The organism is Escherichia sp. MOD1-EC4550, from assembly GCF_963876935.1.
Lineage (GTDB): Bacteria > Pseudomonadota > Gammaproteobacteria > Enterobacterales > Enterobacteriaceae > Escherichia > Escherichia coli_F.
The window spans coordinates 1-115,343 of sequence record NZ_CAWNSE010000023.1; the positions used below are offsets into that span (position 1 = coordinate 1).

Consider the following 115,343-nt stretch of genomic DNA (forward strand, 5'->3'; position numbering starts at 1 on the left):
GCTTTCCGGAACCCCCAGCCTAGCTGGGGGTTTTCTGTGCACAAAAAAACCGACGCACACTGGCGTCGGCTCTGGCAGGATGTTTCGTAATTAGATAGCCACCGGCGCTTTAATGCCCGGATGTGGATCGTATCCTTCAATCTCAAAGTCTTCGAAACGGTAGTCGAAGATGGATTCGGGTTTACGTTTGATAATCAACTTCGGCAGCGGGCGCGGTTCACGGCTTAATTGCAGATGAGTTTGATCCATATGATTGCTGTACAGGTGCGTGTCGCCACCGGTCCAGACAAAATCACCCACTTCCAGATCGCACTGCTGCGCCATCATATGTACCAGTAACGCATAGCTGGCAATGTTAAATGGCAGGCCGAGGAAGACGTCACAGGAGCGCTGATAAAGCTGGCAAGAGAGTTTGCCGTCTGCCACATAGAACTGGAAGAATGCATGGCACGGTGCCAGCGCCATTTTATCCAGTTCACCAACGTTCCACGCTGAAACAATAATGCGGCGGGAATCCGGGTCGTTTTTCAGCTGGTTCAGTACCGTAGTGATCTGGTCAATATGACGACCATCTGGCGTTGGCCAGGCACGCCACTGTTTACCATACACCGGACCGAGGTCGCCATTTTCATCGGCCCATTCGTCCCAGATGGTGACATTGTTTTCGTGTAGATAAGCAATGTTAGTGTCGCCCTGCAAGAACCACAGCAGTTCGTGGATGATGGAACGCAGGTGGCAACGTTTGGTTGTCACCAGCGGGAATCCATCCTGCAGGTTAAAACGCATCTGATGACCAAAAATGGAAAGCGTTCCGGTTCCGGTACGGTCGTTTTTCTGTGTGCCTTCGTCGAGCACTTTTTGCATCAGTTCTAAATACTGTTTCATGGTTCCTCAGGAAACGTGTTGCTGTGGGCTGCGACGATATGCCCAGACCATCATGATCACACCCGCGACAATCATCGGGATGGAAAGAATTTGTCCCATGCTGATGTACTGCACCCAGGCACCGGTAAACTGCGCGTCGGGCTGGCGGAAAAACTCAACAATGATGCGAAACGCGCCGTAGCCAATCAGGAACAAACCTGAGACAGCTCCCATTGGGCGCGGTTTACGAATATACAGGTTGAGGATAATAAACAGCACCACACCTTCCAGCAGCAGCTCGTAAAGCTGTGATGGGTGGCGCGGCAGCACACCGTAAGTGTCGAAAATGGATTGCCACTGCGGGTTGGTTTGCAGCAGCAAAATATCTTCTGTACGGGAGCCGGGGAACAGCATGGCAAACGGGAAGTTCGGGTCAACGCGGCCCCACAATTCACCGTTAATAAAGTTGCCCAGACGCCCGGCACCAAGACCAAACGGAATGAGTGGTGCGATAAAATCAGAAACCTGGAAGAAGGAACGTTTAGTACGGCGGGCGAAGATAATCATCACCACGATAACGCCAATCAGGCCGCCGTGGAAGGACATGCCGCCGTCCCAGACACGGAAAAGATACAGCGGATCGGCCATAAACTGCGGGAAGTTGTAGAACAGAACATAACCAATACGTCCACCGAGGAAGACGCCGAGGAAGCCCGCATAGAGTAAGTTTTCAACTTCATTTTTGGTCCAGCCGCTGCCCGGACGATTCGCCCGACGTGTTGCCAGCCACATTGCAAAAATGAAACCCACCAGATACATCAGGCCGTACCAGTGAAGCGCTACGGGTCCTATTGAGAAAATGACCGGATCAAACTCCGGAAAATGCAGATAGCTACTGGTCATCTGTCACCACAATTTCTTGTTATTTCGCTGAAAGAGAACAGCGATTGAAATGCGCGCCGCAGGTTTCAGGCGCTCCAAAGGTGCGAATAATAGCACAAGGGGACCTGGCTGGTTGCCGGATACCGTTAAAAGATATGTATATGATCCGCGCTATAACCCTCCGCGAATCAACCCGCCCATGCCGCGACGCTCCATAAAGGCTGCAACCTGATGGCGAACTTCGGTCGCCAGTTGCGCTTCCAGACTACGCTGCGCAAGGTTTTCTGCTTCGGCATAATCAATGCGCCGCAGCAGGTATTTTACGCGCGCTACAGAACGTCCGTTCATAGACAGATGGCGATACCCAAGCCCAATGAGGATTGCCACGCACATGGGATCGCCCGCCATTTCACCGCACAAACGGAGATCGATACCATGTATTTCCGCTTCCCGAGCGATCATCGCCAGAGCTCGTAACATTGCAGGATGAAGACTGTCATAAATGTTCGCCACCCGGGTATTGTTGCGATCAACGGCCAGGATGTATTGAGTCAGATCGTTGGTGCCAACAGAGATAAAATCGACCCGCTTTGCCAGATGCGGCAGCATAAATACCATTGACGGCACTTCAAGCATGATGCCGATACGTGGTTTGGGAATTTCGTAACCGATCATCTCCTCGACTTCACGTCCGGCACGTTCAATCAGGCGGCGTGCTTCGTCAACTTCATCGAGGCTGGTGACCATCGGCAACAGAATATTCAGGTTGCCCGTAGCGGCATTAGCACGCAGCATCGCCCGCACCTGAATCAAGAAGATCTCCGGCTGATCGAGCGTAATGCGAATCCCACGCCAACCCAGGCATGGATTCTCTTCGCTGATCGGCATGTAAGGCAGCTGCTTATCTGCTCCGACATCCAGCGTACGCAAGGTGACGGGTTTATCATTGAACATTTGCAGCATCCCCTGATACTGCGCCACCTGTTCTTCTTCCGACGGAAAACCACTTTGCAACATGAATGGGATTTCAGTGCGATAAAGTCCTATGCCATCAATACGGCTGCCCAGTTTTTGTTCATGTTCCGGGCTTAAACCGGCATTGAGCATGACTTTAATGCGCTCGCCGCTTTTTAACTGGGCGGGTAAATTGACGTCATCTTCCGCCAGACGGCTAAGCTCAATCTCTTCACTAATTAGCCGCTGATATTCTTGCAGCAGTACCGGCTCCGGATCGACCAGCAATTCACCGCGATAACCATCGACGATCAACGTCCGACGATGCAGCACCGAAGGCTGAATATCCGCGCCCATTACGGTAGGGATCCCCAGCGCACGTACCATGATCGCAGCATGGGAGTTGGCTGCGCCATCTCGCACGACAACACCGACTAAGCGATCCTGGGGCAGCTCAGCAAGCGTTGTCGCTGACAGTTCATCTGCCACCAGAATGAAACGTTCCGGCCAGGCGTTCGGCCCTTGATTAGCGTCATCAAGATGAAACAGCAATCGCTGACCCAGCGCACGTAAATCGCCAGCCCGCTCTTTGAGATAGTTATCGCTTAGCGCGGCAAACTGTTCGGCAAATTTTTCAATGACCGTTTTTACCGCCCACTCTGCCACCGAGCCTTTATCAACCTCGGCAAACAATTCGCGACGCAGCCGGGTGTCCGAAAGCAGGTGCGAGTAAAGATCGAAAATAGCCGCCGTTTCTTTTTGTGCACCGGCGGCAAAGCGTTTGCTGTAGCGGCGAAACTCGTTTGCCGCTTCTTCCAGCGCCCCGGTCAGTCGTTCGCGTTCCAGAGCCGGATCCAGCGTTGATGCCTGATACACCTGTTCCATTAAAGGTAACGTGGCATCCTGCCAGCCTTCGGCAATCGCCACACCAGGCGCTGCCGGTAATGCACGGATTCGCGTCTGGCGATATTGCCCAAACAAGGCAGTCAACTGCGACTGAGAAAGAATCGCTGCCATCTGGGTGGCAAGCGTCACCAGGAAGGATTCTTCACTTTCGTCATACTGGCGCAACTCTCGTTGCTGTACCACCAGTACACCAAGCAACTGGCGACGTTGAATAATTGGTACGCCTAAAAACGCGCGGAAACGTTCTTCTTTTACGGAGGGGATGTATTTGAAGCTGGGGTGCTTTTGCGCATCTGCAAGGTTTATCGGTTCCGCCAGCCTGCCAACCAGGCCGACGATCCCTTCATCAAACGCAAGCGTTACAGTGCGACCGCGTGGTTTTTTCAGCCCCCGGGTCGCCATCAGGTAGTAACAACGTCGGTCATGATCGGCCAGGTAGACCGAACAGACCTCGGTATCCATCGCAAGACAGATGTCGGTAACCAGAATATTTAACGCCTCATTCAGGCGTGGTGCGCTGGCTACCTTTTCGACTATTTCGCGCAGGCGAGTGAGCATAATTGGCGTGACTTAACCTCTTTTACGTCGATAAGCAGATGCGTTTTGTGGTTTTGGCGTATTATCCTGCAGCGCCATCACAACACTCGCGAACTCTTTCATTACCCTACGGTAGACATCACGTTTAAATGACACCACCTGTCTGACCGGATACCAGTAACTTACCCATCTCCAGCCATCAAACTCTGGTGTACTGCTGGTTTGCATATTGATTTCTGCATCGCCGCTCACCAGCTGCAAGAGAAACCATTTTTGTTTTTGGCCGATACAAACCGGCTTCGTGTCCCAACGCACCAAACGTTTCGGTAATTTGTAGCGCAACCAGTTACGCGTTGAAGCAAGGATTCGAACGTCTTTGCGGCTTAATCCTACTTCTTCAAACAATTCACGGTACATCGCCTGCTCTGCGGATTCTCCGGGGTTGATTCCGCCTTGCGGAAATTGCCAGGAGTGCTGACCAAATCGCCGGGCCCACATTACCTGCCCCTGGCGATTACAAATCACGATACCTACGTTTGGGCGGTAGCCATCGTCATCAATCACCGGACTACCTCAAAATAAAGCTTTATATACGAATGATTGTTTCATACTCCATGAAGACGGTAAACCACTCTCTGCAGGGCATTACACACTAATAACAATTGAATAACTCACAGTTATGTGCAGAGTTATAAACAGAGGAAGGGGTGGATAGCCGTTTTTATTCACCTTTTCTGTGGATAGAGTTGTGAAGAACTACGGAATTACTACGGGAAAACCCGGAGCATTCTGAATAAGCCTGATATCGACACTTTAAAATAATCATTACTAGTCAATGCATTACATGTAATTTAAGTAATAAAAAGGAGTAATTCGTGACCCAGGTCACACCTCTCATTTACAGGTTGGCGAAAGATCAACCAACGCCGTATTTATCCACAGAATGTGCCACTAAGTTAAGCACTGAACCACTAAAAACTGGAGTTTCGTCGCACGTCAAGGCTGTAAATGGAAACAGTAGTGGAGGTTTTTCACAGTTATCCCAGCTTTCTGTGGATAACATGGTGTAAGATCCTGTTTATTTTCAGTGACCAGATTTGGAAAACCCGTTGCAGTGTTGCGCAACTCGATTACCGACAATCTAAAAAGCAATATAAATCATAGAATTGAATAACGCATGTGGAAAAAGTTACACTGCGAATATTCGGCAAAGAACAGCTGTTTGTTTTTTAACCAAGGTATCATGACATGTCCCAACCTCGCCCACTGCTTTCTCCTCCCGAAACAGAAGCACAGTTGTTAGCGCAAGCACAGCAACTTTCCGGTTATACACTGGGTGAACTGGCGGCACTTGCTGGGCTGGTGACGCCGGAGAATTTAAAACGCGATAAAGGCTGGATCGGCGTGTTGCTGGAGATCTGGCTAGGTGCCAGTGCAGGGAGTAAACCAGAACAAGATTTTGCTGCTCTGGGTGTGGAACTTAAAACTATTCCTGTGGATAGTCTTGGGCGTCCGCTGGAAACAACATTCGTTTGTGTTGCCCCATTAACGGGCAATAGTGGAGTGACCTGGGAAACCAGCCACGTGCGCCACAAGCTCAAACGCGTGCTGTGGATACCGGTTGAAGGCGAACGTAGCATCCCGCTGGCGCAGCGTCGCGTAGGATCACCATTGCTATGGAGCCCGAATGAAGAGGAAGACCGGCAACTGCGCGAAGACTGGGAAGAATTAATGGATATGATTGTTCTCGGTCAGGTTGAGCGGATCACCGCTCGTCACGGGGAGTATTTACAGATACGCCCGAAAGCAGCGAATGCGAAAGCGCTTACCGAAGCCATTGGTGCCCGGGGCGAACGGATTTTGACGCTGCCGCGTGGCTTTTATTTGAAGAAGAATTTCACCAGTGCGCTGCTGGCCCGTCATTTTCTGATCCAGTAGCCATCGCTTTGACCTGCCGCTTTCCGGGCATATAATTACCGCTTCATTTTTTTGGCAGGGCTTTTTAGATGTTATTTGCATGGATAACCGATCCTAACGCCTGGCTTGCGCTCGGTACGCTGACGCTGCTGGAGATCGTTCTTGGGATCGACAATATTATTTTTCTTTCTCTGGTGGTGGCAAAGCTCCCCACAGCACAACGTGCTCATGCGCGGCGTCTGGGGTTGGCGGGAGCCATGGTTATGCGTCTGGCGCTGCTGGCATCAATCGCCTGGGTTACGCGCCTGACAAATCCGCTTTTTACAATATTCAGCCAGGAAATTTCCGCCCGTGATTTGATTCTGCTTCTGGGTGGCTTGTTCCTTATCTGGAAAGCCAGCAAGGAAATCCACGAATCCATCGAAGGTGAAGAAGAAGGGCTGAAAACACGCGTTTCATCATTCCTCGGCGCTATCGTGCAAATTATGCTGCTGGATATTATCTTCAGCCTCGACTCGGTGATTACCGCTGTGGGTCTGTCAGATCACCTGTTTATTATGATGGCAGCCGTGGTGATTGCCGTAGGCGTGATGATGTTTGCCGCGCGCTCGATTGGTGATTTTGTCGAACGCCATCCTTCGGTAAAAATGCTGGCGCTCTCTTTCCTGATTCTGGTGGGCTTTACCCTGATTCTGGAAAGTTTCGACATCCACGTACCGAAAGGTTACATCTACTTCGCGATGTTCTTCTCTATTGCGGTTGAAAGCCTCAACCTGATTCGCAACAAAAAGAATCCGCTCTGATACTCCGTACGCTCTCCTGCAGGAGAGCGTACTCACTCCTGTTACCCTCACAGTTTAAGATTTTCCTGCTTTCAAGATATATAACGTCGGTTTATAAAAAGACTATTATCATAGGTGGGCCAAATGAGGATAACCGGATGAAAAAATGGGCAGTAATAATTTCTGCAGTCGGACTGGCGTTTGCTGTTTCCGGGTGTTCCAGTGATTACGTCATGGCGACCAAAGATGGCCGTATGATTTTGACCGATGGAAAACCTGAAATTGATGATGATACCGGGCTGGTGAGTTATCACGATCAGCAAGGTAACGCGATGCAAATTAACCGTGATGATGTTTCGCAAATTATTGAACGTTAAAAAATAAGGTCAGCATCCGGCTGGCCTTAAGATTTTTCGCTTTCCCTTTTCCCTTCCCTCTGCCATTTTTATATTCCTTATGTCGTGATTATAAAAAGGAAACGGCTATGCAATATCACCGTATACCCCACAGTTCGCTGGAAGTCAGCACGCTGGGGCTTGGCACGATGACGTTTGGTGAACAGAACAGCGAAGCCGACGCCCACGCACAACTCGACTATGCCGTCGCTCAGGGCATTAACCTTATCGACGTTGCCGAAATGTACCCAGTGCCGCCGCGCCCCGAAACGCAAGGGTTAACCGAAACCTACGTCGGTAACTGGCTGGCAAAACATGGCAGCCGCGAAAAGTTAATTATCGCTTCCAAAGTGAGCGGACCGTCGCGCAATAATGACAAGGGCATCCGCCCGGATCAGGCGCTGGATCGGAAGAATATCCGCGAAGCTCTGCATGACAGCCTCAAGCGCCTGCAGACTGATTACCTCGATCTTTATCAGGTGCACTGGCCGCAGCGCCCAACCAACTGCTTCGGCAAACTCGGTTATAGCTGGACAGATTCTGCCCCTGCGGTTTCGCTGCTGGATACGCTGGACGCACTGGCAGAGTACCAACGCGCGGGAAAAATTCGTTATATCGGCGTGTCGAACGAAACTGCATTTGGCGTAATGCGCTACCTGCATCTGGCGGACAAACACGATCTGCCGCGTATTGTCACCATTCAGAACCCCTACAGTCTGTTAAACCGCAGTTTTGAAGTGGGTCTGGCAGAAGTCAGCCAGTATGAAGGGGTCGAGCTGCTGGCCTATTCGTGTCTGGGTTTCGGCACGCTGACCGGGAAATACCTCAACGGTGCAAAACCTGCTGGCGCACGTAATACGCTCTTTAGCCGCTTCACTCGCTATAGCGGTGAGCAAACGCAAAAAGCCGTCGCGGCGTATGTCGATATCGCCAGACGTCATGGCCTGGATCCTGCTCAGATGGCGCTCGCTTTTGTACGCCGTCAACCGTTTGTTGCCAGCACTCTGCTGGGCGCAACCACGATGGAGCAGCTGAAAACTAACGTCGAAAGTTTGCATCTGGAGTTAAGCGAAGACGTATTAGCTGAAATTGAAGCGGTGCATCAGGTTTATACTTATCCGGCACCGTGATCCTTTCGCCTGGTGTTTTGCACCAGGCGTCTCTTTTCCCCACTTTTCAGAATATATTCACTACTTTTCGCCACATCTTTCCTGACAAAGCGCAATAGTCTCTTTTGGTCAACGCCAGCGCGCGTTTCAATGTCTGTGCCCATTGTTAAGGATAACCATGTTGATTTTCAAACCTATTCCCCTCGCCATGTTGCTTACCGGGTGCCTGCCCTCCGCCTGGGGGGCGCAGTTAACTCAACCGCTAACACTCAAAGACGTCACTGTTTATCTGCATGGTGCCAGCCTACAAGGTGAAGAGATACTCAACTTACCGGCAGGTGAAAGCGAAATTATCTTTACTAATATCGCCAATTCAGTAACCGACGACAGCATCGCCATTTCTATCGATAACGGAGTGACGGTGCTTTCCTCACGTATCGCGCTAACGGAAATACAGCCGAATGCGCTGCCGTCAGATATTCAGCAACAGTTAAAAGCAGCAAAGGTGGAACAGGCAAAACTGACCGCCGAGAAAAACAATATCGCGGCTCAAATTAAGGTATTAGAGGCAAATAGCACATTAACCAATAAAAGTGCCGCCGAAGTTGGCAAGTATCTGCAAATGGTGAAAGAGAAAAATGGTGAGTTATTACAAGTCGACAATGAGTTGACGCAGAAACTTGCTGATAACCAGCTTGAAATTGAAAAGCTGGAGCAACGCGAGAGCATGAGTAACGGCGATTCGGTGGCAGCCAATGATCCGCAGGTTATTATCGCTAAGGTCTATGCCCCAAAAGCCGTCACAGCGAAAGCGGTGGTACGTTATATGACCCCTGATGCTACCTGGACGCCGATCTATGATATTCACGCCACTGCCATAAACCAGCCGCTGCGTCTGGTTTACAAGGCTAATATTCGCCAGTATACGGGGTTGCCCTGGAAAGGCGTTAATCTCGTGCTCTCGACCAGTGAACCTGATACTCATCTTACGTTGCCACACCTGGAAACCCTGTATGTGGATGTTCCGGAGTATGGTGGTGTAAGCGGCTCGCTTTCAGCATCACCCGTGATGGAACAGCGTTCGGAATATTCGTCTAACCAGGATGCCTCAGAATTGCAGAAAACCCTGAAGGCAGAGATGCAAAAAACAAGGGAGCGACAAGCCGGGCGCAAGTATGCCGAACAGGCAGTGCCAGCTTCGGCTCGACCAGAAAGTTTCACTGCGCAAAATGTCCGCTATGCGCTTTCGCTGCCGTGGCAAATCGACAGCGATAATACCGCGCGCACGGTGGTCATTAAGGAAGAGTCGGTCAGCGGTAAATATCGCTTCTTTGCTATTCCGAAGCTCAGTAATGACGCGTATCTCCAGGTGCAAATTAAAGAGTGGGAACAGTTAAATTTAATCCCCGGCGAAAGTCAGATCTTCTTTGGTAACAACCGTACCGGCGTGGGCTATTTGCAGCCGCCAGAAGATGGTAAGTCGCTGGATATTCAGCTTAACCGCGATCCTAAGCTGATTATTCAGCGTAAAGCCGTACTCAAAAAAGAGAATGCGTTATCTATCTTTAACGACAGCGCGGTACGCAACTTCAGTTACACCCTCAATGTAAAGAACAGCTACGGCGAAGCGGTGGATATCACTCTACTCGACCAGATCCCAGTCAGTGCTAACAGTGATATTACGGTGGAAAAAATGCAATATGGCCAGGCACAGTTTGATGCGAAAACCGGTGAACTGTCCTGGACGCTGAAACTGTCAGGCAAAGAGAACGTGAGTCTGCCATTCTCATACAGCGTGAAGTATCCGAAAGGTATGCACCCTTCGGGAATGTGATCTTCACCAGATGGCTGAATATGCCATCTGGTGAAAGCTTAATGACGGCGCTGCCAGATCCACAGCGCCGTTATTGCCAGCGCAAATAGCGCACCGAAGCCAATGCCAATGGGCACGACCGGGATGCCTACCATTACCGCCAGCGAGTAAATGCCCAGCATCAACAACATGGCGCTGTTTTCGCCAAGGTTTTGTACTGCAATCGCATTCCCCGCCCCGACGCTTTTTTTACCCCGCTCCTGTAGCAACGCATTGAGCGGAACGACAAAAAAGCCTCCCAGCACGCCAATCAGCATCAACAAGGCATAGGCTGGCAGCAGCTCGTGTTGCAGGGAGAAAATCAGTACCACCACGCCAATCAAAATCCCGGCAGGCATACAGCGTGACACGGTTTCCAGCGTAACTAACTTCGCTGCCGCACCTGCGCCAACCACGATACCAATCGCTACCATCGCGTTGAGATAGGTGGGCGTAGCGTTATCGGTAATACCCAGCGCCACCGGTACCCACAGCACCAACAGGAAACGCAGCGTGACACCCGCTCCCCAGAATAAACTGGTACCCACCAACGAAAAACGCGTTTCACCATTGCGCCATAGCGATGTGCAGGCATTCAGGAAACTGCGGGTCATGCTGATGAGATTCCAGGACTGCCCCGGACGCGCCGCCGCCAGTTTAGGAATGTAGATATTGGCAACGACCGCACCACCGTAGGCCAGTGCGCATGCGGCCAGGGCGACCAGGACATGCCAGTCAGCCAGTACACCACCGGCTACGGAACCGAGCAAAATCGCCGCAATGGTAGAGGCTTCCATTAAACCGTTAGCTTTTACTAACTTACTACCCGTGGTTAATTCGCCGAGAATACCGTATTTCGCCGGGGAATAGGCTGCCGCACCAACACCCACCAGCGTATAGCCGAGAAACGGATTGATGCCAAAGCAGATACTGGCTGCGCCCAGCAGCTTCAGGCCGTTGGCAAACATCATCACCCGACCTTTGGCGAAGCTATCTGCCACCTGCCCGACAAACGGCGCAAAAAGAATGTAAGCACCTACAAACACCATTTGCAGAATGGGCTGGCTCCACTCCGGATAGAACTGCGCTTTCAGTAACGCCAGAGTGGCAAACAGCAGCGCGTTATCGCCAAACGCAGAGAGAAACTGCGCCACGATAACCGCTTTCATCCCCTTCGACCACAACGAAGTGTTAGTGTGCACTGACTCACTCATCGTGTTGTTCCGCTTCGTCTACCCAGCTTTTCAACGTGACGAAGTCAGGTTTGCCGCTACCCAACAATGGCATCTGTTTCAGATAGCGAATATCGCGCGGTACAGCAAGCTCCGGCACGCCGTGCTCGCGGGCGTACTGTTGCAACTTATCGCGCGTCAGTTCGTTATCTGTGGTGAAAAGCACCAGCGCCTCGCCTTTGCTGGCATCGCTCTTAATCGCAGTGGCATGGACTTTATCTGGCGAAACACCAAGTGCCAGTTGTTCCACCATTTCCAGCGACACCATTTCGCCTGCAATTTTGGCAAAGCGTTTTGCGCGGCCCTGAATCTGCACAAAACCCTGCTCGTCAAAACGCACAATATCGCCAGTGTCATACCAACCGCGCTCCATTTCGCCGCGAACATTCTCGGCGGTAGGCACCTCGAGTACGCCAGGCTTCTCCACCCGCAGATAGCCGTTCATTATGTTCGGTCCTTTCAGTTGCAGGCGTCCGCCCTCTTCGATACCAGGAACCGCCAACAGGCGCGCATCCATTCCTGGTAGAATACGCCCTACCGTACCAGGTTTCGCCGCCATCGGTACGTTGATGGAAACGACTGGCGCGCACTCGGTCACACCGTAACCTTCAAGGATGCGCAGGCCAAATTTATCCTGCCAAAGCTGTTTGGTACTTTCTTGCAATTTCTCTGCGCCTGCCACCACATAGCGTAGACGATAGAAGTCATACGGGTTGGCAAAGCGCGCGTAGTGACCGAGGAAAGTCGAGGTACCGAACAACACGGTGCAACTGCGGTCATACACCAACTCCGGCACAATGCGGTAATGCAGCGGGCTTGGATAAAGAAACACTTCTGCGCCTGTGAGCAGTGGCGTAAACAGGCCTACTGTCAAACCAAAGGAGTGAAACAGCGGTAACGCCGACATAAAGCGATCGTTGGTAGTGAAGTCGGCAATCGTTTTAATTTGCTCGACGTTCGCCAGAATGCTTTTATGGCTATGGACCACGCCTTTTGGATGGCCTTCAGAGCCGGAGGTAAAGAGGATAAGCGCCTCTTCTTCTGGCTGTTGTTTTACCTGGGCCAGACGCGGCATCAACAGATGGGCAAAGATCCATATTTTGTCAGCAGTGGTGACATCTGCTTTTAAATCTTCCAAATAGACCCAGCGCACCTGAGTAAGTTGCTCCGGCAGATGCCAGAGTTTGCCTTTATCGAGAAACTGACGGGAAGTGAAGATGGTTTTGATTTCAGCTGCCGTAATGGCGCTGGTCAGCCCTTTTACCCCAGCGGTGTAGTTCATCATTGCAGGAATGCGACGACGGGCGATGGCCCCAAAAATCACTGCCGCACTGATGCCTGCATTGGGCAGCATTAAGCCGATGCGTTCGCCTTCAACACTGTATTTTTCAAGGATGCGTCCAACAAACAGCGTTTTCGTAAGCAATTTGCGATAGGAGTCCGGGGTAAAGTTAACGTCTTCGACACATTTCTTCCCGGCTCCGAAGCGGTACATTGCGCTCAGTAAAGATTCGTACAGCGTTTCACGCGGGCGCACCGCCATACGCGCTTCCATCATTATTTGATGCAGCATTTCACCAGCGATTTTGCGACGGTCACGGGCACGCGGCGCATCCGGCATCTCCACCTGCGTTGGTGGCAAAATATGCAGAGTAATTTGCGGAAACAAGCGACGTTTAACCAGACCTTTCAGGCGGCTGAAGTGCGTAAGTTCCGCCCCTTCAATACGCACAGGAATAACCGTTGCACCAGACTTCGCCGCGACAAATCCCGCGCCATCGTAGATTTTCATCAGCGAGCCAGTGGTGGTGATGCGTCCTTCAGGGAAAATCACCACTGGTCGGCCCTGTTCCACCAGACGTACCAGATGTTTAATCGCCATAGGTTGCGTCGGGTCGAGAGGAACAAAGTCGATAAATGATTTCAGCCAACGCATATACCACTGTTGGCTTATTGAGGTGTAAACGGCAAATACCGGACGTACGGGTAAAAACAATGCCAGCAGTATGCCATCAATAAAAGAAACGTGATTAGGCGTAATTAGAACGCGCTCGCCCTTCAGTGCCTTGGTGTCACCCGTAACGCGAACGCGATACAAAACACGGCACAAATTTCGAAAAAAGCTAAAAAGCATTCCAACTCCCTTTGCTCTGATTCAGTAAAAGCGAATGGAGGGAGATTACACGAGATAAAGAACGCGAGCGACAGTAAATTAGGTGCGAAAAAAAACCTGCGCATCCGCGCAGGTTGGTGCAAGAGACAGGGTACGAAGAGCGTACCGAATAATCTCACCAATCAATACCTCTGGGATCTTGATTGTGGTCTGCACGACGACTCTTCGCCAGCGAGAAAACGCAAAGGAATGAAGGGAAATGCAACGAGGTGTGTAAATTGTCGGTTACTGTTACAGATTGATGACCGGCAAAAAAAAACCTGCGCATCTGCGCAGGCTGGTGTAATTCATGTGCTCAACCCGAAGTTGACTTCACCTATCAATACCTCTGGGATCACCACTTTAGCAACCTGAAGCCAAACGCCACCAGCGGTCAATCGCAACAGCGTTTCGCAAAGTGTAACCAAAGGTTTGCAATCTCTTTTTTTGTCTTATTTATTTGCGTTTGGCTCACATTCCCACGATGAAAACACGTCGCCACTTGAACCAACAGGTATTTTCCGTAACACTGACAGAATGTAAGCGTTTACCCACTAAGGTATTTTCATGGCGACCATAAAGGATGTAGCCCGACTGGCAGGCGTTTCAGTCGCCACCGTTTCCCGCGTCATTAATAATTCACCCAAAGCCAGCGAAGCCTCCCGGCTGGCTGTGCATAGTGCAATGGAGTCTCTTAATTATCACCCGAACGCCAACGCCCGTGCGCTGGCGCAACAGACCACTGAAACGGTCGGTCTGGTCGTTGGTGATGTTTCCGATCCGTTTTTCGGTGCAATGGTGAAAGCGGTCGAACAGGTGGCTTATCACACTGGTAATTTTTTATTGATTGGCAACGGTTACCACAACGAGCAAAAAGAGCGTCAGGCCATTGAGCAACTGATCCGCCATCGCTGCGCTGCGCTGGTCGTCCATGCCAAAATGATCCCGGATGCCGACTTAGCCTCATTAATGAAACAAATGCCCGGTATGGTGCTGATCAATCGCATCCTGCCTGGCTTTGAAAACCGTTGTATTGCTCTGGACGACCGTTACGGTGCCTGGCTGGCAACGCGTCATCTAATTCAACAAGGTCATACCCGCATTGGTTATTTGTGCTCTAATCACTCTATTTCTGACGCCGAAGATCGTCTGCAGGGTTATTACGATGCCCTCGCTGAAAGTGGTATTCCGGCCAATGATCGGCTGGTGACGTTTGGCGAACCGGACGAAAGCGGCGGCGAGCAAGCAATGACCGAGCTTTTGGGACGCGGAAGGAATTTCACTGCGGTAGCCTGTTATAACGATTCAATGGCGGCGGGTGCGATGGGCGTTCTCAATGATAATGGTATTGAAGTACCGGGTGAGATTTCGTTAATTGGCTTTGATGATGTGCTGGTGTCACGCTATGTGCGCCCGCGTCTGACCACCGTGCGTTACCCAATCGTGACGATGGCGACCCAGGCTGCCGAACTGGCTTTGGCGCTGGCTGATAATCGCCCTCTCCCGGAAATCACTAATGTCTTTAGTCCGACGCTGGTACGTCGCCATTCAGTGTCAACTCCGTCGCTGGAGGCAAGTCATCATGCAACCAGCGACTAACCGCAGTTAAAGCAATTCCAGCGCCAGTAATTCTTCAATGGTCTGGCGACGGCGAATCAACCGCGCCTGACCATTATCAAACAGAACTTCTGGTAACAGCGGACGGCTGTTGTAGTTGGATGACATTGATGCGCCATATGCCCCCGTATCATGCAGTACCAGATAATCACCCGCCTTCACTTCCGGCAAGGCGCGGGTTTCAACATTTCCCCCTTCCTGCTGGGTAAAGACATCGCCCGATTCACATAACGGCCCGGCGACGACGGTTTCCACCGTTGGTGCGTGTTCCAGAGAACGACCATCAGATGCCAGGGCACTGATATGGTGGTAACTACCGTACATTGCCGGGCGCATCAGATCGTTGAACCCGGCATCAACCAGCACAAAGTGGCGGCTACCCATTTGTTTGACGCTCCGCACTTGAGTAATTAATACGCCAGCCTGCGCTACCAGAAAGCGACCCGGTTCAATTTCCAGTTTCACAGGATGGCCCAAATGGCGGGCGATTTGCTCACGCGCGGCATTCCACAGACCATAATAATGTTCGGTATCAACCGCCTCTTCACCCTGTTGATAAGGAATAGAAAGGCCACCGCCCGCAGAAATAGCCTGTAAATCCTGACCGAATTCGAGGACCTGACGCACCATAGCACCACATACCTGTTCCAGATGGGCATAATCAACGCCAGAACCAATGTGCATGTGAATGCCGACCAGCTGCAAATGATGACGTTGTATCACGTCCAGTGCGGCGGGCAGATCGGTGTACCAGATACCGTGCTTGCTGTTTTCGCCACCGGTATTGGTTTTTTGGCTATGCCCGTGACCAAACCCCGGATTAACACGCAGCCATACCCGATGCCCTGGCGAAACCTGACCCAGTTGGTCGAGCATATCAACAGAACCCGCATTCACCGGAATTTGCAATTCACTGACGCATTCAATCGTCGCCTGATCGATAACATCTGCCGTAAAAACAATGTCATCGGGATGCGTTTGCGGATTGTATCCCGCCGCCAGTGCACGCTCTATTTCGCCTAACGAGACGGAATCCACTTTTACGCCCTGCTCACGCATTAAGCGCAAAATATGAATATTGGAACAGGCTTTCTGTGCAAAGCGCACCACATCAAACTGTTTCAGCGCTGCAATCTGCCGACGAATAATTTGCGCATCGTAGACCCACACCGGGCAGCCAAATTCTGCGGGCAAACGCAGCAGATTTTCGGCGGTGAGGTCGGTATCGGTGCTGAACAGTGAATGTGGCATAACAAACTCCAGATAAGTGCTTTTTTATGATTACGCCACATCATAAAAAGAATAAAAAATATCGATTTATGTCGAGTCTATGCAAAAATGATATGGATTACCGGATTGCGAGAGAGCGCTCATGGCCGCCGTTAACTTACGTCATATTGAAATTTTTCATGCGGTAATGACCGCCGGAAGCCTGACTGAGGCGGCACACCTGCTACACACCTCACAGCCAACCGTCAGCCGCGAACTGGCGCGCTTTGAGAAGGTGATCGGGCTGAAATTGTTTGAGCGCATACGTGGACGATTACATCCTACCGTGCAAGGACTGCGTCTGTTTGAAGAAGTGCAACGATCCTGGTACGGACTGGATCGCATTGTCAGTGCCGCAGAAAGTCTGCGCGAGTTTCGCCAGGGAGAACTGTCTATTGCCTGCCTGCCGGTCTTTTCGCAATCTTTTTTACCGCAGCTCCTGCAACCCTTTCTGGCACGTTATCCCGATGTCAGCTTAAACATCGTGCCCCAGGAATCACCGCTACTTGAAGAGTGGCTCTCGGCCCAGCGTCATGATTTAGGACTCACTGAAACGCTCCATACGCCTGCGGGAACAGAACGTACCGAATTACTCTCTTTAGATGAAGTGTGTGTGTTACCTCCGGGCCATCCGCTGGCGGTAAAAAAGGTATTAACGCCGGATGATTTTCAGGGTGAGAACTACATCAGCCTTTCCCGTACTGACAGCTATCGCCAGTTGCTGGATCAATTGTTTACTGAGAATCAGGTTAAACGACGCATGATCGTAGAAACCCACAGCGCCGCGTCAGTCTGCGCAATGGTACGGGCGGGGGTAGGTGTTTCGGTGGTTAACCCGCTCACCGCACTGGATTATGCGGCAAGCGGTTTAGTAGTGCGGCGGTTCAGTATTGCGGTTCCGTTCACCGTCAGCCTGATCCGCCCCCTGCACCGCCCGTCATCAGCGCTGGTTCAGGCGTTTAGTGAGCATTTACAAGCGGGATTACCGAAACTGGTCACTTCTCTTGACGCTATTTTGTCGTCAGCTACGACAGCATAAAAGCGACAGCATCCTCGGCATGGATCGCCGCGGTATCAAACACAGGCAGAACACTGCGCTCGTCTGGCACCAGTAAACCAATTTCCGTACAGCCAAAAATGACACCCTGTGCGCCCTGTTCTGCAAGGCGAGCAATCACTTGCGCATAATAAGTGCGTGACGCTTCGGTAAATTGCCCCAGACACAGTTCTTCAAAAATAATCTGATTAATTTTCGTCCGTTCATCCGCTTCAGGAATGAGACAGTTGATGGAAAATTGTTCCGTCAGCCGCCCGCGATAAAAATCCTGTTCCATGGTGTAACGCGTACCCAGCAGCGCCACACGAGTCATCCCAGCCCGGATAATTGCACGTCCAGTGGCATCCGCTATATGTAAGAAAGGCAGAGAGCAACGAGACTCAATGGCATCCGCCACTTTGTGCATCGTATTGGTACATAACACAATGCCTTCTGCGCCCGCCCGCTGTAAGCCAAGCGCCGCCTCAGCCAGAATATCCCCGGTTTTGTCCCACTCGCCGCGACGCTGGCACTCTTCTATTTCATGAAAATCGACGCTATGTAGCAGCACTTGCGCAGAGTGAAGCCCACCAAGCCGCTGTTTAATACCTTCATTAATCAGACGATAATAAGGAATAGTGGATTCCCAACTCATTCCTCCCAGCAAGCCAATTGTTTTCATTCCTCTCTCCTGATGTGTGTTACCGCAACAAGGCTGAATAAGGAACGAGACAAACGCCTCAACGGCCAGGTGCCCAATCTCTATTAACGAAAAAAGGGCCGGATGTACAGCACATCCGGCCCGTGAAATCAGACGCCGATATTTCTCAACTTTTCGCCTGCCATCAGTTTGCGTTCGATATGTTCCAGCGTGACATTTTTGGTTTCCGGAATGAGCCAGAAAGTGATGCCCACAAACGCAATGTTCAGCGCAGTGTAGAGCCAGAACGTACCTGCCGCACCTATGCTATCGAGCAGAGTCAGGAAGGTCGCGCCGATAATCATATTCGACACCCAGTTTGTCGTCGTCGAACAAGTGATGCCAAAATCGCGGCATTTCAGCGGCTGAATTTCAGAGCACAGGATCCACACCACTGGCGCGGCGCTCATCGCATAACCGGCAATACACATCATCGTCATGCCAACAGAGAGCCAGGACAAGCCACTGGAAGCCGTACCGTTATCAAACTGCATCAGGCAATAGCCCAGCACCAGAGTGCCTAACGCCATCACGCTGAAACCAATTTTCAGAGCCGGTTTACGCCCTGCTTTATCTACCGTAAAGACCGCAATGAAGGTGGCGAACATAAAGGTCAGCCCTACGACCAGAGTCGCAATCATCTGTTGTTCTGTGGTCGTAAAGCCCGCCATTTTGAAGATACGCGGCGCGTAGTACATGATGATGTTCATACCGGTAAACTGCTGCATCGCCTGCAACAACATACCGAGAAACACAGCACGACGGACGTTACGGTTGATCTTAAACAGTGCCCAACCGCCCTGTTTTAACTTCAGGCTTTCACGAATTTCGTTGAGTTCTTCTCGCGCTTTTTCCGACGTATCGCGCAGCATACGCAACACTTCTTCCGCCTCAATATGACGCCCCTTTTCCGCCAGCCAGCGCGGGCTATTTGGCAGGAAGACCACCAGAATAATCAGCAGGACTGCTGGTAAAGCAAGAACCCCCAACATTGCGCGCCAGTTACCGCTATAACTGAACGCTGTATCGGATAAAAACGCCAGCACGATGCCGAGTGTGACCATCAACTGGTACATACTGATCATCTTACCGCGAACGTTTTCACTTGCCATTTCAGAAAGATACAGAGGAGCGGTGTAAGACGCGATCCCGACAGCAATGCCCAGCACCACACGAGCGGCGATTAACATCTCTACGCTGGTCGCAAAAGCGGACCCTATCGAACCGAGCACAAAAAGGATAGCCCCCGCCATCAGGCTGTATTTACGCCCCAGGCGGAACGACAGCCACCCATTAAACAGCGCACCAATTGCTGCGCCGAGCATCATGCTACTAACCACCCATTCCTGCAAACGGCTGGTCAGCACAAAGTGATCGGTAATGAACGGCAAGGCTCCGGCGATTACGCCGATATCAAGACCAAATAACAATCCTGCGACCGCAGCAGCTACCGAAACAAACATATTCATACGCCGCGTATCCCGCAAAGAACGTGGCGTTAAAGCAGATTCCGTATTGATAGTAACCATTTTTTCCTGCCAGCAGAGAGTAAGACATAGTGAAAAAATACGTGAACAATTCACACAGGTGTCAGGTCGGAAATAGCATAAATATGGATTAAATTGCTGCGACATGTCGTTATGTGATGGATATTCCAATTTTCAAATTAAGTTGAATTATTGAGATTATTATTAACCAACTAATTTTAAAGCAGATAAAATTCATAAAGTTCACTAATTGATAATTGATATGGATTATTTCATAACCATGATATGGATTATGATGATCTACAGGTATAAAAAACCCTGCCATGCGGCAGGGTCATAAAAGTAAGAAGAATGGATTAACGAGCCAGCCAACCGCCATCCACGGCAATGGTATAACCATTCACATAATCTGAAGCACTGGAGGCAAGAAACACTACCGGCCCCATCAGGTCACTCGGCAGTCCCCAACGGCCAGCTGGAATGCGGTCGAGAATTTCCGCGCTACGTTGTTCATCTGCCCGTAGTTGTTGAGTATTGTTGGTCGCCATGTAACCCGGAGCTATCGCATTAACATTAATGTTGTGTTTAGCCCATTCATTCGCCATCAATCGCGTCACGCCCATCACGCCGCTTTTTGATGCGGTATAAGAAGGCACACGGATCCCGCCCTGGAAGGAGAGCATTGACGCGATATTGATAATCTTGCCGCCATTGCCTTGTGCGATAAAGTGTTTCGCCGCTGCCTGAGACATGAAGAATACGCTCTTGATATTCAGGTTCATGACATCGTCCCAGTCTTTTTCGCTGAACTCGAGAGCATCTTCGCGCCGAATCAATCCGGCGTTATTCACCAGGATATCAATATGACCAAACTCAGCTACCGCGCGATCCAGCAGTCCAGGAATACCATCAATCTTTCGCAGATCGGCGGTCAGGCTTAAAAAACGACGCCCCAGCGCCGTGACCTGCTTGATGGTTTCAGTCGGTTCAACGATGTTAATGCCAACAATGTCACAGCCCGCTTGCGCCAGCCCCAACGCCATCCCCTGACCCAGTCCAGTATCACAACCAGTGACGACCGCAACTTTACCTTCGAGAGAAAATGCACTTAAAATCATAACAATACCTTATTCATTTATGCCCACAACTAGCGCAAATCTTTAACGGCCACATGGTCCATATCATCAAAGACCTGGTTTTCACCGACCATGCCCCAGATAAAGGTATAAGCTTTGGTTCCGACACCGGAATGGATCGACCAGCTCGGGGAGATCACCGCCTGCTCGTTATGCATCACAATATGACGCGTTTCTTGCGGCTGCCCCATCATGTGGAAAACGCAGGCGTCATCATCCATATTGAAATAGAAATAAACTTCCATCCGGCGCTCGTGGGTGTGACACGGCATGGTGTTCCACAAGTTACCCGGAGCCAGCTCCGTCAGCCCCATACTCAATTGGCAGGTTTCCAGCACATCCGGGACAAAATATTTGTTAATCGTGCGATGGTTGCTGGTGAGGTTATCGCCTAACGTGACTGGAGATACTTCGTCCGGTGTGACTTTTTTGGTGGGATACGTCGTATGCGCAGGTGCGCAATTGTAATAAAACTTCGCCGGAGTAGCGGTATCAATACTGGCAAAGACAACTTCTTTTGCGCCTTTACCAACATACAGGGCTTCGCGGTGACCGATTTCATAGCATTGACCATCGACGGTAATCGTACCGGCACCGCCAATATTGATAACACCTAACTCGCGACGTTCCAGGAAATAGCTTACGCCGAGTTGTTTACCAACTTCCCCGCCAACGGAAACCGTTTTAGTTACCGGCATAATGCCGCCAACAATAATACGGTCAATGTGGCTGTAAACCATGGTGTACTCATCGGCGACAAATACCTTTTCAACCAAAAATTCATTGCGCAACCCCTGGGTATCCAGCGTTTTTGCATGCGCACTGTGGATGCTCTGTCTTACGTCCACATCAACCTCCGATAATCAGTGAAGCGTGAAAATAGAAAACGATAGTGAAACGCTGTTTCGTTTTCTCTATAAGGGGATGATATGCCCACGGGATAGGGTTTTCAATTAAAAATAAAACAATGTTTCATTTTTAAGGCAAGGACTGAAAAAAGTGCAGTGTCGATCACGAATATGTCATGAGAATGGAAAAATCAGGGAGCCCTGAAAATGTATGTCGACTCGCCAGCCACCATTATTCAACAGATTAATGACGGCTGATATTTATCGGTAAGGAGGAAATGCAGAGCTATTCGTCACGTTCAATGGTCAATGCCACGCCCTGGCCCCCGCCGATACAAAGCGTAGCCAGTCCTTTGCGGGCATTACGTTTCACCATTTCATGAACCAGAGAAACCAGGATTCGGCAACCGGACGCGCCTATTGGGTGACCGAGCGCGATCGCGCCACCATTAACATTGACCCGACGCTCATCCCATTCAAGCATCTTGCCAACCGAAAGCGCCTGAGCAGCAAACGCTTCATTAGCCTCAATAAGATCGACATCAGCCAACTGCCAGCCGACACGTTCCAGGCAACGGCGTGTCGCATACACCGGCGCAATTCCCATTAATGCCGGATCTACACCAACGCTGGCAAATGCGCGAATGCGGGCAAGCACGGGTAAATTCAACGCTCGCGCTTTGGCTTCGCTCATCATCATTACCGCAGCTGCGCCATCGTTTATGGATGATGCATTACCCGCTGTCACAGAACCGAGACTATCAAATGAAGGATTTAAACGGGCCAAGCCTTCTGCACTGGCGTCAGTGCGTGGCTGTTCATCGGTATCAACAACCAACGCCTGACCGTTACTTTGGGTCATTACCGGGACGATTTCATCTTTAAATCGTCCGGCGTCAATCGCCGCTCGCGCTTTTTGTTGCGAGCTAAGTGCGTAAGCATCCTGCAACTGACGGCTGATGCCATATTCGCGAGCCAGATTTTCGGCGGTGACACCAATATGATAATCATTGAAGGCATCCCACAAGCCGTCATGCACCAGACTATCAACCAACTGGCTATTGCCAAGCTGTGCACCGGTGCGGCTATCTGTAAGAACGTGTGGTGCGCGGCTCATGTTTTCCTGGCCACCGGCGATGACAATATCCGCCTCGCCACACTGGATCGCCTGAGTAGCCAGATGCAGTGCTTTAAGCCCGGAACCGCAAACGTCATTAATAGTGATTGCAGAAACGCTGTTAGGAAGACCACCTTTAATAGCCGATTGCCTTGCCGGATTCTGCCCTGCCCCTGCAGTCAACACCTGACCAAGAATCACTTCATCCACCGCATATGCAGAAACACCGGTACGTTCTATTAACGCTTTCACGACCAGGCTGCCAAGTTCCACGGCGGAATGACCCGCTAACGCACCACGAAAACAGCCGATAGGTGTCCGTAACGCCCCGACAATCACAACGTCTTTCATCACAACCTCGCACCAATTAACAGTGCAATAGTAAATGATTGTTAATTACAGTTATCTTAATTGTTTAAAAAAAGTGATTTTTATCACAAAGGAAATACGCCTGACCAGCAGTCAGAGACATAACTGGCACGTAAGGTTTGCAACCACTAACCCACCAATAGAGAGGTAGAAAGGGCGTTAATCTCCCATACTTAACCTGGTTTATGGTAAATTGCCCTCCATTTTGTTTAATTTGTAGATGATACGTTCAGATAATGTCTAATATTTGGTCAAAAGAAGAAACTCTGTGGAGTTTCGCGCTCTACGGCACAGCCGTTGGTGCAGGCACGCTCTTCCTTCCTATTCAGTTAGGTTCGGCAGGGGCTGTGGTCCTGTTTATTACTGCTCTGGTCGCCTGGCCTTTAACATATTGGCCACATAAAGCCTTATGCCAATTCATCCTCTCATCAAAAACATCAGCAGGTGAAGGGATAACGGGCGCGGTAACACACTACTATGGCAAGAAGATTGGTAATCTGATTACCACGCTGTACTTCATCGCCTTTTTTGTCGTCGTGTTGATATATGCCGTGGCAATTACCAACTCACTTACGGAACAGCTGGCAAAGCATATGGTTATTGATCTTCGCATCCGTATGTTGGTGAGTCTGGGTGTTGTATTAATTCTGAATCTCATTTTTCTGATGGGACGCCATGCCACTATTCGGGTAATGGGATTTTTGGTATTCCCATTGATTGCCTATTTCCTATTTCTATCTATTTACCTGGTCGGTAGTTGGCAACCTGATCTATTAACTACCCAGGTAGAGTTCAATCAGAATACCCTTCACCAGATATGGATATCGATTCCCGTGATGGTTTTCGCCTTTAGCCATACGCCCATTATTTCTACGTTTGCCATAGACAGACGTGAAAAATATGGCGAACACGCTATGGATAAATGCAAAAAAATTATGAAAGTCGCTTATCTCATCATCTGCATAAGTGTACTGTTCTTTGTCTTTAGCTGCCTGCTTTCTATTCCACCTTCGTATATTGAAGCGGCTAAAGAAGAAGGGGTTACCATTTTATCGGCGCTTTCTATGCTGCCGAACGCCCCAGCATGGTTGTCAATTTCCGGGATTATTGTCGCAGTAGTTGCGATGTCGAAATCATTCCTGGGTACGTACTTTGGCGTTATTGAAGGTGCCACGGAGGTCGTCAAAACAACACTACAGCAGGTTGGTGTAAAGAAAAGTCGTGCATTTAACCGCGCACTATCAATTATGTTGGTATCGCTCATTACCTTCTTTGTTTGTTGCATTAACCCGAACGCGATTTCGATGATTTACGCGATCAGCGGCCCGCTCATTGCCATGATACTTTTCATCATGCCTACGCTGTCAACATATCTCATCCCGGCGCTTAAACCCTGGCGTTCCATCGGAAATCTGATTACGCTGATCGTGGGTATCCTGTGCGTATCGGTAATGTTCTTTAGCTAATATCCGTTGTGAATGGTTCAAAATTGCTACAATTTTGAACCATTCCAGTTTTCATAATGTTCATTTGTTATTATTCCGCTCTATCACTTCTCTCGTCATATCCTAGTATTATCAGTTAGTTAAACACACAAAGAGATCTGAACATCTTAAATAAGACTATTTAAGATGCATAACTTAGATTCGCAAGATATCTTCTGGTCATTCAAAAACAATTTGCGATATAGATATTCTTATACCATGAGATAGTTATCTGAACCGTTCTCAACCATGCAAGATTAAATCAGTGAAACATAATCATATTTGATAACGAGAAATGCATTTTTAAATGCCTTACTCAGAATTATAGCAAATACAGATTAATCGCAATTTTTCCCAGCAAAATTACAAAATCATGGTGTATTGACATCATCAATAACCAATGAAATTATGCAATTATATACGGATAGGGAGGTTCTTAACATGGGGCTTTGTAGTCGTTATAAAAGTCTTACATGCAATAGTTGCTCAATGCATTGCCAAATAATGCCAGAAGAGTCACCGCGTTTGCAGTATTGCGCAAACTCGTGTTTTTGTATGTGGCCCGAAGAAAGTTCATATTTTAATCGTGGTGTGGTGGAAGGTATCTTAACAAAAAACCACAATGCGAGATTAAGCGGATATATTTTTGTCGATTTTTCAGTAAGTTTTTTACGTCTATTCCTTGAAAAAGACTGGATTGACTATCTTGCAAGTACTGACATGGGGATTGTTTTAGTCAGCGACCGCAATATGCAATCGTTAGCTAACTACTGGCGAAAACACAACTCTGCAATATCTGCTGTCATATATAATGATGATGGTCTTGATGTTGCCAATGAAAAGATCAGACAACTATTTATTGGTCGTTATTTATCATTTACCAGAGGGAACACATTAACTCAGATGGAATTCACCATAATGGGGTATATGGTTTCTGGTTATAATCCATATCAGATTGCTGAAGTTCTGGATATGGATATCCGTAGCATCTACGCGTACAAGCAACGAATCGAAAAGAGAATGGGTGGTAAAATAAACGAGTTATTTATTCGTTCACATTCGGTCCAACATTGATACTCAACAATCTGCCAGAATCATACTCTGCTTATACGGGCATCTATTGAAATGCCCGTATTTTATAAATAAGCAGTAACCCCAAGAGTAAACAACATGGTATTTACAACCATCACACGAAAAATTCAGAAGCATTACGAAATATGAATTTACAAACAATAGTGGCGTAAATGTTAATCATGTTAATTTACGTAAAGTTTTACGTTGCGACATTAAAGCCTCATTTCAATCATTATGATAAATATTAAATTAATATATATTTATGCCGTAAATACCAATATACTTAGCAAACTATGTGATTTCCATTTCGATTGATTTAGTGTCTATTGACGTATGTACTGGATTATTAACGATAATATCGAGTTCTGGCCTGAGCACCGAAAATTAATATCGGTACATAACGCCGATCTTAACGTCGTTCTGACAACGCCAGCCAGTCGTTGTTTATCACTTCTACTTGAAGCTTTTCCTGATGTGGTTGCACAACAAGATTTTTTCACCAGAGTCTGGGAAGAAGAAGGTATGCGTGTGCCAACTAACACGTTATATCAGAACATATCCATTATCAGACGCGGATTTCGCGCTGTTGGTGATACCACCCACTCGCTTATTGCAACCGTGCCGAGAAGAGGATTCAAGATTCATAATGACATTAACATACAAAATCATGCAATAAACTCTTCAACAGACGCACATACACACAATACCCCACCTGCCGTAAAAGGTAATGCGGAGTACAAAGAGAGCATTGGTAGCGCAAACAATTTCAATAACAAAATCCTCAAACATATAAAAAGTTATCTAATTATGTTGAGCATATTTGCTATAGGCGTATATTCTGCACATTGGCTATGGAATAATAATCAACCGAAGCCATTCTTCAAGGATTACAAGACTGTTGCGGAAATTAATGGCTGCCATTTTAATGTGACAGAAGATACAATTGATGGGTTGAAAGAGTTCGATAAATATAAGACACGGATACTGGATTCGGGGATTAACTGTAAAAAATATCCGTGGTTATACTTCCCTCTTGCAAAATCCTCACCAAGGATGATTGTTATGGCATGCAATAAAAACTATAACCAACATGAAGTGGCAGGCTGTTTAACCCTATCTTACCGTGAGGTTAATCGTGATTGATTATAAAAAAAACTTATTATTTATTTTAGTTTTTATCAGTGGGTTTATTCTCTTCATTGTTTACTCTTATACTGCAGAAAAAATGATATATAATGAAACATGCACTGCAAATTGGGTAATTTTTAATGACAAGGGGCGAGCAAATCTTACCATCGACTTTATGTACAACAAAAAAAATAAAACAGGAACTGTTGCATTGAGCGGAACCTGGCAACAAGGTAACAGAGAAAGTAAATCAATACGGCGAAATATTGAATACACATGGATTGAAAACTATGACACAGCCCATTTAACATCAAAGAAAATTAATAAATTTGAGATCATGGATCAAGTCGATGATGATAGACTTGCAGAACTTATTCCTGATTTTTATGTATTTCCAGAAAAAAGTGTAAGCTATAATATACTAAAGCAAGGTAAGCATGCTTTTATTTTGAGTATTGGTAACAGAGCAATCATGCATTGTGCAAGGTAAACTTAAATAGATAACAAAAAGATGGAACCTCGTTAATCATAAAACAATAAAATTAAATATACTTGTAGTATATGCCAGTATAAAGCATCAAAGTTTTGATCAACATCTTTCATTTTAGACATCACCTTGCAATGTAAAATATCATGTATCAACAACATCTGGTGCAAATCCATGAGTCGAACTCAACATTCATCTTAGCTCTATTATTATTCCTTCGTACAGTCGATGTAAACAATACAGAAAGAGGATTATTAAGAACCAGTTTACTTAGTGAATCAATAGAGGAAAGGACTAACGTTTCTTTAAAAGAATTGATTTCATCATCTGTTAAACTAAACTCATCATTGACAGATCGTGAGATATAACTGTTTTTAACTTTACTCTTTACGTTGACTTTACTGACAGAATTAACATTCACATATCTTGAATTTAGTGCCCATGATGTTGTTTGCGTGAGAACCTTCTCAGCATTAAGGAATTTTTTTAACGGAATCCTTGGTTTCTTTTTCGAGTCCGAATTTACAATATCATGCATATAGACCATTTCATGAATCTGCGAAAACTCAATGTCCATTATATACCTCACATTTTTACCGTGACTCGATGTTACTGTTCAATAATCACCTTCCATCAATACTAAATTTAATACCCCTAATGTGCCGATAACAAATATAGTCATTCTACGTAACGTCTCCATAAGGTGATAACCTTGATCAAATGAATTTCAAAAATAATAAAAGGAAATCTTTTGAGATGTTTGTCACGAATAAAGCTATTTATGTTACCAATATCATTTCGAGTGTGCACACTATCTATCTGTTTTTTCAGGATATAAAAAACAACATGTAAGTTATGTAAATTGCCGATGCTACTAAGTAACATTATGGTAAAAAAAGTAAAAATGAGCGATTTTTGATAGAATAAAGCATTAGAAAAGGTGATATTTGACATTATCAGAAGCTGCGAATTCGGATTTTGCTCTAATCAAATGAGAGAAATGTAAAATGAAGCCACGAAATATTAATAATAGCCTACCACTGCAACCATTAGTTCCTGATCAGGAGAACAAAAATAAGAAAAATGAAGAGAAATTCGTGAATCCAGTTAAAATTACGATGAGGTCTGGTTTAAATTATATTGAACAAGAATCTCTTGGAGGAAAATATCTAACACATGATTTGTCAATAAAGATAGCGGATATTTCTGAAGAAATAATTCAGCAAGCAATATTATCTGCTATGAGCATATATAAATTTCCGATAACAGATGATTTAATGAGTATGGCTACAAATGAACTCATAAAACTGGCCAAAATAGAGAATAATTTAGACCTGAATAAATTCTCTACTATATGCACCGACGTACTATCCCCCCTCGTCATCAGACATAATAAAGAAAAAAAACCAGACGACTTACTACCCTTCGCAAAAATCCCCTTTTTAATTTTCATCGAAAAAATGGAAATTGATAATATGAATCAAGGTCATGCATATTAAGGCATTTATGAAATATCGTAAATAAGATAACTAATAAGGTGAATATTAGCAAAACAACTAATGACATTATTGGTTTATAGTGGTCGGTATTTTTACTAATAATGAACCAATATACCCATAAGCAATGCAAACTTAAAACTCATAATTCAAAAAAGATAAATACATAAAAATTAATGAGTCAATCAATAATAATTTAGCATCACGAAACACATCACAGAGGAATATTATGTGCACAGATACACTTGAAATATTCAATAACAGTGATGAATGGGCAAGTCAACTAAAACACGCATTATCGCAAGGAGAAAATCTGGCATTACTACATGGATTGACTCCTGATATCCTTGATAGAATATATGCATATGCATTCGACTACCATGAAAAAGGTAATATAACGGACGCAGAAATTTATTATAAATTTCTGTGCATTTATGCGTTCGAAAATCATGAATATCTAAAAGGTTTTGCATCAGTATGCCAGTCAAAAAAGAAATATCAACAAGCATATGACCTTTACAAACTAAGTTACAATTACTCCCCGTATGATGACTATTCAGTTATTTATCGTATGGGTCAATGTCAAATTGGGGCTAAAAATATCGATAACGCAATGCAATGTTTCTATCATATTATTAACAATTGTGAGGATGAAAGTGTTAAGAGCAAAGCGCAGGCATATATTGAACTCTTAACTGATAATTCAGAAGATAATGGCTAAGCATTACAATCATTTGGTTAAAATTGCTGGTTATAGTGCAGTTAACCACTATGACCGGCTTCTCTTATGTTTTCTTAAATCAACATCTTAAAACAGTTAAGAACACACTATAAATTATTATTTTTCAACGCGTTAGAGAACAATCTATTTTATCAAAATTGAATAAGGCTATTTCAGATTACATCACTGAATTCCTAAGATAAATTAGTGAACACAACCATAGATATGTCGAATGTAAACTCCTATAGCATTAATGACACATAAATATGAATAGCCACTATTTCTATTGCTTATGCAGGATGCAAGAAACCAATTTTTTCATAGAGGTTAACTAATGGACTTAGAAAATAAATTCTCATATCATTTTCTTGAGGGATTAACGCTCACGGAAGATGGAATTCTTACTCAAGGAAATGAGCAAATTTATATTCCACCGAAAGAGTTAGGAGTATTGATCGTATTACTTGAATCCGCTGGTCATGTTGTCCTGAAAGATATGATCATCGAATCAGTATGGAAAAATATTATTGTAAGTGACGAGTCCCTGACAAGATGTATCTATTCTTTGCGCTGCATTTTTGAAAAAATTGGCTATGATCGTTGCATAGAAACAATCTACCGGAAAGGTTATCGTTTCAGTGGACAGGTTTTCAAAACTAGAATAAATGAAGATAACACTTCAGACTATTCCATAGCTATATTTCCTTTCACCACTTCATTGAATACCCTGGATCCATTAATACTTAATCAGGAATTAGTGCAAAACATTTCAAATAAAAAAATCGAGGGCCTTTATACCTATCCGATGGCTGCGACAAATTTTTGTAATGATCACATATCGCAAAATTCATTTTTGAGAAGATTCAAGCCAGATTATTTCGTTACAGGAAGAATAAACCAGAATAACGCAGTGAAAACTTTATATATTGAACTGATCGACGCTAAAAATCTTTTCCTCATCGCCAGTAATCATCTTCCTGTTGATGAACTACATAACACATCACAATTTATTATAGATAATATCCTTCAAACGGTACATAATCCAGAGCGTTCTGTAAGATTAGCTAAACCGGATCAAGGTTACAAGAATCATTATTTATCAGATGAACTGTTGGCTGGTAAGAAAGAACTTTACGAGTTTACTCCTGAAAGCATTTACAGGGCTATGACTATATTTGATGGATTACAAAATAAAAGTGATATACAGACGCTAAAAACAGAATGTTATTGTCTGCTAGCGGAATGCCATATGTCTTTGGCACTTCATGGAAAATATGAACTTGAACTTGCTGCTCAAAAAGCATTAGAGCTTTTACATTATGTATCAGACATAACCAATGTCGATGGAAAAATTTTAGCTATTATGGGACTGATAACTGGCCTGTCTGGACAAGCAAAAGTATCTCATATCTTATTTGAACAGGCTAAGATAAACACAACTGATATAGCCTCTCTCTACTACTATAGAGCACTTGTCAACTTTCATAATGAAAGAATTGAAGAGGCAAGGATTTGTATAGACAAATCACTACAACTCGAACCCAGAAGACGAAAAGCAGTTGTGATAAAAGAGTGTGTAGATATGTATGTGCCTAACCCGCTCAAAAGCAACATGAAACGCTACTATAAAGAAACTTCGAGTGAAAGCCATCGAGTTATAATTGACAACATTTTGAAACTAAAGCAACTGACGAGAATTTGTATGCGATAAATCTTTATTGTCGCAATTTTATTGTTTAGATGTATGCAGCTAGTTATTTAAACAGCAGAGATGAAAATATCTAAGATATTTACCTTATTGCAATATATATCAAATACTCTAGATTAAAAAGTATTGTGTATAGACTATTGGCCTGGACAAATAAAAAGGGAACTTTATGACTAATCCAATCAATATGAATAATTTTTCTCAAAGTTTAAATATAGCAACTGCAACGGGTGAAGAAGTAGTTTCATTAGATAAACACATCACCACCAGTGCTACTGATACAGATCAAATACAAGCATTTATAGTTTCAACATGGATGGCTTCTTTTCAAAATGATATGTATTCGAAAGATAATCCTATCTCTCCTTACTATGAACTGGAATGGTAGACAATTGACCACTTAAATGTTTAACGAGATACTGATTATATTAGTATCTCGTTCCTTTCCTTCAATCCTACACATAAAAATATATGCGCTTACCCAAAGTTAAAATCTTATCCATCTTCATGTTTTCTGTATTAATTACGAAAATGTCTTTCGCCAGTAGCGCTTGCTTTAATGAAGCAGGATCAATTTTCAGAATCGAACCAAACTTGATCAAAGCTATCGCTCTTGTTGAAAGTAATTTAAAAAATGATAGCATCGGCAAGAACAGGGATAAGAAAAACAATATAAAGAGTTTTGATTATGGTTTAATGCAGATAAACCAGATGCACATTCCCATGTTAAAAAAACGTGGAATAATAAAAGATGAACGAGATTTGTTAGATAACCCCTGTCTGAACATTAAAATAGGGACCGAGATATTATATAATCATTTTTCACGTTGTGGGGTAACGTGGCAATGTCTGGGGACTTATAACGCGGGTTTTGCAATGGAAAACCAAAAAAAGAGGCTGCAATATGCAAAAAAAATATATGTTGTATATACCAGACTTAATGAAATAGACAAGCGTAAGGCTTTAGCAAAATGAGCCTAAAGCCTCTTTTTTTATATAGTGCAAACACCCATACGTAAAGCTGTTTTGATCAACTCGATACCACTGTGAACATCTAATTTCTTCATGATATTGAGTCTATGAGTTTCGACTGTTTTCCTGCTTAACTGCAAGAAATTAGCGATTTCTTTGTTTGTTTTTCCATCAGCTATGAGTTGTAGTATTTCAGACTCACGATTTGTAAGTTGATTATCAGAGGAATATCTTGAAGATATTTTTTCACAATCCATATGTACACTATCAAAATAAGTGTAACCATTACTAATCGAATCAATAGCGCGATTTAGTTTCGCCGGGTGACTGGTTTTCCATACGCATCCTTTCGCACCGGCTTCAAGCAATTTTATTGAATCAATATACGGCATTTTTGCTACAAATGTAATAATATGAGCATCTATTTTATGCGATTTAACCCATTTTATGAGTTCGGACCCCATCATTCCACCTGCAAATTCTCCTAAAATAAATATTTGGGCTGCAGATTTGTTACACTCCGCTATAGCTTTCTTCAGATCTTTATAGCCCCCAACAACCTCATATAAATCGGGATAATGTCCGAGAAATCCAATTATCCCATCAATCATAAACGGCTGCTGATCTGAAACTACAATTTTAATCTTTCCCATATATTCATCCTGAGTGTAAATGCTATAACGCATTCATTTATAATCATCCCTTCCATTATTATTATAAGCAAAATCCAAAGAATACATTGATGAAATAATAATGAAATATAATTAAAAATAAAATTTTTGTGTAAGCAAAATAAGACCAGTGTTGAAAAATCATTAGGCGTTTAAAATATTAGAATTAGATTATATTCAAGTCATTAAACCGGAGACAGTGATCTATAAGTCCTCTGGGTTCTTCAAATCAGAGTTATTCATAGCCAAAGAATCTATTTCACACATTCTTTCAACTAAATAATGTCTGGCATGTTCACAGATTTCATTAACCTTATCAGGGGAAAAACAGTGATTGCTAATTAAATATTGCTCACAATTATCCACAAATTCCTGCGGACTAAATTCAGCAATAAATTGATCTGTAAAAAAAATAAAACGTTTGTCATCATGATATGAAATATGGACATTCCATATTGACTTGTCGACAAAATATGACTCTACTTCAATAGACTTATCTTTGAAACTGGTAGGTATATAGAGATTTAAAGGGCCTGATATTGACGGTAATTTTGTTACCCAACTTTCAAAAAGTTTGATAAAAACTTCAACTTCCTCTGAAGATTTTAACAATATGCTCTTCAGATCGTTTATCATGTTTATTCTGTTTTTTTCTAATTCTGAGCTCAGCAAACTTATCAAGGGTATAAAATTATCCATCACATCAATAATGCCTTTCGCATAGCCATCATAATAACCTTGAATAACTTTTTCTTCTCTCTTTTCCTCAATACTCTGAATTTTTGCGGTGGTTTCAAGAAGGATCTGTTCTTTTAGAGAGACTATTTCTTTCAATCCATCAGAAATTATTCTTTTAATCACAACACCATTTGCAGGAGAGTTTATCAAGCTCATCTCTATTTTTTTTCGCATAAAATGTAATTCTCTCCAAAAGAGTAGACGCAAGTGGTAACGGCAATTGTATATGGTCAACAAAATCAGGAAATAATAAATTAAATCGTTGCTGCATTGCCAACGGTTGTTGCCTTACATAGGGCAACAACGTTGAAAAACCACATGTGATGATATTCTGATAGTTAACGATGCCAGGTTTATATCGTGCCTTTTCATTTATTTCCACCGGTATCGCTGATAAATAATTCCTTAGCACATCAGGAACCTTGTAAAAAAATCCCCGTTCTGCAAACCTTTCTCGATAAAAGTGACAACCACTGAGTAAACAGATCAATGGAAATAATTTCCAATTGTTTATGTAGTAAATAAGTGAACTATTCAGACTGAAATGCTCAACTGAAAGATTGTACTGTAGGAGTATCATTTCATTGGTAATAGATCTAAGTACCGGATTGCTAATACGTGCATTATTCAAACTTACTCGTTGAGGATGAATATAACTAATTGGATCATATATAATCTTTCTTAGGGCAAGATTCATAACGTTCTCATATGTCTACTTATTTTTTAACCTGATTAAATTAGTTAGAATAGCCCTGTACTTCCATAACAGCCAGCAAGTCGCAATGGACATTAATGCAAGTAAGATAGAAACCGGCATAGTCTTATCATAAGCAAAAACAGGTTCGTTAATTTCATATGTTGGTGCTTGTTCAATAATATCTCTTCGTTTTGACAATACGACTGAAATATTCTCATATTGTACGCTTGCAAAGCTATTAACAATAAATCTCTTAATGTCATTTATTTTTATTTCTGGATTGATATCTTTTTCATATACAGCAAGTACAGAAATATGAATTGGTAAAGCAGTTTTGCCACTATCACCTGTATCAACATCGTAACTAACATGTACTCTTGAAGAAACAATGCCATCCATAATTTTGAGAGATTGCTCTAAACGCTGTTCAATAGCAGAATACAATCTTGCTTTTTCCGCTCGTGGAGAGGAAACGAGTGCATCTGCAGGGAACATCTGCGATATTTGAATATCAGGCTTACCCGGGAGATTGTAGATTTTTAGCCAATCCACCGCAGAAGCAAAATCCGTTGGTTCTACATAGATTGAAAATCCAGTTTTGCCTTGATCCTTCTTCTCAGCATTAATATTATGTCTTTGTAAAACAGCAAGGACATCATTAGCTTGCTGTTGATCAAGATGGTTCAGTAATTCCTGCTGCTTGCAACCGCACAACAGCAGGATAAACAAGAATAATGATATATATTTCATGAGCGAGTCAACGTCTCAACTGCAGCGACAATTTTTCTTGCTAATGTTCCCACCAATGAAACCTCGACATTATAATTAAGCACATGATCCTGCAAGACTAATAATTTTTCAGGAGTTAACCCCTTTTTATCAGACCTTAATGCTTGTAACGCATTTTGCTGCCAATTTTCAGTTTGTACCGCATAGTTAGCAAAAGCGGAGATCATTTTATCATCCGGGTTATCAAGATTGAGAACCCGGTCATTTAAATCAATAACTTTCGCTTGCTGTATTTCATGAGCAGTTGATTGCTCAGCTCTATCAATAGGTGGCATATTGCTTACTGACATAATAAAATCCTTATCCAGTTTAGCGGAAGTTTTGTATGATTGCCGAATCAAGATCTTTATACGCTTTTACAACGTTAGATTGCGCATTTCGATATAATGTATACTCAGCTAATGCACTCTGATATTCGGCAAGGAATTTCGGGTCGGAAGGATTGGTTGCTAAATCCTCCAACGCCTTTTCAACTTGTTGGTTAAGATCATCAACGCCCTGATCAAATTGTTTGCTGATATCCATAATATAACCATTCCAATCTGCCATAAGTCCTCCTCAATTATTCCTGAAATGTCCACTTGCTACCTTGAGACTTCTCGAATCGGTTATCTCCGTAGCTAAATGAACTATTGTTTGTGTCCTGATTTTTCAAATTCACATTAAATCTTACATATTGTTTACCCCATTGTTTATAATATTCGTCGACATAATTATTAATTTTATTTAATTCACTGTCGCTTAACGTACCAATGATATTGAAATATACATTGTTAGCTGTTTTATATTTTTCATAAGAAAGACCTATTGCCGACAATGTTTCAATTGCCTGACTTTCCAATACATTATCATCTAATACCGCAATACTTATATTGCTGGCATATGGCATAGTTTGCAGTAATCCTTTAATAAGATTATCGATTAGTTGCTGTGTGATAGCATTCCGTTGCTTACTCACTGTCAGTCTTGGATTACTGGCATCTAATAGCTGTAGTTTAAAATATTGTAGATCTGGGAAATTATCAGCAAGCCATGAAAAAATTCGTATCGATTCATCATCAGGATTTATCACCCGTACTGGCTTTCCTGGTTGATTTTTTTCCAGTGCTTGTTTGACCCAGACAGCTTCATCCAAACTATTGGTATTGATATAGATGACATGATCCCTACCATATAAAATTTCATAATTTCTATTTTTGTTTACAAGAATTTTATCGATATGTCTCAGCTGCGGATCATTACTGGCATTAACAATATAAAAAGCTATAAAAATGATAGCAAAAAGAAAAAATAGCGTTACATATTTAAACAGCGTACTACTTAAGAAATGTTGTCTTGTTGAAGTAATGTTATTTTCAACAATACCTGGTATTGAATACTGCCAAACTTCATTTTTTCCTTTTACAGCAAATTTGAGGCCTAAAACTTCTATTTGCTGATTCAATGTTAACGTTCTATCTTCAGGTTCTTGTGCTGTTAATTCTCTGATTGTTACAACCAGATCAGGGTCGGTAGTGATTATTACCTCAAAACTGCCTGTAAGCTCTCCATAAGGAATGACTATCGTATTCTCTGGTAACTCAGAAAAAGAATCACTTCTTCCTAACGAAACATCATTACCAACGATAACGAGTACACGCCCATTAAGTATTTCATACTCGCATCCATTCAATGGTCCGCTCAATAAACGAATGGCATAAGATTCCAATAAGTCTTGTGATAAGAATTTATCATTATTTCCCATGAATACCACCCGCTAATTCCATAAGCTCTAGTTTAGAGTAGTGTAACAAGACGGAAATTTCATGACCAAATTATGATGACACACAATAAAAAGATTATAATTTTCGAGAACCATTTTAAATGCCTACATACATAACTTTATTTGCAATTTAAGGTATTCACCCTATTCCCTCATTGATATGCAAATATAACAATTACCATTATTTTAAATTTTACACGTAATATTTACCCTAAATGATTTTAGAGTGCAGGTTGGCATATGCAAGTCTTTTCCAGTGATGTCTACTTCACTGTAGGCACTAATGCATTATTAGCATCCCAAAAGGAATATTACAGCGATTTGGTTGCGTTGGTTGATCTTGGACATTCGTTCGTTGTTATTGATGAGCACCAACATCGAAATCTCAAACCAAATACAGAACCTGTAAACACCCTTTTGAGCAACAATTTCATCAGGATCAATAAGAATATTACATTATCTGATTTAACGCATTTCCTGGTTTCGAATCTTCATACACAAAATGTGTATTCCACTCAAGAACCACTTACCCATGATGAGATAGATATCCTGCGGTTATGTGTTTCTTATTCGTTAAAACAAATAGCCATTATCAAAGGAATTGATTATAAAACAGTATCATATCACAAAATAAGAGCCCTAAATAAACTTAACATAAAAGGTACTGTTGAGTTGTTTATAGCACTCTGTGAATGGGATAAACATTATTTTAAACTCCAATCTTGCATAAGAGAAAGTTGATATGTCATTAGTAAGATATAATAGTAAAATCATAATAACTGTCGCGCTGATATCGTTGCTCTCTGCATGCACCAGAGAAAATTCATTAAAGGATACTCAGAATAAAAGAAGTGGCGAATCTCAAGCGATAGTAGATGCAAGACAGTTCTTTAGCGAACACCCGGAATATATATCATCAGCAGAACTAGAGCAGAAACTATATCGCGAATTTGCACAGGTTACGACTGTTCCAGCTTATAAAGAGATGAGTATGTATCAATTGCTTGTCATTTCGCAAGATCGTTTAACACATTAAATAAGAATCTACACGCTTTTTGCGTGTAGATTCTTATAAATTTCCGACTATGATAGATGTTTAATTTTTTTAATTATTGTCTTTATTCTCACTTTTTGTGTCTTCACCTTCTTTGAATTTATCTTCTGAGGGGAGCAGTTCATCTGGAATAGGTTGTCCAGCATTCTCCACATCTTCAAGCCACAGCAGAAGACGCAAGATCTCATCTATATTTTCGAAGCTAACATAATCGTAGCGACGATGGGTAGCATAAATTTTTCGTGCTAATTTTTTATCTGTAATAATTGGTATTCCGATTTCTTTTGCATATTTCCTTACGGCTAATGCGACCTCATTAGTTTCTCTTACAGAAATCAATGGTATAGGTGACAGATGTGGCTTAAAGTATATCCCTATGGCAATGTGCGTAGGGTTGGCAATCATCAGACGGCTATTACTGACATCAGATTTCAATTGCTCTGACAGAATTTCTTGATGGCGTTCTCTGCGTTTAGACTTAATTTCTGGATTTCCTTCTTGTTCCTTGTATTCTCTTTTAACTTCTTGTTTATCCATTTTCATATCTTTCATAAATAAAAAATACTCAGCGATAAAATCAAATATTAGAACAATTATCATACTGCCGAGACAATATAGTATGAGAAGGAATAGCATCTCTCCCCAATCTGATAATAAAGATATGATATCTCCATCAAGAGTTTTAAAAAGCAGTGATTTATGGTTACTCCAAAATACTTTGATCGCCAATGCAAAAAAAATAATATAAAGTATTGCTTTGACAAATTCTTTTACGGTTTTTAAGCCAAATATACGTTTTAAGCCATTTACTGGATTTAATGAATCAAACTTAAACTTAATAGCTTCAGTTGCTAATTGCATTTTACTTTGAAACCATGAGACAAGTATTGTTGTAAACATGCAAACCAGCAAAAAAGGAATGATCGTTTTCAACCAACCTATCCCCATAGCTTTAAAATAGTCCCAAATATCCGGTTTAGCGTTATGATCAAGGATGTATTCAAGCATCGACATAATATGATGCACATCAAATACATATCCGAGATATAAAGTGCCCACAAGCATTATTACAGAGACTGTTAAGTCTCTACTTTTTAGAATTTGCCCCTTTTTAGAAGCATCCTGGAGTTTCTTTTGTGTTGGCTTTTCAGTTTTATTTGCCATGAAACACTCTATTTATCAATGTATAATTGCAATTGTTCTGGGAAAAAGGATAACGGCATAACTCGTTCAGCCAGTATTGGGCCAAAATAAATAATTAATATTAAAAATGCCAGCGCACTTTTGACAGTCAGTGAGATGGCAAAAGCATTTAGTTGTGAAGCATAGCGTGCCAGCAATCCCAGGACAGCTTCACCGCCCAGCATAACCGCAATCACGGGGCTTGCGTAAACGATAGTATGAGTCATTATATTATTAATATATGAGAATAAAGGCTCTAATTTAGGAAAATTAAAATTTCCTGAAGGCCATAAGTTATAACTTTGCCATAGAGTCTCCAGAATAAAGTTCAATCCACCGTTAGTAAGATAAACTGCTGCAGAGAAAAGGTTAAATAATCTTGCTAATTCCGATGTATCGACACCTGTAGCCGGATCCAAAGTACTACTTAACGTTGCACCACGTTGGTTATCGATAAAGCTGCCTATAGCAAGGAAAATCCAAAATGGGGATGCTAATAAGCAAGCAATAAACAACCCTATAATAATTTCTCTGACAGCAAACAAAGCGATATCTATTTCATCTAGGGTAGATAATTCATAGTGGTAATGCTGAACTAATGCACATGATACCACTATTATTATTGGATGGCGGACTACTGTTGGTATATTCCCACTGGCGAAAAATGGTAACAAATAGAAAGTTGGTGCCAATCGGCAAAAACCGAGCGCTGTAGCAGCCAGCAGACTATGCAACTGATAGAGTATCGCCTCCCCCATGCTATCCTCTCGCGAATGCTAAATTAAGCATTTCGATACCAAACGAATATAATTTTTCACCATACCATCCGCTCATTAAAAAAAAGCAAATACTTACGCACAATAATTTGACGCCAAATGGCAAAGTCTGTTCTTGCAACTGTGTTACCGTTTGAAAAAGCCCTACCAATAAACCAACAAATGTCGCAACTGCAATAGGTCCTGCAGACATAACTAAAATCAGATACAGCGCCCTATTCCCCGCAAAAACAATGTCGTCCATATTTTTTCCTCAGGGATTAATGGATAGGTCAAAATATTGTAAAATGAGTCCTTTCGATAACATTGTCCAACCGTCCATCGCGACAAACAGAATTAATTTTATCGGTGTAGATATGGTTACCGGACTCATCATCATCATACCTAACGTTAACAGAACGCTGGATATAACCAGATCAACTACAACAAAGGGTAAATAGATATAGAAACCTATAATAAATGCACTTTTTATCTCACTCAATGCATATGCCGGGAGTAACGAGAAAATTGAAATATTCTCATCATCGATTATCTCTTCATTGTCTTCAGAACTATTCACCTTCTGAATCTTTTCAAAAAAGCTAACCAACTCCGGTTCAGAATATTTTATCAAATATGATTTATAACCACTCATGCCTGTCTCAACAAAATTAACAACCGACGCTACATTATTGAATGAAAGATTCTCATTCTGACTGTTATTATATATTTCCTTCCCAACCGGCATCATTACGAACATTGACAATAGCAAAGCTACCCCATTAAGTGTCATATTTGATGGCACTTGCTGAAGTCCCAGTGCGTTTCGGACAATAACAAAAACAATCGAGAATTTAATAAAACATGTCCCGGATGCTATTATAAACGGCAATAGTGTAAATAATGATAATATCGCTATCAGCGAAATGCTATTTGACATTATTATTCCCTGATAACCAAGAATGAATTTCTACGCCCAATTTATCATCCACTTCAACAAGTTCGCCATAGCCAGTTAGCGCGCCATTTACACGTATCTCTATATTTTTCTCAGCTTCAGGAAGCAAAGATATAATTCTTTTTGCACAGAGATCGTCTATTTCATATAGATTCATTATTTTCTTTCCAAGAACAAACTCAATTTTTACAGGCAAGTCTTCAAAACTATTAATCTGCTGATAGTCATTTTCATCATTAATCTCGATTTCGCTTTTTTTGATATCAAAGTCATCTGTTTCAAAATCTTCCTCGTACTCAAAATGATCAGCCATTTTTAACTCCTCTGGATAAATCAGATCACAAATCTTTGTATTATAAATAACCGCATAAGCAAAATTATCTGAAATTAATAAAACATCACCAACTTCAATATCAACAATGGTTCTATAACATGTTTTACTAAACCCAATTACAAAATGAATGGGCCAATATAATGTTTTTTTGTCTAGCGTTAGAGCGTTTTCGTATTGGCAGACCGTGACTTTATCTAACCAAACATTTAATTCCCCTGTCCATATTCTTATTAGTGGTTGAGCTGGACTCAATACTCCATCAAATACTTTACCTACACACAAACGATTATATTTTAGTTCAGGATACTTTAGATTTAACGGGGTACTAGATAAACTGAGCCATTCCACTATTAACCTTTCCGTTTCTGGCATTAAAGCCATCCCAGCGAGCTCGGCAGAAATTAAGGGAAATATTTCTCGAAGTAACACCCATCCAGACCAGCTGCCGCTCTCTTCTGCTATCGGTAGCCATTTGGCGCTAAATTCGGGCATTAATAACGCAACATCTTCACCATTTTCTTTCCAGTTTTGAAAAGTGGTTTCAAAGGAATGAGTGTTTCCATTTACTTTTCTCAGACCGAACATTAACTTTCGTCCTTCTGATCGTTTTCGAATTTACCTTCATTTTCTTGCTCATCATGAGGCTGATGTCGTTGCCCTTGTCGTTCATCTTGCTCAGTCAATACCCAACGTTGTGCTGTAACATCATTGTGTTGGGCTTCATGGAGTCTGTCGGAGACAATCGTGTCTGATGGTTTTAGTCGTATCCCTTCACTACTTTCCAGAATCCGAACTGTATGATTCTGTCCCCAACGCTGAAACTGATATGTCAATTCATTTTCGGGTACATTGGCACTATTAACAGAATTATTTATATCATTCTGATTGAGCGTATGAACATTCCTTTGCTTTTCGATATGTTGAGTAAACATGGTTTTGTTATCAGCAAACCTTCTTTCGTTAGTAATATCTAATAAATGGGCCTGCTCTCCATTTTTTTTGTCTCCATCGCGATATTTTTTTTCACGCTCTTTATTATTACTGTGGTTTTGAACCGTGATTTTTTCTGTATGGATACCATTATGGATTCCCCCCTTAAATTGTATCGTTTTATCAGATAGTTCAGAATTAACACCCTGATCTCGTGAAGTCATATTGAGGACTTTCTTTGTAGAAAGTTGCTCTATTCCATTTGTTTGCAAAGAAAAAGATGAATTCCTGTCAACCTGGAGAGACGATTTGTTATCAATAGACTTCATTTGCCCATTCTTTTTCTCTAAGATAGGGAAATGACTATCCTGAGTCTGACGTAATAACTGTAGAATGGATCCAGCGACAATCTCTCTCATATCTTTATTTTTTTTGGTTTTCTTTAAGAAACTGTCTAAATCTGTAGCAGAATTCTCGGATGTGCCAGTGTTTAAAATTTTATAATGTTCAATTTTCTTGACTTCGTCCATTATATTTCTCTTCCTGTTCAATCTCGTCTTGATAAAACATCTGATTTGAAAATTCTTTTTTGATTCGCTTCTTTAGTCGTTGGTACTTTTCTCCTTTTAACCACCAGTGTTTTCTTTGTGCTTGCTGTTGAACTATTTCCTTGTTAAGTATTTTTCGCCGTTCTGCTATTTTTTGCTTTTCAAGATTTATCTCAGCGATCTGTTGTTGAATGACGGCAACTTTACGTAACGAGTAAAATATATCCTTGCGAAATACAACTTCGCCGCGCAACTCCTTCATATCTAAGAGTGACTGTAGATTTTTAAGTTGCATATCATACAGGTGTTCCTTTTCGGCTAACTTTTCTTTTTCTGCATTTAACTTTTGTAATGATGCTTCACATGCAGCCAGGCTCTGCGTCGTTCTTCTGATAAGTCGATTAACTTTACTTAACAATTCGTTCAAGCTCTTTCAGCGTTTCACTCATTGGCATTTTTTCATTAACTGACTGTTTTAACCAATTTGTGAGTTTAGGCCGGGCATTCATGGCAAAATCATTTTCAGCATTTTGACCAGCGCGGTATTCCCCTAAGTCAATAAATACCTGTAGATCTTCCAAAGTTGTGAGGATCTTCCTTACCCGTGCAGCATTATCTCTGTGTTTTTCATCAGTGACCTGACCAAATACTCGACTCACACTTTTTAGAACATCTATTGCCGGATAATGACCTTGCCCAGCGAGTTTGCGACTTAGATAGATATGGCCATCAAGGATTGAGCGAATTTCATCCCCCAGTGGGTCTGATTCATCCTCCCCCTCCAGTAATACGGTATAAAAGGCAGTAATACTTCCTTTTAGTGTTGGTCCCGGCCTCTCCAGTAAGCGAGGTAAACTGTCAAAAACAGAAGCAGGATAACCACGTCTGGCCGGTGGTTCACCCGCTGCCAGCTTCATATCGCGTAGTGCTCGTGCATAGCGCGTCATTGAGTCGATAAAAAGTACAACTCTCTTTCCTCGATCTCTAAAATACTCTGCCACGGTTGTCGCCATCAGGGCGGCATTACACCGATCTACTGACGAAAAATCAGAGGTGGCATAAACCAAAACACATTTTGCTGCATTTACTGATTTTTTCAGCGATTCCGCGCATTCCGTAACTTCCCTACCACGTTCGCCAATCAAGCCAATAACAAACACATCAGCTTCAGTATTGTTTACGAGCATATGCATTAAAACCGTTTTGCCACAGCCAGCCGATGCGAAAATCCCAACACGTTGACCAATGCCACATGTCAGTACGCCATCAATGACTCTTATCCGTGTCTCTAGTGGTGTATTAATAACTCGACGTTCCTGATACGACGGTGGCAGTTCATCAATCAGGCGTAAATTTCCCCTATCCCCTGGAGTGACCGGGACAAACCTTTCCATAATTTGACCAGAAGCATTCAAAACTGAACCAAGAAAGGCATCACTGATCTGTATGGTTAACTGCTCTCCCGTTGGTTTCAATACTGCAGTACGTGTAAGCCCCACAGAGCTGCCTATAAGGTTTAATAATGTCTTTCCATTGCGAAAGCCAACGACCTGAGCCCTGGCTATACGTTCATTTGCTTGCCAGCTCGCATAAATTTCGCATACTTCGCCCACTGAAACGTCGTCAAGCTCTGCTTCAATCAGCGAGCCGTTAATGCTATGTAAGTAGCTGTATTTATTTAATAGTTTTAATTTTTTCATACCAGCATGCTCCATATCGCAAGACATTATCCTAAATAGTTTTCAGAATATTAACGGGAACATTTTCCGTTAGTTCCCCGTACGAAAGTACTTCGAGGTCTCGATAACTAGATTCAATAAGTTTTTTGATAAAACGACGAATATCCACAGATCCCAGTAAAATAATGTCTTTAATAGGAATATTGATTCCAGAAAGTGCCAGTTTAAAATTATCCAGAATCATCTCAGCTTCGGATGCATCGAGATTAAGAAAAGTACCGCCAGCGGTAGGCCTGACACCATCTCTGATTCTGTCCTCTATTTCAGGCGAAATCACAATTGCTTTAATTTCTCCAGAATATGAAAACTTATGGCAAATGTAGCGACCTAATGCACCTCGTACATGCTCAACGAGTGTAATTATATCTTTCTCTCGTGGGCTCCATAATGCTAAAGCCTCCATAACTAAACGCATATTGCGCACTGAAATTCGCTCCTGGATCAGACGCTGAATTACCTCTGAAATGCGCTGCACGGTTATATATCTTAATATTTCTTTTAATAGATCAGGATACTTCATCTCTAATTGATCAAGAATATATTTGGTTTCTTGTATACCAAAATACTCATTAATATTATGAGCCAGACATACAGATAAATGATTGTACATTTCATCCATGGCCGTGCGTGTATAACAGCCAATTTTTGTTAATTTTTGGGCATCACTTTTTGTAACCCAATAATATTGTTCACCATTACTATTTACGATGACAGGTTTCTTGATCAAAGTCGAAACCACTTCATCTGAATATTCAACCAACAAGACAAGATCATGATAAATTTTAAATTGCGAGGCTCTGACTTCATTTAGCATTAATATGACATCTTCATCATTAAGGCCTTCCCCCTCGCGAATGACAATACCGGGAATACGGATACCATACTCAATAAAAAACTGACTACGAATCCTATCAGCAAGATTGATTTCAGTGTATTTTTTAGCCTGTACACTATTCATAATCAAAACCAAGGGTACCGTTTCGGTAATAACCTGATCAAGTTTATTAATAATACCTAATGAAATATCATCATCCTGATTATAGGGTTCCAACCCAACGGTGATATCTCCCTCAACAACCGTTTCTTCAACCCCTTTCTTTTTGAATTTAAAGTAAAAATAAATTCCTAAGATTACTGCCAAACATAAAAACACAAGAAGGGGAAAACCTGGAAGCAACCCAATACTTAGCGCGAGGACACATGTCACAATAATGACAAAAGAATTACTTAATAACTGGGACATTATATTTTGCCCCATATTATCACTATCGCCATTCACGCGCGTTACGATAAACCCTGCGCTAATAGCAATTAATAAAGCTGGAATTTGAGAAACAAGACCATCACCGACGGTAAGAATTGTGTAGACGGTCAACGCTGTCGAGAAATCCATTCCATTTTGGCCTACTCCTACTGATAGCCCACCGATAATATTAACAAAGATAATAATGATGTTTGCAATAGCATCACCTTTGATAAATTTCATCGCACCATCAAAGGAACCATACAGCTGACTCTCTCGCTCTAATACGCTACGACGTTCTTTTGCTAAATCTGCATCAATGATCCCGGCGCGTAGATCGGCGTCAATACTCATTTGTTTACCTGGCATACCGTCAAGCGAAAAGCGGGCAGCAACTTCAGCCACACGTTCCGAACCTTTAGTAATCACGATAAACTGAACAATAGTAACAATGGAGAAAATAACGAAACCAACTACCAGGCTATCTCCAATAACGAATTCACCAAAACTCGTTATAATTTCTCCGGCGTCCGCCTCAAGAAGTATAAGTCGACTGGTACTGATCGCCAGCGCCAAACGAAATAACGTTGTGATGAGGAGAATTGATGGGAATGAAGAAAAACTTAAGATCCTATCAACATAGAATGATCCTAAAAACACAAGTATTGCCAATGTTAAGTTCAGCCCAATCAAAAAATCGATTAAGTAGGTGGGCAATGGAATTATGAGCATGGCGATAATCATCACCATTAATCCAAGAATTATTAATTCTGGATGACTCCTTAACCCTATCAAAACTTTGTTAAACATTGAACATTACCTTCTTCCATGGTTTTTTATTTTGTTTTTTATTACTGTTTTGTGTATCAAAGAGCTCTACTGCAAATGTTACTTTTATTGCCTGTTTACAACACTCCCTAATCTCTAATAATTGTTCATTATTAATAAAAAGTGAAAATGGAAGATTTGTACATCCGCTGTAAATCGCCTTCAGGAGTAACGTTTTGTCTTTATAATTAGCATCTGCGGGTAGGGTTACCAGTGCATTTTTCAGGAGTTCCTCTGCAGTCTCAGGAAATTTTATTAACGATATCAGAAAAAATATCCAGTAATCTTCTGCGCTAATAAATTTTTTAATTATTGGGTTATTCATTAAAGTTTTCAGAAATAAAGCCTCTGCCGACTGAAGAGACAATAGTTGTGACAACTTATTGAGAAACATACCAAATTCCAATGATGAACAACTCGCATCAAGTGCATTTATATCTGAGAAAAGCGTCTCTTTGATAAATTTTGTCACTAGCATTCTATTTTGATAGCCATAACTACCAATCCATTCTACATAAGTATCTACAGCATCGTCTTCTGCCATTAAAAATTGTCGATAACTTGCCCTTAGTAATTTTGGATTTAATGACAACGCCTGGCCAAATAACTTTGCTTTTAATGCCGAGTTAATGCCACTATTAATGAATTTTTTAGTAGTCTCTTGATTAACTTTTCTAAGTAATGCTTCAGCGTTTAGCCGCACATTTTCAGATATTTGTTTTTTACGTAAAATTGCACGTAATACAACCACCAGATCGCTTTCATCTGGAAATAATTTTTTAGCAAAGCTATACACTTCATAGTCATGGGTAGTTGCTGCCTTAAGCGCCTCCATGACTTTATCGGTTTTTTCTATTGGCTGATCTTCCAGGACATATTCTTCTCCGTCCAGAAAGTTGGCCAGTTGTTCTTCGTAGATTTTTTTCTTCATAAACTGCGTTAACGCTGCTGACATCTCGTCAGTAGCTTGTAAGAATCGAGCTTCTTTACCGGCGGGATCATCTCCCATTTTAGGCATTTCAGCTTCAATATCTTCATTATCTTCTGTGATAATGTCCTCTAAGCGAGAAACTTCTCTGGCTCTTTCTAATACACCGACATGCTCTACATGAATCGCCATTTCACTATCCTCCGACGACTTCACGATTCAGGTAAGTTTTTATCCATTTCTGCAGTAATTCATCGTTGATTTCTTTATTTTTTGCCATTTGCTGTGTTATTGCTCTGGCGTCAACCGCAGCCTCATTCGCATTATTCATCATGCGCTCATCGATCTCTCTTGGCTCAATAAGAAAGACACGAACGATGTTATTCGCATTTGTTCCTTCATATCCAAATAATTTACCAATAAATGGAATACTGCCTAATATTGGTATCTTGCGACTTTCATAGGTATTCGTATCTCGTGTATATCCACCAATCAAAAGACTTTTCCCTTGAGGCACGCGCGCAATAGTACTTATAAGCGTTCTACCAACCTGAGGCAGATCATCAACATTGGTCTTGTCGGAATTGATTTCATTGCCATCTTCAATATTCAAGAGTAATTCAATTTGATTTCGCGAAGCAAATCGTGGTAGCACGCTAATCATCGTACCATAGGTTACTTCATCCAACTCCGCAGTACGCTCGCCGACTAATTTAGTATAGAAAGTACGGTTATTATCAAATATAGCAGGAATATTCTCCTGTGTTAAAACGACAGGACGAGCAACAACGGCGGCTCTTCTTTTTTGCGCAAGTGCCTGTATTGTTGCAATAAACTGTGTCCCATCCAGGGTACTAATTGAACCTGAATTATTAAATGATGCACTTAGGCTGGATCCAATTTTTATCGTGCCCGACCAGTCAGCTCCTAACTGTTCTAGATCAGTCTTATCAATATCTATTATCCATAAAGATAATTCAATATGTCGCTTTGGAATATCGAGCGTAGCTACTAACTTCTCGATAAAATCAACCTGAGATACTGTTCCTTTAACAAGTAAACTGTTGGTATCAGGATATGCAATAATTTGTATATCGTCAGTCTCTGGCGCTCCAGCTGTCGATATTATTTTCTCTACTTGTAGGTCATCATCTTCTTCAGCACCAGGAAAAGGAGGCATACGTGATACGTTTTTTAGTTGTTGACGACTTGAAATTTCAGAAAGTACGTTAACCCCAGTGCTTTGCTTAATGTTATTATTTAACAACGTCGATAGTACTTTTGCCATGCCAGGAATAACTATCTTTTCGCCACGTAATTCATAAGTCCGGTCATTAACGAATGTGTTGACCAGGTGAATAATACCTACTTTATTGCGTCCGATCTCAATGCCATCACTGTTTTGCTCCATTAATTTTGCAGCATTAACGACCAGGTCAACATAAACCGGTGGCCCCGATACATAGAAAGTACCATTGCCGCCCCCTTTAATTTCATAACGAGAGTTATACAGACCCGATTTTTTTAAAAAATTATTAAACTCATTCGTCGATACCTTTCTCAGATTAATCAGCGCATTACGCATCTCTGATGAGTCATAGATATAAATAGCTTTGCCATCATCGTACCAAATAAGTCCCATCTGTGCCGACAGGCGTTCAATCAAGGCATAGGGTTCGGTTAAATCAAAATTTCCGCTGATCTGTTTCTTCATGGCAAGCTTACTTACTATTGTAGGCTTACCCGCATATGATGAAACCGTTTCAAAAAAACTACGTAGATTTTCTTTATTTGCTACGTATCCATTCGCTGCTGCGGCATATGCACCAGGAGTCAATAATCCATTAAAAATGCATAAGGCTGAAATTAATATAATAGTAATACGTAATTTTATTTTCATAACTTTTTACATAGTTCTCTCGGTGTTTTTCCTAACCGGCTTTTTACTTCGGCTGAAAAGTGTGATGAGGATGAGTAGCCATATTTATGCGCAATAGTTGTCATATCACTGTTTCCTTCAATGATTTCCAACACGGCTCTGGCAACTCTCCAGCCACATAATTCCGTTTTAACTTTACCACCCAATGCATAACTACATAAACGGCGAAAATGTGAATACGATACGCCGTAAAGCTCACCAAGATCATAGAGTGAAGTCTGTATGAGCGATTGCGATAATAAATAGCGAACCAGTTTATAGCATTCTGTTTTTCTTAGATGCTGAAACAGAATTTCATTAATATTATCGCTGCTCAGATAAGTGGCTAAAAACCAGGCTTCACTTGCAACTTTACTGAATAGCACAACTTCTGATGCAAAGGGCAAGGCATCAGCAAACAAGTCATGGTGTTCCCTTTCCACACTCCCCGTTGATTCATCTATAAAAGCTAATAATTTACTCAGGATATCAATGCGAAGTGGATGATAAATTACTTTCCCTGCAGTTACCTCAATTTGGCTTCGGTCAATGAGCAGTAATATGTCTTCCACTACCATTAATTTTTGATGGTTATTACCAATCGTAATAACAAGGGTTACATCCTTGTTTTCATTTCCCCGTAAGAACCACATTTCAGGGTCCAGTAGGGTTAACTTCTGTCCTTGAAGCAAAACATTCATTGGAAGTAACAGCCCTTCTTCAATCATGTTTCATCTCCTTATTCCATATTCTCATTCTCCATAAACTTGCAATAAAAACATGATTAAAAAGTGATGATTCCTATTTATAAAATAATGATTCTGTTATGAGCGAATAGCTATCAGCCACTTACAGTAGTAAGTCATCCTGTCCATATACAGAATTGCAACTGTTGATATGTTTTACTTAAACATACCCCGTATTTCTTATAACACTTGTTTGGTGACTATTTTCAATAAAAATCATATTTGTTAGTTACACATTAACGCACTGCGAGTGTTTTGTTACTCCCCGCATATATTTTATTCTCTTTTTCGATTCTATTTTTCTTAATCGTTCATATAATTTTCTTGTTAGTCGGATTTACGAATTATGATACTTATGATGGATGGAATGAGGCTAAGCGGCCAGGTCAACCCTGTAATTACTGCAGCAAACAACCGATATGTTACTTTTTCTTCCGAGAAGATAAATATTAAGGTCGATGTCACAACCAGACCTATCAGGTAAGCTAACAGTAATTTATTGATCACTTTTACCTCCCTTACGATTTCTCTTTGAGCGGTCCTTTTAATCCAGGACCGCCTCATTATGAAAACTATTTAATTCCCTCATCATTGATAAGGTTGGACATTTCTTTCAACATAAGAGTCATTGAGGCTTTCGACCAGTTTAGCGGAATGATAGGGCTTGGCGCTTCATGCAAAGTTCCTGACTTGTGGATATAGTTATAGCTTTCGGGAAGTGCCATTTCAGGTACGCTCCTGCCATTTGCACCAATCATATTCTCGCCTGTTATTTGGGCCAATGATCTATTCATAAATTGCACTGAGTCATTCAAATATTCTTCTTTTCTTGATTCTTTATAAACAATTGCTGCTGATTTTGCATACCATGAGTCAAAAAACCATTCTGCTTCTGTTGATGGAATGAAGCTCTTTTCTCTTTTCGCATGTGAATTTTCATCAGTATCAGTTTTAATATCATTGAACCAAAAATTTGCCGACTGATAATTATCCTTCTCGTATCTTTTTATACCATACGGACCTGCTAGTTTTTTAACTATTTTTAAAACTTGCTCTTTTCTTCTGGTATTTATCTTTGAAAGATTTGCAGGATAAATAACATTAAGTAAGGCCGCATCAGCTTCTCTGTAATGTTTATCTTTTTCCAGATAACCAGGAGATTCTCCCCCTAAATCAAGCTGTAGCGTTATTCTTTCATAACCTTTATCTATGAGGTGGTTCAACCTCGTTGTTGAAAGTGGTTCATCCAGTTCATTGGCTTTAGCTTCGCGTAGTAAATCAGAGATAAAAACAGAGTCTTTCTTCGAGAGTAGGTTTGACAAACGTTCCAGTCCAGAGGTCACCAGTGCAACGGAAGATGTGTTTAATCGGGCATCTTCCTCCCACGCTCCGGAATCTTCCATAACATAGAAATTGGCTTTATCCAGATAAGCAATCAGCAGCGCAACCGATTTTAATCGGTCACCTTTTTGCCAATCTTCAGCGTTAATAGTACCAGTATTGATTGCTTGTATAAGGAGATCAAGATAAAGACCTAACGCATCATTTTGTTTATGGTTCCACAGCTGCGGCTTGCCTTCTTCCTGCACATCTGCCATCACGGGGGAGTTGCTGTCAAATCGGATATGCACAGCATTCATTTGCCCGGGAATTCCATCCAGTCGTTTTGGGTTGCTAATGACGTCCTGCATCCGCTTAATCTGGTCGGGCGTAGACATATAATCCCACAGGGTGAGCAGAATCTTTTTTGCAGCTACCCTATTTTCCTGATCTGATACTAATGCCATATAGCCCCATAAACTATCCCTCAGCCAGACAGCATCATAGTGGGTTTCTGCCGCTGTTTTGTCATCTTCGAAAGTAGAAGCAAGAATAAACGTTCCCCAGGGTTTCTCCGTCAACGTTAACTTTCGTGTGTTTTCTGTTAATGTTAGCAATCCTTGAATTTCGTCTTTGGTATAGTGGCTCTTTATTTCATTTTGTAATTTGGCTGAGTGAATCAGAAGACGATAATTAGGATACTTATCTGGATTTAACGATAAATAACTTTTATCTGTTGCTGCCCCCGTGGAATTAAGAATGTTAAATACAGATTCACTCGTCACTTCTGCCCCTGTCGCCTGGCATGTGCCGCATGAAAATATACCAGCGAGCAGAAGAGTTAATGCAGATTTCCCTTTCATAAAAGATTCCATCAATCGTTTGTTAAAAGCGTAGATAACCACTTATTTAACAACTTGAAAATAAGGTATTTTACCTGGGTTGTTACAAATGGATTGCATTGCGTAAACGCTTTTATTTACAAAAAAATGGGGAAGTATTACGGCGATTGCGAAAAGTCTGAAGCGATTGAATTAAGATAATATAGAAAATCAGATACAACAAAAATGGCAGGTTGATGAGGTGAAGATAAATTGGAGCGGGCGAAGGGAATCGAACCCTCGTATAGAGCTTGGGAAGCTCTCGTTCTACCATTGAACTACGCCCGCTTCGAGATGCGTAAGGCATTATAAACCTTACGCTCTCCTTAGCAAGTGCCGCGCTGCTGACTGCTGATTAATTCGCCATCAGCATTTTGGCTTGCTGCCCTGAGGCGGCAAGTAACGCAGCGGATCAATTGCCGTTGCACGGTAACGAATCTGGAAATGCAGGCGAACAGATGCCGCATCAGTGCTCCCCATGGTGGCGATTTTTTGCCCAGCCTTCACGCTTTGCCCATAATTTACCAGCATCGTGTCATTATGGGCGTAAGCCGTAATGTAATCTTCACTGTGTTTAATCATGATGAGATTACCGTAGCCACGCAGCTGGTTGCCCACATACACCACCTTTCCTGCACCCGCGGCGTAAATAGGTGTACCCCGTGGAGCAGAGATATCAATCCCTTTATTGCCGCCATCAGCTGTCGAATACGGCATGATAACTTTCCCTGTCGTTGGCCATAACCAACAACGTTGCCCTACTGGCGGCCAGGAAGATTTCGGTACCGCTGATGACGGTGTAACCGATGCGGTTTTGGTCGTTGATTTGGCGGTTGCTTTACGTGTACTACTGCTATTTTTCGCCCCACCCAGTTTTAGTTTCTGACCAACTTCAATGGTGTAAGGGGGTGAAATGCCGTTCAGTCGCGCAAGTTCTTTTACGCTGGTTCCCGTGGTGCGCGAAATACGATATAGCGTATCCCCCCGTTTCACGGTGTAAACGGAGCCGGAATACGTTCCTGTATCGGATGATTTGCTACCCGAACAGCCCGCCAAAAGCAGTCCAATCGATAAAAACATCACGATACCCAGAGATTTTTTATTCAGGCGTCCCGCACTCAAAATCTTTCCTCGCTTAAAAAACAAGACGCCATATCATAGCAGCCAGCCTCTGGATACCCAATCTCTCGCTTCTGGAAAAACGAGGTAATTGAGAAAGAGATTAATTTCATTTGGCAAAGGGAAGTATCATCAGCAAAATATTTGCTGTGGTGGTATCGAAGTTCCTGACTCTTTTACCCTATTTCCCATCCTGCTGCGTAATAATCCTAATTTATCACATTGATTTTATCGCCACTCATATTGATACGTATCACTGTCCCTATTCAAAGTCCTGTTTCGTATCGTATCTGTATTTTTTTAACGTCATCACACTTCCTTCCTCCCCTAACGTTTATCGTCGTTTCTGGCGTAAATCTTGCCTGCTTAGACTAAATCTTTGCCATAAGAACCAAATGTTCAAATCGAGGGGATTTCTATGGAAGCGCGGGAAGCAACCGCTACGGGTGAATCATGCATGCGCGTCGATGCCATTGCTAAGGTCACTGGGCGGGCACGATATACTGACGATTATGTTATGGCGGGCATGTGTTACGCGAAATATGTACGTAGCCCTATCGCACATGGTTATGCTGTAAGTATTAATGATGAACAAGCCAGAAGTTTGCCTGGCGTACTGGCGATTTTTACCTGGGAAGATGTGCCTGATATCCCATTCGCTACAGCGGGGCATGCCTGGACACTTGACGAAAATAAGCGCGATACCGCCGATCGCGCACTACTAACTCGCCATGTTCGTCATCATGGTGACGCAGTTGCCATCGTCGTGGCCCGTGATGAACTCACGGCAGAAAAAGCGGCGCAATTGGTCAGCATTGAGTGGCAAGAATTACCCGTTATCACCACGCCAGAAGCGGCGTTGGCAGAAGATGCTGCACCAATCCATAACGGCGGCAATTTACTAAAACATAGCTCGATGTCGACGGGCAATGTCCAACAAACAATTGATGCCGCCGATCACCAGGTCCAGGGGCACTATCAGACGCCGGTCATTCAACATTGTCATATGGAAAGCGTGACATCGCTGGCATGGATGGAAGATGATTCACGAATTACCATCGTTTCCAGCACCCAGATCCCGCACATTGTTCGCCGCGTGGTTGGTCAGGCGCTGGGTATTCCCTGGTCATGCGTACGAGTCATCAAACCGTTTGTCGGTGGCGGTTTTGGTAATAAACAGGATGTGCTGGAAGAGCCCATGGCGGCTTTTCTGACCAGCAAGCTCGGCGGCATTCCGGTGAAAGTTTCCCTTAGCCGTGAAGAGTGTTTCCTCGCAACCCGTACTCGCCACGCTTTTACTATTGACGGGCAAATGGGCGTAAACCGAGACGGAACGTTGAAAGGCTATAGTCTGGATGTTCTGTCTAACACAGGTGCTTATGCATCTCACGGGCACTCCATCGCTTCTGCGGGCGGGAATAAAGTCGCTTACCTTTATCCTCGTTGTGCCTACGCTTACAGTTCAAAGACCTTTTATACCAACCTCCCCTCGGCTGGTGCGATGCGCGGTTATGGCGCGCCACAAGTCGTGTTTGCCGTTGAGTCAATGCTTGATGACGCCGCGACAGCGTTAAATATTGATCCTATTGAAATTCGTTTACGCAACGCTGCCCGCGAAGGAGATGCTAATCCGCTCACGGGCAAACGTATTTACAGCGCAGGGTTACCGGAGTGTCTTGAAAAAGGCCGGAAAATCTTTGAATGGGAAAAACGCCGTGCAGAATGCCAGAACCAGCAAGGCAATTTACGCCGGGGCGTTGGCGTCGCCTGTTTTAGCTACACCTCTAACACCTGGCCTGTCGGCGTAGAAATAGCCGGCGCGCGCCTTCTGATGAATCAGGATGGAACCATCAATGTGCAAAGCGGCGCGACGGAAATTGGCCAGGGTGCCGACACCGTGTTCTCGCAAATGGTGGCAGAAACCGTAGGGGTTCCGGTCAGCGACGTTCGCGTTATTTCAACACAAGATACCGACGTTACGCCGTTCGATCCCGGCGCATTTGCTTCACGCCAGAGCTATGTTGCCGCGCCTGCGTTGCGCAGTGCGGCACTGTTATTAAAAGAGAAAATCATCGCTCACGCCGCTGTCATGCTACATCAGTCAGCAATGAATCTGACCCTAATAAAAGGCCATATCGTGCTGGTTGAACGACCGGAAGAGCCGTTAATGTCGTTAAAAGATCTGGCGATGGACGCTTTCTACCACCCTGAACGCGGCGGGCAGCTCTCTGCCGAAAGCTCCATCAAAACCACCACTAACCCACCGGCATTTGGCTGTACCTTTGTTGATCTGACTGTCGATATTGCGCTGTGCAAAGTCACCATCAACCGCATCCTCAACGTTCATGATTCGGGCCATATTCTTAATCCGCTACTGGCAGAAGGTCAGGTACACGGCGGAATGGGAATGGGCATTGGCTGGGCGCTATTTGAAGAGATGATCATTGATGCGAAAAGCGGCGTGGTCCGTAACCCCAATCTGCTGGATTACAAAATGCCCACCATGCCGGATCTGCCACAACTGGAAAGCGCGTTCGTCGAAATCAATGAGCCGCAATCCGCATACGGACATAAGTCACTGGGTGAGCCACCCATAATTCCTGTTGCCGCTGCTATTCGTAACGCGGTGAAGATGGCTACCGGTGTTGCAATCAATACACTGCCGCTGACGCCAAAACGGTTATATGAAGAGTTCCATCTGGCAGGATTGATTTGAGGATAACATCATGTTTGATTTTGCTTCTTACCATCGCGCAGCATCCATTGCCGATGCAATAAACCTGCTGGCTGACAACCCACAGGCCAAACTGCTCGCCGGTGGCACTGACGTACTGATTCAGCTCCACCATCACAATGACCGTTATCGCCATATTGTTGATATCCACAATCTGGCGGAGCTGCGGGGAATTACGCTGGCGGAAGATGGTTCGCTACGTATCGGCTCTGCAACGACATTTACCCAGCTCATTGAAGATCCTGTAACTCAACGTCATCTCCCGGCGTTATGTGCTGCGGCCTCGTCCATTGCTGGACCGCAGATCCGTAACGTCGCTACCTACGGTGGAAATATTTGCAACGGGGCCACCAGCGCGGATTCTGCCACGCCAACGCTAATTTATGATGCGAAGCTGGAGATCCACTCCCCGCGCGGTGTTCGTTTCGTCCCGATTAATGGCTTCCACACCGGACCGGGCAAAGTGTCCCTTGAGCATGACGAAATCCTTGTCGCCTTTCATTTTCCGCCCCAGCCGAAAGAACACGCAGGCAGCGCGCATTTCAAATATGCCATGCGCGATGCGATGGATATTTCAACGATTGGCTGTGCCGCACATTGCCGACTGGATAACGGCAATTTCAGCGAATTACGCCTGGCATTTGGCGTTGCCGCGCCAACGCCGATTCGCTGCCAACATGCCGAACAAACTGCACAAAATGCGCCATTAAACCTGCAAACGCTGGAAGCCATCAGCGAATCAGTCCTGCAGGATGTCGCCCCGCGTTCTTCATGGCGGGCCAGCAAAGAGTTTCGTCTGCATCTCATCCAGACGATGACCAAAAAAGTGATTAGCGAAGCCGTCGCCGCGGCGGGGGGAAAATTGCAATGAATCACAGCGAAACAATTACCATCGCATGCACCATTAACGGGATACCTTTTCAGCTTCACGCCGCGCCAGGCACGCCGCTCTCGGAATTACTCCGCGAACAAGGGCTGCTAAGCGTCAAGCAAGGTTGCTGCGTGGGTGAATGTGGTGCCTGTACGGTGCTGGTCGACGGTACTGCGATAGACAGTTGCTTATACCTTGCCGCCTGGGCTGAAGGCAAAGAAATCCGCACGCTGGAAGGTGAAGCGAAAGGCGGAAAACTTTCTCATGTCCAGCAAGCTTATGCGAAATCCGGCGCGGTGCAGTGCGGGTTTTGTACGCCTGGCCTGATTATGGCTACCACGGCAATGCTGGCGAAACCACGCGAGAAGCCATTAACTATTACGGAGATTCGTCGCGGCCTGGCGGGAAATCTTTGTCGCTGCACGGGGTATCAGATGATTGTAAATACAGTTCTGGATTGCGAGAAAACGAAGTAAAAGGATATCCGGCCTGAACTCAGGCCGGATTTACTGAGGTTATGCGTTTAACAACTCATATTTCTTTATCTTGCGATAGAGCGTAGCAATGCCGATACCCAGTTCATCAGCAACTTGCTTCTTGCTGTTATGACGTGAAAGCGCCTCGCGGATCATTTGCTTTTCCATCTCCTCCAGCGCCGTGCCGCCCGCATCATCGAGTGCCAAGTGCGCCTCGCTGACCTCTGTTACATCACTTTGCTCCGTTGTGCCATTATTCAGCAAATTTGGCGGCAATAGCGTGCTGTCGATAACTTCACCTGAAGGAACAACGTTAACCAGATATTCCATTAAATTGCTTAACTCGCGCAGGTTTCCGGGCCAACGATGCTTACGCAATATCTCGACGACATCGGGAGCAATACCCGGATAAACCGATCCCAGACGACGGGTATGCAGATGTAAAAAGTAATGTACCAGCAGTTCAATATCTTCCTGACGTTCACGCAGCGGTGGAAGAGTGATCGGGATAACATTAAGTCGGTAGAAGAGATCTTCGCGGAATTTACCTTCGGCAATGAACTGGGCCAAATTCTGGTTAGTTGCAGAAATGATACGGATGTCGACCTGAATTGGGCTACTGGCACCAATCGGCAGTATTTCACGCGCCTCAATAGCGCGCAGTAATTTAGCCTGCAACATTAACGGCATATCACCAATTTCATCGAGAAACAGCGTGCCCGTATTCGCCGCCTGAATCAACCCTGTTTTACCGTTGGCTGAAGCGCCAGTAAATGCGCCTTTAACATAACCGAATAGTTCGCTCTCCAGAAGTTGTTCAGGAATCGCGGCACAGTTGATAGCAATAAAGGGTTTATTTCGTCTTCCACTCAACTTATGGATTGCACGCGCGACGACTTCTTTACCCGTGCCGCTTTCACCAACCACCATAACGCTGGATGGGCTGGGTGCAATACGGCTAATGAGTCGTTTTAATTGCCGCATAACACGGCACTCGCCAACCAATTGTTCAATATGCGGTTCATCAGGTGCATTTGCTACAGAAAAACTGGTATGCGATTGGTGAAACGCCATTAAAAATAATTGTCTGCCCTGAATGTTATGCAATTGACCAATGATTAATTCACTTTTATCGTCCCACGAAACAATATGTTGCATATGCCCGTGGGTAAAATTACTCTCAAATGTTAATGGTCTGAAACGGATAGGTTTCCCAATAATATTATTTTGCACAACACCGAGTGTTTTTAAGGCAGTCTGATTAACAAACTGAACCCGATTTTCGTCATCAACAACTAAAACGCCCTGATCCATATTATCGATCATGGTCGCGAATATTTTACTGATGTTATCTCCTGGCCCCTGATCCTCCAGAAGTTTCGAAACAAAAATGGTGGATATATGGCGAACGTAATCAGAAAACTCGCGTAAATTATCACTGATATGTTCTTGTTGCTCGTGGGTAACTGCAATCAAACTTATCACCCCAACACAACGATCCTGTAAAATGACAGGCGTACCCAGAAATGCTTTTTCGCGACAATTATCTTTATTATCGCAACCTTCGCAAAGGGGATCGAAGCGAGACTGTGTCACAACTTTTTCAGTTTTCGTTTCCAGGACATGGCGGAGCAGGCGTGAGTTGCCGCTCAACTGGCGGCCAAGAAACTTCCCATACGCGCCCGTTCCGGCGACGCGACACAAGTTTTCATCAACGATCTCAACCTCAAGCTGCAAAACGCTGGCAAGCATTCTGGCAAAACGCTGAATTGTCGGTTGAATTTGCATCAATACTGACTGCGTAGTAGCAAGCTCCATAGCTTTACCTTCCAGACTTACTTAAAAGTCGATCATTGAAGACGTTGATGGTTCACAGATCATCATGATATTAACTCAGGCGAAATTGGCTTTGATAAAAACATAAGGTTTTTATCACTTTCTAATGAAATTATGGAAGAGATATCACATTTCTATATCAATATGAGAATTACAGCGGTGAGTTTATCAAACTGACGAGGGATAGCCTGCCCCTTTATCTTATTTCTGATACTTAGCAGCAAATAAACAACGCAATAAAAAAAGCCAAACGTTTTCGTATTTTACACACAACCGGAAGCTGGCATCAATTTGTGATCTACACCACACATTACCCGTCAAATTAGTCTTTTATAGCCGCGTGGATAATTCTGGCACACTTATTGTTAGTCCCTGGTATAGCTGTGAAAACACCAATCACTTTGGCAAGTCACAGTGAAAAAAACCACTTTGCCTGTCATTCCACTACCGGGACTTTATGATGAAAACTGTTAATGAGCTGATTAAGGATATCAATTCGCTGACCTCTCACCTTCACGAGAAAGATTTTTTGTTAACGTGGGAACAGACGCCTGACGAACTGAAACAAGTACTGGACGTTGCCGCAGCATTAAAAGCACTGCGTGCTGAAAACATCTCAACCAAAGTCTTTAATAGTGGATTAGGTATTTCCGTATTCCGCGACAACTCCACCCGTACCCGCTTCTCTTATGCTTCCGCGCTTAACCTGCTCGGCCTTGCACAGCAAGATCTCGACGAAGGCAAATCACAAATCGCTCACGGCGAAACCGTACGTGAAACCGCCAATATGATCTCCTTCTGCGCCGACGCTATTGGTATTCGTGACGATATGTATCTGGGCGCAGGTAACGCCTATATGCGTGAAGTTGGCGCTGCGCTTGATGACGGCTACAAGCAGGGCGTGCTTCCACAGCGTCCGGCTTTAGTGAACCTACAATGCGATATCGACCATCCGACTCAGTCAATGGCTGACCTGGCATGGTTGCGTGAACACTTTGGTTCGCTCGAAAACCTGAAAGGTAAAAAAATCGCCATGACCTGGGCATACTCACCAAGCTACGGCAAACCGCTCTCTGTACCGCAAGGCATTATCGGCCTGATGACCCGCTTCGGTATGGATGTCACCCTGGCCCATCCGGAAGGCTACGATTTGATCCCGGATGTAGTTGAAGTAGCTAAAAATAATGCTAAAGCCTCTGGCGGTAGCTTCCGTCAGGTCACCAGCATGGAAGAAGCCTTCAAAGACGCAGACATCGTTTATCCGAAGTCATGGGCACCTTACAAAGTGATGGAAGAGCGTACTGAACTGCTGCGTGCGAACGATCACGAAGGCTTAAAAGCACTGGAAAAACAGTGTCTGGCACAGAACGCGCAACACAAAGACTGGCATTGCACTGAAGAGATGATGGAACTGACCCGTGATGGCGAAGCCCTGTACATGCACTGCCTGCCAGCAGATATCAGTGGCGTATCCTGCAAAGAAGGTGAAGTCACTGAAGGCGTATTCGAAAAATACCGTATCGCTACCTACAAAGAAGCCAGCTGGAAGCCATACATCATCGCAGCAATGATCCTTTCCCGTAAATATTCCAAACCAGGCGCACTGCTCGAACAACTGCTGAAAGAAGCGCAAGAACGCGTGAAATAACCCCCTCGGGCCGATCGACAGGTCGGCTCTCTATTTCCAGAGGCCAAAAGGATAGGATATGTCCGTTTTCTCATTGAAGATTGATATCGCCGATAACAAATTTTTCAACGGCGAAACATCACCGCTCTTTTCGCAAAGCCAGGCAAAACTGGCGCGCCAGTTCCACCAGAAAATTGCTGGCTATCGCCCAACACCACTTTGCGCGCTGGACGATCTCGCAAACCTTTTTGGGGTGAAAAAAATTCTCGTTAAGGACGAATCAAAACGATTCGGTCTGAACGCATTCAAAATGCTCGGCGGCGCATATGCCATCGCTCAGTTGTTGTGCGAAAAATATCATCTTGATATCGAAACACTGTCATTCGAGCATCTGAAAAATGCCATCGGCGAAAAAATGACATTTGCTACAACGACCGACGGCAACCACGGGCGCGGTGTTGCCTGGGCAGCACAGCAACTCGGTCAGAACGCGGTAATTTACATGCCGAAAGGTTCCGCTCAGGAACGCGTTGACGCCATTCTGAACCTCGGAGCCGAGTGCATCGTCACCGATATGAACTATGACGATACCGTTCGCCTGACCATGCAACACGCGCAGCAGCACGGCTGGGAAGTGGTGCAAGATACCGCCTGGGAAGGTTACACCAAAATCCCAACCTGGATCATGCAGGGCTATGCCACTCTGGCAGATGAAGCCGTAGAGCAAATGCGTGAAATGGGTGTAACCCCGACGCACGTTCTGCTGCAAGCCGGTGTCGGCGCGATGGCCGGCGGCGTACTGGGTTATCTGGTCGACGTCTACAGCCCGCAAAATCTGCACAGCATTATTGTTGAACCTGACAAAGCTGACTGTATCTATCGTTCTGGTGTCAAAGGCGACATCGTCAACGTTGGCGGCGATATGGCCACTATCATGGCGGGCCTGGCCTGCGGCGAACCTAACCCACTGGGCTGGGAAATCCTACGTAACTGCGCCACCCAATTCATCTCCTGCCAGGACAGCGTTGCCGCATTAGGTATGCGCGTGCTGGGTAATCCGTACGGCAACGACCCGCGCATCATCTCCGGTGAATCCGGCGCTGTCGGTTTAGGCGTTCTCGCGGCGGTTCATTATCACCCGCAACGTCAAAGCCTGATGGAAAAACTGGCGCTGAACAAAGATGCAGTGGTGCTGGTTATCAGCACTGAAGGCGACACCGACGTGAAGCACTACCGCGAAGTTGTCTGGGAAGGCAAACACTCTGTAGCACCTTAATCACCCTATTGGAACTGCTCCCCGCAAAACGGGGAGTAAAAAATCTGGAGAAAAATAATGGCTAAGAATATTCCATTCAAACTGATTCTTGAAAAAGCAAAAGATTACCAGGCAGACATGACTCGCTTCCTGCGCGACATGGTTGCGATCCCCAGCGAAAGCTGCGACGAAAAACGCGTAGTGCATCGTATTAAAGAAGAGATGGAAAAAGTCGGCTTCGATAAAGTTGAAATCGACCCGATGGGCAACGTGCTCGGTTATATCGGTCACGGCCCGCGGCTGGTGGCGATGGACGCGCATATCGACACCGTCGGCATTGGCAACATCAAAAACTGGGACTTCGATCCGTACGAAGGCATGGAAACTGATGAGCTGATCGGCGGCCGTGGTACTTCCGACCAGGAAGGCGGCATGGCATCTATGGTTTATGCCGGTAAAATCATTAAAGACCTCGGTCTGGAAGATGAATACACCCTGCTGGTCACCGGCACTGTGCAGGAAGAAGACTGCGACGGTCTGTGCTGGCAGTACATTATTGAACAATCTGGCATTCGCCCGGAATTTGTGGTCAGTACCGAACCAACCGACTGCCAGGTATATCGTGGTCAACGCGGTCGTATGGAAATTCGCATTGATGTTCAGGGCGTTAGCTGCCACGGCTCTGCGCCAGAACGCGGTGATAACGCCATTTTCAAAATGGGTCCGATTCTTGGCGAATTGCAGGAACTCTCCCAGCGCCTGGGCTATGACGAATTCCTCGGCAAAGGCACCCTCACCGTTTCTGAAATCTTCTTCACATCTCCAAGCCGTTGCGCTGTAGCAGACAGCTGCGCAGTTTCAATTGACCGTCGTCTGACCTGGGGCGAAACCTGGGAAGGCGCGCTGGACGAAATCCGCGCCCTGCCTGCGGTACAGAAAGCTAACGCGGTTGTTTCTATGTACAACTACGACCGTCCGTCCTGGACTGGCCTGGTTTACCCAACCGAATGCTACTTCCCGACCTGGAAAGTGGAAGAAGATCACTTCACTGTTAAAGCACTGGTGAATGCCTACGAAGGGCTGTTTGGCAAAGCGCCGGTTGTTGATAAGTGGACCTTCTCAACTAACGGCGTCTCCATCATGGGTCGTCACGGCATTCCGGTGATCGGTTTTGGCCCTGGTAAAGAACCTGAAGCGCACGCACCTAACGAAAAAACCTGGAAATCTCACCTGGTGACCTGTGCCGCTATGTACGCTGCAATCCCGTTAAGCTGGCTGGCAACCGAATAATTATTCTTCACTTATTCCCCTCCGGTTCGCCGGAGGGTTTTTGGAGTTTGCTATGCGCGTATTGATCAAAAACGGCACTATCGTTAACGCAGATGGACAAGCCAAACAGGATTTGCTGATTGAAAGCGGGATTGTTCGCCAGTTGGGCACCGATATTTCGCCGCAGCTCCCTTATGAAGAAATTGATGCTACTGGCTGTTACGTTTTCCCTGGCGGCGTAGATGTCCATACACACTTCAATATTGATGTCGGCATCGCGCGCAGTTGTGATGATTTTTTTACCGGTACCCGTGCAGCTGCGTGTGGCGGTACAACAACCATTATTGACCATATGGGATTTGGACCAAATGGCTGCCGATTACGCCATCAACTGGAAGTTTATCGTGGTTATGCCGCCCATAAAGCGGTTATTGACTACAGCTTTCACGGTGTTATCCAGCACATTAATCACGCCATCCTCGACGAAATTCCGATGATGGTCGAAGAAGGACTGAGCAGTTTTAAACTCTATTTAACCTATCAATACAAACTCAACGATGACGAGGTTTTGCAGGCGTTACGCCGCTTGCATGAGTCCGGCGCGCTGACCACCGTGCACCCGGAAAATGATGCAGCTATCGCCAGCAAGCGGGCGGAGTTTATCGCCGCAGGGTTAACCGCGCCGCGCTATCACGCCTTGAGTCGCCCTCTGGAATGCGAAGCGGAAGCCATCGCACGCATGATTAACCTGGCACAAATTGCCGGTAACGCCCCGCTCTATATCGTCCACCTCTCTAACGGCTTAGGTCTGGATTATCTGCGTCTTGCCCGCGCGAATCACCAGCCAGTCTGGGTTGAAACCTGCCCGCAATATCTCCTGCTGGACGAACGCAGTTACGATACAGAAGACGGCATGAAGTTCATTCTTAGCCCACCACTGCGTAACGTGCGTGAGCAGGACAAACTGTGGTGTGGCATTAGTGATGGTGCGATTGACGTGGTGGCGACCGATCACTGCACCTTCTCGATGGCTCAACGCCTGCAAATTTCTAAAGGCGATTTCAGCCGCTGCCCAAATGGCTTGCCCGGTGTGGAAAACCGCATGCAGTTGCTGTTCTCCAGTGGCGTGATGACGGGACGTATCACACCGGAGCGTTTTGTTGAATTGACCAGTGCGATGCCCGCCAGGCTATTTGGCCTGTGGCCACAAAAAGGATTATTAGCGCCCGGCTCAGATGGTGATGTGGTAATTATCGACCCACGTCAGAGTCAACAAATTCAACACCGCCATCTCCACGACAACGCCGACTACTCGCCCTGGGAGGGTTTTACCTGTCAGGGCGCAATTGTCAGAACATTATCCCGTGGTGAAACGATTTTCTGTGACGGCACCTTTACAGGTAAAGCCGGGCGAGGTCGTTTCCTGCGACGCAAACCGTTTGTCCCTCCCGTGCTCTAACCACTGCCAGGGATCTATACACAATCAAGAATGATGAGTGAGGAAAAATGAGTAAGAAAATTGTTCTCGCCCTGGGCGGGAATGCGCTGGGCGACGATCTAGCCGGACAAATGAAAGCGGTAAAAATTACGTCTCAGGCAATTGTTGATTTAATTGCCCAGGGACATGAGGTCATCGTCACTCATGGTAACGGGCCGCAGGTAGGCATGATTAACCAGGCCTTTGAAGCCGCGGCAAAAACTGAAGCGCACTCGCCAATGCTGCCGATGTCTGTCTGTGTTGCCTTAAGCCAGGGTTATATTGGTTACGATCTACAAAACGCCTTAAGAGAAGAACTGCTTTCTCGTGGCATTAATAAACCTGTAGCAACGCTGGTTACCCAGGTCGAAGTCGACGCTAACGATCCGGCATTCCTCAACCCGACCAAGCCGATCGGTTCGTTCTTTACCGAGCAGGAAGCAGAGCAACTGACAAAACAGGGTTACACTCTGAAAGAAGATGCTGGTCGCGGCTATCGCCGTGTTGTTGCCTCGCCAAAACCGGTTGATATCATTGAAAAAGAAACGGTTAAAGCTCTGGTAGATGCAGGCCAGGTAGTGATCACCGTTGGCGGTGGTGGTATTCCTGTTATTCGTGAAGGTAACCATCTGCGTGGTGCCAGCGCGGTTATTGATAAAGACTGGGCCAGCGCCCGTTTAGCAGAAATGATTGATGCCGATATGCTGATCATTCTGACTGCGGTAGAAAAAGTGGCCATTAACTTCGGTAAAGAGAACGAACAGTGGCTCGATCGCCTGTCATTAAGTGATGCTGAACGCTTTATCGAAGAAGGTCATTTTGCGAAAGGTTCTATGCTGCCTAAAGTGGAAGCAGCCGCCTCGTTTGCTCGCTCTCGCGCTGGACGCGAAGCACTGATTACCGTATTGAGCAAAGCGAAAGAAGGGATTGAAGGCAAAACCGGAACGGTGATTTGTCAGTAATTTAAAGGCCGGGTGGGTAATACCATCCGGCCATTTTCATTTAAGCCACTTCCAGCACTTCTTTTGTCGCTTTAACGCCCTGATGCATCAACATCATTAACGCCTCAAGTACGCCGCCGCCAATTGCCCGGGCTTTATCAGAAACGCTGGTGAAATCAGCCGTTTCACCACGTGGATCGATATCACCAATTTTAAAACCACCGACCACCGCCAGTCCGTCGTTCAACAAGCCACGCACCATCCCCGTCAACGGTGCTTTAATTTCATGCTCACCAATCCAGGCAATCACATCGCCCTCTTTCACCAGATCGCCTAATTTCACGTTGGATCGCATAATGCCTGCAGCAGGAGCACGGATCACCCGTCGGGTGGTATGCCCCATAATATTGCCGGGAACACCGGTATTCTCCTGCGCACAACCAGAGTAAATCACCTGACCGAGCCAGTGCCCGCGATTTGTTTCAATTACCGCATGGCAATCCTTCCCAGCAGTAAAGCCCGGCCCAAGCGCGATTGTTACTGGTGCCATATCTGCCCGCGTACCCAAATTCTGTTTCGCCAGAATAGCGTCCACCACGCAAAGCGGTTTCAGTTCATCAAGCAATGAACAGGCGGGATCTACCATCACAGGGATGAATCCGCGTTCGGTAAGTTTCATCGCTTCCGCAGAGCTGGTTGCCAGGCGGGCAGTGACGCCTTCGACCGTCATTTCGCCATCGAACACGGCCTGGGCAAACGCCACGGTACAACGAATCACTGTCGGTTTTTCCACTTCCAGCATGATCACTTTAAAACCCGCATGATACAGACGTAGCGCCACACCACTGGCGATATCCCCCGCACCGCGAATCACCACCAGCTGGTGTCCGGAAGGATGAGAAGGTTTCATCATCAGCCCACCCGGCGCGTTATTTTTCACCTGTAATATTTCTGCCAGCACGCTGATGGCGATCTCCTGCGGCGTTTCCGCACCTATGTTGTAACCAACGGGCGCATGTAAACGGGCAATATGTTCTTCAGCCACGCCTTTCTCACGCAATTGACGTAGGAAAAGCTGAACCTTGCGGCGACTTGCCAGCAACCCCAGCCATGCAATGGGCTGTTCAATGAGTTTGTCGAGGGCTTCACGATCCTGATTATTCGTGGCAATCAGGACAAAATTATCAGGGCGAATATCCAGTGCTTCCACTGCCGCACCAAACGACTCAGCATGGAGAAGCGTGGTTGATGGTGGGAATAATTCAGGATTAAGGCTTTCGCGATAAATATCGGCAACGGCAATATCAAATCCTAATAGCGCCGCACTCTGGGCTATCGCCCGGTTGACATGCCCCGCGCCAATCAACACCAGACGAGGACGCATACCATGGACGCTGATAAACACGGACATTGCACCTCCACAATCTGACCCGACAGCATCCACACCGTTACGAGCCATACGTCCATGGAATAATCGCGGCTTACGTTCCTGCAATGCCTGAAGCGACTCTTCAATCACCTTCCGCTCAACCATTCCACCACCAATTGTACCGACGATAGAACCATCGGCGCGCACTAACATTTGTGCAGAATGGCGGGGAGTCGAGCCTCGGCTATCAACAATTTGCGCCATCGCAAACGGACAATTTTGCTCTTCAAGTTTTGCAGCCTCTGTGAAAATATTCATACCAACCTCAATGGATATCCTTTCAGTAACCCGGAATACCCGGGCCGCTAATTCACAAATCTGCGCGCGATTGCAGGATGTTCTTGTATATCGCCCAGCCAGATTGCCTCTACGTCGTGTTGTTGCAGCGGTTGAAGGAGCTCGCTTTGCGCAATCGCATTCTCACATTGAGAAAAACGGTTAATGAACCAGACTCGCCGACAACCTTGCGGTACGTTTTTAAATGCGCCCTGAGGGTGGCGAACCAGCGCAACGAGATCGCTCAGTTGCAAGGTTGCATCAGGTGTTAACCCGGTAATATCAGCAAACTGCGACCAGCGATGGACATTTTCTGTGCTCACTTTCGCACCCAAAATATGTCCTCCCATCACAGCAATCACGCAGCAACTGCTTTTGGGTATGCAAGGTTCGTGCTCATCAGGCGCTTTTAACGGCATTCCACGCGAGCCATCTGCCTCAATGAGAATTACGTCACACTCTGGTCGTTGCACCAGTGCATCAATCGCTTCTGGCATAAATCCCTGCACTTTTCCCTGGTTCGCTTTCCAGCTGTGAAAACAAAATGAAATGGGGGATGTAAGAGACGCATGAGGAAGCATGGCGGGATCACGACAGAAAACCACGGGCCAGTGAGACGTTGGCATAAACATATGTGTCGTTGTAGTGATTAACACACGCCTGCCGCTAGCCTGGAGCAGTTCTACCAGCCAAAAAAGCAAGCTGGTTTTCCCCCCAGCCCCAACAACAGAAATCACAGTGGGACGTTTCTGCGCGCCTAAATCAATGAATAATGCCGATGGGTCAACTATACTTTTCACGAGTCTTTATGACCTCTCTGGGATAAATTATCCCCAACTTAATCCATCAGGAAGTAACGCAATTAACAGGCGTTATTAGCCCCTATTAATAATGGAACCACTATGTCAGCCATCGACTGTATAATTACCGCTGCCGGATTATCATCAAGAATGGGGCAATGGAAAATGATGTTACCCTGGCAAGAGGGAACAATTCTTGATGCAAGTATCAAAAATGCGTTGCAGTTTTGTAGCCGAATTATTTTAGTCACCGGCTATCGTGGTAATGAACTGCACGAACGTTATGCGAACCAGAGTAATATCACTATTATCCACAACCCAAATTATGCGCAGGGTTTACTGACATCAGTAAAGGCCGCAGTACCCGCGGTGCAAACCGAACATTGTTTTCTCACCCACGGTGACATGCCAACCCTCACCATCGATATTTTTAGAAAAATCTGGTCGTTACGTAATGATGGCGCAATACTGCCACTCCATAAAGGTATCCCCGGCCATCCGATTTTAGTGTCAAAGCCATGCCTGATGCAGGCAACCCAGCGACCCAATGTCACCAATATGCGTCAGGCACTCCTTATGGGAGAACATTATTCCGTCGAAATAGAGAATGCAGAAATAATTTTAGATATTGATACTCCGGACGACTTTATTACAGCGCAAAAAAGGTATACTGAAATTTAGAAAACGTAGTTAAACGTTTGCGTTCAAATATTTAAACCATCCAGCCTGCTTTATCATTATGATAAGGAATCACTGATTTTGAGAAAAGAGAAAAAGTGATAAATGGGCTGGTAATAATAATTCCCAGGAGTGATTTTAATTCTCATTTGGCACCTGTGAGTTCATTCACAAAAAGCCCTTAAGTTTCGAGCCGCCTCACATTTTTTTATATTTCCCGCCAAACCTGGCAAGAGTGGTGCGATTGTTGCTCTATCCCCCTAAACCACCGGATTTCTCAACACCGGTCACTCAATGATATCTGTATAAGCTAAGGAGAGGGTTATGGGGGATATTATGCGTCCCATTCCGTTTGAGGAACTTTTGACGCGCATATTTGATGAATACCAACAACAACGCTCAATCTTTGGTATTCCCGAGCAACAGTTTTACTCACCCGTAAAAGGTAAAACTGTTAGCGTCTTCGGTGAAACCTGTGCCACTCCCGTCGGCCCTGCCGCTGGTCCGCACACGCAGCTCGCGCAAAATATTGTCACATCCTGGCTGACTGGCGGACGCTTCATCGAACTAAAAACCGTCCAAATTCTTGACCGCCTGGAGCTGGAAAAGCCCTGTATTGATGCCGAAGACGAGTGCTTTAACACCGAATGGTCTACCGAATTTACCCTGCTTAAAGCCTGGGATGAATACCTCAAAGCCTGGTTTGCTCTGCATCTTCTCGAAGCAATGTTCCAGCCTTCTGATTCCGGTAAATCCTTTATCTTTAATATGAGCGTCGGTTACAACCTCGAAGGTATTAAGCAACCGCCGATGCAACAGTTCATCGATAATATGATGGACGCATCTGACCATCCAAAATTCGCTCAATACCGCGATACGCTTAATAACCTGCTCCAGGATGAGGCATTTTTAGCCCGCCACGGATTGCAGGAAAAACGCGATAGCTTACAGGCCTTACCCGCTCGCATCCCCACTAGCATGGTGCAGGGCGTCACCCTCTCCACGATGCACGGCTGTCCTCCGCATGAAATCGAAGCCATTTGCCGCTACATGCTGGAAGAAAAAGGGCTCAATACCTTTGTGAAACTCAACCCGACCTTACTGGGGTACGCGCGTGTTCGTGAGATCCTCGATGTCTGCGGTTTCGGTTACATAGGCTTAAAAGAAGAGTCATTTGATCACGACCTCAAGCTGACGCAAGCGCTGGAAATGCTGGAACGCCTGATGGCACTGGCAAAAGAAAAATCACTCGGTTTTGGCGTCAAACTGACTAACACTCTCGGCACCATCAACAATAAAGGCGCACTGCCTGGTGAAGAGATGTATATGTCAGGCCGTGCGCTGTTCCCGCTCTCCATCAATGTTGCAGCAGTTCTCTCTCGCGCCTTTGACGGCAAACTGCCCATTTCTTATTCCGGTGGTGCCAGTCAGCTGACTATCCGCGATATTTTTGATACTGGTATTCGCCCTATTACTATGGCAACCGACCTGCTGAAACCTGGCGGCTATCTGCGCTTAAGTGCCTGCATGCGCGAGCTGGAAGGCTCCGACGCCTGGGGGCTTGACCATGTTGACGTCGAACGACTGAACAAACTGGCAGCAGACGCGTTAACCATGGAATACACGCAGAAACACTGGAAGCCAGAAGAGCGTATTGAAGTGGCAGAAGACCTGCCGCTGACCGACTGCTACGTTGCACCGTGCGTTACTGCTTGCGCCATTAAACAGGATATTCCGGAATACATCCGTCTGCTTGGCGAACACCGCTATGCCGACGCACTGGAACTCATCTACCAACGCAACGCCCTGCCCGCCATTACCGGTCATATTTGCGATCACCAGTGCCAATACAACTGTACCCGCCTGGATTACGACAGTGCGCTGAATATCCGCGAACTGAAAAAAGTCGCGCTGGAAAAAGGTTGGGATGAATATAAGCAACGCTGGCACAAACCAGCCGGTTCTGGTTCACGCCATCCGGTTGCCGTGATTGGTGCAGGTCCGGCGGGTCTGGCAGCAGGTTACTTCCTTGCCAGAGCGGGCCATCCGGTTACGCTGTTTGAACGCGAAGCCAATGCGGGCGGCGTGGTGAAAAATATCATTCCTCAGTTCCGTATTCCTGCAGAGTTAATTCAGCACGATATCGATTTTGTTGCCGCTCACGGCGTGAAATTTGAGTATGGCTGCTCACCCGATCTGACCGTTGAACAGTTAAAAAATCAGGGCTTCCACTATGTTCTGATTGCCACCGGCACTGATAAAAATAGCGGTGTGAAATTGGCGGGCGACAACCAAAATGTGTGGAAATCACTCCCCTTCCTGCGTGAATACAACAAAGGCACTACGCTCAAGCTGGGCAAGCATGTGGTCGTTGTCGGGGCGGGTAACACCGCAATGGACTGCGCTCGTGCGGCGTTACGCGTTCCAGGCGTAGAAAAAGCAACGGTCGTTTATCGTCGTTCACTGCAAGAGATGCCCGCATGGCGCGAAGAGTATGAAGAAGCGTTGCACGACGGCGTGGAGTTCCGTTTCCTGAATAATCCGGAACGTTTCGATGCTGATGGCACCTTAACCTTGCGCGTTATGTCGCTTGGCGAACCTGATGAGAAAGGTCGTCGCCGTCCGGTTGAAACCAACGAAACAGTAACACTGCATGTAGACAGCCTGATCACCGCCATTGGCGAACAGCAGGATACTGAAACCCTGAATGCCATGGGCGTGCCGCTGGACAAAAATGGCTGGCCAGACGTCGACCATAATGGCGAAACTCGTCTGACTGACGTCTTTATGATCGGCGACGTACAGCGCGGACCGTCCTCTATCGTTGCAGCTGTCGGAACTGCGCGTCGGGCTACCGATGCCATCCTGAGTCGGGAAAATATCCGTTCCCACCAGAACGATAAATACTGGAACAACGTCAATCCGGCGGAAATCTACCAACGTAAAGGCGATATCTCAGTCACCCTGGTGAACAGCGACGATCGTGATGCGTTTGTCGCTCAGGAAGCTTCTCGCTGTCTTGAATGTAACTACGTTTGCAGCAAGTGTGTGGATGTCTGCCCTAACCGCGCCAATGTCTCAATTGCGGTCCCTGGATTCCAGAACCGTTTCCAGACGCTGCACCTCGACGCTTACTGTAACGAATGCGGCAACTGCGCCCAGTTCTGCCCGTGGAACGGTAAACCATATAAAGACAAAATCACCGTCTTCAGCCTGTCGCAAGACTTTGATAACAGCAGCAACCCAGGCTTCCTTGTGGAAGATTGCCAGGTACGCATACGTCTGAATAACCAAAGCTGGGTGTTAAACATCGACAGCGAAGGTCAGTTCAACAACGTACCACCGGAGCTGAACGATATGTGCCGCATCATTAGCCATGTCCACCAGCATCATCATTATCTGCTGGGCCGCGTGGAGGTGTAATCATGTTGATTCTGAAGAATGTCACCGCAGTGCAGTTACACCCGGCGAAAGTGCAGGAAGGCGTTGATATCGCCATCGAAAATGATGTGATTGTCGCTATCGGCGATGCGCTGACGCAACGCTACCCCGATGCCAACTACAAAGAGATGCATGGTCGGATTGTGATGCCGGGAATTGTCTGCTCGCACAACCATTTTTACTCGGGGCTTTCCCGTGGAATTATGGCAAACATCGCCCCCTGCCCGGATTTCATTTCAACGCTGAAAAATCTCTGGTGGCGGCTCGATCGCGCCCTTGATGAAGAGTCGCTCTATTACAGCGGGCTGATTTGTTCCCTGGAAGCGATTAAGAGCGGCTGTACATCTGTTATCGATCACCATGCCTCTCCGGCGTATATCAGCGGGTCGCTCTCCACATTGCGCAACGCATTTTTAAAAGTTGGCCTGCGTGCGATGACCTGTTTTGAAACCACTGACCGTAACAACGGCATTAAAGAACTACAGGAAGGAGTAGAGGAAAATATCCGCTTCGCCCGTCAGATTGATGATGCGAAGAAAGCGGCAACTGAACCGTATCTGGTAGAGGCTCATATTGGTGCTCACGCGCCGTTTACTGTGCCGGATGCCGGTCTGGAAATGCTGCGTGAGGCCGTGAAAGCCACAGGCCGTGGTTTACATATTCACGCTGCGGAAGACCTTTACGATGTTTCCCATAGTCATCACTGGTACGGCAAAGATCTGCTGGCACGATTAGCGCAATTCGATCTCATCGACAGCAAAACGCTGGTCGCTCATGGGCTTTATCTGTCTAAAGACGACATCGCGTTGCTCAATCAGCGTGATGCATTCCTGGTGCATAACGCCCGTTCAAACATGAACAACCATGTCGGCTACAACCATCATCTTTGCGACATCCGCAATCTGGCGTTGGGTACGGACGGTATTGGTTCAGATATGTTTGAAGAGATGAAATTTGCCTTCTTTAAACATCGCGATGCGGGTGGTCCGCTGTGGCCTGACAGTTTTGCCAAAGCACTGGCTAACGGCAACGAACTGATGAGCCGCAATTTTGGCGCGAAATTTGGCCTTCTGGAAGCCGGTTACAAAGCCGATTTAACCATTTGCGATTACAACTCGCCGACGCCGCTGCTGGCAGACAATATCGCCGGGCATATCGCTTTCGGCATGGGTTCAGGCAGCGTCCACAGCGTGATGGTCAACGGCGTTATGGTCTATGAAGACCGTCAGTTTAACTTCGATTGCGATTCCATTTATGCGCAAGCCCAAAAAGCCGCCGCTGCTATGTGGCGTCGGATGGATGCGCTGGCATAAATGACAGATACCCTCTTCCTTAAAGGAAGAGGGTTAAATAAGGAAAGAAGATGATTGAACAATTTTTCAGGCCCGACTCTGTCGAACAGGCGCTGGAACTGAAGCGCCGCTATCAGGATGAAGCTGTCTGGTTTGCCGGAGGCAGTAAACTCAACGCCACACCAACCCGTACCGATAAAAAGATTGCCATATCCTTACAGGATCTGGAACTGGACTGGGTTGACTGGGATAACGGTGCATTGCGGATTGGCGCGATGTCTCGCTTGCAAACACTGCGTGATGCACGGTTTATTCCTGCAGCACTGCGTGAGGCTCTCGGCTTTGTCTACTCTCGCCATATTCGTAATCAGTCGACCATTGGTGGTGAAATCGCCGCCCGGCAGGAAGAGTCGGTGCTGCTTCCCGTCCTGCTGGCACTGGATGCCGAACTGGTTTTTGGCAACGGTGAAACTCTGTCAATTGAGGAGTACCTGGCCTGCCCATGCGATCGCCTGCTAACCGAAATCATCATTAAAGATCCGTATCGCACCTGTGCGACTCGCAAAATTAGCCGTTCTCAGGCTGGGTTAACGGTAGTAACGGCAGCCGTTGCGTTAACCGATCACGACGGTATGCGAATTGCGTTGGATGGCGTGGCCAGTAAAGCACTGCGTCTGCACGATGTTGAAAAACAAAACTTGGAAGGCGATGCCCTTGAACAGGCTGTCGCCAACGCCATTTTCCCGCAGGAAGATTTGCGGGGCAGCGTGGCCTATAAACGCTATATCACGGGAGTTCTGGTAGCCGACCTTTATGCCGACTGCCAACAGGCTGGGGAGGAAGCCGTATGATCATCCACTTTACATTAAATGGCACGCCCCAGGAGCTAACCGTTAATCCTGGTGAAAACGTGCAAAAGCTGTTGTTTAACATGGGAATGCACTCTGTACGCAACAGCGATGATGGATTCGGTTTTGCCGGTTCTGACGCAATTATCTTTAACGGTAATATCGTCAACGCGTCCTTACTTATTGCCGCACAGATAGAGAAGGCTAATATTCGTACCGCAGAGTCTCTGGGAAAATGGAACGAGTTAAGTCTGGTTCAACAGGCAATGGTTGATGTTGGCGTGGTGCAGTCTGGTTATAACGATCCAGCTGCTGCTCTGATTATCACTGATCTGCTCGAGCGTATCGCCGCACCGACCCGCGAAGAGATCGACGACGCGCTTTCTGGTTTGTTCAGTCGCGATGCAGGCTGGCAACAATACTATCAGGTCATTGAACTGGCGGTTGCACGTAAAAATAACCCGCAGGCCACCATTGATATCGCTCCGACTTTCCGCGATGACCTTGAAGTCATTGGTAAGCATTATCCTAAAACTGATGCCGCAAAAATGGTGCAGGCGAAACCCTGCTATGTTGAAGACCGCGTAACGGCTGACGCCTGCGTCATTAAAATGTTACGTAGCCCTCACGCTCACGCACTGATTACTCATCTGGATGTCAGCAAAGCTGAAGCCTTACCAGGCGTCGTTCACGTTATTACTCATCTGAATTGCCCGGATATCTACTACACCCCGGGTGGTCAGAGCGCACCGGAACCGTCACCGCTTGACCGCCGTATGTTCGGCAAGAAAATGCGTCACGTCGGCGATCGCGTTGCTGCGGTAGTCGCTGAAAGTGAAGAAATTGCGCTCGAAGCACTGAAGCTCATCGACGTTGAATATGAAGTGCTTAAGCCGGTAATGTCGATCGACGAAGCAATGGCGGAAGATGCGCCTGTCGTGCACGATGAACCGGTGGTGTATGTTGCTGGTGCGCCAGATACTCTGGAAGACGATAACAGCCATGCAGCCCAGCGCGGCGAGCATATGATCATCAACTTCCCGATCGGTTCTCGCCCCCGTAAAAATATCGCCGCCAGTATTCATGGTCATATTGGCGATATGGACAAAGGCTTTGCCGATGCCGATGTGATCATTGAGCGAACCTATAACTCAACGCAGGCGCAGCAGTGCCCGACTGAAACTCATATCTGCTTTACCCGTATGGACGGCGATCGTCTGGTTATCCACGCCTCCACCCAGGTACCATGGCACTTACGCCGCCAGGTCGCGCGCCTCGTGGGCATGAAACAACATAAAGTTCATGTCATTAAAGAGCGAGTTGGCGGCGGTTTTGGGTCTAAACAGGACATCCTGCTGGAAGAAGTGTGCGCCTGGGCAACCTGCGTGACCGGGCGTCCGGTACTGTTCCGCTACACTCGTGAAGAAGAGTTTATTGCTAACACCTCTCGTCACGTCGCGAAAGTCACCGTCAAACTGGGGGCAAAGAAAGATGGTCGCCTGACGGCTGTGAAGATGGATTTCCGCGCCAACACAGGCCCTTACGGCAACCACTCACTCACCGTACCGTGTAACGGACCGGCGCTGTCGCTGCCGTTATATCCGTGCGATAACGTCGATTTCCAGGTCACCACCTACTACAGCAACATTTGCCCAAATGGTGCTTATCAGGGTTATGGCGCACCGAAAGGTAACTTCGCTATCACCATGGCATTAGCGGAACTGGCTGAACAGTTACAGATCGACCAACTGGAAATTATCGAACGTAACCGGGTACACGAAGGGCAAGAGCTGAAAATTCTCGGTGCAATCGGTGAAGGTAAAGCGCCGACCTCCGTTCCTTCCGCCGCCAGCTGCGCACTGGAAGAGATCCTGCGTCAGGGTCGCGAGATGATCCAATGGTCTTCACCAAAACCACAAAACGGTGACTGGCACATCGGTCGTGGCGTCGCCATTATCATGCAGAAATCAGGGATCCCGGATATCGATCAGGCTAACTGCATGATCAAACTGGAATCAGACGGTACCTTTATCGTTCATTCTGGCGGTGCGGATATTGGTACTGGTCTGGATACGGTTGTGACGAAACTGGCAGCAGAAGTGCTGCACTGCCCACCGCAGGACGTGCATGTTATCTCCGGTGATACCGATCATGCGTTGTTTGATAAAGGCGCATATGCCTCGTCCGGTACTTGCTTCTCGGGTAACGCGGCGCGTTTGGCAGCGGAAAATCTGCGGGAGAAAATTCTGTTCCACGGCGCGCAAATGTTGGGTGAGCCAGTGGCAGATGTTCAACTAGCAACGCCGGGCGTCGTGCGCGGCAAGAAAGGCGAAGTTAGTTTCGGGGATATTGCCCATAAAGGCGAAACCGGCACCGGTTTTGGTTCACTGGTGGGAACTGCCAGTTATATCACGCCTGATTTCGCCTTCCCGTATGGCGCAAACTTTGCTGAAGTTGCCGTCAACACACGTACGGGTGAAATCCGCCTGGATAAATTCTATGCCTTGCTGGACTGTGGTACACCGGTCAATCCAGAGTTAGCGTTGGGACAAATCTACGGAGCCACCCTGCGTGCTATCGGGCACAGTATGAGCGAAGAAATCATTTATGACGCCGAAGGCCACCCGTTAACGCGTGATTTACGCAGTTACGGCGCACCGAAAATTGGTGACATTCCGCGTGATTTCCGCGCTGTGCTGGTGCCGAGCGACGATAAAGTCGGCCCATTCGGGGCGAAATCAATCTCAGAAATCGGTGTAAATGGCGCAGCTCCGGCGATTGCTACCGCAATTCACGATGCCTGCGGCATCTGGTTACGCGAATGGCATTTCACACCGGAGAAAATACTCACCGCGCTGGAAAAAATATAAATAATAAATGGCCGCTTCGGCGGCCTGTTTCTCTGTTTGAACGATGACTAAATAGTTGACTGCGAAAATGAGATAAGCCGTTCTCAAGGCGTCCTGCGCCCCAAATTCGTGGGAATTTATTTTACTGATTCAGATGATCAAATTTACTTTAAAAGGAGTGAAGGGATGTCTGATATAAACCATGCAGGTTCTGACCTTATATTTGAACTGGAGGATCGCCCTCCCTTTCATCAGGCTCTCGTTGGTGCCATTACCCATCTGTTGGCAATTTTCGTTCCGATGGTAACCCCTGCGTTAATCGTGGGTGCGGCCTTACAGCTTTCCGCTGAAACAACCGCCTATCTTGTTTCTATGGCGATGATCGCCTCTGGTATTGGTACCTGGTTACAGGTAAACCGCTATGGCATCGTCGGTTCTGGCCTACTCTCAATTCAGTCAGTCAATTTTTCATTTGTTACAGTCATGATTGCGCTGGGCAGCAGCATGAAAAGCGATGGTTTTCACGAAGAGTTAATCATGTCGTCGCTTCTCGGCGTCTCCTTCGTTGGCGCATTTCTGGTTGTCGGCTCTTCTTTTATCCTGCCCTATTTACGTCGGGTTATTACACCTACCGTTAGCGGCATTGTGGTGCTGATGATCGGCTTAAGCCTGATTAAAGTCGGCATTATCGATTTTGGTGGAGGATTTGCTGCCAAAAGCAGCGGTACGTTCGGCAATTACGAACATCTCGGCGTTGGTTTATTGGTTTTGATTGTGGTGATCGGCTTTAACTGCTGCCGCAGTCCGTTACTACGCATGGGAGGGATTGCCATTGGGCTATGTGTCGGTTATATCGCGTCGTTATGCCTGGGCATGGTGGATTTCAGCAGTATGCGCAATTTGCCGTTAATCACCATCCCGCATCCGTTCAAATACGGGTTTAGTTTCAGCTTCCATCAGTTCCTGGTGGTCGGCACGATTTATTTGCTTAGCGTGCTGGAAGCTGTCGGTGATATCACCGCCACGGCAATGGTTTCCCGCCGCCCCATCCAGGGAGAAGAGTATCAGTCGCGTCTGAAAGGCGGCGTACTGGCAGATGGCCTGGTTTCGGTTATCGCTTCCGCTGTCGGTTCATTACCGTTAACCACGTTTGCGCAAAATAATGGGGTTATTCAGATGACCGGTGTCGCTTCACGTTATGTCGGGCGAACCATCGCGGTCATGTTGGTTATTCTCGGCTTGTTTCCAATGATTGGCGGCTTCTTCACGACCATTCCCTCGGCAGTTCTGGGAGGCGCAATGACGTTGATGTTTTCCATGATTGCCATCGCTGGGATTCGCATCATCATCACCAACGGATTAAAGCGCCGTGAAACACTTATTGTCGCCACTTCTTTAGGTTTAGGGCTTGGCGTCTCCTACGACCCGGAAATTTTTAAAATATTGCCAGCCTCTATTTATGTATTAGTTGAAAACCCTATTTGTGCTGGTGGATTAACTGCGATTTTATTAAATATTATCCTCCCTGGTGGCTACCGACAGGAAAACGTTCTGCCTGGTATTACCTCAGCGGAAGAGATGGATTAACAGTAAAGGAGTCAATGATGTCAGGAGAACACACGTTAAAAGCGGTACGAGGCAGTTTTATTGATGTCACCCGTACGGTCGATAACCCGGAAGAGATTGCCTCTGCGCTGCGGTTTATTGAGGATGGTTTATTACTCATTAAACAGGGAAAAGTGGAATGGTTTGGCGAATGGGAAGACGGAAAGCATCAAATTCCTGACACCATTCGCGTGCGCGACTATCGCGGCAAACTGGTAGTACCGGGCTTTGTCGATACACATATCCATTATCCGCAAAGTGAAATGGTTGGGGCCTATGGTGAACAATTGTTGGAGTGGTTGAATAAACACACCTTCCCTACTGAACGTCGTTATGAGGATTTAGAGTACGCCCGCGAAATGTCGGCGTTCTTCATCAAGCAGCTTTTACGTAACGGAACCACCACAGCGTTGGTGTTTGGTACCGTTCATCCGCAATCCGTTGATGCGCTGTTTGAAGCCGCTAGTCATATCAATATGCGTATGATTGCCGGTAAGGTGATGATGGACCGCAACGCACCGGATTATCTGCTCGACACTGCCGAAAGCAGCTATCACCAAAGCAAAGAACTGATCGAACGCTGGCACAAAAATGGTCGTCTGTTGTATGCGATTACGCCACGCTTCGCCCCAACCTCATCTCCTGAACAGATGGCGATGGCGCAACGCCTGAAAGAAGAGTATCCCGACACATGGGTACATACCCATCTTTGTGAAAATAAAGATGAAATTGCCTGGGTCAAATCGCTTTATCCTGACCATGATGGTTATCTGGATGTTTACCATCAGTACGGTCTGACAGGTAAAAATTGTGTCTTTGCTCACTGCGTCCATCTCGAAGAGAAAGAGTGGGATCGTCTCAGCGAAACCAAATCCAGCATTGCTTTCTGTCCTACCTCCAACCTTTACCTCGGCAGTGGCTTATTCAACTTGAAAAAAGCATGGCAGAAGAAAGTCAAAGTGGGCATGGGGACTGACATTGGCGCAGGAACAACTTTCAACATGCTGCAAACGCTGAACGAAGCCTACAAAGTGTTGCAATTACAAGGCTATCGCCTCTCGGCATATGAAGCGTTTTACCTTGCCACGCTCGGCGGGGCGAAATCTCTGGGCCTTGACGATTTGATTGGCAACTTTTTACCTGGCAAAGAGGCTGATTTCGTGGTGATGGAACCCACCGCCACCCCGCTACAGCAGCTGCGCTATGACAACTCTGTTTCTTTAGTCGACAAATTGTTCGTGATGATGACGTTGGGCGATGACCGTTCGATCTACCGCACCTACGTTGATGGTCGTCTGGTGTACGAACGCAACTAATAATAAAACTTTAACATCCTCGTGAGGACATCATTATGTCTGGAGACATCCTACAAACACCGGACGCACCAAAGCCACAAGGCGCGCTGGATAATTATTTTAAAATTACCGCTCGTGGCAGTACCGTTCGTCAGGAAGTACTGGCTGGCTTAACGACCTTTCTGGCCATGGTTTATTCCGTTATCGTCGTTCCGGGAATGCTGGGCAAAGCAGGTTTTCCTCCCGCAGCTGTGTTTGTTGCCACCTGTCTGGTCGCGGGCTTCGGCTCGTTGCTGATGGGCTTGTGGGCCAACTTGCCAATGGCGATTGGTTGCGCTATTTCCTTAACGGCATTTACCGCATTCAGTCTGGTACTCGGGCAACAAATTAGCGTTCCTGTCGCACTGGGTGCGGTCTTTCTGATGGGTGTCATCTTCACCGCCATTTCTGTAACCGGTGTGCGAACCTGGATATTACGTAATTTACCGATGGGTATCGCTCACGGCACAGGTATCGGTATCGGCCTGTTTCTGCTGCTGATTGCTGCTAACGGTGTGGGAATGGTTATCAAAAACCCGATTGAAGGCTTGCCGGTGGCGCTCGGTGCGTTTACCTCCTTCCCGGTGATGATGAGCTTACTGGGTCTGGCGGTCATCTTCGGTCTGGAAAAGTGCCGCGTACCTGGCGGGATCTTGTTGGTGATTATTGCAATTTCGATCATCGGCTTAATCTTTGATCCAGCGGTGAAGTACCACGGTCTGGTGGCGATGCCCAGTCTGACTGGCGAAGATGGTAAGTCTCTGATTTTCAGCCTCGATATTATGGGGGCACTCCAGCCAACTGTACTTCCGAGTGTACTGGCATTGGTGATGACCGCAGTGTTCGACGCCACCGGTACCATCCGTGCCGTCGCCGGTCAGGCGAATTTGTTAGATAAAGACAACCAGATCATCAACGGCGGTAAAGCCCTGACCAGTGACTCAGTAAGTTCAATATTCTCCGGCCTGGTGGGTGCTGCGCCCGCAGCGGTTTATATCGAATCAGCGGCAGGAACCGCCGCCGGGGGTAAAACAGGGTTGACCGCAACCGTAGTGGGAGCGTTATTCCTGTTGATTCTGTTTTTATCACCACTGTCATTTTTGATCCCTGGTTACGCCACTGCACCCGCTCTGATGTACGTAGGTTTGCTGATGTTAAGTAACGTCTCGAAGCTGGATTTCAACGATTTTATTGACGCAATGGCTGGCCTGGTGTGTGCCGTGTTTATCGTTCTGACTTGTAATATCGTTACCGGTATTATGCTGGGCTTTGTGACACTGGTCGTAGGCCGCGTCTTTGCACGCGAATGGCAAAAGCTGAATATTGGTACGGTAATCATTACTGCCGCACTGGTCGCATTTTACGCGGGTGGATGGGCTATCTAATAGATTCTCCGCGCCTTTCAGCGCGGAGAATTCTTTCAGAGAGGATTCTCACCGCTGGCAACAATACGCTGCTTGCGGAGCCGCCTGAGTTCTCTTTCAGTAAGCAACTGCAGCGCCTGTGTCGGGCAAGACTCAACGCAGGCTGGCCCCGCTTCCCGCTGTTCACAGAGATCGCATTTCACAATTTGTTGCCGGGTATCCCCCGGCAACGACTGAATGGTGATCATCCCAAACGGACACGCACTGACGCAACTCTGACAGCCAATACAACGGGCAGAATTTGCCTGCACCACCTGCTCGCCCATCGTCAGCGCTCCCACGGGGCAAGCGCCGACACAAGGGGCATTTTCACACTGGTGGCACATCACCGGCGCACTGATGCTGTCCAGTCGCTGTACCTTCAGCCGAGGCAAAAAGACATCGGCATTCAACGCCTGTTCTGAAGGATGAGCGACCACACAGGCTACTTCACAAGTACGGCAGCCAATACAATCAGCCGGATTAACGATAATTAACGATTTCATCACGATGCCTTCGAATCAAACAGAGTTAACATATCGCGCGCCGCCTGCCTTCCTGCGGCCATTGCAGTGACAACCAGATCCGCGCCATGAACTGCATCCCCACCAGCAAAGACTTTTTTCAGGTGCGTCTGGGTAGGTAAATACCCGACGTCCCCGGTTTGAATCAGGCCCCATTTATCGAGCTTAATTCCGCTGCCTTGCAACCACGGCATGGCATGCGCCTGGAAACCAAAGGCCATAATCAGAACATCGGCAGGCAGCTCAAACTCTGAACCCGCTACCGGACGAGGACGACGGCGACCATCCGGCCCCGGCTCCCCCATAGCGGTACGAATAAGGCCCACCGCAGTTAAATGCCCATTTTCGTCACAAGCGATATATTGCGGCTGAACATTGAATTGAAACTCGACACCTTCCTCGCGCGCATTGACCACCTCTTTTCGCGAGCCCGGCATACTGACTTCATCACGACGATACGCGCAGGTCACGCTGGCGGCATTGAGGCGGATGGAAGTCCGCAAACAATCCATGGTCGTATCGCCACCGCCCAATACCACGACTCGCTTACCTTCCACATCCGTCAGCGGATACTCTTCAGATTCCGGCAATCCCATCAACTGGCGAGTATGAGCGGTCAGGAACGGTAGAGCTTGAATGACACCGGGCGCATCTTCATGCGGCAAATCTGCTCGCATCATCCCGTAAGTCCCCACGCCGATGAAAACGGCATCATATTCAGAAGTTAAATCGCTAAAGGTAATATCGCGGCCAATCTCACAGTTGAGATGAAAGTCGATTCCCATTGCGGTGAATATCTCACGCCGCTGGCTTAAGACTGTTTTATCGAGTTTGAAAGGAGGAATGCCAAAAGTCAGCATACCGCCAATTTCTGGATGGCGATCAAAGACATCAACCTGAACTCCCGCGCGCGCCAGGATATCAGCACACCCTAACCCTGCAGGCCCTGCGCCAATCACCGCCACTTTTTCGATACGGGGAACAACATGGCTGACATCAGGACGCCAGCCCATCGCCAACGCGGTATCGGTGATGTAGCGTTCCAGATTCCCGATAGAGACTGCGCCAGAGTGATCTTTCAAAGTACATGCGCCTTCACAAAGACGGTCCTGTGGACATACCCTGCCGCAGATTTCTGGTAAGGAACTGGTCTGGTGGCAAAGTTCTGCCGCTTCAATAATCTTTCCTTCCTGCACCAGACGGATGTAATCCGGAATAGCGTTATGCAGCGGGCAATGCCAGTTGCAGTTAGCTTTTTCGGCGCAATAAATACAGCGGTCACTCTCATAAGTCGCTTGTTGTGGATCCAGCCCGCAATAAATTTCGCCAAAGTGGGTTTTCCGTTCACTCGCTGAAATTTTATCTGCGCCTTTACGCGAGTTAACGGGGAGCAACGCTGCACTGCGAGATGGCTGAGCGTCTGATGACGCTTTTCCTGCTGCCGTTTTGCGCTGGCGGGCCACCTTTATCTGCTGCAACCCTTTATCGTCCATCAGCCGTAACGCCTGTGTTGGGCATACGTCAATACAGGCTTGCGTGCCGGAACTGCGCTGATTACAAAGGTCGCATTTCTGCGCAATCGTATCGACCATCTCAACGACGCCAAAGGGGCAAGCGATTGCGCATCTTTTACAACCAATACATTTTTGCTCGTCCAGTTGTACGCTATCGGGCTGGAAAGTCAGAGCATTAACCGGACAAGCCGTAACGCAAGGAGCATTGTTGCAGTGATGACAGGCCACCGGATTCGCAGCCTGGCCTTTCCCTACAACGTGGATACGCGGTCGAAAGTCACTGTGACTCAGCGGCCAGTTTTCTTGATTATGTGCCACCGCACAGGCAATTTCACAAGCATGACAGCCTATACATTCCGCAGCTTCAGCAGCGATAAACTTATTCATTTGCATCCCTTTCATTTAATGAGTTATGTCTTCTCAAATTTCGCGATGCAATAAACGGGCATATATTAGGTAGCATGACCGTTTTAATTATAATTTTGCGACTGAGTTCAAATTATTGCCCCTCAATCTGTGCCGCTTTCATTATTTCAACATTGCCGACCAAAAGAACGCTATCCAGATAAAAACGATTAAATGCGAGAGTGCGACATGCCAGAATGATTAATGAAATATCAATATGAGAAAATTACAGATAATTCCATTGTCAGGTTCTCTTCTCATTTTCGTGGTTTAACCACGATTATGTGATTGCCTCCGCAATTCCTGTCTCTAACTCCCCTTCCTCGCAAAAACTGGCACTCCACGAGCATATGTTTAGACAGTTTCAATAACGTAAACGGTTGCTTTTTACTCTGGCGGGCGAAAGGAGAAACACTGATGAGCGCCATAGATTCCCAACTTCCCTCATCTCAAGGGCAAGACCGCCCAACTGATGAGGTTGACCGCATATTATCACCAGGAAAGCTGATCATACTCGGTCTGCAACACGTCCTTGTAATGTACGCAGGTGCAGTCGCTGTTCCTCTTATGATTGGTGACCGACTGGGCCTCTCAAAAGAAGCTATTGCGATGCTCATTAGCTCGGATCTCTTTTGCTGCGGGATCGTCACATTATTACAATGTATCGGTATCGGCCGCTTTATGGGGATCCGTCTGCCGGTGATTATGTCGGTAACCTTTGCTGCTGTAACACCAATGATAGCCATTGGCATGAACCCGGATATCGGCCTGCTGGGGATATTTGGTGCCACTATCGCCGCGGGATTTATCACCACATTATTAGCACCACTTATCGGTCGCTTAATGCCTTTATTCCCGCCACTGGTTACCGGTGTGGTTATTACTTCTATCGGGCTTAGCATTATTCAGGTCGGTATTGACTGGGCCGCTGGAGGTAAAGGGAATCCGCAATATGGTAATCCCGTTTATTTAGGTATCTCCTTTGCCGTCTTAATTTTTATCTTGCTCATTACTCGCTATGCGAAAGGATTTATGTCCAACGTCGCCGTATTACTGGGGATTGTATTTGGCTTTTTACTTTCGTGGATGATGAATGAAGTCAATTTGTCCGGGCTACATGATGCTTCGTGGTTTGCGATTGTCACCCCAATGTCGTTTGGTATGCCGGTATTTGACCCCGTTTCTATTCTAACCATGACCGCTGTGTTAATCATCGTGTTTATCGAGTCGATGGGGATGTTCCTGGCACTGGGTGAAATAGTCGGTCGTAAACTCTCTTCGCACGATATTATTCGCGGGCTGCGTGTCGATGGTGTAGGGACAATGATAGGCGGAACGTTTAACAGCTTCCCCCACACGTCATTTTCTCAAAACGTTGGCCTGGTTAGCGTGACTCGCGTTCATAGTCGCTGGGTGTGTATTTCTTCGGGGATCATATTAATCATGTTTGGCATGGTGCCCAAAATGGCGGTGCTGGTAGCCTCGATTCCGCAATTTGTGCTTGGCGGCGCAGGGCTGGTGATGTTCGGCATGGTACTGGCGACGGGGATTCGAATTCTGTCGCGCTGTAACTACACCACTAACCGTTACAACCTCTATATTGTGGCGATCAGTCTCGGCGTTGGCATGACTCCGACGCTCTCTCACGATTTCTTTTCTAAGTTACCGGCCGTACTGCAACCGTTGCTGCATAGCGGCATTATGCTCGCAACCCTTAGCGCCGTTGTGCTGAACGTCTTCTTTAATGGCTATCAGCATCATGCTGATCTGGTGAAGGAATCCGTCTCTGATAAAGATTTAAAAGTCAGGACAGTACGTATGTGGCTTCTGATGCGCAAGCTGAAGAAAAATGAGCATGGAGAATAATATGAATCTTTTAATGCGCGCTATATTCAGTCTGTTGTTGCTTTTTACTCTCTCTATTCCTGTCATTTCTGACTGTGTTGCAATGGCCATTGAAAGTCGCTTCAAATATATGATGCTGCTTTTTTAAATGGTTTTACCTGTCGACATCCGCTCAAAACGGGCGGTTGTCGATAAACGCTCACTTGGTTAATCATTTCACTCTTCAATTATCTATAATGATGAGTGATTAGAATTACATGTGAGAAATTATGCAAACGGAACACGTCATTTTATTGAATGCACAGGGAGTTCCCACGGGTACGCTGGAAAAGTATGCCGCACACACGGCAGACACTCTCTTACATCTCGCGTTCTCCTGCTGGCTGTTTAATGCCAAAGGGCAATTATTAGTTACCCGCCGCGCCCTTAGCAAAAAAGCATGGCCGGGCGTGTGGACTAACTCGGTTTGTGGGCACCCACAACTGGGCGAAAGCAACGAAGACGCGGTGATCCGCCGTTGCCGCTTTGAACTGGGTGTGGAAATAACAGCACCAGAACCGGTCTATCCTGACTTTCGCTACCGCGCCACCGATCCGAATGGCATTGTAGAAAATGAAGTATGTCCGGTATTTGCCGCACGCACGACCAGTGCGTTACAGATCAACGATGATGAAGTGATGGATTATCAATGGTGTGATTTAGCAGCGGTTTTACGCGGTATTGATGCCACACCGTGGGCGTTCAGTCCGTGGATGGTGATGCAGGCAGCCAATAGTGAAGCAAGAAAATTGTTGTCTGCTTTCGCGCAGCACAATTAAAAAACCCCGACATTTGCCGGGGTTGTGAGCATAATGTAATGCTTATTTCACCGGACGCATCGCAGGGAACAGAATAACGTCACGGATGGTATGGCTGTTGGTGAACAGCATTACCATACGGTCGATACCAATTCCCAGACCTGCTGTCGGCGGTAAGCCGTGTTCCAGTGCGGTGACGTAATCTTCGTCGTAGAACATCGCTTCGTCGTCGCCTGCGTCTTTCGCGGCAACCTGATCCAGGAAGCGCTGCGCCTGATCTTCCGCGTCATTCAACTCGCTAAAGCCGTTACCGATTTCACGACCACCAATGAAGAACTCAAAGCGGTCAGTGATTTCCGGGTTAACGTCATTACGACGCGCCAGCGGAGAAACTTCTGCCGGATATTCAGTAATGAAGGTCGGCTGGATCAGATGTGCTTCTGCCACTTCTTCGAAGATCTCGGTAACGATACGGCCCAGACCCCAGCTCTTCTCAACGTGGATGCCGATAGATTCAGCAATCGCTTTCGCAGAGTCGAAGTTGTCCAGATCCGCCATGTCGGTTTCCGGGCGATATTTCTTGATCGCTTCACGCATGGTCAGTTTTTCGAACGGTTTACCGAAGTCCAGCGTCACGTCGCCGTAGGTCACTTCCGTCTTACCGAGAATATCCTGTGCCAGAGTACGGAACAGCGATTCGGTCAGCTCGATCAGATCTTTGTAATCCGCGTAAGCCATGTAGAGTTCCATCATGGTGAACTCTGGGTTATGACGTACGGAGATACCTTCGTTACGGAAGTTACGGTTGATTTCGAATACACGCTCGAAGCCACCAACCACCAGACGCTTGAGGTACAGTTCCGGCGCGATACGCAGGTACATGTCGAGATCCAGCGCATTGTGATGGGTGATAAACGGACGCGCTGCCGCGCCGCCTGGGATCACCTGCATCATCGGCGTTTCAACTTCCATAAAGCCACGATTCACCATGAACTGGCGAATGCCAGAGAGGATCTGCGAACGCACTTTAAAGGTGTTGCGGGATTCATCGTTAGAAATGAGATCCAGATAACGCTGACGATAGCGCGCTTCCTGATCCTGCAAACCGTGGAATTTGTCCGGCAGCGGACGCAGTGCTTTGGTCAGCAGACGCAGCTCGGTACAGTGGATAGACAGTTCGCCAGTTTTGGTTTTGAACAGTTTACCTTTCGCGCCGAGGATATCGCCGAGATCCCATTTTTTGAATTGATCGTTGTAAACGCCTTCCGGTAAATCGTCACGGGCAACGTACAGCTGAATGCGGCCGCCAACGTCCTGCAGAGTAACGAAGGAGGCTTTACCCATAATACGACGGGTCATCATGCGGCCAGCAACGGCAACTTCGATGTTCAGCGCTTCCAGTTCTTCGTTTTCTTTGCCGTCGAATTCTGCGTGCAATTGGTCAGAGGTATGATCGCGACGGAAATCGTTCGGGAAGGCAATCCCCTGCTCACGCAGGTTCGCCAGCTTCTCACGACGCGTTTTCAGTTCATTGTTAAGATCGACTACCGCGTCAGCGCCCTGTGCGTGTTGTTCAGACATGTTGGTTCCTCATAACCCTGCTTTCAAACTTGCTTCGATAAATTGATCCAGGCTGCCGTCCAGCACTGCCTGCGTGTTACGAGTTTCTACCCCGGTACGCAGATCTTTAATGCGGGAGTCATCAAGGACATAAGAACGAATCTGGCTGCCCCAGCCGATGTCAGATTTGTTATCTTCCATCGCCTGTTTCTCGGCATTTTTCTTCTGCATCTCCAGTTCATAAAGCTTCGCTTTCATCTGCTTCATGGCCTGGTCTTTGTTTTTGTGCTGGGAACGGTCGTTCTGGCATTGGGTCACAATCCCGGTTGGGATGTGAGTAATACGCACCGCAGATTCGGTACGGTTAACGTGCTGACCACCCGCGCCGGATGCGCGATAAACGTCGATGCGCAGATCCGCCGGATTGATTTCGATATCGATATCATCATCGACTTCCGGGTAAACAAACGCGGAGCTGAACGACGTGTGGCGACGACCGCCGGAGTCAAACGGGCTCTTACGCACCAGGCGGTGAACGCCAGTTTCTGTACGCAGCCAGCCGTAAGCGTAATCGCCGGAGATTTTGATAGTCACGGATTTAATACCCGCCACTTCACCTTCCGACTCTTCGATAATTTCAGTTTTGAAACCACGCGATTCAGCCCAGCGCAGATACATACGCTCAAGCATGCTCGCCCAGTCCTGTGCTTCCGTACCGCCAGAACCTGCCTGAATATCGAGGTAGCAGTCGGCGCTATCATATTCGCCAGAGAACATACGACGGAACTCAAGCTGCGCCAGTTTTTCTTCCAGGGCGTCGAGTTCAGCAACGGCTTCGTTAAAGGTTTCTTCGTCGTCAGCTTCTACAGCCAGCTCCAGCAGACCAGAAACATCTTCCAGCCCCTGTTTCATTTGGTCGAGGGTGTCGACAACGGCTTCGAGGGAGGAACGCTCTTTACCCAGCGCCTGTGCGCGTTCGGGTTCGTTCCAGACATCCGGCTGTTCCAGCTCGGCGTTTACTTCTTCCAGACGCTCTTTCTTGGCGTCGTAGTCAAAGATACCCCCTAAGAACGTCGGAGCGTTCCGTGAGGTCCTGAATGCGATTATTTACCGGATTAATTTCAAACATGGTCTGATTTCTTTTATTGAGCTAGTCAAAATGCGGTGATAAGAGCGGGATTGTACCGAATCCACGCTCTTTTTTATAGATAATATGACGCTAAATTGGCCAGATATTGTCGATGATAATTTGCAGGCTGCGGTTGCCACGAAACTCGTTGATATCCAGCTTGTAAGCCAGTTGCACTTCGCGCACGCCGTTATCCGGCCAGAGGGCGGTATCGACATTAAAAGCAATACCGTCCAGCAGCGGACCGCCGCCGACCGGTTCGACCATGACTTTCAAATGACGTTCACCCACCAGTCGCTGTTGCAGCAGACGGAAATGACCGTCAAACAGCGGCTCCGGGAACATCTGCCCCCACGGGCCAGCATCGCGCAGCAGCTGCGCCACTTCCATGGTCATTTCGGCTGGGCTTAGCGGACCGTCTGACACCACTTCGCCTTGCAATAGCGAAGGGTCCAGCCACTCAGTAACCAGTTCGCCAAACCGTTGCTGAAAGAGTTCGAATTTATCCTCTTCCAGCGACAGGCCTGCCGCCATCGCATGACCGCCAAACTTCAGCATCATGCCGGGGTAGAGTGTGTCTAGCCGCTCCAGCGCATCACGCATATGCAGCCCCTGAATGGAGCGACCGGAACCTTTCAGCGTACCGTCACCCGCAGGCGCAAAAGCGATAACCGGACGGTGAAAACGCTCTTTAATACGCGAAGCCAGAATACCGACAACGCCCTGATGCCATTCCGGGTGATACATTGCCAGGCCGCCGGGTAGCGTGTCGCGGCTGCGCTCCAGTTTCTCGCACAGGGTCAGGGCTTCAACCTGCATTCCCTGTTCGATCTCTTTTCGCGTCTGGTTTAGCGCATCGAGTTCATTTGCCAGTACTCGCGCTTCGCCGATGTTATCGCACAACAACAGCGCCACACCAACGGACATATCATCCAGTCTCCCGGCTGCATTGAGACGTGGCCCCAGCGCAAAACCTAAATCGCTGGCGGCGAGTTTTTGCGCATCGCGGTTGGCCACTTCCAGCAACGCTTTAATCCCTGGACGGCACTTTCCGGCACGGATGCGACTCATCCCCTGCCAGGTCAGAATGCGATTATTAGCATCCAGCGGCACGACGTCTGCCACTGTCCCCAACGCGACCAGATCCAGCAGTTCTGCCAGGTTAGGAATTGCGATACCACGCTCATCAAACCAGCCCTGATCACGCAAAAAGGTGCGCAGCGCCAGCATTAAATAAAACGCCACACCCACGCCTGCCAGTGATTTCGACGGGAAATTGCAGTCGCGCAAGTTAGGGTTAATGATCGCTTCCGCCGCGGGTAATGTTTCGCCCTGCAAATGGTGATCGGTAACAATAACCGGAATGCCCAACGATCGAGCATGTTCAACCCCCGCATGGGAGGAAATGCCGTTATCCACCGTGACAATTAACTGCGCGCCACGGGCATGGGCCTGATCGACCACTTCCGGGCTTAAGCCGTAACCGTCTTCGAAACGGTTTGGTACCAGGTAGTCGATATTGCTGCAACCAAGCGAGCGCATCGCCAGCACGCTTAGAGCCGTGCTGGTGGCACCGTCGGCGTCGAAGTCACCGACCACCATAATCCGCGTTCCTTCGCGAAAAGCGTTGTAAAGGATCTCAACGGCCTTTTCGACGCCGCTCAGTTGCTGCCAGGGCAGCATACCTTTTACACTACGTTCCAGTTCTTGCGCACTGCGTACTCCCCGGCTGGCATATAAACGGCGCAGCAAGGGAGGCAATTCAGCGGGCAAGTCTGCCGTTTCATCGACTTCACGGCGACGAAGTTGTATCTGTTGTTTCACGCGAATTATTTACCGCTGGTCATTTTTTGGTGTTCGTCGAGGAATTCTTTCATCTCTTTCGGCGGCTGGTAACCCGGAACAAGTGTGCCATTGCTCAGCACAATTGCCGGAGTGCCACTAACGCCAAGCTGGACGCCAAGTGCGTAATGATCGGCAATATCGATATCGCAACTTGCCGGAGTGGCAGCTTTACCCGCCATCACATCATCAAATGCTTTCTTTTTATCTTTCGCACACCAGATGGCTTTCATTTGTTGCTCAGCCTGGCTCTCCAGCCCCTGGCGAGGGAAAGCAAGATAACGCACGGTGATCCCCAGCGCGTTGTAGTCTGCCATTTGCTCATGCAGTTTGTGGCAGTAACCACAGGTAATATCAGTAAACACGGTAATGACGTGTTTTTCCTGCGGCGCTTTATAAACGATCATCTCGTTTTCAAGCGCGTTCAGCTGCTTTAACAACATCTTATTAGTGACATTGACCGGAGTCGTTCCGCTAACGTCATACATTGGTCCCTGAATGATATGTTTACCATCATCAGTGATGTACAACACACCGCTGTTAGTCAGAACTGTCTTCATACCAGCCACGGGCGCAGGCTGAATATCACTGCTTTTGATGCCCATTTTGGCTAACGTTTGTTGAATTGCCGCGTCATCCGCCTGAGCAAAGCCTGAAAACGCCGCCAACAACGTAAATAACATAAAACCTTTCTTCATAAATCTTCCCGTTCTTTTCAGACATCACGCCCGCGGGTGATGCTGTTGATGAAGTTGCCGCAGACGCTCGGTAGCGACATGCGTATAAATTTGCGTGGTGGAGAGATCGCTGTGGCCCAGTAGCATCTGAACCACGCGTAAATCCGCACCATGATTTAATAAATGAGTGGCAAAGGCGTGACGCAACACATGCGGTGACAACTTTTCGCTGTCGATCCCCGCCAGCACAGCATAATGTTTAATGCGGTGCCAGAAGGTTTGTCTCGTCATCTGCTGCGCGCGCTGGCTGGGAAACAACACGTCAATTGACACACCGTTTAGCAACCACGGTCGCCCGTGTTCCAGATAAGTTTCCAGCCAGTAAACCGCCTCTTCACCTAACGGCACAAGGCGTTCTTTGTTGCCTTTACCAATGACCCGCACTACGCCCTGACGCAGGCTGATATCACTCATTGTCAGCCCGACCAGTTCAGAGACTCGCAGCCCGGTAGCATACAACACTTCAAGCATGGCTTTATCGCGCAGCTCCAGTGGCTGATCAATTAATGGTGCCTGTAATAATCGTTCGACCTGCGCTTCGCTTAAATCTTTTGGCAAACGCTGGGGCAATTTCGGCGAAGCGAGATGCGCGCTGGGATCGTCTTCACGAAACTTTTCGCGATAAAGATACTGGAACAATCGGCGCACTGCACTCAGCAAACGCGCTGAGCTGGTGGCTTTATACCCACCCTCCAGCCGTTCTGCCAGTAATGCCTGCAAATCGTCACTTTGCGCCGTCGCCAGCGTCAACCCGCGGTGATGCAACCACTCCACCATCATTGACAGATCGCGACGGTATGCGTTCAACGTATTTTCAGCCAGATTTTTTTCCAGCCACAGAGCATCAAGAAACTGCTCGATGCGTGCCAGATCCTGTTTCACTTGCGCCCCTTATGGTCACTCATTTGATCCATTATGCCTTATTGTGCCGTGACTAAAGCGATTCTGATACACTAGCCGCAAAAGCCACAGCAGAATCGAGAAGCTTACGTTATGAATATGGGTCTTTTTTATGGTTCCAGCACCTGTTATACCGAAATGGCGGCAGAAAAAATCCGCGATATTATCGGCCCAGAACTGGTGACCTTACATAACCTCAAGGACGACTCCCCGAAATTAATGGAGCAGTACGATGTGCTCATTCTGGGTATCCCGACCTGGGATTTTGGCGAAATCCAGGAAGACTGGGAAGCTGTCTGGGATCAGCTCGACGACCTGAATCTCGAAGGTAAAATTGTTGCGCTGTATGGGCTTGGCGATCAACTGGGGTACGGCGAGTGGTTCCTCGATGCGCTCGGCATGCTGCATGACAAACTCTCGACCAAAGGCGTGAAGTTCGTCGGCTACTGGCCAACGGAAGGATATGAGTTTACCAGCCCGAAACCGGTGATTGCTGACGGGCAACTGTTCGTGGGTCTGGCGCTGGACGAAACTAATCAGTATGACCTTAGCGACGAGCGTATTCAGAACTGGTGCGAGCAAATCCTCAACGAAATGGCAGAGCATTACGCCTGATGTCACTGACGGCTTAGCGCACAGGCTTTGCCGTCATCTTTATCTTTGCGTCTCTTGTTGCAACAAAATCCGCCGTAAATCCCGCCATTCGGCTTCGTCCATGCTGTCGGCTGCCAGCCATAAATGTTGCCGTTTACCGCTGTCAGAACGTAAACGCAGCATCATGCCGCTCTTAATCATCCACGGCGCTTTGACGATGCTCCACTCCTGCCCTTGCCAACGCAAACGCCCGTCCATCAACAGGCGAATTTCCCCCTGGCGGGCATTAATGCGTCGCTGGCTGCGAACGCAATCAAACACCACCAGCGAAAGTAACACCATCCATAACGGAGTGTAACTTAACGGCCAGGGCATGAGTAAAATAACAGCGGCAACCAGCCCATGAATCAGCAAGGAAAGCCACTGCGCGCGCCAGGAGACGCGTAAATCAGATTGCCACAGGACCACGTTCCCGATTCCGTGTCTGGATGAGTCGGACCATCATTTCCAGTTCTGCATCGGCCGGTTTACCATGATTCATCAGCCAGTTGAACAGATCGGGATCGTCACATTCCAGCAGACGAATAAAGATGCGTTTTTCGTCATCACTTAAGCTGTCGTACTCATGTTCGAAAAACGGCATGATTGAAATATCGAGTTCGCGCATACCACGGCGGCATGCCCAGTGAATGCGGGCTTTGTTATTAATGTCCATCTTCTTCCTGTCTCACGAAAATCCAGTACCAGGCTATTGTAACGTGTTTTTCGACTTCTTTTGCGGGAATATCAGTAAACACAATCGCGATCGCGAAATTAACCCACAATATTTCAAGGGATTCATTTTTTTGGAAGTCGCCTCGCAAAGCATATCAGAAGGCACAGATCGCGTAGTGAAAGCACTTGCATTGCCTCATAGCTCTTTTACCATTAGTCATTAATACGCCGTTAAGCAACTCAGGACTCTATTATGGCTTTTACACCTTTTCCTCCCCGTCAGCCTACGGCTTCTGCCCGTTTGCCACTGACGCTGATGACGCTTGATGACTGGGCGCTAGCCACTATTAGTGGCGCGGACAGCGAAAAATATATGCAGGGTCAAGTGACAGCAGATGTCAGCCAGATGACAGAAGATCAGCACCTGCTCGCCGCCCATTGCGACGCCAAAGGCAAAATGTGGAGCAATTTACGTCTGTTCCGCGACGGCGATGGCTTTGCGTGGATTGAACGGCGCAGCGTGCGCGAGTCGCAACTGACTGAACTGAAAAAATATGCGGTGTTCTCTAAAGTGACCATCGCGCCAGACGATGAACGTGTGCTGCTTGGTGTTGCCGGTTTTCAGGCACGCGCTGCGCTGGCTAACCTCTTTAGTGAATTACCTTCGAAGGAAAAGCAGGTTATCAGAGAAGGTGCGACTACCCTGCTATGGTTTGAACACCCAGCAGAACGTTTCCTGATCGTAACCGATGAAGCTACCGCCAATACGCTGACCGATAAACTGCGCGGTGAAGCGGAACTGAACAATAGCCAACAGTGGCTGGCATTAAACATTGAAGCGGGTTTTCCGGTGATTGATGCCGCCAACAGCGGGCAGTTTATCCCACAGGCGACCAACCTCCAGGCGCTGGGCGGCATCAGCTTTAAAAAAGGCTGTTATACCGGACAAGAGATGGTGGCACGAGCTAAATTCCGCGGTGCCAACAAACGTGCCCTCTGGCTGCTGGCAGGTAGCGCCAGCCGACTGCCGGAAGCGGGTGAAGATTTAGAGCTGAAAATGGGCGAGAACTGGCGTCGTACCGGTACGGTGCTGGCTGCGGTAAAACTGGAAGATGGTCAGGTCGTGGTACAGGTCGTCATGAATAACGATATGGAACCGGACAGCATCTTCCGCGTACGTGACGATGCGAATACATTGCATATCGAGCCGCTGCCGTATTCGCTCGAAGAGTAAATCTCTGTATCGCTCCGGCGACTATTGCCTGATGCGACGCTGACTCGTCTTATCATGCCTGGGATTTGGTGCCTTTATCACACCAAGGACGCGGCCCGTAGGCCGGATAAGGCGTTCACGCCGCATCCGGCAGTTGCGATCTGATGCCTGATGCGACGCTGACGCGTCTTATCAGGCCTACAAAGGCACACCCATTACGCCTGCCCAATATACAAATAGATCGCCAGAAAGTGGCACACGCTGCCGCCGAGCACAAAGCCGTGCCAGATGGCATGATTGTACGGAATGCGTTTGCAGACATAGAAAATCACCCCGAGCGAATAAACCACTCCGCCTACCGCCAGTAAGGTAACGCTGCCCGCCGCGAGCTTAACGGCCATTTCATAAATCACCACCAGCGACAGCCAGCCCATCGCCAGATAAGTCACCAGAGATAAAATTTTGAATCGGTGCGCGATGGTCAGCTTGAACAGAATCCCCAACAGCGCCAGGCTCCAGATAACAATCATCAACCCGCGCGCTAACGGAGAATCCAGCCCCACCAGCAAAAACGGCGTGTAGGTTCCGGCAATCAATAGATAAATGGCACAGTGGTCAAATTTCTTCAGCCACATTTTTGCCCGTTGATGGGGAACGGCGTGATAAAGCGTCGAAGCAAGAAACAGCAGGATCATACTGCCGCCATAGAGGCTGTAACTGGTTATCGCTGTGGCGCTGGCATTGAGATCCACCGCCTGAACCAGTAACAACACCAGCCCAACGATACCAAACACCAGCCCAATGCCGTGACTGACGCTGTTGGCAATTTCCTCTGCCAGCGAATATCCCTGCTTAATGAGGGGCTTCTGAACCATAACTTACTCCGGAGAAACGTACACGCACGTGAACACTTCTCCAGCGTAACTGAGAATAGTTCCAGTGAACACCTGTTAGCTAAAATAAATTCTGATTTGAGACTAATCTCCGAAAAATCATGAAATTAAATGCGAAATTTCAACTAACAGGCGTGAGTTCAATTTAAAGGCATTTAAATTCAATCACATAAAACTGTGTCTGGCCGGGATAGATATCGGCAATGACCTTTTTCAGATCAGTCAGGGTCATATTTTCCTGCTCTGCATGTTTTTCCGTCAGTGTATCCAGCGTTACGGTTGAGGTTGCGGTGACTTCAATCGTGCAAAAATAACCGTCATCTTCAAAACGCCCGACACGAAGCACATCACCCGTTTTGAAGTGCGATTCAGACTCGTCGCGGATGGTGATGGTTTTACGCCCAGCCAGAATGTCATCCTGGAAACGTTGAAAAAAAGTGATGTCGTTTGGCTGCATGGTACTATTTCCTGTAAGAATTGACTCATCTGGAGCCTATGATAGTGAAAAAACTCACCTTACCGAAAGATTTCTTATGGGGCGGCGCAGTTGCCGCTCATCAGGTCGAAGGCGGCTGGAACAAAGGCGGCAAAGGGCCGAGCATTTGTGACGTTCTGACCGGTGGCGCACACGGCGTGCCGCGCGAAATCACCAAAGAAGTCTTGCCAGGAAAATACTATCCAAACCATGAAGCCGTTGATTTTTATGGTCACTACAAGGAAGACATCAAGCTATTTGCCGAAATGGGCTTCAAATGTTTTCGTACATCCATCGCCTGGACGCGCATTTTTCCAAAAGGTGATGAAGCTCAGCCAAACGAAGAAGGGCTGAAGTTCTACGATGATATGTTCGATGAACTGCTGAAATACAACATCGAACCGGTGATCACCCTCTCCCACTTTGAAATGCCGCTGCATCTGGTGCAGCAATACGGTAGCTGGACTAACCGTAAAGTGGTTGATTTCTTTGTACGTTTCGCGGAAGTGGTATTTGAACGCTATAAGCATAAAGTCAAATACTGGATGACCTTCAACGAAATTAACAACCAGCGTAACTGGCGTGCACCTCTGTTCGGTTACTGCTGCTCTGGCGTGGTGTATACCGAACATGAAAACCCGGAAGAGACGATGTATCAGGTGCTGCATCACCAGTTTGTCGCCAGCGCCCTGGCGGTGAAAGCCGCGCGTCGCATTAACCCGGAGATGAAAGTCGGCTGTATGCTGGCGATGGTGCCGCTCTATCCTTACTCCTGTAACCCGGACGATGTGATGTTCGCTCAGGAGTCGATGCGCGAACGCTACGTCTTTACCGATGTGCAGCTACGCGGCTATTACCCGTCGTATGTGTTGAACGAGTGGGAGCGTCGCAGATTTAACATCAAAATGGAAGACGGCGATCTCGATGTACTGCGTGAAGGCACCTGCGATTATCTTGGTTTCAGCTATTACATGACCAACGCAGTGAAGGCCGAAGGCGGCACCGGCGATGCGATCTCTGGTTTTGAAGGCAGTGTACCGAACCCATTTGTTAAAGCGTCGGACTGGGGATGGCAGATCGATCCGGTGGGTCTGCGCTATGCACTATGCGAACTGTATGAGCGTTATCAGAAGCCGCTGTTTATTGTCGAAAACGGTTTTGGCGCTTACGACAAAGTGGAAGAAGACGGCAGCATCAACGACGACTACCGCATTGATTACCTGCGCGCCCATATCGAAGAGATGAAAAAAGCGGTGACTTACGATGGCGTGGACCTGATGGGCTACACACCGTGGGGCTGCATCGACTGTGTATCTTTCACCACCGGGCAGTACAGCAAACGCTACGGCTTTATCTATGTGGATAAACATGACGACGGTACTGGCGATATGTCGCGTTCACGTAAGAAGAGCTTTGACTGGTACAAAGAGGTGATTGCCAGCAACGGCGAGAAGCTTTAAGTCGATGAAGTACCGGATGCAATACTCGTTGCATCCGGTCAGATAACTTTCCTGTTTTATTTTCCACCCGCCAAATCGATAAAACTTCCCGTGACATAAGAGGCTTTATCACTTAACAGCCAGACGATGGCCTGCGCGACCTCTTCCGCCTGTCCGCCACGCTGCATGGGGATGTTCGACTTAACGCGATCAACGCGTCCAGGTTCGCCACCGCTGGCGTGCATTTCGGTATAAATAAACCCTGGCCGCACGCCGTTAACGCGGATCCCCTGCGCGGCGACTTCCAGCGACAGCCCTGTGGTTAACGTATCAATCGCCCCTTTCGAGGCCGCATAATCAACGTATTCCCCCGGAGATCCCAGCCGTGAGGCCACTGAAGAGACGTTGACGATAGCACCGCCATTACCGCCATTTTTAAGCGCCATGCGTTTTACCGCCTCGCGGCAACAGAGAAAATATCCCGTCACATTGGTGGAAAGTACCCGGTTGATTCGCTCTGCGGTAAGGTTTTCTACGGTGCACTGGGTAAACAAGATCCCGGCGTTATTGACCAGCGCGGCTAGCGGTTCATCGTGCTGATCGATTGCTGTAAACATTGCGATGACCTGATTTTCGTCGCTGATATCCGCCTGAAGCACGAATGCCTTGCCACCGGCTTGCGTGATTAACTTCACCACTTCCTGCGCCGCGTGGAGGTTTTGCTGATAATTAACCGCCACCGTATACCCTTCTTGCGCCAACAGTAATGCAGTTGCCCGCCCGATGCCGCGACTGCCACCGGTCACAAGTGCTATAGTCATCTGTTTTCCTAAAAAAATAAAGGCGCCGAAGCGCCTTTCAAATTATTGATGACAAAGTGCTTTTATTATGCCGGATGCGGCGTGAACGCCTTATCCAGCCTACAAGATCGTGCAAATTCAATACATTGCACAGACTATGTAGGCCTGATAAACGAGGTGCATCAGGCAATGTTGAGTTTGACATCAGTGTCAAAGGCGCCGAAGCGCCTTTAGAAGATAGTCGAATCAGTAAATTACTTGTATTCGCTAATCGGTACGCAGGAGCAGAACAGGTTACGGTCGCCGTAAACATCATCCAGACGTTTCACTGTTGGCCAGTATTTGTCTGCCACGCCTGCCGGGAATACTGCAACTTCACGGCTGTACGGATGCGCCCACTCGGCGACCAGTTCGCTCTGAATGTGCGGCGCGTTCACCAGCGGGTTATCTTCCAGCGGCCAGACACCGGCTTTCACCTGGTCAATTTCTGCGCGGATAGACAGCATCGCATCGATAAAGCGATCCAGTTCCACTTTGCTTTCAGATTCAGTCGGTTCTACCATCAGCGTCCCCGCCACCGGGAACGACATAGTCGGCGCGTGGAAACCATAGTCGATCAGGCGCTTGGCAATATCCAGCTCGCTGATGCCGGTTTCTTCTTTCAACGGACGAATATCAAGAATACATTCATGCGCCACGCGACCGTCGCGACCGGTATACAGCACCGGGAAGGCATCCTGCAGGCGGCTGGTAATATAGTTGGCGTTGAGGATTGCCACCTGGCTTGCTTTTTTCAGCCCTTCTGCGCCCATCATGCGGATGTACATCCAGCTAATTGGCAGAATAGAAGCGCTACCGAACGGTGCCGCAGAAACCGCGCCCTGACGGGTTAACATGCCTTCGATTTGCACCACGCTATGACCCGGAACAAACGGTGCCAAATGCGCTTTCACGCCGATCGGTCCCATACCCGGACCACCACCGCCGTGCGGAATGCAGAAAGTTTTATGCAGGTTAAGGTGCGAAACGTCCGCGCCAATAAAGCCCGGCGAAGTGATGCCAACCTGGGCGTTCATGTTCGCGCCATCAAGGTAAACCTGACCGCCGAACTGATGCACGATTTCACACACTTCACGGATCGTTTCTTCGTACACGCCGTGGGTGGAAGGATAGGTCACCATAATGCAGGAGAGATTATCGCCCGCCTGTTCCGCTTTCGCGCGCAGGTCAGTCAGATCGATGTTGCCGTTTTTATCACACGCCACAACCACCACCTGCATTCCTGCCATATGCGCGGAAGCCGGGTTAGTGCCATGCGCAGAAGCCGGGATCAGGCAGATATCGCGATGCCCTTCGTTGCGGCTTTCATGATAATGACGAATCGCCAGCAGCCCCGCGTATTCGCCCTGAGCGCCAGAGTTCGGCTGCATACAGACGGCGTCGTAACCGGTCAGTTTCACCAGCCAGTCAGCCAGTTGGGCGATCATCTGCTGATAACCTTCGGCCTGTTCCGGCGGGCAGAACGGGTGCAGTTCGGCAAATTCCGGCCAGGTGATTGGGATCATCTCGGCGGCGGCGTTCAGTTTCATGGTGCAGGAACCCAGCGGGATCATCGCCTGATTCAGCGCCAGATCTTTACGCTCCAGCGAGTGCATATAGCGCATCATTTCGGTTTCGCTGTGGTAGCGATTAAACACCGGATGGGTGAGAATTTCGTCATCGCGCAGCATTGCAGGCTGAATAGAACGGCTGTCGTGAGCCACGTCTTTGTCCAGCGTGTCGATGTCCAGTCCGTGATTATCGCCCAGCAGTACGCTGAAAAGCTGCATCACGTTTTCGCGCGTGGTGGTTTCATCAAGGGTGATCCCAACCGCATTCAGAATATCGCTACGCAGGTTGATTTCAGCCGCTTCGGCACGCGCCAGCACGCCCGCTTTGTCGGCCACTTCCACACACAAAGTATCGAAATAGTGCGCATGGCGCAGCTTCAGACCTTTTTGTTGCAGACCTGCAGCCAGGATATCAGTAAGACGGTGGATGCGGTTAGCGATACGTTTCAGGCCAACCGGACCGTGATAAACGGCATACAGGCTGGCGATGTTTGCCAGCAGTACCTGGGAAGTACAAATGTTGGAGTTCGCTTTCTCACGGCGAATATGTTGCTCGCGAGTCTGCATCGCCATGCGCAGCGCGGTATTGCCCGCAGCATCTTTCGATACACCGATAATACGGCCCGGCATTGAGCGTTTGTATTCATCTTTCGCCGCAAAGAATGCCGCATGTGGGCCACCGTAGCCCATCGGTACGCCAAAGCGTTGCGCCGAACCAAAAACAATATCCGCGCCCTGTTTGCCCGGCGCAGTTAACAGCACCAGCGCCATAATATCGGCGGCGACGCTGACCACAATTTTGCGTGATTTCAGTTCGCTGATAAGCGCGGTGTAGTCGTGAATTTCACCGGTAGTGCCGACCTGCTGTAACAGCACGCCGAAGACGTCCTGGTGATCGAGAACTTTTTGCGCATCGTCGACAATCACTTCAAAACCAAAGGTTTCTGCGCGTGTACGTACTACATCTAAGGTTTGCGGATGCACGTCAGAAGCAACGAAGAAGCGGTTGGCATTTTTCAGTTTACTGACGCGTTTTGCCATCGCCATTGCTTCGGCGGCAGCGGTGGCTTCATCCAACAAAGAAGCAGAGGCCATATCCAGCCCGGTCAAATCCAGCGTTACCTGCTGGAAGTTAAGCAGTGCTTCAAGGCGGCCCTGGGAGACTTCAGGTTGATACGGAGTATACGCGGTATACCAGCCCGGATTTTCCAGCATGTTACGCAGGATAACCGGCGGTAGCTGCACGGCGGTGTAACCCATGCCGATGTAAGACGTGAAGCGTTTATTGCGACTGGCAATAGCCTTGAGTTCCGCCAGCGCGGCGTATTCGGTCGCCGGTGCGCCAACCTGCGGTGGTATCGCAAGCTGAATATCTTTCGGCACAATCTGGCCGGTCAGCGCGTTTAACGATTGTGCGCCAACGGCATTCAGCATTTCTTGCTGTTGCGCGGCGTCCGGTCCGATATGGCGTTCAATAAAAGCGCCGCTGTTTTCAAGCTGGCTTAACGTCTGTGTCATGAGCGATGATTCCTGAAACGTGCAGTGAATTGTGAACCTATCTCCTTGCGAAGAGAGTGAGGGTGAGGCGTAAAAGTTCCTCACCCTGATCCTCTCCCGCAGAAGAGGAATAAAGCCGTTACTCGTCTTCTAACAATGCTTCGTATGCGGTCGCATCCAGCAGTGATTCCAGTTCGCTTTCATCGCTGGCTTTGATTTTGAAGATCCAGCCGCCTGCATACGGTTCGCTGTTCACCAGTTCCGGAGAATCGCTCAGTGCGTCGTTTACCGCCACGATTTCACCGCTTACTGGCGCATAAATGTCTGACGCCGCTTTTACCGATTCGGCAACCGCGCAGTCATCGCCCGCGCTTACCGTTGCGCCCACTTCCGGCAGGTCAACAAACACCATATCGCCTAACAGCTCCTGAGCGTGCTCAGTGATGCCAACAATGTAAGTGCCGTCGGCTTCTTTACGCAGCCATTCGTGTTCTTTGCTGTATTTCAGTTCTGCTGGTACGTTGCTCATCAATTAATCTCCAAAAAAGTAAATCACGCGACGGCTTTGCCGTTACGCACAAAAACAGGTTTCGTCACTTTTACCGGCATTTCACGGTTGCGAATTTGCACAATCGCCGTTTCGCCAATACCTTCCGGCACGCGTGCCAGCGCAATGCTGTAACCCAACGTTGGGGAGAAAGTACCGCTGGTGATAATGCCTTCATGCTGATTGCCCTGCGCATCGGTAAAACGTACCGGCAGTTCATTACGCAGCACGCCTTTTTCGGTCATCACCAGACCAACCAGTTTTTCTGTGCCATGTTCACGCTGCGCTTCCAGGGCTTCACGACCGATAAAGTCACGATCAGCCGGTTCCCAGGCGATGGTCCAGCCCATGTTGGCGGCTAAAGGAGAAATGGTTTCGTCCATCTCCTGACCATAAAGATTCATACCCGCTTCCAGACGCAACGTGTCACGCGCGCCCAGACCGCAGGGCTTAACGCCCGCTTCCACCAGCGCACGCCAGAAATCCGCCGCTTTTTCATTGGGCAGCGCAATTTCGTAGCCCGCTTCACCGGTATAACCGGTGGTGGCAATAAACAGATCGCCCGCCTGCACGCCAAAGAAGGGTTTCATCCCTTCCACCGCCTGACGCTGAGCATCATTAAACAGTGTGGCAGCTTTTGCCTGCGCATTCGGCCCTTGTACGGCAATCATGGAAAGGTCATCACGAACGGTAATTTCGATGCCGAAAGGTTCAGCGTGTTGGGTAATCCAGGAGAGGTCTTTTTCGCGGGTGGCGGAGTTAACAACGAGGCGGAAGAAATCTTCAGTAAAATAGTAGACGATGAGATCATCTATCACACCGCCAGAGGCATTCAACATCCCCGAGTAAAGGGCTTTGCCGCTTTTGGTGAGCTTCGCCACATCGTTCGCCAGCAGATAACGCAGAAACTCCCGGGTGCGACTGCCGCGAAGATCGACGATGGTCATATGTGACACATCAAACATTCCGGCATCGGTACGTACCGCATGATGTTCGTCGATTTGCGAACCGTAATGCAGCGGCATCATCCAGCCGTGGAAATCCACCATGCGAGCGCCGCAAAGCGTGTGTTGTTCGTACAAAGGAGTCTGTTGTGCCATCTTGTCCTCATTGAATAAGCGGGGCTGACAACTTTTTCATGGTGAAATTATCACCACGAAACCCAGCATCGGAGCCACTCCCGGTCCCCAACGCAATCGTTCTCTTTTCCCTGAACTTACCACCGAAACAGACTGTTAACCATAAGGTAAAATTGATCATCACATTAGCTTATGGTTAAAAAACGCCAAAATCGCAACAGAATAAAAAACCAAAAAAAGAACCAATCTCTATATAAAGATAATTAGATGAGAAAGTTAATTTGAATAAGGCAACATTAAGAACTGAAAAAATGCCAAAAAACACCAAATCAAAAATCCGTGGCATTAGAAAATATAATGCGAAATCGCAGGTGAAATTAGTTTATTTCAAATGAGGAAAATCTCCCGGTGAAAAAACCGGGAGATGAAAGTGTGATGGGTATCAAATAAACAGCAGAAGAGAAATTTTTAGCGCAGCCATTCAGGCAAATCGTTTAATCCCATTGCCTGACGAATAAGTTGTGGCTTAACGCCAGGAAGAGTGTCGGCCAGTTTCAGGCCAATATCACGCAGCAGTTTTTTCGCCGGATGAGCCCCGGAAAACAGATCGCGGAATCCCTGCATACCTGCCAGCATCAGCGCCGCACTGTGCTTGCGGCTACGCTCATAGCGACGCAGGTAAATGTACTGCCCGATGTCTTTACCCTGACGATGTAACCGTTTCAGTTCAGCAATCAGCTCTGCAGCATCCATAAAGCCGAGATTCACCCCCTGCCCCGCCAACGGGTGAATGGTATGCGCGGCGTCGCCCACCAGCGCCAGACGGTGCGCGGCAAACTGGCGCGCATAACGCCCAGTCAGCGGGAACACCAGGCGTTCACTCTCAACCTTGCATAAGCCCAGGCGATTATCAAAAGCGATATTTAACTCGCGATTAAATTCGTCTTCGCCTGCCTGCTGCATCCGCTGTGCTTCCTCTGGGAACAGTGACCAGACAATTGAGCAAAGATGCGGATCGCTAAGCGGCAAAAAGGCCAGAATGCCTTCGCCATGGAAAACCTGTCGCGCCACCGCATCATGCGGTTCTTCCGTGCGAATGGTCGCCACCAGCGCGTGATGCTGATAATCCCAGAAAGTCAGCGGAATATCGGCCTTGTTGCGCAACCAGGAATTAGCGCCGTCTGCGCCAATTACCAGACGCGCCGTTAACATACTGCCGTCTTTCAGCGTCAGGAAGGTTTCGTTCTCTCCCCAGGCGACCTGCTGTAATTCTGCAGGGGCTAACAGGCTGATATCTGACGACTGCTGTGCTTTGTTCCACAGCGCGTAGTGAATGACTGAATTTTCAACGATATGCCCAAGATGGCTATAGCCCATGCTTTGATCGTCAAACGAAATGTGACCAAAACTGTCTTTGTCCCACACTTCCATACCGTGATAACAACTGGCCCTACGAGAGAGAATGTCCTGCCAGACGCCAAGACGGGTGAGTAATTTTTCGCTGGCGGCATTGATAGCCGAAACGCGCAGTTGTGGTGGTGCATCCGCCGCCAGGGGTTCCGGTACGCGCTGCTCCAATACGGCAACGCGTAAGCCGCTGCCCTGCAAGCCGCAGGCAACCGCCAGCCCCACCATGCCGCCGCCAACAATGGCTACATCAACACTTTGCATTGTTTATTCCTTAAAGCCGCCTTTAACGCGCCACCCAACCGAGGGTGCGCTGCGCCAGCACATCGCGTGCCGGAGTGAATAGTTCCATCGTCATCAGCCCGAAGTTGCGCCCGACAACCAACGGTGCCCAACGGTTAGCAAAAAGATGTACAAGGCTGTCCGTGACACCGATGGTTGCTTCGCGATCGCTCTGCCGACGCTGCTGATAACGGCACAAGACGCCGTAATCACCTATGTCTTCTCCTCGCTCTTGCGCCTGAGTCAGGGTTTCCGCAAGGCTCATCACATCTCGCATACCGAGGTTGAACCCTTGCCCGGCAATCGGGTGCAGAGTTTGCGCCGCATTGCCCACCAGCACGGTACGATGGGTAACAGGTCTGGCGGCGCGGGTTAACGCCAGCGGGTAAGCACTGCGTTTACCAGCGTGGGTAATTTTCCCAAGTCGCCAACCAAAGGCCGACTGGAGTTCACGGCAAAACGTCTCATCGCTCCACGACAGCACCTCTTCGCGCCGTTCCAGTGGATGACACCAGACCAGCGAACAGCGTCCGTCAGACATCGGCAACATCGCCAGCGGGCCATGTTGCGTAAAGCGTTCAAAAGCGCGCCCTTCGTGCGCAACGGAAGTCGCAACGTTAGCAATCACAGCCAGTTGTTCATAAGGCTCCTGCTGCCAGTCAACGCCGCACGCGGTGGCTAACGCGGAATGGGTGCCATCAGCGGCTACCAGCACGCAGCCCGTCAGCGTCTCGCCACTCTCCAGCGTCACTTCAACGTGACTCTGAGCACGGGCAACGTTAACCACGCGATCAGGGCAATGCAGCGTTACGCCAGGTGCTTTGCGCAGCAATGCAAACAGCCGTTGCCCGACATTATGCAATTCGACAACCTGCCCCAGCGCCGCCAGTTGGTAATCTTCTGCGGCGAGGGTGACGAATCCGGCATGACCACGATCGCTGACATGCACGCTGGTGATGGCGGTTGCGCAATCAGCCAGAGATTGCCAGACGCCGATGCGCGCCAGTTGCTGACAAGTACCCGCCGCCAGCGCAATAGCTCGTCCATCAAAGCCCGGATGAGCATGTGACTCTGGCGCAGTCGCTTCAATCAAATGTACCGGCAGCGCCCCGTGACTTAACCGGGAAATAGCCAGCGCCAGCGTCGCGCCCGCCATGCCGCCACCGACGATGATTACGCTCATTGCTTTCTCGCAGCAGCCATCAACGCTTCAATTTCTTCCGGCTTTTTCACTACGCTGGCAGTGAGGTTTTCATTGCCGGTTTCGGTAATCACAATGTCGTCTTCGATACGAATGCCGATACTGCGATATTGTTCTGGTACATCCGCATCCGGCGCAATGTACAGCCCCGGCTCTACGGTCAGTACCATGCCCGGTTCCAGAATGCGCGAGCGATCCTGACCATAAATACCAACATCATGGACATCCAGACCTAACCAGTGGCTAAGGCCATGCATAAAGAAAGGACGATGGGCGTTTTGGGCGATCAGTTCTTCAACATCACCTTTCAGGATGCCGAGTTTTACCAGGCCGCTAACCATGATGCGCACCACTTCACCGGTGACTTCCTGAATGGACGTTCCCGGACGATACAGGCGCAGGCTGGTTTCAAGAGACTCCAGCACAATGTCGTAGATTTCACGCTGAGCCTGAGTGAATTTACCGTTAACCGGGAAGGTGCGGGTAATATCGCCCGCGTAACCTTTGTATTCACAACCCGCGTCAATCAACACCAGGTCACCGTCACGCAGTTCACACTCGTTTTCGGTGTAGTGCAGAATGCAGCCGTTTTCACCGCTGCCGACAATAGTGTTATAGGAAGGATAGCGCGCACCGTGGCGGTTAAATTCGTGGTGAATTTCGCCTTCCAGATGGTACTCGAACATTCCCGGACGGCATTTTTCCATCGCCCGTGTATGCGCCAGGGCAGTGATTTCACCCGCGCGGCGAAGTACGGCAATCTCTTCCGTCGATTTGAACAGGCGCATTTCATGAACAACAGGACGCCAGTCGATCATCGTTGCCGGGGCGGTGAGATTCTGTCGCGAACCTTTACGCAGCTTTTCCAGCGCGCTGTTCACGATTTCATCAGCATAGGCATATTCGCCCTGAGCGTGGTAAACCACATCCAGACCATTAAGCAGTTGATAAAGTTGCTGATTGATTTCACTGAACGCCAGTGCGCGGTCAACGCCCAGTTTCTCTGGCGCGGCATCCTGGCCTAAGCGACGACCAAACCAGATCTCTGCCGTCAGGTCGCGAACGCGGTTTAACAAAACGCTGTGGTTATGAGTGTCGTCGCTTTTAATCAGCACCAGCACCGCTTCCGGTTCGTTAAAGCCGGTGAAGTACCAGAAGTCACTGTTCTGACGATAGGGGTATTCGCTGTCGGCGCTACGTGTTACTTCTGGTGCAGCAAAAATCAGCGCGGCGCTGCCGGGTTGCATTTGCTCCACCAGGGCCTGACGGCGACGCTGAAACTCTTGCCGGGATATCTCACTCATAACACTCTCCTTACGTTTTTTGTTTTTAGTGTAGAGTCGGTTTTTGTACTTCTGGCGCGGTCGGTTGCGGATGAGTAAAGGTGTCGTGGCATAACAGCGCGGCAACACGGACGTACTCGATGATCTCTTCAAGCGACATTTCCAGCTCTTCCTGATCTTCGTCTTCGTCGTAGCCCAGCTGCGCGATGTTACGCAGATCGTCGATGGCTTCACCGGTTTCGCCGGTCACTTTGTCCAGCTTCGGTTGCGTAACGCCAAGACCAAGCAGGAAGTGATTAACCCAACCTGCCAGCGCATCAGCCCGATCGAAAACGCTGACATCATCGCCATCAGGCAGATAAAGCTGAAAAAGGAAGCCGTCATCCTGCAGGGCATCGCTGGTAGCAGAGTGCATTTTGCGCAATGCCTGTGCCAGCTCATGACCGAAAGCCATGCCTTCGTTCGTCAGGTCGTGAAGCAGCGGTAGCCATGAGCTGTCATCGTTACCACCACATATCATCCCACTGATTAAACCATGCATCTCAGCAGGGGTCAGACCCGTCCCTTGTTGGTTCAGATACTGGTTCATTTCGTTGTAACCAGGCATTTCGTTCTGTATAGACATAAGCATTCGTCGTCAAAGGGAGGAATATTCATGATATGCTACCACTTTGGGCCCTGGTGGACCAGAAAAGGGCTTGTCTCTTCTCATCAGGGTAGCTATAGTGTCGCCCCTTCGCAGACCATGGGTCTAAAGACGAAGGCAGCGCAGTCAATCAGCAGGAAGGTGGCATGTCTGCACAACCCGTCGATATCCAAATTTTTGGCCGTTCACTGCGTGTGAACTGCCCGCCTGACCAAAGGGATGCGTTGAATCAGGCAGCGGACGATCTGAACCAACGGTTGCAAGATCTGAAAGAACGCACTAGAGTCACAAATACTGAACAGTTGGTCTTCATTGCCGCATTGAATATCAGCTATGAGTTAGCGCAAGAAAAAGCGAAGACTCGTGATTACGCGGCAAGCATGGAACAGCGTATTCGGATGCTGCAGCAGACCATAGAACAAGCGTTACTTGAACAAGGTCGCATCACCGAAAAAACTAACCAAAACTTTGAATGACACTTTTCGGTTTACTGTGGTAGAGTAACCGTGAAGACAAAATTTCTCTGAGATGTTCGCAAGCGGGCCAGTCCCCTGAGCCGATATTTCATACCACAAGAATGTGGCGCTCCGCGGTTGGTGAGCATGCTCGGTCCGTCCGAGAAGCCTTAAAACTGTGACGACACATTCACCTTGAACCAAGGGTTCAAGGGTTACAGCCTGCGGCGGCATCTCGGAGATTCCCTTCTTATCTGGCACCAGCCATGACGCAACTACCAGAACTCCCACTGACATTATCCCGACAAGAAATCCGCAAAATGATTCGGCAACGTCGTCGTGCGTTAACGCCGAAACAACAGCAAGAAATGGGTCAACAAGCTGCTACCCGGATGATGACTTATCCCCCGGTGGTGATGGCGCATACGGTCGCTGTATTCCTCTCTTTTGATGGCGAACTCGACACCCAGCCACTCATAGAACAACTCTGGCGCGCCGGTAAGCGCGTATATCTTCCAGTTTTGCATCCCTTTAGTGCCGGTAATTTGCTGTTCCTGAATTACCATCCGCAAAGCGAACTGGTGATGAACAGGTTGAAGATCCATGAGCCAAAACTGGATGTGCGTGACGTGCTACCCCTTTCCCGATTAGACGTGTTGATCACACCGCTGGTCGCCTTTGATGAGTACGGTCAGCGCCTGGGAATGGGCGGTGGTTTTTATGATCGGACCTTACAAAACTGGCAGCACTATAAAATGCAACCGGTGGGTTATGCGCATGATTGTCAGTTGGTGGAAAAACTCCCCGTTGAAGAGTGGGATATTCCACTTCCTGCAGTAGTTACGCCGTCGAAAGTCTGGGAGTGGTGAGGGCGACACACCTGCATCGCCCTGATTGACATCGTTGATTCTTTGACCTAATTTAGTGAGTAAGGGTAAGGGAGGATTGCTCCTCCCCTGTGACTGACTGTTAATAAGCTGGCAAACTTATCAGTAACAGTACAATCAGTATGATGACGAGTCGCATCATAACCCTTCTCCTTCAAGCCCTCGCTTCGGTGAGGGCTTTACCGTTACAGCCCCATGCTGCCCTGCCATCGTAAACTCTCTTTAAATAAGCACAACGCATTGATCTTGCTTTGATTTATTTCTTCGAGCAGACTCGCAAAGACATATGTACGGCACTGCAAATGTGGGGAAAACAGATAAAAAACGGGCAAGCCAGTGACTTGCCCGTTGATTGTTAAAGAAGGGAGATCAGTACAGCAGTCGGGCGCGAATGGTACCCGGAATAGCTTTCATTGCCTGCAGCGCTTTTTCGGCAACGTCTTCGTCAGCTTCAATATCAATAACCACATAACCCATTTGCGCAGAGGTTTGCAGATACTGGGCAGCGATGTTAACGCCCTGCTCGGCGAAGATTTTGTTCAGCGCAGTTAACACGCCCGGACGGTTTTCGTGGATGTGCATCAGACGACGCCCACCGTGCAGTGGCAGCGAGACTTCCGGGAAGTTCACTGCAGAGAGCGTTGAGCCATTGTCAGAATACTTTATCAATTTACCCGCAACTTCCAGGCCGATATTCTCCTGCGCTTCCTGAGTCGAACCGCCAATATGTGGCGTCAGAAGGACGTTGTCGAACTCGCAAAGCGGCGAAGTAAACGGATCGCTGTTGGTCGCCGGTTCCGTCGGAAAGACATCGATTGCCGCACCTGCCAGGTGTTTGCTCGCCAGCGCGTCACACAGCGCCGGAATATCCACCACCGTTCCGCGCGAGGCATTAATCAGCAACGAGCCGGGCTTCATTAGCGAAATCTCTTTCGCGCCCATCATATTTTTGGTAGACGGATTCTCTGGCACATGCAAACTCACCACATCGCTCATATTCAGCAGATCAGAAAGATGCTGTACCTGAGTGGCGTTGCCCAGCGGCAGTTTGTTTTCAATATCATAAAAGTAAACATACATTCCCAGCGATTCAGCCAGAATGCCCAACTGTGTACCAATATGACCATAGCCGATGATACCCAGCTTTTTGCCGCGCGCTTCAAAAGAGCCAGCTGCCAGCTTGTTCCAGACACCACGGTGCGCTTTAGCGTTGGCTTCCGGTACGCCGCGCAATAGCAGCAGAAGTTCGCCAATTACCAGCTCCGCAACAGAGCGCGTATTAGAGAACGGTGCGTTAAATACCGGGATCCCGCGTTTTGCAGCTGCATCCAGATCAACCTGGTTCGTTCCGATACAGAAACAGCCAATAGCGACCAGTTTTTCTGCGGCGTTGATCACGTCTTCAGTCAGATGGGTACGGGATCGCAGGCCGATGAAGTGGGCATCGCGGATGGATTCTTTTAATTGTTCATCATCCAGCGCGCCTTTGTGAAATTCGATGTTGGTGTAACCCGCTGCACGAAGGCTTTCCAGCGCCTTTTGGTGCACGCCTTCTACCAGCAGAAACTTAATCTTGTCTTTCTCCAGCGATACCTTTGCCATTTACCCAATCCTGTCTTTTGAAATGTTGTGTGCGGATTTGAATCCGCCTTTCAACATATCAAAAAATAATATTGCGGCAATATGAACGTTTGCGTCGCGATGTTGAGGAAATATCACGCAAAGGTATTTCTTGGATGAATATGCTGGATTAGAGGATTTATTTAGAGCAATCGACAATAGCCAGGTAAAAACGTGACACATGTCACCAAATTTAACGAAGAGAATTTTTTTAACGGGGGAGATTCCCCCGTCAGATCATTTCACAATGGTTTTGACACCGTCAGGTGTGCCAATCAGCGCAACGTCCGCGCCACGGTTAGCAAATAAGCCAACAGTCACCACGCCCGGAATCGCATTTATGGCGTTTTCCATCGCTATCGGGTCAAGGATTTCCATGCCGTGGACGTCGAGGATCACGTTGCCGTTATCGGTCACCACGCCCTGACGGTATTCCGGACGACCGCCCAGTTTCACCAGCTGGCGCGCCACTGCACTACGTGCCATCGGGATAACTTCTACTGGCAGCGGGAATTTGCCCAGAATATCAACCTGCTTGGAGGCGTCGGCAATACAGATAAATTTTTCCGCAACCGAAGCAATGATTTTTTCACGGGTCAGCGCCGCGCCGCCGCCTTTGATCATCTGCATGTGGCCGTTGATTTCATCTGCACCGTCGACGTAGATGCCAAGGCTGTCGACTTCGTTGAGATCAAAAACGTGAATGCCGAGGCTTTTCAGTTTTTCTGTGGAAGCATCTGAACTGGAAACAGCCCCTTCAATCTGGCCTTTCATCGTGCCGAGCGCATCAATAAAGTGTGCGGCGGTGGAACCTGTACCTACACCAACAATGGTGCCGGGCTGAACATACTGAAGTGCCGCCCATCCTACTGCTTTTTTCAATTCATCCTGCGTCATGATCGTTTCGCCTGTGGTATGAAATTTCACTCGCATTATACTCTAAATAATTCGAGTTGCAGGAAGGCGACAAGAGAGTGAATCCCCAGGAGCTTACAGAAGTAAGTGACTGGGGTGAGCGAACGCAGACGCAGCACATGCAACTTGAAGTATGACGAGTATATACAAAAAAAGCGATTCAGACCCCGTTGGCAAGCCGCGTGGTTAACTCATCCATAAAATATCGCGCAATGGCGGGCATCCCCTTTCGCCCGGCAAATAAAGCATACAACGGTCTGGGTATGCCGCTCCACGGTGCGAACAGGCGCACCAGTTCACCGTTGGCAAGCCCCTGTTTACAGGCAAATTGAGGCAATAACGCCACGCCATTCAACACAACCAGGGCGCGAACTCGCTGAGCGAAATGCAATAGCGCAAATCCCTGATCTTTTAAGCTGCGTGTTTAACCACTGATACAAATGTACCCGCCGACGGCTTCGGTATATGCAACCTGACGCAAAATTGTGTCATAGTGCAGGAAAAAGCATTTACCAGGAGCAGACAACAGCAATGAAACGCCCGGACTACAGAACATTACAGGCACTGGATGCGGTGATACGTGAACGAGGATTTGAGCGCGCGGCACAAAAGCTGTGCATTACACAATCAGCCGTCTCACAGCGCATTAAGCAACTGGAAAATATGTTCGGGCAGCCGCTGTTGGTGCGTACCGTACCGCCGCGCCCGACGGAACAAGGGCAAAAACTGCTGGCACTGCTACGCCAGGTGGAGTTACTGGAAGAAGAGTGGCTGGGCGATGAACAAACCGGTTCAACTCCGCTGCTGCTTTCACTGGCGGTCAACGCTGACAGTCTGGCGACGTGGTTGCTTCCGGCGCTGGCTCCTGTGTTAGCTGATTCGCCTATCCGCCTCAACTTGCAGGTAGAAGATGAAACCCGCACTCAGGAACGTCTGCGCCGCGGCGAAGTGGTCGGCGCGGTGAGTATTCAACATCAGGCGCTGCCGAGTTGTCTTGTCGATAAGCTCGGTGCGCTTGACTATCTGTTCGTCAGCTCAAAACCGTTTGCCGAAAAATATTTCCCTAACGGCGTAACGCGTTCGGCATTATTGAAAGCACCTGTGGTCGCCTTTGACCATCTTGACGATATGCACCAAGCCTTTTTGCAGCAAAACTTCGATCTGCCCCCAGGCAGCGTACCGTGCCATATCGTTAATTCTTCGGAAGCATTCGTGCAACTTGCTCGTCAGGGCACCACCTGCTGTATGATCCCACACCTGCAAATCGAGAAAGAGCTGGCCAGCGGCGAACTGATTGACTTAACGCCAGGGCTATTTCAACGCCGGATGCTCTACTGGCACCGCTTTGCTCCTGAAAGCCGCATGATGCGTAAAGTCACTGATGCGTTGCTCGATTATGGTCACAAAGTTCTTCGTCAGGAATAATCCATCAAATAATGCCTGGTAATACATACCAGGCATCACCTCCAGTTCTTTTTGTATTCCTTGAATCACATCACAAAATAGACAAATCTCAGGCGGCAAAAAACGACGTCTGGATGCATTTTTTTTGCTGGCGACAAACCCACGTAAAAAGCTCACCGTAAGCGCAAATACCCTCATTTTGATTGCGTTTTATGGAGCAAATAATGTCTAACGTGCAGGAGTGGCAACAGATTGCCAACAAGGAATTGAGTCGTCGGGAGAAAACTGTCGACTCGCTGGTTCAGCAAACCGCAGAAGGGATCGCCATCAAGCCGCTGTATACTGAAGCCGATCTCGATAATCTGGAAGTGACTGGTACCCTTCCTGGTTTGCCACCCTACGTTCGTGGCCCGCGTGCCACTATGTATACCGCCCAACCGTGGACTATCCGTCAGTATGCCGGTTTCTCGACAGCAAAAGAGTCTAACGCTTTTTATCGCCGTAACCTGGCCGCCGGGCAAAAAGGTCTTTCCGTTGCGTTTGACCTTGCCACCCACCGTGGCTACGACTCCGATAACCCGCGCGTTGCGGGTGACGTCGGCAAAGCGGGCGTCGCCATCGACACCGTGGAAGATATGAAAGTCCTGTTCGACCAGATCCCGCTGGATAAAATGTCGGTTTCGATGACCATGAATGGCGCAGTACTACCAGTACTGGCGTTTTATATTGTCGCCGCAGAAGAGCAAGGTGTTACACCCGATAAACTGACAGGCACCATTCAGAACGATATCCTCAAAGAGTATCTTTGCCGCAACACCTATATTTACCCGCCAAAACCGTCAATGCGTATTATCGCAGACATCATCGCCTGGTGTTCCGGCAACATGCCGCGATTTAATACCATCAGTATCAGCGGTTACCATATGGGTGAAGCGGGTGCCAACTGCGTGCAGCAGGTAGCATTTACGCTCGCTGATGGGATTGAGTACATCAAAGCAGCAATCTCCGCTGGGCTGAAAATTGATGACTTCGCTCCTCGCCTGTCGTTTTTCTTCGGCATTGGCATGGATCTGTTTATGAACGTCGCCATGTTGCGTGCGGCACGTTATTTATGGAGCGAAGCGGTCAGTGGATTTGGCGCACAGGATCCGAAATCACTGGCGCTGCGTACCCACTGCCAGACCTCAGGCTGGAGCCTGACTGAACAGGATCCGTATAACAACGTTATCCGCACCACCATTGAAGCACTGGCTGCAACGCTGGGCGGTACTCAGTCACTGCATACCAACGCCTTTGATGAAGCGCTGGGTTTGCCTA

At 47.3% G+C, this 115,343-nt stretch carries 108 protein-coding genes, 1 tRNA gene, 1 other RNA gene and 2 pseudogenes (1 of these 112 running past the window's edge); 46 read left to right on the forward strand and 66 right to left on the reverse strand.

Features of this window, described 5'->3' with window-relative positions; genetic code table 11:
• Positions 1-90 precede the first annotated feature (90 nt).
• The 5 genes from thyA to ygdT all read right to left on the reverse strand — a co-directional run bounded on the left by thyA (position 91) and on the right by ygdT (position 5,206).
• On the reverse strand, positions 91-885 hold the full coding sequence (gene thyA / locus AACU19_RS16120) for a thymidylate synthase (RefSeq protein ID WP_000816232.1): 795 nt from the start codon (positions 883-885) through the stop codon (positions 91-93).
• Positions 886-891: 6 nt separating this feature from the next.
• Positions 892-1,767 carry a prolipoprotein diacylglyceryl transferase gene (gene lgt, locus AACU19_RS16125; RefSeq protein WP_000204658.1) on the reverse strand — a complete coding sequence of 292 codons (876 nt, stop codon included), beginning with the start codon at positions 1,765-1,767 and terminating at the stop codon, positions 892-894.
• 150 nt (positions 1,768-1,917) lie between these two features.
• Positions 1,918-4,164 (reverse strand): phosphoenolpyruvate--protein phosphotransferase, encoded by a 2,247-nt coding sequence (gene ptsP, locus AACU19_RS16130; RefSeq protein ID WP_000957918.1) that lies wholly within the window; start codon positions 4,162-4,164, stop codon positions 1,918-1,920.
• Positions 4,165-4,176: 12 nt separating this feature from the next.
• Entirely contained in the window at positions 4,177-4,707 is a 531-nt protein-coding gene (gene rppH / locus AACU19_RS16135; protein WP_000564486.1) for an RNA pyrophosphohydrolase, read from the reverse strand.
• Between the two features lie 352 nt (positions 4,708-5,059).
• The gene (ygdT, locus tag AACU19_RS16140) at positions 5,060-5,206 is read right to left on the reverse strand and encodes a protein YgdT (protein ID WP_269218580.1); all 147 of its coding nucleotides are present in this window, start codon (positions 5,204-5,206) and stop codon (positions 5,060-5,062) included.
• Between the two features lie 185 nt (positions 5,207-5,391).
• Here ygdT and mutH point away from each other — a divergent pair, with 185 nt between their 5' ends.
• The 5 genes from mutH to AACU19_RS16165 all read left to right on the forward strand — a co-directional run bounded on the left by mutH (position 5,392) and on the right by AACU19_RS16165 (position 10,180).
• A complete protein-coding gene (gene mutH / locus AACU19_RS16145) occupies positions 5,392-6,081 on the forward strand; it encodes a DNA mismatch repair endonuclease MutH (RefSeq protein WP_000082180.1) in 690 nt (229 codons plus the stop codon).
• 68 nt (positions 6,082-6,149) lie between these two features.
• Positions 6,150-6,863, forward strand: coding sequence for a TerC family protein (locus AACU19_RS16150; protein ID WP_000895624.1), 714 nt, complete (start codon positions 6,150-6,152; stop codon positions 6,861-6,863).
• Between the two features lie 137 nt (positions 6,864-7,000).
• Positions 7,001-7,219, forward strand: a complete 219-nt coding sequence (gene ygdR / locus AACU19_RS16155; RefSeq protein ID WP_000758655.1) for a lipoprotein YgdR — start codon at positions 7,001-7,003, stop codon at positions 7,217-7,219.
• 107 nt (positions 7,220-7,326) lie between these two features.
• A complete protein-coding gene (locus tag AACU19_RS16160) occupies positions 7,327-8,367 on the forward strand; it encodes an NADP(H)-dependent aldo-keto reductase (protein WP_001199299.1) in 1,041 nt (346 codons plus the stop codon).
• Positions 8,368-8,524: 157 nt separating this feature from the next.
• Positions 8,525-10,180 carry a DUF4139 domain-containing protein gene (locus tag AACU19_RS16165; protein WP_105278281.1) on the forward strand — a complete coding sequence of 552 codons (1,656 nt, stop codon included), beginning with the start codon at positions 8,525-8,527 and terminating at the stop codon, positions 10,178-10,180.
• A gap of 38 nt (positions 10,181-10,218) precedes the next feature.
• On the opposite strand, the gene lplT is transcribed toward AACU19_RS16165, so the two are convergent.
• The gene (gene lplT, locus AACU19_RS16170; RefSeq protein WP_000004624.1) at positions 10,219-11,412 is read right to left on the reverse strand and encodes a lysophospholipid transporter LplT; all 1,194 of its coding nucleotides are present in this window, start codon (positions 11,410-11,412) and stop codon (positions 10,219-10,221) included.
• Complete coding sequence (aas, locus tag AACU19_RS16175) at positions 11,405-13,564, reverse strand: bifunctional acyl-ACP--phospholipid O-acyltransferase/long-chain-fatty-acid--ACP ligase (protein ID WP_105278282.1); 2,160 nt, start codon at positions 13,562-13,564, stop codon at positions 11,405-11,407. The genes lplT and aas overlap by 8 nt, the downstream gene beginning before the upstream one ends.
• A gap of 585 nt (positions 13,565-14,149) precedes the next feature.
• Between aas and galR the strand changes: the two genes are divergently transcribed.
• Positions 14,150-15,181: an HTH-type transcriptional regulator GalR gene (gene galR, locus AACU19_RS16180; protein WP_000201034.1), complete on the forward strand. Its 1,032-nt coding sequence runs from the start codon at positions 14,150-14,152 to the stop codon at positions 15,179-15,181.
• Between the two features lie 6 nt (positions 15,182-15,187).
• On the opposite strand, the gene lysA is transcribed toward galR, so the two are convergent.
• Positions 15,188-16,450, reverse strand: coding sequence for a diaminopimelate decarboxylase (lysA, locus tag AACU19_RS16185; RefSeq protein WP_105267240.1), 1,263 nt, complete (start codon positions 16,448-16,450; stop codon positions 15,188-15,190).
• A 121-nt stretch (positions 16,451-16,571) separates the two neighbouring features.
• On the opposite strand from lysA, the gene lysR reads away from it, so the two are divergent.
• Positions 16,572-17,507 (forward strand): DNA-binding transcriptional regulator LysR, encoded by a 936-nt coding sequence (gene lysR, locus AACU19_RS16190; protein ID WP_039020555.1) that lies wholly within the window; start codon positions 16,572-16,574, stop codon positions 17,505-17,507.
• Here the strand turns inward: lysR and ygeA are convergent.
• From ygeA to AACU19_RS16215, 5 genes are all read right to left on the reverse strand, one after another.
• Positions 17,494-18,186: an amino acid racemase gene (gene ygeA, locus AACU19_RS16195; protein WP_105267239.1), complete on the reverse strand. Its 693-nt coding sequence runs from the start codon at positions 18,184-18,186 to the stop codon at positions 17,494-17,496. The two genes, lysR and ygeA, sit on opposite strands and share 14 nt — an antisense overlap.
• A gap of 128 nt (positions 18,187-18,314) precedes the next feature.
• Positions 18,315-19,733, reverse strand: a complete 1,419-nt coding sequence (araE, locus tag AACU19_RS16200) for an arabinose-proton symporter AraE (RefSeq protein WP_000256438.1) — start codon at positions 19,731-19,733, stop codon at positions 18,315-18,317.
• Between the two features lie 314 nt (positions 19,734-20,047).
• The gene (gene kduD, locus AACU19_RS16205; protein ID WP_000603526.1) at positions 20,048-20,809 is read right to left on the reverse strand and encodes a 2-dehydro-3-deoxy-D-gluconate 5-dehydrogenase KduD; all 762 of its coding nucleotides are present in this window, start codon (positions 20,807-20,809) and stop codon (positions 20,048-20,050) included.
• A 29-nt stretch (positions 20,810-20,838) separates the two neighbouring features.
• Positions 20,839-21,675, reverse strand: coding sequence for a 5-dehydro-4-deoxy-D-glucuronate isomerase (gene kduI / locus AACU19_RS16210; protein ID WP_105278283.1), 837 nt, complete (start codon positions 21,673-21,675; stop codon positions 20,839-20,841).
• A gap of 286 nt (positions 21,676-21,961) precedes the next feature.
• Entirely contained in the window at positions 21,962-23,143 is a 1,182-nt protein-coding gene (locus AACU19_RS16215) for an acetyl-CoA C-acetyltransferase (protein ID WP_000656039.1), read from the reverse strand.
• A 254-nt stretch (positions 23,144-23,397) separates the two neighbouring features.
• On the opposite strand from AACU19_RS16215, the gene AACU19_RS16220 reads away from it, so the two are divergent.
• From AACU19_RS16220 to yqeJ, 4 genes are all read left to right on the forward strand, one after another.
• Positions 23,398-24,627, forward strand: a complete 1,230-nt coding sequence (locus AACU19_RS16220; RefSeq protein WP_000065947.1) for an amino acid permease — start codon at positions 23,398-23,400, stop codon at positions 24,625-24,627.
• A 459-nt stretch (positions 24,628-25,086) separates the two neighbouring features.
• A complete protein-coding gene (locus tag AACU19_RS16225) occupies positions 25,087-25,719 on the forward strand; it encodes a helix-turn-helix transcriptional regulator (protein WP_001305805.1) in 633 nt (210 codons plus the stop codon).
• A gap of 333 nt (positions 25,720-26,052) precedes the next feature.
• Positions 26,053-26,862: a winged helix-turn-helix domain-containing protein gene (locus tag AACU19_RS16230; protein ID WP_001352973.1), complete on the forward strand. Its 810-nt coding sequence runs from the start codon at positions 26,053-26,055 to the stop codon at positions 26,860-26,862.
• Positions 26,855-27,337 (forward strand): protein YqeJ, encoded by a 483-nt coding sequence (gene yqeJ / locus AACU19_RS16235; protein ID WP_105278284.1) that lies wholly within the window; start codon positions 26,855-26,857, stop codon positions 27,335-27,337. Before AACU19_RS16230 ends, yqeJ begins: the two co-directional genes overlap by 8 nt.
• 32 nt (positions 27,338-27,369) lie before the next feature.
• Here the strand turns inward: yqeJ and AACU19_RS16240 are convergent, their stop codons facing one another.
• On the reverse strand, positions 27,370-27,450 hold the full coding sequence (locus AACU19_RS16240; protein ID WP_072163522.1) for a hypothetical protein: 81 nt from the start codon (positions 27,448-27,450) through the stop codon (positions 27,370-27,372).
• A 35-nt stretch (positions 27,451-27,485) separates the two neighbouring features.
• A complete protein-coding gene (yqeK, locus tag AACU19_RS16245; RefSeq protein ID WP_000350603.1) occupies positions 27,486-27,911 on the reverse strand; it encodes a protein YqeK in 426 nt (141 codons plus the stop codon).
• A 430-nt stretch (positions 27,912-28,341) separates the two neighbouring features.
• On the opposite strand from yqeK, the gene AACU19_RS16250 reads away from it, so the two are divergent.
• The 5 genes from AACU19_RS16250 to AACU19_RS16270 all read left to right on the forward strand — a co-directional run bounded on the left by AACU19_RS16250 (position 28,342) and on the right by AACU19_RS16270 (position 32,234).
• On the forward strand, positions 28,342-28,833 hold the full coding sequence (locus AACU19_RS16250) for a hypothetical protein (RefSeq protein ID WP_039020558.1): 492 nt from the start codon (positions 28,342-28,344) through the stop codon (positions 28,831-28,833).
• A 226-nt stretch (positions 28,834-29,059) separates the two neighbouring features.
• Entirely contained in the window at positions 29,060-29,551 is a 492-nt protein-coding gene (locus AACU19_RS16255) for a tetratricopeptide repeat protein (protein WP_105278285.1), read from the forward strand.
• 334 nt (positions 29,552-29,885) lie between these two features.
• On the forward strand, positions 29,886-31,262 hold the full coding sequence (ygeH, locus tag AACU19_RS16260; protein ID WP_105276692.1) for a HilA family transcriptional regulator YgeH: 1,377 nt from the start codon (positions 29,886-29,888) through the stop codon (positions 31,260-31,262).
• 166 nt (positions 31,263-31,428) lie between these two features.
• Positions 31,429-31,647 carry a hypothetical protein gene (locus tag AACU19_RS16265; RefSeq protein WP_103253740.1) on the forward strand — a complete coding sequence of 73 codons (219 nt, stop codon included), beginning with the start codon at positions 31,429-31,431 and terminating at the stop codon, positions 31,645-31,647.
• Between the two features lie 83 nt (positions 31,648-31,730).
• Positions 31,731-32,234, forward strand: coding sequence for a lytic transglycosylase domain-containing protein (locus AACU19_RS16270; protein WP_105278286.1), 504 nt, complete (start codon positions 31,731-31,733; stop codon positions 32,232-32,234).
• A 17-nt stretch (positions 32,235-32,251) separates the two neighbouring features.
• Here the strand turns inward: AACU19_RS16270 and AACU19_RS16275 are convergent, their stop codons facing one another.
• The 7 genes from AACU19_RS16275 to AACU19_RS16305 all read right to left on the reverse strand — a co-directional run bounded on the left by AACU19_RS16275 (position 32,252) and on the right by AACU19_RS16305 (position 36,870).
• The gene (locus tag AACU19_RS16275; protein ID WP_000516283.1) at positions 32,252-32,884 is read right to left on the reverse strand and encodes a LuxR C-terminal-related transcriptional regulator; all 633 of its coding nucleotides are present in this window, start codon (positions 32,882-32,884) and stop codon (positions 32,252-32,254) included.
• A gap of 222 nt (positions 32,885-33,106) precedes the next feature.
• Complete coding sequence (locus AACU19_RS16280) at positions 33,107-33,814, reverse strand: hypothetical protein (RefSeq protein WP_001227544.1); 708 nt, start codon at positions 33,812-33,814, stop codon at positions 33,107-33,109.
• On the reverse strand, positions 33,756-34,337 hold the full coding sequence (locus AACU19_RS16285; protein WP_001389479.1) for a type III secretion apparatus protein OrgA/MxiK: 582 nt from the start codon (positions 34,335-34,337) through the stop codon (positions 33,756-33,758). The genes AACU19_RS16280 and AACU19_RS16285 overlap by 59 nt, the downstream gene beginning before the upstream one ends.
• Positions 34,338-34,352: 15 nt before the next feature.
• Entirely contained in the window at positions 34,353-35,087 is a 735-nt protein-coding gene (locus AACU19_RS16290) for an EscJ/YscJ/HrcJ family type III secretion inner membrane ring protein (protein ID WP_000875228.1), read from the reverse strand.
• Positions 35,084-35,416: a type III secretion system inner rod subunit SctI gene (gene sctI, locus AACU19_RS16295; protein WP_000116717.1), complete on the reverse strand. Its 333-nt coding sequence runs from the start codon at positions 35,414-35,416 to the stop codon at positions 35,084-35,086. The genes AACU19_RS16290 and sctI overlap by 4 nt, the downstream gene beginning before the upstream one ends.
• Before the next feature lie 19 nt (positions 35,417-35,435).
• Complete coding sequence (locus tag AACU19_RS16300; protein WP_000796272.1) at positions 35,436-35,675, reverse strand: type III secretion system needle complex protein; 240 nt, start codon at positions 35,673-35,675, stop codon at positions 35,436-35,438.
• Between the two features lie 13 nt (positions 35,676-35,688).
• Complete coding sequence (locus AACU19_RS16305) at positions 35,689-36,870, reverse strand: PrgH/EprH family type III secretion apparatus protein (protein WP_123057632.1); 1,182 nt, start codon at positions 36,868-36,870, stop codon at positions 35,689-35,691.
• A gap of 258 nt (positions 36,871-37,128) precedes the next feature.
• Between AACU19_RS16305 and AACU19_RS16310 the strand changes: the two genes are divergently transcribed.
• Together AACU19_RS16310 and AACU19_RS16315 are read left to right on the forward strand one after the other, a co-directional pair.
• Complete coding sequence (locus AACU19_RS16310) at positions 37,129-37,629, forward strand: helix-turn-helix transcriptional regulator (protein WP_001195865.1); 501 nt, start codon at positions 37,129-37,131, stop codon at positions 37,627-37,629.
• Position 37,630: 1 nt separating this feature from the next.
• Complete coding sequence (locus AACU19_RS16315) at positions 37,631-37,924, forward strand: invasion protein (protein WP_000060687.1); 294 nt, start codon at positions 37,631-37,633, stop codon at positions 37,922-37,924.
• A 69-nt stretch (positions 37,925-37,993) separates the two neighbouring features.
• On the opposite strand, the gene AACU19_RS16320 is transcribed toward AACU19_RS16315, so the two are convergent.
• The 17 genes and pseudogenes from AACU19_RS16320 to actS all read right to left on the reverse strand — a co-directional run bounded on the left by AACU19_RS16320 (position 37,994) and on the right by actS (position 53,374).
• A complete protein-coding gene (locus AACU19_RS16320; RefSeq protein WP_105278287.1) occupies positions 37,994-39,106 on the reverse strand; it encodes an EscU/YscU/HrcU family type III secretion system export apparatus switch protein in 1,113 nt (370 codons plus the stop codon).
• Between the two features lie 8 nt (positions 39,107-39,114).
• A complete protein-coding gene (sctT, locus tag AACU19_RS16325; protein WP_105278288.1) occupies positions 39,115-39,882 on the reverse strand; it encodes a type III secretion system export apparatus subunit SctT in 768 nt (255 codons plus the stop codon).
• A gap of 1 nt (position 39,883) precedes the next feature.
• A complete protein-coding gene (locus tag AACU19_RS16330; RefSeq protein WP_000341004.1) occupies positions 39,884-40,144 on the reverse strand; it encodes an EscS/YscS/HrcS family type III secretion system export apparatus protein in 261 nt (86 codons plus the stop codon).
• A gap of 9 nt (positions 40,145-40,153) precedes the next feature.
• Positions 40,154-40,819, reverse strand: a complete 666-nt coding sequence (locus AACU19_RS16335) for an EscR/YscR/HrcR family type III secretion system export apparatus protein (RefSeq protein ID WP_000071537.1) — start codon at positions 40,817-40,819, stop codon at positions 40,154-40,156.
• A pseudogene (locus AACU19_RS16340) lies at positions 40,809-41,796 on the reverse strand (YscQ/HrcQ family type III secretion apparatus protein). The gene AACU19_RS16335 and the pseudogene AACU19_RS16340 overlap by 11 nt, the downstream one beginning before the upstream one ends.
• The gene (locus tag AACU19_RS16345) at positions 41,756-42,325 is read right to left on the reverse strand and encodes a SpaN/EivJ family type III secretion system needle length determinant (RefSeq protein ID WP_123057633.1); all 570 of its coding nucleotides are present in this window, start codon (positions 42,323-42,325) and stop codon (positions 41,756-41,758) included. The pseudogene AACU19_RS16340 and the gene AACU19_RS16345 overlap by 41 nt, the downstream one beginning before the upstream one ends.
• A gap of 75 nt (positions 42,326-42,400) precedes the next feature.
• Positions 42,401-42,631, reverse strand: a pseudogene (locus tag AACU19_RS16350) (type III secretion system needle length determinant, SpaN/EivJ family); the annotation flags it as partial.
• Positions 42,609-43,067, reverse strand: a complete 459-nt coding sequence (locus AACU19_RS16355) for a type III secretion protein (protein WP_001352967.1) — start codon at positions 43,065-43,067, stop codon at positions 42,609-42,611. The pseudogene AACU19_RS16350 and the gene AACU19_RS16355, both read right to left, overlap by 23 nt.
• On the reverse strand, positions 43,057-44,349 hold the full coding sequence (gene sctN, locus AACU19_RS16360; RefSeq protein WP_000734320.1) for a type III secretion system ATPase SctN: 1,293 nt from the start codon (positions 44,347-44,349) through the stop codon (positions 43,057-43,059). Before sctN ends, AACU19_RS16355 begins: the two co-directional genes overlap by 11 nt.
• Positions 44,350-44,380: 31 nt before the next feature.
• Positions 44,381-46,441, reverse strand: a complete 2,061-nt coding sequence (locus tag AACU19_RS16365) for an EscV/YscV/HrcV family type III secretion system export apparatus protein (RefSeq protein WP_000482504.1) — start codon at positions 46,439-46,441, stop codon at positions 44,381-44,383.
• Positions 46,434-47,579, reverse strand: a complete 1,146-nt coding sequence (locus tag AACU19_RS16370; RefSeq protein ID WP_023141999.1) for a YopN/LcrE/InvE/MxiC type III secretion system gatekeeper — start codon at positions 47,577-47,579, stop codon at positions 46,434-46,436. The genes AACU19_RS16365 and AACU19_RS16370 overlap by 8 nt, the downstream gene beginning before the upstream one ends.
• A 4-nt stretch (positions 47,580-47,583) precedes the next feature.
• Positions 47,584-49,287: a type III secretion system outer membrane ring subunit SctC gene (gene sctC, locus AACU19_RS16375; protein WP_000694676.1), complete on the reverse strand. Its 1,704-nt coding sequence runs from the start codon at positions 49,285-49,287 to the stop codon at positions 47,584-47,586.
• Entirely contained in the window at positions 49,284-50,033 is a 750-nt protein-coding gene (gene eivF, locus AACU19_RS16380) for a type III secretion system transcriptional regulator EivF (RefSeq protein WP_000568778.1), read from the reverse strand. The genes sctC and eivF overlap by 4 nt, the downstream gene beginning before the upstream one ends.
• A 345-nt stretch (positions 50,034-50,378) precedes the next feature.
• Positions 50,379-50,558 carry a GhoT/OrtT family toxin gene (locus AACU19_RS16385; RefSeq protein ID WP_001352966.1) on the reverse strand — a complete coding sequence of 60 codons (180 nt, stop codon included), beginning with the start codon at positions 50,556-50,558 and terminating at the stop codon, positions 50,379-50,381.
• A 65-nt stretch (positions 50,559-50,623) separates the two neighbouring features.
• Positions 50,624-52,234 (reverse strand): glycoside hydrolase family 15 protein, encoded by a 1,611-nt coding sequence (locus AACU19_RS16390; protein ID WP_000676910.1) that lies wholly within the window; start codon positions 52,232-52,234, stop codon positions 50,624-50,626.
• A gap of 232 nt (positions 52,235-52,466) precedes the next feature.
• A tRNA-Gly gene (locus AACU19_RS16395) sits at positions 52,467-52,540 on the reverse strand.
• 78 nt (positions 52,541-52,618) lie between these two features.
• Positions 52,619-53,374 (reverse strand): amidase activator ActS, encoded by a 756-nt coding sequence (gene actS / locus AACU19_RS16400; RefSeq protein ID WP_105278291.1) that lies wholly within the window; start codon positions 53,372-53,374, stop codon positions 52,619-52,621.
• Positions 53,375-53,789: 415 nt separating this feature from the next.
• Here actS and xdhA point away from each other — a divergent pair, with 415 nt between their 5' ends.
• The 3 genes from xdhA to xdhC are packed head-to-tail and all read left to right on the forward strand — an operon-like array spanning position 53,790 to position 57,452.
• Complete coding sequence (gene xdhA, locus AACU19_RS16405) at positions 53,790-56,087, forward strand: xanthine dehydrogenase molybdenum-binding subunit XdhA (protein WP_105278292.1); 2,298 nt, start codon at positions 53,790-53,792, stop codon at positions 56,085-56,087.
• Positions 56,088-56,097: 10 nt separating this feature from the next.
• Positions 56,098-56,976: a xanthine dehydrogenase FAD-binding subunit XdhB gene (gene xdhB / locus AACU19_RS16410; protein WP_105278293.1), complete on the forward strand. Its 879-nt coding sequence runs from the start codon at positions 56,098-56,100 to the stop codon at positions 56,974-56,976.
• Positions 56,973-57,452: a xanthine dehydrogenase iron sulfur-binding subunit XdhC gene (gene xdhC / locus AACU19_RS16415; RefSeq protein ID WP_001016584.1), complete on the forward strand. Its 480-nt coding sequence runs from the start codon at positions 56,973-56,975 to the stop codon at positions 57,450-57,452. Before xdhB ends, xdhC begins: the two co-directional genes overlap by 4 nt.
• 39 nt (positions 57,453-57,491) lie before the next feature.
• On the opposite strand, the gene AACU19_RS16420 is transcribed toward xdhC, so the two are convergent.
• Entirely contained in the window at positions 57,492-59,270 is a 1,779-nt protein-coding gene (locus AACU19_RS16420; protein WP_000417775.1) for a sigma-54 interaction domain-containing protein, read from the reverse strand.
• 478 nt (positions 59,271-59,748) lie between these two features.
• On the opposite strand from AACU19_RS16420, the gene ygeW reads away from it, so the two are divergent.
• Genes ygeW through arcC form a run of 5 tightly spaced genes read left to right on the forward strand, consistent with a single transcriptional unit; the run spans position 59,749 to position 65,878 of the window.
• Positions 59,749-60,936, forward strand: coding sequence for a knotted carbamoyltransferase YgeW (ygeW, locus tag AACU19_RS16425; protein WP_001360948.1), 1,188 nt, complete (start codon positions 59,749-59,751; stop codon positions 60,934-60,936).
• Positions 60,937-60,994: 58 nt separating this feature from the next.
• Entirely contained in the window at positions 60,995-62,191 is a 1,197-nt protein-coding gene (gene dpaL, locus AACU19_RS16430) for a diaminopropionate ammonia-lyase (RefSeq protein ID WP_000110494.1), read from the forward strand.
• 57 nt (positions 62,192-62,248) lie between these two features.
• Positions 62,249-63,460 carry a YgeY family selenium metabolism-linked hydrolase gene (locus AACU19_RS16435; RefSeq protein WP_001107125.1) on the forward strand — a complete coding sequence of 404 codons (1,212 nt, stop codon included), beginning with the start codon at positions 62,249-62,251 and terminating at the stop codon, positions 63,458-63,460.
• Positions 63,461-63,512: 52 nt separating this feature from the next.
• Positions 63,513-64,898 carry a D-phenylhydantoinase gene (gene hyuA, locus AACU19_RS16440; RefSeq protein WP_001352961.1) on the forward strand — a complete coding sequence of 462 codons (1,386 nt, stop codon included), beginning with the start codon at positions 63,513-63,515 and terminating at the stop codon, positions 64,896-64,898.
• A 47-nt stretch (positions 64,899-64,945) separates the two neighbouring features.
• On the forward strand, positions 64,946-65,878 hold the full coding sequence (arcC, locus tag AACU19_RS16445; protein WP_000037992.1) for a carbamate kinase: 933 nt from the start codon (positions 64,946-64,948) through the stop codon (positions 65,876-65,878).
• A gap of 40 nt (positions 65,879-65,918) precedes the next feature.
• Here the strand turns inward: arcC and yqeB are convergent, their stop codons facing one another.
• Positions 65,919-67,544, reverse strand: a complete 1,626-nt coding sequence (yqeB, locus tag AACU19_RS16450; protein WP_001020405.1) for a selenium-dependent molybdenum cofactor biosynthesis protein YqeB — start codon at positions 67,542-67,544, stop codon at positions 65,919-65,921.
• A gap of 47 nt (positions 67,545-67,591) precedes the next feature.
• Positions 67,592-68,362 carry a selenium cofactor biosynthesis protein YqeC gene (yqeC, locus tag AACU19_RS16455; protein ID WP_001364452.1) on the reverse strand — a complete coding sequence of 257 codons (771 nt, stop codon included), beginning with the start codon at positions 68,360-68,362 and terminating at the stop codon, positions 67,592-67,594.
• Positions 68,363-68,464: 102 nt separating this feature from the next.
• Between yqeC and mocA the strand changes: the two genes are divergently transcribed.
• The 8 genes from mocA to ghxQ all read left to right on the forward strand — a co-directional run bounded on the left by mocA (position 68,465) and on the right by ghxQ (position 81,794).
• Positions 68,465-69,043, forward strand: a complete 579-nt coding sequence (gene mocA, locus AACU19_RS16460) for a molybdenum cofactor cytidylyltransferase (RefSeq protein ID WP_032185058.1) — start codon at positions 68,465-68,467, stop codon at positions 69,041-69,043.
• Between the two features lie 321 nt (positions 69,044-69,364).
• Positions 69,365-72,463 carry a putative selenate reductase subunit YgfK gene (ygfK, locus tag AACU19_RS16465; RefSeq protein WP_105278294.1) on the forward strand — a complete coding sequence of 1,033 codons (3,099 nt, stop codon included), beginning with the start codon at positions 69,365-69,367 and terminating at the stop codon, positions 72,461-72,463.
• 2 nt (positions 72,464-72,465) lie between these two features.
• Complete coding sequence (gene ssnA / locus AACU19_RS16470; RefSeq protein ID WP_088541706.1) at positions 72,466-73,794, forward strand: putative aminohydrolase SsnA; 1,329 nt, start codon at positions 72,466-72,468, stop codon at positions 73,792-73,794.
• 50 nt (positions 73,795-73,844) lie between these two features.
• Complete coding sequence (gene ygfM / locus AACU19_RS16475) at positions 73,845-74,624, forward strand: molybdopterin-dependent oxidoreductase FAD-binding subunit (RefSeq protein ID WP_000572477.1); 780 nt, start codon at positions 73,845-73,847, stop codon at positions 74,622-74,624.
• A complete protein-coding gene (locus AACU19_RS16480) occupies positions 74,621-77,491 on the forward strand; it encodes a molybdopterin-dependent oxidoreductase Mo/Fe-S-binding subunit (RefSeq protein WP_105278295.1) in 2,871 nt (956 codons plus the stop codon). Before ygfM ends, AACU19_RS16480 begins: the two co-directional genes overlap by 4 nt.
• Before the next feature lie 165 nt (positions 77,492-77,656).
• On the forward strand, positions 77,657-79,057 hold the full coding sequence (xanQ, locus tag AACU19_RS16485; RefSeq protein ID WP_001280192.1) for a xanthine/proton symporter XanQ: 1,401 nt from the start codon (positions 77,657-77,659) through the stop codon (positions 79,055-79,057).
• Between the two features lie 17 nt (positions 79,058-79,074).
• Positions 79,075-80,391, forward strand: a complete 1,317-nt coding sequence (guaD, locus tag AACU19_RS16490) for a guanine deaminase (protein ID WP_001352959.1) — start codon at positions 79,075-79,077, stop codon at positions 80,389-80,391.
• Between the two features lie 35 nt (positions 80,392-80,426).
• The gene (gene ghxQ, locus AACU19_RS16495) at positions 80,427-81,794 is read left to right on the forward strand and encodes a guanine/hypoxanthine transporter GhxQ (protein WP_000012163.1); all 1,368 of its coding nucleotides are present in this window, start codon (positions 80,427-80,429) and stop codon (positions 81,792-81,794) included.
• A gap of 35 nt (positions 81,795-81,829) precedes the next feature.
• Here the strand turns inward: ghxQ and AACU19_RS16500 are convergent, their stop codons facing one another.
• Positions 81,830-82,318 carry a 4Fe-4S dicluster domain-containing protein gene (locus AACU19_RS16500; protein ID WP_105278296.1) on the reverse strand — a complete coding sequence of 163 codons (489 nt, stop codon included), beginning with the start codon at positions 82,316-82,318 and terminating at the stop codon, positions 81,830-81,832.
• Entirely contained in the window at positions 82,318-84,237 is a 1,920-nt protein-coding gene (ygfT, locus tag AACU19_RS16505; protein ID WP_105278297.1) for a formate-dependent uric acid utilization protein YgfT, read from the reverse strand. The genes AACU19_RS16500 and ygfT overlap by 1 nt, the downstream gene beginning before the upstream one ends.
• Positions 84,238-84,672: 435 nt before the next feature.
• Between ygfT and uacT the strand changes: the two genes are divergently transcribed.
• Positions 84,673-86,121, forward strand: a complete 1,449-nt coding sequence (uacT, locus tag AACU19_RS16510) for a urate/proton symporter UacT (protein WP_105271611.1) — start codon at positions 84,673-84,675, stop codon at positions 86,119-86,121.
• A gap of 1 nt (position 86,122) precedes the next feature.
• Positions 86,123-86,248, forward strand: coding sequence for a protein YqfG (yqfG, locus tag AACU19_RS16515; protein ID WP_001050745.1), 126 nt, complete (start codon positions 86,123-86,125; stop codon positions 86,246-86,248).
• Here the strand turns inward: yqfG and AACU19_RS16520 are convergent.
• The gene (locus AACU19_RS16520) at positions 86,223-86,315 is read right to left on the reverse strand and encodes a hypothetical protein (protein ID WP_223344823.1); all 93 of its coding nucleotides are present in this window, start codon (positions 86,313-86,315) and stop codon (positions 86,223-86,225) included. The genes yqfG and AACU19_RS16520 overlap by 26 nt on opposite strands.
• Positions 86,316-86,369: 54 nt before the next feature.
• Here AACU19_RS16520 and idi point away from each other — a divergent pair, with 54 nt between their 5' ends.
• On the forward strand, positions 86,370-86,918 hold the full coding sequence (idi, locus tag AACU19_RS16525; RefSeq protein ID WP_096986670.1) for an isopentenyl-diphosphate Delta-isomerase: 549 nt from the start codon (positions 86,370-86,372) through the stop codon (positions 86,916-86,918).
• Positions 86,919-86,960: 42 nt separating this feature from the next.
• Here idi and lysS read toward each other — a convergent pair whose 3' ends face one another.
• The 5 genes from lysS to xerD all read right to left on the reverse strand — a co-directional run bounded on the left by lysS (position 86,961) and on the right by xerD (position 93,047).
• Positions 86,961-88,478: a lysine--tRNA ligase gene (gene lysS / locus AACU19_RS16530; protein WP_000003061.1), complete on the reverse strand. Its 1,518-nt coding sequence runs from the start codon at positions 88,476-88,478 to the stop codon at positions 86,961-86,963.
• A 9-nt stretch (positions 88,479-88,487) separates the two neighbouring features.
• Positions 88,488-89,586 (reverse strand): peptide chain release factor 2 gene (gene prfB / locus AACU19_RS16535; protein ID WP_001701073.1). Its coding sequence is split into 2 segments (ribosomal slippage): positions 88,488-89,510 and positions 89,512-89,586, totalling 1,098 coding nucleotides; the frame shifts between segments, so codons are not numbered across the junction.
• Between the two features lie 90 nt (positions 89,587-89,676).
• Positions 89,677-91,410 (reverse strand): single-stranded-DNA-specific exonuclease RecJ, encoded by a 1,734-nt coding sequence (recJ, locus tag AACU19_RS16540; RefSeq protein ID WP_105278298.1) that lies wholly within the window; start codon positions 91,408-91,410, stop codon positions 89,677-89,679.
• A 5-nt stretch (positions 91,411-91,415) separates the two neighbouring features.
• Positions 91,416-92,126 carry a bifunctional protein-disulfide isomerase/oxidoreductase DsbC gene (dsbC, locus tag AACU19_RS16545; protein ID WP_000715223.1) on the reverse strand — a complete coding sequence of 237 codons (711 nt, stop codon included), beginning with the start codon at positions 92,124-92,126 and terminating at the stop codon, positions 91,416-91,418.
• Positions 92,127-92,150: 24 nt separating this feature from the next.
• Complete coding sequence (xerD, locus tag AACU19_RS16550) at positions 92,151-93,047, reverse strand: site-specific tyrosine recombinase XerD (protein WP_000806638.1); 897 nt, start codon at positions 93,045-93,047, stop codon at positions 92,151-92,153.
• A gap of 111 nt (positions 93,048-93,158) precedes the next feature.
• On the opposite strand from xerD, the gene fldB reads away from it, so the two are divergent.
• Positions 93,159-93,680, forward strand: a complete 522-nt coding sequence (fldB, locus tag AACU19_RS16555) for a flavodoxin FldB (RefSeq protein WP_001055872.1) — start codon at positions 93,159-93,161, stop codon at positions 93,678-93,680.
• Positions 93,681-93,719: 39 nt separating this feature from the next.
• On the opposite strand, the gene AACU19_RS16560 is transcribed toward fldB, so the two are convergent.
• Complete coding sequence (locus tag AACU19_RS16560; RefSeq protein WP_000244781.1) at positions 93,720-94,127, reverse strand: protein YgfX; 408 nt, start codon at positions 94,125-94,127, stop codon at positions 93,720-93,722.
• Positions 94,108-94,374 carry an FAD assembly factor SdhE gene (gene sdhE, locus AACU19_RS16565; protein WP_000354046.1) on the reverse strand — a complete coding sequence of 89 codons (267 nt, stop codon included), beginning with the start codon at positions 94,372-94,374 and terminating at the stop codon, positions 94,108-94,110. The genes AACU19_RS16560 and sdhE overlap by 20 nt, the downstream gene beginning before the upstream one ends.
• Positions 94,375-94,626: 252 nt before the next feature.
• Between sdhE and ygfZ the strand changes: the two genes are divergently transcribed.
• A complete protein-coding gene (gene ygfZ, locus AACU19_RS16570; RefSeq protein WP_105278299.1) occupies positions 94,627-95,607 on the forward strand; it encodes a tRNA-modifying protein YgfZ in 981 nt (326 codons plus the stop codon).
• A gap of 194 nt (positions 95,608-95,801) precedes the next feature.
• Here ygfZ and trhA read toward each other — a convergent pair whose 3' ends face one another.
• The gene (gene trhA, locus AACU19_RS16575; RefSeq protein ID WP_000250283.1) at positions 95,802-96,461 is read right to left on the reverse strand and encodes a PAQR family membrane homeostasis protein TrhA; all 660 of its coding nucleotides are present in this window, start codon (positions 96,459-96,461) and stop codon (positions 95,802-95,804) included.
• Between the two features lie 163 nt (positions 96,462-96,624).
• Positions 96,625-96,936 carry a N(4)-acetylcytidine aminohydrolase gene (gene yqfB / locus AACU19_RS16580; protein ID WP_001182952.1) on the reverse strand — a complete coding sequence of 104 codons (312 nt, stop codon included), beginning with the start codon at positions 96,934-96,936 and terminating at the stop codon, positions 96,625-96,627.
• A gap of 44 nt (positions 96,937-96,980) precedes the next feature.
• On the opposite strand from yqfB, the gene bglA reads away from it, so the two are divergent.
• Entirely contained in the window at positions 96,981-98,414 is a 1,434-nt protein-coding gene (bglA, locus tag AACU19_RS16585) for a 6-phospho-beta-glucosidase BglA (protein WP_157942748.1), read from the forward strand.
• Between the two features lie 56 nt (positions 98,415-98,470).
• Here the strand turns inward: bglA and AACU19_RS16590 are convergent, their stop codons facing one another.
• The 4 genes from AACU19_RS16590 to gcvT form a co-directional block, all read right to left on the reverse strand.
• Complete coding sequence (locus AACU19_RS16590; RefSeq protein WP_000150658.1) at positions 98,471-99,214, reverse strand: SDR family oxidoreductase; 744 nt, start codon at positions 99,212-99,214, stop codon at positions 98,471-98,473.
• A gap of 233 nt (positions 99,215-99,447) precedes the next feature.
• Positions 99,448-102,321 (reverse strand): aminomethyl-transferring glycine dehydrogenase, encoded by a 2,874-nt coding sequence (gcvP, locus tag AACU19_RS16595; RefSeq protein ID WP_105278300.1) that lies wholly within the window; start codon positions 102,319-102,321, stop codon positions 99,448-99,450.
• A gap of 118 nt (positions 102,322-102,439) precedes the next feature.
• Positions 102,440-102,829: a glycine cleavage system protein GcvH gene (gene gcvH / locus AACU19_RS16600; RefSeq protein WP_024212219.1), complete on the reverse strand. Its 390-nt coding sequence runs from the start codon at positions 102,827-102,829 to the stop codon at positions 102,440-102,442.
• Positions 102,830-102,852: 23 nt separating this feature from the next.
• The gene (gcvT, locus tag AACU19_RS16605) at positions 102,853-103,947 is read right to left on the reverse strand and encodes a glycine cleavage system aminomethyltransferase GcvT (RefSeq protein ID WP_000068700.1); all 1,095 of its coding nucleotides are present in this window, start codon (positions 103,945-103,947) and stop codon (positions 102,853-102,855) included.
• Positions 103,948-104,237: 290 nt separating this feature from the next.
• Here gcvT and AACU19_RS16610 point away from each other — a divergent pair, with 290 nt between their 5' ends.
• Positions 104,238-104,321 carry a hypothetical protein gene (locus AACU19_RS16610; protein WP_123057630.1) on the forward strand — a complete coding sequence of 28 codons (84 nt, stop codon included), beginning with the start codon at positions 104,238-104,240 and terminating at the stop codon, positions 104,319-104,321.
• A gap of 73 nt (positions 104,322-104,394) precedes the next feature.
• On the opposite strand, the gene ubiI is transcribed toward AACU19_RS16610, so the two are convergent.
• Genes ubiI through ygfB form a run of 4 tightly spaced genes read right to left on the reverse strand, consistent with a single transcriptional unit; the run spans position 104,395 to position 108,724 of the window.
• Positions 104,395-105,597, reverse strand: coding sequence for an FAD-dependent 2-octaprenylphenol hydroxylase (gene ubiI / locus AACU19_RS16615; RefSeq protein WP_105278301.1), 1,203 nt, complete (start codon positions 105,595-105,597; stop codon positions 104,395-104,397).
• Between the two features lie 22 nt (positions 105,598-105,619).
• Positions 105,620-106,798, reverse strand: a complete 1,179-nt coding sequence (gene ubiH, locus AACU19_RS16620; RefSeq protein WP_105278302.1) for a 2-octaprenyl-6-methoxyphenyl hydroxylase — start codon at positions 106,796-106,798, stop codon at positions 105,620-105,622.
• Positions 106,795-108,120 (reverse strand): Xaa-Pro aminopeptidase, encoded by a 1,326-nt coding sequence (gene pepP / locus AACU19_RS16625; RefSeq protein WP_105278303.1) that lies wholly within the window; start codon positions 108,118-108,120, stop codon positions 106,795-106,797. Before pepP ends, ubiH begins: the two co-directional genes overlap by 4 nt.
• A 25-nt stretch (positions 108,121-108,145) precedes the next feature.
• Positions 108,146-108,724, reverse strand: a complete 579-nt coding sequence (gene ygfB / locus AACU19_RS16630; protein WP_001295378.1) for a UPF0149 family protein YgfB — start codon at positions 108,722-108,724, stop codon at positions 108,146-108,148.
• A gap of 167 nt (positions 108,725-108,891) precedes the next feature.
• Here ygfB and zapA point away from each other — a divergent pair, with 167 nt between their 5' ends.
• The 3 genes from zapA to AACU19_RS16645 all read left to right on the forward strand — a co-directional run bounded on the left by zapA (position 108,892) and on the right by AACU19_RS16645 (position 110,069).
• Positions 108,892-109,221: a cell division protein ZapA gene (gene zapA / locus AACU19_RS16635; protein WP_001276008.1), complete on the forward strand. Its 330-nt coding sequence runs from the start codon at positions 108,892-108,894 to the stop codon at positions 109,219-109,221.
• A gap of 41 nt (positions 109,222-109,262) precedes the next feature.
• A non-coding RNA gene (gene ssrS, locus AACU19_RS16640) (6S RNA) lies at positions 109,263-109,446 on the forward strand.
• 20 nt (positions 109,447-109,466) lie between these two features.
• Positions 109,467-110,069: a 5-formyltetrahydrofolate cyclo-ligase gene (locus AACU19_RS16645; RefSeq protein WP_105278304.1), complete on the forward strand. Its 603-nt coding sequence runs from the start codon at positions 109,467-109,469 to the stop codon at positions 110,067-110,069.
• A gap of 100 nt (positions 110,070-110,169) precedes the next feature.
• On the opposite strand, the gene AACU19_RS16650 is transcribed toward AACU19_RS16645, so the two are convergent.
• From AACU19_RS16650 to AACU19_RS16665, 4 genes are all read right to left on the reverse strand, one after another.
• On the reverse strand, positions 110,170-110,229 hold the full coding sequence (locus AACU19_RS16650) for a type I toxin-antitoxin system Ibs family toxin (protein WP_100635201.1): 60 nt from the start codon (positions 110,227-110,229) through the stop codon (positions 110,170-110,172).
• Positions 110,230-110,456: 227 nt separating this feature from the next.
• Complete coding sequence (serA, locus tag AACU19_RS16655; RefSeq protein WP_001151604.1) at positions 110,457-111,689, reverse strand: phosphoglycerate dehydrogenase; 1,233 nt, start codon at positions 111,687-111,689, stop codon at positions 110,457-110,459.
• 255 nt (positions 111,690-111,944) lie between these two features.
• Positions 111,945-112,604: a ribose-5-phosphate isomerase RpiA gene (gene rpiA / locus AACU19_RS16660; protein ID WP_000189743.1), complete on the reverse strand. Its 660-nt coding sequence runs from the start codon at positions 112,602-112,604 to the stop codon at positions 111,945-111,947.
• Between the two features lie 178 nt (positions 112,605-112,782).
• Complete coding sequence (locus AACU19_RS16665; protein ID WP_000545308.1) at positions 112,783-113,013, reverse strand: LysR substrate-binding domain-containing protein; 231 nt, start codon at positions 113,011-113,013, stop codon at positions 112,783-112,785.
• A 140-nt stretch (positions 113,014-113,153) separates the two neighbouring features.
• Between AACU19_RS16665 and argP the strand changes: the two genes are divergently transcribed.
• Positions 113,154-114,047, forward strand: coding sequence for a DNA-binding transcriptional regulator ArgP (argP, locus tag AACU19_RS16670; RefSeq protein ID WP_001360955.1), 894 nt, complete (start codon positions 113,154-113,156; stop codon positions 114,045-114,047).
• 203 nt (positions 114,048-114,250) lie between these two features.
• Positions 114,251-115,343 carry the 5' portion of a methylmalonyl-CoA mutase gene (scpA, locus tag AACU19_RS16675; RefSeq protein WP_105276716.1) on the forward strand. The gene runs 1,052 nt beyond the window's last position, so only the first 1,093 of its 2,145 coding nucleotides appear in the window; its start codon is at positions 114,251-114,253; the stop codon falls past the right edge of the window.

What these genes read in the sequence shown, in the direction of transcription:
- AACU19_RS16390 (WP_000676910.1), bottom strand. Translation starts at nt 52,234, where the DNA reads ATGAAAGGGAAATCTGCATTAACTCTTCTGCTCGCTGGTATATTTTCA.
- AACU19_RS16290 (WP_000875228.1), bottom strand. Translation starts at nt 35,087, where the DNA reads ATGAAATATATATCATTATTCTTGTTTATCCTGCTGTTGTGCGGTTGC.
- AACU19_RS16330 (WP_000341004.1), bottom strand. Translation starts at nt 40,144, where the DNA reads ATGGACGACATTGTTTTTGCGGGGAATAGGGCGCTGTATCTGATTTTA.
- AACU19_RS16435 (WP_001107125.1), top strand. Translation starts at nt 62,249, where the DNA reads ATGGCTAAGAATATTCCATTCAAACTGATTCTTGAAAAAGCAAAAGAT.
- AACU19_RS16250 (WP_039020558.1), top strand. Translation starts at nt 28,342, where the DNA reads ATGAAGCCACGAAATATTAATAATAGCCTACCACTGCAACCATTAGTT.
- serA (WP_001151604.1), bottom strand. Translation starts at nt 111,689, where the DNA reads ATGGCAAAGGTATCGCTGGAGAAAGACAAGATTAAGTTTCTGCTGGTA.
- AACU19_RS16150 (WP_000895624.1), top strand. Translation starts at nt 6,150, where the DNA reads ATGTTATTTGCATGGATAACCGATCCTAACGCCTGGCTTGCGCTCGGT.
- AACU19_RS16345 (WP_123057633.1), bottom strand. Translation starts at nt 42,325, where the DNA reads ATGACTTCACGAGATCAGGGTGTTAATTCTGAACTATCTGATAAAACG.
- AACU19_RS16300 (WP_000796272.1), bottom strand. Translation starts at nt 35,675, where the DNA reads ATGGCAGATTGGAATGGTTATATTATGGATATCAGCAAACAATTTGAT.
- AACU19_RS16275 (WP_000516283.1), bottom strand. Translation starts at nt 32,884, where the DNA reads ATGGGAAAGATTAAAATTGTAGTTTCAGATCAGCAGCCGTTTATGATT.
- lysA (WP_105267240.1), bottom strand. Translation starts at nt 16,450, where the DNA reads ATGCCACATTCACTGTTCAGCACCGATACCGACCTCACCGCCGAAAAT.
- gcvT (WP_000068700.1), bottom strand. Translation starts at nt 103,947, where the DNA reads ATGGCACAACAGACTCCTTTGTACGAACAACACACGCTTTGCGGCGCT.
- AACU19_RS16165 (WP_105278281.1), top strand. Translation starts at nt 8,525, where the DNA reads ATGTTGATTTTCAAACCTATTCCCCTCGCCATGTTGCTTACCGGGTGC.
- mocA (WP_032185058.1), top strand. Translation starts at nt 68,465, where the DNA reads ATGTCAGCCATCGACTGTATAATTACCGCTGCCGGATTATCATCAAGA.
- AACU19_RS16230 (WP_001352973.1), top strand. Translation starts at nt 26,053, where the DNA reads ATGTACTGGATTATTAACGATAATATCGAGTTCTGGCCTGAGCACCGA.
- uacT (WP_105271611.1), top strand. Translation starts at nt 84,673, where the DNA reads ATGAGCGCCATAGATTCCCAACTTCCCTCATCTCAAGGGCAAGACCGC.
- AACU19_RS16480 (WP_105278295.1), top strand. Translation starts at nt 74,621, where the DNA reads ATGATCATCCACTTTACATTAAATGGCACGCCCCAGGAGCTAACCGTT.
- AACU19_RS16215 (WP_000656039.1), bottom strand. Translation starts at nt 23,143, where the DNA reads ATGAAAGACGTTGTGATTGTCGGGGCGTTACGGACACCTATCGGCTGT.
- sdhE (WP_000354046.1), bottom strand. Translation starts at nt 94,374, where the DNA reads ATGGACATTAATAACAAAGCCCGCATTCACTGGGCATGCCGCCGTGGT.
- AACU19_RS16255 (WP_105278285.1), top strand. Translation starts at nt 29,060, where the DNA reads ATGTGCACAGATACACTTGAAATATTCAATAACAGTGATGAATGGGCA.
- AACU19_RS16240 (WP_072163522.1), bottom strand. Translation starts at nt 27,450, where the DNA reads ATGAAAGATGTTGATCAAAACTTTGATGCTTTATACTGGCATATACTA.
- AACU19_RS16520 (WP_223344823.1), bottom strand. Translation starts at nt 86,315, where the DNA reads ATGATTAACCAAGTGAGCGTTTATCGACAACCGCCCGTTTTGAGCGGA.
- idi (WP_096986670.1), top strand. Translation starts at nt 86,370, where the DNA reads ATGCAAACGGAACACGTCATTTTATTGAATGCACAGGGAGTTCCCACG.
- ghxQ (WP_000012163.1), top strand. Translation starts at nt 80,427, where the DNA reads ATGTCTGGAGACATCCTACAAACACCGGACGCACCAAAGCCACAAGGC.
- AACU19_RS16160 (WP_001199299.1), top strand. Translation starts at nt 7,327, where the DNA reads ATGCAATATCACCGTATACCCCACAGTTCGCTGGAAGTCAGCACGCTG.
- trhA (WP_000250283.1), bottom strand. Translation starts at nt 96,461, where the DNA reads ATGGTTCAGAAGCCCCTCATTAAGCAGGGATATTCGCTGGCAGAGGAA.
- AACU19_RS16590 (WP_000150658.1), bottom strand. Translation starts at nt 99,214, where the DNA reads ATGACTATAGCACTTGTGACCGGTGGCAGTCGCGGCATCGGGCGGGCA.
- ygdR (WP_000758655.1), top strand. Translation starts at nt 7,001, where the DNA reads ATGAAAAAATGGGCAGTAATAATTTCTGCAGTCGGACTGGCGTTTGCT.
- lplT (WP_000004624.1), bottom strand. Translation starts at nt 11,412, where the DNA reads ATGAGTGAGTCAGTGCACACTAACACTTCGTTGTGGTCGAAGGGGATG.
- AACU19_RS16270 (WP_105278286.1), top strand. Translation starts at nt 31,731, where the DNA reads ATGCGCTTACCCAAAGTTAAAATCTTATCCATCTTCATGTTTTCTGTA.
- AACU19_RS16610 (WP_123057630.1), top strand. Translation starts at nt 104,238, where the DNA reads ATGCCAAAAAACACCAAATCAAAAATCCGTGGCATTAGAAAATATAAT.
- hyuA (WP_001352961.1), top strand. Translation starts at nt 63,513, where the DNA reads ATGCGCGTATTGATCAAAAACGGCACTATCGTTAACGCAGATGGACAA.
- eivF (WP_000568778.1), bottom strand. Translation starts at nt 50,033, where the DNA reads ATGATTGAAGAAGGGCTGTTACTTCCAATGAATGTTTTGCTTCAAGGA.
- lgt (WP_000204658.1), bottom strand. Translation starts at nt 1,767, where the DNA reads ATGACCAGTAGCTATCTGCATTTTCCGGAGTTTGATCCGGTCATTTTC.
- rpiA (WP_000189743.1), bottom strand. Translation starts at nt 112,604, where the DNA reads ATGACGCAGGATGAATTGAAAAAAGCAGTAGGATGGGCGGCACTTCAG.
- ygfB (WP_001295378.1), bottom strand. Translation starts at nt 108,724, where the DNA reads ATGTCTATACAGAACGAAATGCCTGGTTACAACGAAATGAACCAGTAT.
- kduD (WP_000603526.1), bottom strand. Translation starts at nt 20,809, where the DNA reads ATGATTTTAAGTGCATTTTCTCTCGAAGGTAAAGTTGCGGTCGTCACT.
- ygeH (WP_105276692.1), top strand. Translation starts at nt 29,886, where the DNA reads ATGGACTTAGAAAATAAATTCTCATATCATTTTCTTGAGGGATTAACG.
- yqeK (WP_000350603.1), bottom strand. Translation starts at nt 27,911, where the DNA reads ATGGACATTGAGTTTTCGCAGATTCATGAAATGGTCTATATGCATGAT.
- fldB (WP_001055872.1), top strand. Translation starts at nt 93,159, where the DNA reads ATGAATATGGGTCTTTTTTATGGTTCCAGCACCTGTTATACCGAAATG.
- AACU19_RS16280 (WP_001227544.1), bottom strand. Translation starts at nt 33,814, where the DNA reads ATGCGAAAAAAAATAGAGATGAGCTTGATAAACTCTCCTGCAAATGGT.
- ygfT (WP_105278297.1), bottom strand. Translation starts at nt 84,237, where the DNA reads ATGAATAAGTTTATCGCTGCTGAAGCTGCGGAATGTATAGGCTGTCAT.
- pepP (WP_105278303.1), bottom strand. Translation starts at nt 108,120, where the DNA reads ATGAGTGAGATATCCCGGCAAGAGTTTCAGCGTCGCCGTCAGGCCCTG.
- argP (WP_001360955.1), top strand. Translation starts at nt 113,154, where the DNA reads ATGAAACGCCCGGACTACAGAACATTACAGGCACTGGATGCGGTGATA.
- sctN (WP_000734320.1), bottom strand. Translation starts at nt 44,349, where the DNA reads ATGAAAAAATTAAAACTATTAAATAAATACAGCTACTTACATAGCATT.
- xdhC (WP_001016584.1), top strand. Translation starts at nt 56,973, where the DNA reads ATGAATCACAGCGAAACAATTACCATCGCATGCACCATTAACGGGATA.
- xdhB (WP_105278293.1), top strand. Translation starts at nt 56,098, where the DNA reads ATGTTTGATTTTGCTTCTTACCATCGCGCAGCATCCATTGCCGATGCA.
- AACU19_RS16285 (WP_001389479.1), bottom strand. Translation starts at nt 34,337, where the DNA reads ATGAATCTTGCCCTAAGAAAGATTATATATGATCCAATTAGTTATATT.
- aas (WP_105278282.1), bottom strand. Translation starts at nt 13,564, where the DNA reads ATGCTTTTTAGCTTTTTTCGAAATTTGTGCCGTGTTTTGTATCGCGTT.
- dpaL (WP_000110494.1), top strand. Translation starts at nt 60,995, where the DNA reads ATGTCCGTTTTCTCATTGAAGATTGATATCGCCGATAACAAATTTTTC.
- sctC (WP_000694676.1), bottom strand. Translation starts at nt 49,287, where the DNA reads ATGAAAATAAAATTACGTATTACTATTATATTAATTTCAGCCTTATGC.
- dsbC (WP_000715223.1), bottom strand. Translation starts at nt 92,126, where the DNA reads ATGAAGAAAGGTTTTATGTTATTTACGTTGTTGGCGGCGTTTTCAGGC.
- AACU19_RS16265 (WP_103253740.1), top strand. Translation starts at nt 31,429, where the DNA reads ATGACTAATCCAATCAATATGAATAATTTTTCTCAAAGTTTAAATATA.
- galR (WP_000201034.1), top strand. Translation starts at nt 14,150, where the DNA reads ATGGCGACCATAAAGGATGTAGCCCGACTGGCAGGCGTTTCAGTCGCC.
- xdhA (WP_105278292.1), top strand. Translation starts at nt 53,790, where the DNA reads ATGGAAGCGCGGGAAGCAACCGCTACGGGTGAATCATGCATGCGCGTC.
- ptsP (WP_000957918.1), bottom strand. Translation starts at nt 4,164, where the DNA reads ATGCTCACTCGCCTGCGCGAAATAGTCGAAAAGGTAGCCAGCGCACCA.
- AACU19_RS16365 (WP_000482504.1), bottom strand. Translation starts at nt 46,441, where the DNA reads ATGTTTAACAAAGTTTTGATAGGGTTAAGGAGTCATCCAGAATTAATA.
- zapA (WP_001276008.1), top strand. Translation starts at nt 108,892, where the DNA reads ATGTCTGCACAACCCGTCGATATCCAAATTTTTGGCCGTTCACTGCGT.
- AACU19_RS16315 (WP_000060687.1), top strand. Translation starts at nt 37,631, where the DNA reads ATGTCATTAGTAAGATATAATAGTAAAATCATAATAACTGTCGCGCTG.
- AACU19_RS16420 (WP_000417775.1), bottom strand. Translation starts at nt 59,270, where the DNA reads ATGGAGCTTGCTACTACGCAGTCAGTATTGATGCAAATTCAACCGACA.
- ubiH (WP_105278302.1), bottom strand. Translation starts at nt 106,798, where the DNA reads ATGAGCGTAATCATCGTCGGTGGCGGCATGGCGGGCGCGACGCTGGCG.
- AACU19_RS16305 (WP_123057632.1), bottom strand. Translation starts at nt 36,870, where the DNA reads ATGGGAAATAATGATAAATTCTTATCACAAGACTTATTGGAATCTTAT.
- arcC (WP_000037992.1), top strand. Translation starts at nt 64,946, where the DNA reads ATGAGTAAGAAAATTGTTCTCGCCCTGGGCGGGAATGCGCTGGGCGAC.
- AACU19_RS16220 (WP_000065947.1), top strand. Translation starts at nt 23,398, where the DNA reads ATGTCTAATATTTGGTCAAAAGAAGAAACTCTGTGGAGTTTCGCGCTC.
- ubiI (WP_105278301.1), bottom strand. Translation starts at nt 105,597, where the DNA reads ATGCAAAGTGTTGATGTAGCCATTGTTGGCGGCGGCATGGTGGGGCTG.
- lysR (WP_039020555.1), top strand. Translation starts at nt 16,572, where the DNA reads ATGGCCGCCGTTAACTTACGTCATATTGAAATTTTTCATGCGGTAATG.
- ssnA (WP_088541706.1), top strand. Translation starts at nt 72,466, where the DNA reads ATGTTGATTCTGAAGAATGTCACCGCAGTGCAGTTACACCCGGCGAAA.
- xanQ (WP_001280192.1), top strand. Translation starts at nt 77,657, where the DNA reads ATGTCTGATATAAACCATGCAGGTTCTGACCTTATATTTGAACTGGAG.
- AACU19_RS16310 (WP_001195865.1), top strand. Translation starts at nt 37,129, where the DNA reads ATGCAAGTCTTTTCCAGTGATGTCTACTTCACTGTAGGCACTAATGCA.
- gcvP (WP_105278300.1), bottom strand. Translation starts at nt 102,321, where the DNA reads ATGACACAGACGTTAAGCCAGCTTGAAAACAGCGGCGCTTTTATTGAA.
- lysS (WP_000003061.1), bottom strand. Translation starts at nt 88,478, where the DNA reads ATGTCTGAACAACACGCACAGGGCGCTGACGCGGTAGTCGATCTTAAC.
- yqeB (WP_001020405.1), bottom strand. Translation starts at nt 67,544, where the DNA reads ATGAATATTTTCACAGAGGCTGCAAAACTTGAAGAGCAAAATTGTCCG.
- AACU19_RS16320 (WP_105278287.1), bottom strand. Translation starts at nt 39,106, where the DNA reads ATGGCAAATAAAACTGAAAAGCCAACACAAAAGAAACTCCAGGATGCT.
- AACU19_RS16335 (WP_000071537.1), bottom strand. Translation starts at nt 40,819, where the DNA reads ATGTCAAATAGCATTTCGCTGATAGCGATATTATCATTATTTACACTA.
- ygfK (WP_105278294.1), top strand. Translation starts at nt 69,365, where the DNA reads ATGGGGGATATTATGCGTCCCATTCCGTTTGAGGAACTTTTGACGCGC.
- ygeW (WP_001360948.1), top strand. Translation starts at nt 59,749, where the DNA reads ATGAAAACTGTTAATGAGCTGATTAAGGATATCAATTCGCTGACCTCT.
- gcvH (WP_024212219.1), bottom strand. Translation starts at nt 102,829, where the DNA reads ATGAGCAACGTACCAGCAGAACTGAAATACAGCAAAGAACACGAATGG.
- ygdT (WP_269218580.1), bottom strand. Translation starts at nt 5,206, where the DNA reads ATGTTATCCACAGAAAGCTGGGATAACTGTGAAAAACCTCCACTACTG.
- ygfM (WP_000572477.1), top strand. Translation starts at nt 73,845, where the DNA reads ATGATTGAACAATTTTTCAGGCCCGACTCTGTCGAACAGGCGCTGGAA.
- AACU19_RS16500 (WP_105278296.1), bottom strand. Translation starts at nt 82,318, where the DNA reads ATGAAATCGTTAATTATCGTTAATCCGGCTGATTGTATTGGCTGCCGT.
- ygfZ (WP_105278299.1), top strand. Translation starts at nt 94,627, where the DNA reads ATGGCTTTTACACCTTTTCCTCCCCGTCAGCCTACGGCTTCTGCCCGT.
- yqfG (WP_001050745.1), top strand. Translation starts at nt 86,123, where the DNA reads ATGAATCTTTTAATGCGCGCTATATTCAGTCTGTTGTTGCTTTTTACT.
- sctI (WP_000116717.1), bottom strand. Translation starts at nt 35,416, where the DNA reads ATGTCAGTAAGCAATATGCCACCTATTGATAGAGCTGAGCAATCAACT.
- thyA (WP_000816232.1), bottom strand. Translation starts at nt 885, where the DNA reads ATGAAACAGTATTTAGAACTGATGCAAAAAGTGCTCGACGAAGGCACA.
- AACU19_RS16645 (WP_105278304.1), top strand. Translation starts at nt 109,467, where the DNA reads ATGACGCAACTACCAGAACTCCCACTGACATTATCCCGACAAGAAATC.
- AACU19_RS16370 (WP_023141999.1), bottom strand. Translation starts at nt 47,579, where the DNA reads ATGGCGATTCATGTAGAGCATGTCGGTGTATTAGAAAGAGCCAGAGAA.
- sctT (WP_105278288.1), bottom strand. Translation starts at nt 39,882, where the DNA reads ATGGGGGAGGCGATACTCTATCAGTTGCATAGTCTGCTGGCTGCTACA.
- guaD (WP_001352959.1), top strand. Translation starts at nt 79,075, where the DNA reads ATGTCAGGAGAACACACGTTAAAAGCGGTACGAGGCAGTTTTATTGAT.
- AACU19_RS16225 (WP_001305805.1), top strand. Translation starts at nt 25,087, where the DNA reads ATGGGGCTTTGTAGTCGTTATAAAAGTCTTACATGCAATAGTTGCTCA.
- ygeA (WP_105267239.1), bottom strand. Translation starts at nt 18,186, where the DNA reads ATGAAAACAATTGGCTTGCTGGGAGGAATGAGTTGGGAATCCACTATT.
- yqfB (WP_001182952.1), bottom strand. Translation starts at nt 96,936, where the DNA reads ATGCAGCCAAACGACATCACTTTTTTTCAACGTTTCCAGGATGACATT.
- araE (WP_000256438.1), bottom strand. Translation starts at nt 19,733, where the DNA reads ATGGTTACTATCAATACGGAATCTGCTTTAACGCCACGTTCTTTGCGG.
- mutH (WP_000082180.1), top strand. Translation starts at nt 5,392, where the DNA reads ATGTCCCAACCTCGCCCACTGCTTTCTCCTCCCGAAACAGAAGCACAG.